We start from the raw sequence: 115,343 nt of genomic DNA on the forward strand, positions 1-115,343 counted from the left end.
GATCAAGCGCGGACGTGGGCTCGTCAAACAGCATTATCCGCGGCTGCATGCAAAGCGAGCGCGCAATGGCGACACGCTGCTGTTGGCCGCCCGACAGCTGGCTTGGATAATTGTTCATGCGATCAGCGAGACCCACTTTAGCAAGCAGCTCCTTGCCGCGTTTCTCTGCTTCAGCTTTTGATAATCCGCGCACATGAATGGGAGCGAGGGTTACATTCTCCAGCGCCGTTTTATGGGGGTACAGATTGAATTGCTGGAAGACGAACCCGACTTCCATGCGCAACTCGCGCAGGGCTGCCGCTTTGGCGCTCAGATCAATGCTGTCCACAACAAGCTTTCCAGATTGAAAAGCCTCCAGTCCATTGACACATCGGATCAGAGTGCTCTTGCCGGATCCGGAAGGCCCGCAAACCACGACAACTTCGCCTTTGCTGACTTTCAGATCGATATTGTTGAGCACATGAAGCGTGCTGCCGAACCATTTGTTCAGACCCTGAAATTCAATCATTAGACCTGTCCAGTTACAAAATAGGAGATTGCGTGCCGCGTTCGATGCGACGTGAAAGATAGATCATCGGATAGCAGACGATAAAGTAACCGATGCCGACGACGCCGAACACCAGCAGACCGTTCGGAATATTTTGCACGATCATCCAACCGGAACGTGTGAGGTCCATGATCCCGATTGCGGAAACCACGGAGGAATCTTTAACCAGCAGGATGAATTGTCCAACCAAAGAAGGACGGACAATCCGCAGAGCCTGCGGCATGACGATTAGCCGAAGCTGTTGCGCATAGGTGAAACCTGAGGCAATCGCCGCTTCGGTCTGTCCGCGCGGAACCGCTTTGATTCCAGAGGCGACGATTTCACCGATAAAGCATGCTGACAGATTGGAAAGTGCTATCACGCCCGCATTGAATGCAGAGAGTTCAATCCCAATGGTTGGCAGAATGAAGAAGCAGATGAAAACCTGCACCAGGAATGGCGTACCGCGAAACAGATCGATATAGAACCCGGTTATCGCTGATAACCATCGATTGCCGCTGCCGCGGAGCACCCCGAAGATCAGTCCAATCACCATCCCGATGATGAGCGAAAGGAGTGACAGCGCAATAGTCATACCGAGGCCCTTCAATAGGACGGGCCAGAAATTCCACAAGCGTTCGACTTGAAACCAAAGCATGTGCGCCTCCTTTAGCGTTCCGGCATGCGGTTGAAACGCGACCAGGTGCCTGCCATCGTCTTGAGCAGATAATAGATCAGCAGGAAGCCCGCGGCCGTTGCTGCAAGCCCTTCAACGGGCATGAAGCGATCAAGCGCGATCTGCTGTCCGACGCGGGTAAGTTCAACGACGGAAATCAGCGAAAGGAGGGACGAGTCCTTCACAAGCACGATTGCCTGTCCGATCATCGGCGAAATTGTCGGACGCACTGCCTGCGGAAGAACGATAAGGCGCATGCGCTGTAGATAGGTGAAGCCGGAGCTCAAGGCCGCTTCGAACTGGCCGCGCGGAATGGAAAGAATGCCCGAGCGAATGATTTCAGCAACGTATGCACCGGAATTAATTGAAAGAGCTATAATGCCGATGACCATTTCCGGCAGGATGACACCAAGCCGCGGCAGGCCGAAATAGAGAAAATAGAGTTGCGCGAGCAGAGGCGTTGCGCGGATAAGATCAATATAGGCAATGCCGACCCTACGCAGCCAGCGGGAAGGCTGGATGCTCAGCGCACAAGCAACTATGCCTAGGACCATAGCGCCGGTGAAACCGGCGGCCGACAACATCAATGTATTCAGAAAGCCTTGCCAGAGATCTGGCAGGTATTCTGAAATGATCCGTATGTTCAGATTGCCAAACATGTCTCACCGATTGGATTCAATTTCTTATCAAAGGTGCGGAACGGTGCGCCCCGCACCTTTGCGGGTATTAGTGGTCGGCCTGCCACTTGTTTGAATTGACCCAATAATCCATGTTTTGTTTCAGGCGACCGTCGAGCGTCACATTATCAAGAAACAGGTTCGTCCAGATCATCAGGTCCTGAGAGTCATAACGCACCGCATATGCAAGTGGCTCGGCGCTGAGCATCTCGGGGAATACTTCGAAAGTCCCTTCAGGATAGTTCTGAACCTGGGCGGCGACCGCCGTATTGTCATTGACGCCGCACTGAGCTTGACCGGATGCAACGGCATCCAGAACAACCGTACCACCACCCTTGAATGCCTTCACGGTCGCTTCAGGAAAGTATTTCGGCATGTTCTTTTCTGCAGTAGATCCGAGAATAACAGCGACCGTCGTTCCAGGTTTCTTGCAGTCTTCCACGCTCTTGAAATCGCCGCCTGCAGCAGTGAAAGCGACAGTGCCCACGTGAATCCATGGCTTGGTAAAGGCAACCTTGGTTGCACGGCTCATGGTGGCGGTCATGTCTGCCGCCAGTATGTCTGCTTTACCGGAAAGGAGCGCCGGAATGAGGCCATCCCAGTCGAAATCAAGATAGGTTACCTTGACACCCATTTCCTTGGCCATCAGTTCGGTTAACTCAATGGCGCTTCCCGTGCGCTTGCCATTTCGGTCCATGAAAGAATAGGGCGGGCCTTGCGTCTGTACCGCAACGCGCAGTTCGCCACGGGCGAGAATATCGTCAAGTGTTCCCGCGTGTGCCGTCGTGGTCTGCGCAGCAGTTCCCATAAGCGCAAGAAACATTGCAGACGCCATGAGCGCATTGATTTTCTTCAACATTTTGTTTCAGTTCTCCCTCGTTAGGCAATAGTCGATCGTCTCCGCGCAAAGCGGTTAGTTAGAACAGTCATTTTGGTGGCGGGTTATTGAGCCTGCTTGTCGGCCTCTTCGTCTTCCCATACGCCGCGCGGCAGGCTCAGCCACTTATTATGGGACTTCATGACAACGAAGGTCTCGCTGCCCTGAATTGTTCCTGGCTCTGCCAGTCCGGGCAGCAACTCACTCGTCACCCGGTATAATTCTTCCATATCGCCCTCGAACATCACTTCGCAAAGAATGTCGTATCTTCCGGTGACGATACTGACGGAGGTGACGAAAGGCAGCTCAGACATCTTTCTCGCAATTTCGTCGAGACGACCCTGTCCGTTCGCGTGAATGCCCATCATTGCCACGACAAGTTCGGGGCGCTCTGAAACATTCACCACGCCGGAAATCTTGAAAAGCTTATTCTCGATAAGGTTTTTCAATCGTGCCCGGATCGTCGGTGGGCTGAGCTCAAGACGTTCGGCAATCTGGTTGGCACCATCGCGCGCATCGTCTGACAAAAGCTTGACCAGCTTACGGTCGATCTTGTCCAGCAATGCACGCATTGAATACCCCTCTTGCTTTTGTTAAGGCATAGATATTTCAATCTGCTGCATCGCGTCAACTAAAATTTTCTATTAGAGAAAATTAAAGGCACAATTTTTTGGTTTTGGAAAAGTTAGGCGGCATGCGGTTCCTGGCGCAAGCGGGTTTCTAATGGGCAAGACACATGTAGAAACACCGAATGGATCCTACGCGTGTCAGAGCATCGAACGACTGAGGCCGCCATCAATTGGCAATGCCACGCCATTGACATAGCTCGCCGCTTTGCTCGCAAGGAAAGCCACGACCTCGCCGAACTCCTCTGGCGTACCGTAGCGTCCGATTGGAATTTCTCTCTGGCTTTCGGCTGCGATGACAGCCGAATCCACGCCGCGTTCGGCAGCGTCCAGCTCGTCCAGACGCGTGGTCCGGTGTGTCGCAAACCGGCCCGGCATGACGACATTGACGGTTACGCCATCTCCGGCCACTTCACTTGCAAGCGTCTTGGCCCATCCCGCCAGGGCTGATCTCAAGGCATTGGACGCGGCGAGATTGGGAATGGGTTCGCGGATGCTTGTCGAGGATACCGCGATGATCCGACCGAAACGACGTTCACGCATTGCTGGCAGATAGTGAGCGGTGATCTCGATCTGGCTGAGGAACATGCTTCTGATCTGCGTATTCCAGTAAGCTTCGTCATATCGTGATGCAGCTACCGGGGCGGGACCTCCGCCATTGAGAAGCAGGATATCCACACTGCCGACGGCGCTGTCCACATTCTCCATCATTCTTGAAACACTGCTAGGATAGTTGAGATCGCAGGTAAAAGTCACCACTGAACCCGCATATGTGCCGAGGCGCTCTTCCGCTGTGCGCAATGCAATCTTGTCTCTGCCGACGAGGACGATATTCACACCCTGCTTCGCCAGAGCTTCCGCAACGCCTAATCCAAGTCCTTTGCTTCCCCCCAAAAGAAGCGCGGTCTGCCTTTTGTCATCCATGGTTATACTCTAACTCAAAAACTGGTTTGACTGATTGATCTGGTTGCATTGACGATCAAAGCGATATCGTCATCGGTGGTGCTCAAATGCACGGAGGCTCGAAGTAGCTCCGAAATCCCGCGTATCGACATGTCGTAAGGCGTGTAACCGGGTCCGTTCATGCCAATATTGATACCCTGATCAGCGAGGCGTTGCTTTGCGGTTGCACAGGCAACGCCATTGATTGCAAAGGTGACAGCAGCGCCTTTGCTGTTTCCGAGATCGAGCAGCTGGACGCCCGGCACTACAGCAAGTGCTTGTCGAAGAATAGCTGCTTTGTGGTGAAGTTTTAACCGGATGCGGTCCACACCCAGGCTAAGGGCTTGTTCGATTGCTTTGCCGAGGCCGAGTTTCAGAGCTACTGATTCCTCCCCGAACTCAAAAGCCTGAGCACTGTTTGCCACCACAACGTTACCGTTGCTCAAAGTTGAGGACACGTTGTCGATGCTGCGCGGCACGATCTCTGCTGCAAGGCGGGGAGAAATATATGCCAATGCCGTTCCGCGTGGCCCGCGCAGAAATTTCCGCCCGCACGCGATCAGGGCATCACAGCCTATCTCGGCAACATTGATCGGCACCTGACCAATCGCCTGGCTTGCATCTATGATAAAAAACGCTGATGAACCGGCCTGACGGATAGCCGCGCCAATCGCGGCTGCCGGATTGATCAATGCGCTTCCTGCTCCAATCCAGGTTAGAGCGACAATGCGAACCTCCGATGAGAGGCTTTCACCGAGTGCGATAGGGTCTACCGCGCTCGTATCATCTGATGCCATTAAGGATAGCGATGCACCACTTAAATTTGCGGACCGTTGAAGACACAGAACATTGCCAATCCATTCCTGACGGCAGACAAAAATCTTGTCGCCAGCCGATAGCGGTATCGAAGCGATCAGGTTGCCATAAAGCTGACCATGACTGGTTCCGAAAGCCACATCCTGCGGAGCGCAGCCCAAAAGCTGTGCCGCCACCTGATAGCTATTCCTGATGGCATCTGATGCAAGCGCACCCGCCTCCATTGGACCGCGTTCTGCTTCCAGGCGCAGATGGTCAACGACTGCCTGAACCGTTTCTGGGGAAGGCAGCCCGGCCCCGCTATGGTTGAAATGCACGACGGACATTTGCGGGTCCTTTGATCAACGAATGTGGAAAACGGCTTCGACTTCGACCGGCACATTCGCCGGTAGTCCCGCCACGCCGATGGCAGAGCGCGCATGGTTGCCCCGTTCGCCGAAGACCGCATTCATGATTTGCGAAGCGCCGTTGCCGATCTGCGAATAGGCCGTGAACCCAGGTACAGCATTAATGAAAACCGTAAGCTTGACGAGCCGGACGACACGATCAAGATTGCCATCAAGCGCTGCATTGGCCCAGAATATGACATTCGCGGCGCAAAGTTTTGCACTCTCGAGTGCCGTTTCTATATCAATCTCACGACCAATCTGTCCGATATGAGCAATGTTATCGCCTTTTTCGGGTATCTGGCCTGACACATACAGAATGTTGCCGACTTTCGTTGTTGGCGAGAAGGGTAATTCGGGCCGGGATAGTTGTGGCCAGTCGATACCACAAGCAGCCAGTCGATCTTCATAGTGGGACATTTGATGCTCCATTCCAGGTTTCTGATCTGATATTGCCAAGGGCTGCTCTCCTCGTGTATCCTTATAATTCTTAGTCAGACATAAGGATTTTTTATGGATGCAAGCTACGATCTTCGGCTGCTCAGGATGTTCATCGCCGTGGCTGAAACCGGCACCTTGAGCAAGGCAGCCGATCGTCTTGCGCGCACGCAGGCTGCGGTCAGCATGCAATTGCAGCGGATAGAAAAGGAGCTGGATAGAGAACTGTTCACGCGATCCTCTCGCGGCGTTTCTCTGACTGAAGCAGGAGAGAGCTTTTTAGCTTATGCGCGAAGGGTCATCGCGCTGACTGAGGATATGCAGCGTGGATTGGTCGATAAGAAGTTGGTGGGGCGTATTCGGCTGGGTCTCTTTGAAGACTTGGCCGTCACGCGTCTTCCAGGGGCAATTGCCCAGTTCAGGCAGAAGCATCCGTCGGTGGACATTGAACTAAGTTCATCCAACTCGGCACAGCTTGCGCGTTCCTTTGATGAAGGACGAACCGACATCGTTGTTGCTGATCCAGCTCGGTTCACTCGGTCGCCAATAAGTTTCTTGTCTTATCAACTTGTCTGGTGTGCAAGCCGATTGCTTGATGTGGATGAAAAGGGGCCGCTTCCTGTCGTGCTTTTTGAAACATCCTGTTCGTGGCAGGACCGTATGATCGCCTCTCTTGCAGAAGCAGGCATTGCATGGACTGTTGGCTGTCGTGTGAAGAGCTTGCCCGCCATGTTAGCGGCCCTGCGGGGTGGGTTGGGCATTGGAGTGCTGTTCTCCGAAGCGCTCACGCCAGATTGCGAGACTATAAATGGAAGATATAATCTGCCCATAGCGCCGGTCGCCGAATTTGGCATATATACGGCCGATGATCCTTCCCCGCTCGTCTCCGAACTCGCGAAATCGCTTGAGATGCTATCATAACGCGTTATTGGAACTCGCGGTGTTCGTCCGTAGCGTCAATCAAACCGGAACAATATCGAGATGATGATGAATGAAACTTGATCTCGAAACTTTAGGTTTTGCATTTGGGTATGGCTGCAAGCGAAACAAACAGTATCAATCTTTGACTTCATGAACCAAAACGGCTCGTTAGAGCGCGTTTCGATCTGATTGGATCAGATCTGCGCTCTAACTGTTTGTTTTAACGCACATCTTATTCGAAAATCGGTTCACACTTTTCAGGACGTGCACTAATAATACAATGAAATGCAGTGCAGCATACACGACCAGATTGACCGCCCAATGAAGATCGCTTTCTATTCTCCGTTGAAATCGCCTTATCATCCGGTTCCATCAGGAGACCGGCTGATGGCGAGGCTGCTTATTGCCGGATTAGAGCGTGCTGGCCATGAGGTGGAAGTCGTATCGGAGTTCCGCAGCTACATGAACGCCCCGTCACTCGAAGTATTTGCAGGTCTCCAGGCGCAGGCTGAACGGGAGATTGCAAAGGTTTCAGCACTCTGGCGATGCAACGGCGTCCCCGATCTGTGGCTCACATATCATCCTTATTACAAGGCTCCCGATTTGCTCGGACCGACACTTTCAGCGTCATTCGGCATAGCCTATGTGACAGCAGAAGCATCGCATTCCCCAAGGCGCAACATTGGGATATGGACGACGATACAGCAAAATTTATTGAAAACTCTCGATCAAGCCGCAGTCAATATCTGCATGACCGAACGCGACCGAAAAGGGTTGCAAGAGGCATTGCCCGGAGCCCGCGTCGCGATGCTGGCACCGTTTATCGACTGTGCCATGTTTACCGAGGTCGTGCCACGGCCAAAGCCGGGCAGGCTGATAACGGTGGCGATGATGCGCAGCGGCGACAAAATGGACAGCTATCGGATGCTGGCAGGAGCGCTGGAACTGCTTGATGTTATTCCGTGGTCACTTTCCATTGTCGGCGACGGTGCCTGTCGCGCAGAGGTGGAGACGTTGTTTGCTCGCTTTCCGCCTGAAAGAATTCACTGGCACGGGGAAAGGGGGCCATCTGAAATCGCGGCGCTGTTCGCGCAAAGTGCTCTTTACGTGTGGCCGGGTTGCGGCGAGGCTTACGGATTGGCTTATTTGGAAGCACAGGCGGCTGATTTGCCCGTTGTCGCTCAGGCCATTGCCGGTGTGCCGGAAGTTGTCGTTGGTGGGCGGACTGGCATTCTCACCCCACCGGGCGATGTGGTGGCATATGCTCACGCGATACGCGCAGTTCTGGCGAATGCCGAGATGCGCAACGATATGGCCTTTGCAGCGCGGCAATTCGTGCGCGACGAGCGGTCTCTGGAAGTGGCGTCCCGACGTCTTGACGATATTCTCAAACAGCATGTGGGCATTTTTTAATGGTAACTGATATCTGGGAGCCACTGAACCGCGAATTGGACCGATGGTATAAAGCTGGCAAACGCGCAGATTTCTGGCTGCGTGATGACGATGCCGTCGCTCCGACACCGGCCTTGACGCAACTACTTGATCTGAGCGCACGCCATTCTGTTCCAGTCGCTTTGGCCGTGATCCCTGAAACGACGGGGCAGCCGCTTGCAGAGTATCTCGGCAACTGGCCGCTGGCGACAGTCGTGGTCCACGGGTGGTCGCACACTAATTTTGCCAGCGAGGGTGAGAAGAAGCAAGAACTCGGCCTACACAGGCCGATTGAAATGGTCACAGCCGAGCTGAAAGCCGGTTTAACCCGTCTTGAGGCGCTCCATGCGGGTCACTTCGTCCCCGTTCTGGTGCCGCCATGGAATCGCATCGCGCCACCATTGATAGGCGTGCTCGCAGGTCTTGGATACGACGCCCTTTCGGTTTTCGGAGCGGAGAAAGAAGGTCCACTGCCGATGATCAACACCCATGTCGATCTGATGGACTGGCATGGAACACGGGGCGCCCGTGATCACGCGGCGCTGATTGACGATATTGTTCGTCGTCTGCAGGTGATGTTCGACGATGACGGGAGCATGGGCTTTCTGACCCATCATCTGGTCCACGATGAATCCGCTTGGCAGTTTCTTGAGGTGTTATTCGCTCAAACAGCATCTCATCCCGCCGGCTGCTGGATCGCACTACCGGATATGCTCGTTCAGCTTCAGGCTTAGACGTTGAAGGTCTGACCCTCACGGGCCGTGAAGGCGCCAGCAAACTCACTCGCCGCCAATCGATCAATCGCCTCGAGCTCAGCGTCCGTGCGGAGCGGCGAATGATGGATGAAAGCGACGTTCTTTGCGTCGGCTGCTTTGGCGAGCCGAATGGCGTGCTGCCATGACGAGTGTCCGTAGCCAACATGCCGCGCCATTTCTTCGTCAGTATAGGTGGTGTCGTAGAGGAAAAGGTCTGCGCCCTGAATCAAATCCAGCACGGCGGGATCAAGAATGCCGGGTTCATGCTCTGTATCGGTGATCAGCGCGACCGAGCGCCCGCCCCATTGCACCCGATAGCCGATGGCGCCGCCAGGATGATTGAGCCTTCCGGTCCTGATCTCAACATCGGGATGGGGCTGCAAAACGTCGCCCGATTGAAAATCCCGGCAGATCATTTTCGCGGGACAGATATCTATTTCAACGGGAAACCAGGGGGGGCGAATAAATTCCGAGACAATCTCGCTTGTGCTCATCTTGCCATACATAGGGCCGGACCAGAGTTCCACCGCCGAGCCGGCATCAAAGAGCGGCGCGAAATAGGGCAGACCGATAATGTGGTCGTAATGACAATGCGAAAAGAACAGGTTGAAATTCGAAATGCCTTCGGCGAGCAATGATTTTCCGGCGGGGAGGAGACCAGATCCGGCATCGAACAACAATCTGTGTTCACCACATTGCATCTCTATGCAGACAGTATTGCCGCCATATCGCTGGAAATCCGGCCCCGAAACCGGCAGGCTGCCCCGCACGCCCCAAAAACGCACCCGAAACACTGTGTCCCTCTTCTTTCTCCCGTCGTCCAGTTCCCAAGACCGCTGCTCCGTTGGTGCGAGGGTCATCCGACAAGAAAATCAACGTCTGTCCGACGGTTTCCGGTTTAGTCGCAATCATGGCATGTTAACCATGCGGCGAAGCATATGCGAGTACCGAATCTACGTTACTACTAAATATCTAGCACTCTTGTCAGTGGTATGAAGCACGAGACGATGGAAAGGAAATCTCTAGAGGATGGCATCTGAGCTCCCGTCCATTGCCGTGATTGCCGACGCGCATTTCCACGATATTTTTGGCGACTATGGCGCCGCTGGGTTCACAGTAAGCGACCGGGCTATGGCGTTACGCCCATTCGCCAATACAGTGCGTTCGACGCGGGTATTCAACGAGAGTTCCGCAGCATTGCCATACGCACTGGATGATATAGCTGCGCGGGGAATCCGCCATGTGGTCCTTCTGGGCGACTATTCGGATGACGGTCAGTTGGCAACGATGGCAGCTCTGCGGAAACGTCTCGACGATTATGCCCGGCGCTTCGGGATGCGGTTCTACGCCGTGCCCGGTAATCACGATATATTTGGTCCCGGCGGGAGGCACCGGTCGAAACGCTTTTTGAATGCACGCGGCGGTCGCGATCTAGTGACGAGCAATCCGAAGCGTAAGGCCGCTCCCGACGACGATGCCGTGATTATCAGCGTGAGCATGTATTGCGCGGGATATCCGGAGGGGTTGCGTTCGCTGGGCGATGTCGGGTTTTTTCGAAAGCCGGACTATTTGCATTGGGAGACCCCTTTTGGCATTGACGATCATCCATCGGCGAGAGAGTTCGAAATCCGCTCGCCTGATGGCCTGACGGTTCGCAGGCTGATGGATGCGTCCTATCTCATCGAGCCATTCGACGGTGTCTGGATGCTGATGATCGATGCCAATGTGTTTGTGCCGGTGGATCGAGAAACCGGCGATGGGGAGGGAGCGTTCACAGACAGCACCGATGCCGGATGGAACGCTATGCTGGTCCACAAACGCTTTATTCTGGACTGGATACGATCGGTTACGGATCGGGCCCGGACACTGGGAAAGACGGTCATCGCTTTTTCGCATTATCCGGCGCTTGATCCGCTGGACAGCACACGACATGACGAACGAGCCGTCCTCGGGCAAACGAGCCTCCTGGGACGCATCCCGGAACTGGATGTTGGCGATGCCTTGATTGATGCTGGTATCCGCCTGCATTTCAGCGGGCATCTCCACGTCAACGACACTGCTCGGCATCGCAACGCGAATGGCTTTCTGTTCAATATATCCGTGCCTTCGCTGGTCGCTTTCCCCGGCGCGTACAAGATCGTCCACATTGGGCCTCACCGGCTGGACATAGAGACGATAAGCATTGACGACATGAAGCTGGACGCCGACATCCTCCGCCAATATTCAACCGAAGTGGAAAGGGACAGGATCAATCCCGGAGCGTTGCTTCAATCCGCCAATTATGGGGAATTTCTGTCGAAGCACCTCGCGCATCTTGTCGGCAGGCGATTTTTGCGCCGTGAGTGGCCTGAGGAACTTGGGGAAGCCGTGAAGACCCTTGGACTACTGGATCTGGCAGCTCTGGCGTTGGTCGAGAGGCCCATTCGTTCTGGCGCGATTGCGGACCTTAAAGCTGCAATTGCCGATAGTGATATCCAGCAACAGCTGGCTGCTTCCGCCATCGAACATGAGCTTGATTTCACCTCGCTGTCGCGGATAGAAGTCATGACTTTTCTGGGCGACTGGTATCGCGTCCGGATGGGGAGTGACCTTGGGCTGGATGTTATATCGAAGCCACATCTCGCGGCTTACAAATGGGTGTCGGGCATCTATGCTCCCCGTATGAATGCAATTACGCCCGGCTCGATGCAGGAAGCTTTTGGCAGACTTTTCCAGATGTTCGACCGTTTCATTTCCGGTTTACCATCACGAGACTTCGTCATCGATCTTACAACAGGTGAGATTCAGCAACTTGCACTCCATAAATGTCTAGCCTAGAACATATCAATGACAGACACCTTCCACGCAAACGCGACGACCATCGATTGGCAAGAAAGCGCATTTGACATTCTGCGTGGTGTCGCCGCATATACTTCAAGCCCGTTAATCAAGGGATTGTCGAAGGTCATTGCCCACCACCCCGAGGCGGATCTCGGCAATGCCTTCAATCACAAGCAAGTGGGCTGCAAGATATGGGCGCGGCAATCGCTGTTTGAAACCTTTGGCGGGAAGTTCAACCGCATCGCTATACTGGGTGGCTGGTATGGCATTTTGGCCGCGATGTTTTTTGATGATCAGCGCTTTGAGATTGAGGCAATCGACAGTTTTGATATCGATCCTGATGTTGGTGCCGTCGCTGAAACTTTGAACAGCGCATGGAATGATCGGTTTCGGGCATTCACGGCCGACATGTATGATCTTGCCTATCCGGAACTTGGGGCCGATCTGGTGATCAACACCAGTTGCGAACACATCGCCGACTTGCCCGCCTGGCTGTCACTGTTGCCCAAGGGAACTCGCGTTCTCCTGCAATCGAACGACTATTTCAGTGAGCCCACCCACGTGAATTGTGTCGCGACGCTGCATGAATTCGTCGCTCAGGCGGCGTTGGAAACGACCGCTTTCGCCGGTGCATTGCCCATGAAGAAATATACCAGATTCATGCTGATCGGTACGGTTTAGCGCACATCCCGAAAAGTGTGAAACGGTTTTCGGACACGATGTGCGTGAAAACAAAAAGCTAGCGCGCGGCCAGAAGTCCATGCAGGATCTCTGCCGTGCGATGCGCGCCGTCGAGATCCAGATTGTGAGCGGGCAAACGAGGCGCGGCAAGCGCCTTGCCTATGGCGTCGGTCATGCTATCCGCTGATAACTCGTCTTCGGTGAGAACGGACGCAAGGCCCAGCTTTTCCAGATGGCGTGCGCGTGCCGTCTGCTCGGTCTCGCCGCCCGCCGTAAATGGAATGAGCAACGATCTGCAACCTGCACCGAGGATATCGCACACCGTATTATATCCCGCTTGCGAGACGGACAGGCGAACCCCCCTCAGCAGGTTTGGAAAATTCTGCAGGAAGCGGAAGATACGGACATTGTCCGGGGCTTCGGTTGTGATTTCGTCAAAATCCGATTGCAACAGATTGGGACCGGTTACAATGCACCACGAAAGGTCGGGCGACAGGCGCTTCGCGGCCCCAAGCGCTGCACGGATGAGCAAGGCACCTACAGCTCCACCTCCAGCCGATACCACGATATTGAAGGTTTCCGATGGTGGCGAGGGTGGAGGTGCTGCGACGAGACCGGTATAGATTACCTTGTCGGCAATATCCGCGTGCAGCGGAAAACTGTCCTCCAGACGCGCAAACTGCCGATCGCCATGCACCAGCACATGATCGAAATAGCGCTTCACCGTGGCGACACTTTCCTCGTCGCGACCGGGCTTGGCGCGCTCCTGCAGGATGTCACGCAATGAGGTTAGCACCAATGGCTTTTGGGTCATCCTGCTGATTTCATCGAGCAGGGGGATAAGTTCGAAACGAACCTGCCGACGCCCAAAGGGAAACGCCTCGATGATGACGATATCGGGTCTGATATCGCGAAATGTGGCAAGCAGCAGGTCACGGCGTGCAACCTTGAATTCATGGGTCACCGGATTGCCGAAGGCGTCGGCAAGGCCCGAAAAACCGGCGTCGCCGGAAGCAATCGCCGGTAGCGCCACATGTTTGATTTCCGGTCCCGGAAATCCGGGAACAGGCATGCCGCCGGTGACCACAGTGACGTCGAAACCATCTTGGGTCAGCGCGCGGGCAATGCGGCTGGCGCGCGCAAGATGACCGATGCCGAGCAGGTGCTGGACATAGAACAACACCCGTGGACTTACCGTCGAATGCCTCATTTGCTTCGCTGCCATTCCGTTTCGAACAAGGACTTCAATTGACGGATACTGTTGTGGAAGTTGAACTCTGTTCGCACCCGCTTTTCGGCGGCGCGCCCCAACCTATGGCGGAAATCCGCATCGCGGATCGCAGTTTCCATGGCAGCCGCCAACGCCGCCGGGTCCTCAGGCGCAACGAGCAGACCATTTTCCCCATCCACCAAGAGTTCCGGTACACCGGAGATGTTGGTGGAGACCGAGATCAGGCCCTGGCTCGACGCTTCCACCAACACATTCGGCAGACCATCCCTATCGCCATCCGTGGTGATCCGGCAGCCAAGTACGAAAATATCGGCGGCTTGATAGCCCGCAAGGACGTCCTTCTGGTCGAGCGCGCCCTTCCAGATGATTTTGTCGGCAATCCCCAACTCGCTCGCAAGCGCTTTCAGACCAGCGATCCTGTCGCCATCACCGATGTGCTCGAACCGCCAGTGGAGGTCTTTGGGCAGCAGGCTGAGTGCTTTCAGCACAATGTCATAGCCCTTTTTCTCGACGGCGCGGCCAACGCTCAGGATTCTGACGGGATCGTCGGGATCGCTGCCATTGCGCCGCGAACGGTTGCCCTCAAAAGGTCCGAACCGGGCGAGATCAAGGCCATGGTAGCTCAGATGCACGTTGGACTCAGGGCCTCCCAGTTGACGCAGATGGTCAAAGCCCGAATGCGTACAGGTGACGGTCCACCGGGTGCTGGTAAGTTTACCTTGCAGCTCCCAATCTGGCGAAGTCCATATGTCCTTGGCGTGAGCGGAGCATGTCCATCCAATGCCGGTGATCTGGCTCGCATAGGCGGCAACGGATGCTGGGGTATGGATAAAATGCGCGTGAATCCATTTCGCTCCATCCGGCCACTCCGCTGCCAGCACAGCCGCCTGCCCGAAACGCCTGATACGATTGCGCGTCGGGTCTTTCCGAAAATCTTTGAGGACTGCCTTCAAACCGCGCCAGAAGCCGGGGCGCGTCGTGCAGGCGATCACTGCGGATAGAACGCGGCGCGGTTCCTCGCGGAGATATTCAGGCAGATAATGTACTGGTGCACGAATTTCGTCGTGCACGGGATGGGTCTTCTTATCCGTCGGTCGCCGCAGTGCCACGAGAACCAGATCGAAACCCGACTGTTCCAACCCAAGCAATTCCTGGGCGATGAATGTTTCAGACAGGCGCGGATATCCCTTCAGCACCACCACAATTTTCCGGCGATATGACACGCGATTATCCCCTGACGAGTGACAGGTGGTTCGGCTGACGTCGATCCATCAGATCCCCGACAATTTGCGAGATATGAGGTAAGCCTTCGAGCCTGAAACCTTTGAGCGCACTCTTCGAGGGTGCGGGCCTGCTGGGCAGAGCTTTGAGTGCTGCGGCCATGCGCACGGGGTCTTCGGATTCGCTTGGAAGCAACATGTCGATCAGTCCAAGCTCTGCGGCCCGTTTGGCCCGGATCAATTGTTCTTCGCGCGGAAGGACACGTGGAACGATCAATGCCGGCTTGTCGAAGGACAGAATCTCGCAATAGGTGTTGTAGCCACCCATGGCAACGACGGCCTTGGCGCCCGCCACCAGTTCCTCCATCCTGTTATCGAATTCGATGACCTCGATATGAGGGATCGCCTGACTCTTGCTGATCATCTTGCGGCGCTTTTTCGCGGGCATGTAAGGTCCGAGCACGACCAGCGATTTGTGCTGGAGCGTATGATCGTGCTGGTAAGCCCGCACAACATCGTTGACGAGATCAGCGCCATCACCACCTCCGCCAGTCGTAACAAGAATATAGTCGCCCTTTGGACGGTGACCCGGAACCTCCTGATCGGAGACGCTGCGTTGCAGAAAGCCGACAAAGCTCATCTTGTCGCGGACGCTCTTGGGGACGTCGAGACCAACGAGCGGATCATAGAAATCCGGCGGCCCATAGACCCATACCGAGTCATAGAACCTGTCGATCTTCTCCATCACGTTTTTGCGCTTCCACTCGGCATCGAGCAAATGCGGTGCATCCATGACCTCGCGCAGGCCCAGAATCAATGTTGCTCCACGGGTCTTGAGATAGGTGAGCGTCTCCTCGACTTCGCCTTTCATGCCCATTGGTTCTTTATCGACGATAAAGATATCAGGCTGAAACGTTTCGGCCGTATGGCGGATAATCGATTGGCGCATCTTCAGTGTGTCATGGAGATCGGTGTGCCGTTCCATCGACTGGTATTCGCCATTGCGTAGCTTGATCACGCTTGGAATTTTGACGAAATCGACGCGCGCGCGGTAGTCGAATGCACCGGCAATCGTGGCGCCGGATATGATCATAATATTCAAACCGCGATAGTCTTCGACCAGCGAATGGGCAATCGTTCGGCAGCGCCGCAAGTGGCCCAGTCCAAACGTGTCGTGACTATACATCAGGATGCGGACATGCTCCAGGCGGCGCGTCATCATACAAACCTCGCCGCAATTAGAGCATTTCCCGCAAGATTGCGAAGCGTCTCCGCGGGGAAATCAATTCGCTGGACTGATTTCTTATCCCGCTTCGATGCGTAGGATAACGCGTAAAAACAACTAGATAGAACGGTTCCACGATTCCGTTTTAACGGGAACTGTTCTAGGTGACGTAAGCCGTGATATGGGAAATTTTTCATCATATGAACATCCACCTCAACTATACGGATCAGCGACATCGCGCAGACCGTCACCTAGAAAATTGAAGGCCAAAACAACCAGGATAACTGGAATGATCGGGAACAGCAGCCAGGGGTAGAAGACGATCACACTCACACTTCGGGCTTCTGTCAGAAGGATACCCCAGCTGGTTATCGGTGGCCGTAGCCCCAGTCCGAGAAAGCTCAGTGCGGTTTCACCCAGGATCATACCGGGAATAGACATGGTCGCAGTCGCGATCAGGTGCGACATGAAACCGGGAATGAGATGTCGCCCGATAATGCGCGGACTCTTTGCGCCCATCAACTGGGCCGCAAGCACATAATCTTCTTCACGAAGTGAAAGCAACTTGGAACGCACGGCGCGCGCCAGTCCAGTCCAGTCGAGCAGTCCAAGGATGGCGGTAATACCGAGGTAAATCAGCATCGGGCTCCATGTAATCGGCATGATGGCGGCAAGTGCCATCCACAGGGGTATGCTTGGAATAGACTGAAGGACTTCGATGATTCTCTGGACGATGAGGTCGAAAACTCCACCATGGTAACCGGCAAGGCCACCAATAACAATTCCCAGCGTAAAGCTGATAACAATGCCGATCACCCCGATTGTCAGCGAAATTCGAGCGCCATAGAGGATGCGCGACAACACATCGCGCCCGAGCCGGTCAGTGCCAAGAAGGAACATCTGACCACCCTCCGCCGGGCAGACCAAGTGTAAATCCGTCGCGACTATACCCCAGAATTTGTAGGGATCGCCAGAGCAGAAAAACCGCAGCGGCTCGATCTGGTCTTTTTGATCGACATAGACCCGGCGAAGCGTGTCCATGTCGAGCGTCATCTTGCGACCATAGACGAACGGCCCGACGAAATTGCCGTTGTCGAAAAGGTGGACCGTCTGCGGCGGCGCATAGATGAAATCGACGTTGCGTGTGTGAAGATTGTAAGGCGCGAGGAATTCGACGAAGGCAATCATCACATAGAGCGCGCCGAGAAAGATGGCAGAGGCGAGCGCCAGCTTGTGCTTTTTGAATTTCCACCACATCAGTTGCAGTTGGGATGCCCGATAGAAGCGGTTCTGCTCTTCGGTCATGACATCAATCGAATGCGGATCAAAAGGCACCGTCGAGACAAAGTGGGGCAGGGGCGCACCCGGTTCGGGCAGGGGGGATGATGTCACTTTGTGCTCCCACCCTGCAGTCTGATACGTGGGTCAAGAAAGGCGAGCGCGATATCGGAGATCAACACACCTATCACAGTCAATGTTGCAAGAAACATCAGGAATGAACCTGCAAGATACATGTCCTGGCTTTGCAAGGCCTTTATAAGCATCGGTCCTGTCGTTTCCAGCGAAAGAACGATTGCAGTGATTTCAGCGCCGGAGATGATCGCAGGCAGGATGGAGCCAATATCCGAGATGAAAAAGTTGAGCGCCATGCGCAATGGATACTTCACCAATGCGCGGAACGGATGCAACCCCTTGGCGCGTGCCGTCACCACATACTGCTTTTGCAGTTCGTCGAGAAGATTGGCGCGCAAACGTCGGATCATCCCGGCAGTGCCCGCAGTGCCGACAATCAGCACGGGTATCCAGAGATGGGAGAGGATAGAGGATGCCTTGGCCCAACTCATCGGTTCAGCCAGATATTTCTGGTCCATGAGATGTCCAATCGAGGTGCCGAACCAGATATTGGCGAAATACATCAGGATCAGCGCGAACATGAAGTTCGGGATGGCAATGCCCAGCAGGCCGATCAGTGTCAACCCGTAATCCGCCCAGCTATACTGATGCGTCGCCGAATAGATACCGATCGGGAAAGCAATCAGCCATGTGAAGAGAATCGTGAAGAACGACACCATCACTGTCAGCCAAAGCCGGTCGCCCACAACATCACTGACGGGAAGCTGATACTCGAACGAATAGCCGAAGTCCCCCTGCAGCATCCCGGCAACCCAGTGGAAATAGCGCAGCACCGGCGGCTTATCGAATCCATACTGGACGCGCAGCTCTTCGATTTCCTGCATGTCGACAGCTTCGCCCTGTGCACGAAGTTCCGAGACGTAACTTTCGAAATAATCGCCCGGTGGAAGTTCGATGATGGTGAAAACCAGAGCAGAAATGATTATGAGCGTCGGGATCATCGCTGCAATGCGCCAGAGAATATATCGCAGCATCGTCAGACGTCCTTTCCATACCAGAACGCATCCGGCATAAAAACCCCGAGAAAGCTGGTCGGATCGAAGCCGTAGAGCCCTTTATCCGGCACATTCTGAAGGCTGTCCGCGCGCAAGATTGGCTGGGGCGTGCTGTTGACGATGCCGATAGAAAACACCTGCTGCGAATAGATATCCAGCATCTGCGTCCAGATAGCGGCCCTTTCGGTCATCTCACTGGAATCCCGCCATTGGTCCAGAAGCGCGATAAGCTGCTTTACCTCCGGAATTTCCGGGGCATGGCCCTTCATCCCGTTCGACATGTAATATATGCCCCAGACAGGCCACTGCAATTGGTCGTCGGATGTGGGGGCGAGCTCGCCCGGGTTCATATCGGCGGTTGGGATGCCGTTATCGAGCCCGGACCACATGGACATCATGATTTCGCCACCCATGGCCCGGCTGCGGAACACGTCACGCTGGGATGTTCGGATGAACAGCGAGATGCCGACCTTCGCCCAGTGATCTGTGACAAGCTCGAGGATATCGGTCTCCAACGTGCTTTCACCCGCGGTTTCTACCACGATCTTTGCGGCGCGACCGTCTGGCAGCAGGCGCATCCCGTCCTCATCGCGCAATTGCAAACCGGCGGCGTCCAGCAGGGCGTTCGCTTGTTCTGGATCATATGCGCTCCACGCCGTTCTGTATCCAGGTTTATAGAGCGGGCTTTCGGGGAGGATGGCATTGGCACTATCCACAGCAAGCCCGTAGAACACCGCCTTGTTGATTTCGGTCCGGTCGATTGCCAGCGACAGGGCGCGGCGCACACGGACATCCCAGAAGAGCGCTCGCCAGGTGGCATCACCGGCGTTGAGATTGGGCATCAGGCTCACCCGCGCGCCTTCTGTGCGCTTCCACAAGCTGACCCTGACTGGAAATCGTTTCTCGGAATCCTTCAGGAAGGCGTAGTCGGAAAAATCGAGACCGTGCGCCTGCAAATCGCTTTCGCCAGCGCCGGTCTTGGCGGCAATGATTGCTGGAGAGCTGATGTTCAGGATCACTTTGTCGACATAGGGCAATTGCAGACCGTTTTCATCGACACGATGAAAATAAGGGTTGCGCTCAAAAACGAATTGCTCGGCAGGCGACGGAGTTGTGTTGCGCCATGGATCGAGCGTCGGGAGTTCCGGGTTTTCGGGGCGATAGCTCCGCGACATATTAAAGTGCAGATCAGTCCATTTCTTGACACGGTATTGCTTCATCAGCGCCGAGAGCCGAAAATTGTCCTGATAGTCCTTGTGAAACTGCTTCATGTATTTCGACGGCAGAACAATCGTCAGCGCCTGTGGCGCCGCCAGTTGCGGCAGGAAATCCGGATTGGGAGCGTCCCAGCTATATCTGACCGTCAGCTCGTCAATGACCTCGAACCGGGGCGGCCTTCCATCCACCAGCAAGACCCTCGGCGGCCCGCCTCGCTTCAGCTCCGTATTGAGCATCACGTCTTCCCAGCAATAGCGGAAATCCTCCGATGTCAGATAGGAACCATCCGACCAGCAATGCCCGGGACGTATCTTGAAGGTGAAAACCGTATCCTCGACCGTCTCGAAGCTTTCGAGAATATCTGCATGTAGATTGAGCTTTTCGTCATAGCCAACCAGACGGGAATAGCCATAGAGCGTCATCAGCCGTATGTCTTTCTGGTTGCCGATCAAGGTTCGGATAACACCGCCATTGACGCCGGGTTTGCGACCAAGGGCTCCCATGTTGACGATCCTTGGTGTTTTGGGCAGGCGGTCGGCTAGATCGGGCAGCACGCCCGGCTGCGGCAGTGAATAGTTTGGCAGCGGCGGATCCGCTCGCGAAACACCAGGTAGAAAGCAGGAAGCAAGCATGCCGAGAGTGGTCCGCCGATTGATCAAGGCTTCAACTCCCGCACATCTGCCGTCTTGCGCGCAAGCACAAGGTGCCCGTCGCCCAGATCCATCGGAGTCAGCATGTCGTCCGGTCCGTCGTTGCGGAACTGAACACCCCAGTTTCGTTTGTCGGATGCGCCGCTGGTCCGAAGTTTACCAAAGTCAAGCGGGCGGTCGAGATCGGGGAACGGAACAGCTGCGAGCAGCGATTTCGTATAGGGATGGACGGGCGACCGCATCAAGGTGCGACGTGGGGCGATTTCGACAATCCGCCCGGCACACATCACTGCGATGCGGTCGGCCATATAGTCCACCACCGCCAGATTGTGCGAGATGAAGATATAAGTGAGCCCGAGTTCCTTCTGCAAATCTTTGAGAAGGTTGAGGATTTGCGCCTGGACCGACACATCGAGCGCCGATACGGGCTCATCGCACAAGATGAGTTCCGGCCCGAGCGCCAGGGAGCGTGCGATACCGACGCGCTGGCGCTGGCCGCCCGAGAGACCGTGCGGATAGCGATTGAGGTAGCGTCGGTTCAGGCCGACCACGTCCATCAGGTCGGCAACCTTGTCCAGCCGGGATTTCGTATTTCCACGCCCGTGGATTTCCAGCGGTTCGCTGAGAATATTCTGGATTGTCATGCGCGGCGACAGCGACGAAACCGGGTCCTGAAACACCATCTGGATCTTTGTTCGCAGCGCCTGCAGGTCGCTGCCGCTGGCGTCGAGAACGTCAATCGGGCCTGTATCGCCATTGAAGGTCACGGAACCGGCGTCCGGCGTGACGGCGCGCATCAGGATTTTGCTCAGCGTGGTCTTGCCGCAACCGCTCTCGCCGACCAGACCGAAACATTCGCCGCGTAACACATCGAAACTGACGTCATCGACCGCGCGCGTGGGCGGTCCGGCATCTTTCGCGAAAAGAGTTTTGCGGGCTGCGAAGGTCTTGGAGACATCACGCACGGAAAGCAGCACATTGCTGCGATCCTCTTTGAGGACCTTGCTCTTGCCCATCAACTTGGTGACATCGACAGGCACGTCGCGCAAGGATTTCAGTCGTTCGCCCGGCTTCATGTCGAAATGCGGCACGGCCGCCATCAGACCCTTAAGATAGGGGTGAGCTGGTTTGCGGAAGATCGTTTCGACCGGACCCGATTCCATGATCTCGCCGTGATAGATAACGACGACCTCGTCGGCGACATTGGCAACGACGCCGAGATCATGCGTGATGAGCAGCATGGCCATGTTGAGCTTGGCGCGCAATTCACCGAGCAATTCGAGGATTTGTGCCTGAATGGTCACATCAAGCGCCGTGGTCGGTTCGTCGGCAATCAGCAGGGAGGGCTTGCATATGAGCGCCATGGCGATCATGGCGCGCTGGCGCATGCCGCCGGACAGCTCGAACGGATACTTGTCGTAGGCACGGGCCGGATTCTGGAAACCCACAAGTCCAAGCATTTCTTCCGTCTTGTCACGTCGCTCGGCTTTTGTATCTTTGGTATGGATCGACAACACTTCGGAAATCTGGTTGCCGATTGTGTGGAGCGGCGACAACGAAGTGAGCGGCTCCTGAAAAATCTTGCCGATACGGCTGCCGCGCAAGGCGCGTATCTGCGGACCATCGGTTGGCAGACTGAGAATGTCGATAAGCGGTTGGCCGGGCAGGCTGGGGTCTTGGAAAAGGATTCTCCCACTCGCACGCGCAGTGCGCGGCAGAATTCCCATAACCGACTGACTTATAACAGACTTTCCAGAGCCGGATTCGCCGACGAGGGCGGTGACTTTGCCCGGCAGGACACGAAGGTCCGCTTTATTCACGGCCATGATTTCGCCGCCCAGCAAGCTGAAGGAAATGCTCAGATTTTCGATCCTCAAGAGATCTGTCCCTGAGATCATGCTTGCAGGCCTTCACTGTTGCGTGTCCCCGGTGCGGGCACCCCCGAGGTGAACGCTAGCGCACGAATGCCAATGAGTCCATGATTAGATTTCGCGGGTCCAGTAGATGCCATGGCGTAGTGAAAAGATACGCACGGCGTAATGCTTCCTGCCGGAAAGGATTACTTGATGAAACCACAAGCGTTGCTGTCGCGAAGAACGTCCTTGCAGTTGGCCGACCTGCGGAAGTCATCATAATATAGCGTCCATTCGCCGGTCCCCGCCGCGCGATATGGTCCAAATTTAAAATATTGGTTCTTGCCCAAACCAGGGTCGTTGTGGCCGATATAGCCTTTGACTGTCGCGATCCAGAGGTCGTTGGCAAAGATTTCTATATGGCCGGTTCCGTCGGGTCCGGGTTTGGTCATGATCGCAAAGTCAATCCATCCGGAGGCGGGGGAAGGAAGGCTGTTGCCGCGTGGCGTGACGGTGATTTTGTCGGTGCATGCGGAGAAGAGATCGCCATCTTCCGCGACCCAGTTGTCGTCGGTCGCGACGAGTGCCCGCATCTGGTTGGTTTCCGACCGCAACCAAACCGGTGTCGAGCCTTGTTGGCATGTCGCGGCCACGCCTTTCGTCCCCGCGGAGACCGGCGGGTGATAATTCGTTTCTACTGTGATGAAGAGCTTACCCTTGTTGAGCCGCACCGCCAGAAACGGGCTGAAATCGCCTTTTGTCCCGGGGCCGATCTCGCGCTTCCATTGCGCAATCACGTAGCGATGGTCGTCTTGCGGGATGGGGTCGGCGAACTTGACGGCAAAACCATACCAGACGGCTTGGGTATAGGGGACGCGAAGCTCGGTTTTTTCCCAGATTTCCGCCCGCTCGCTGCAGTTTTCTGATGTTGCCTTGCAAGCGGGGCGAACGCTCAGTTTCAGCGCGCGGGCTCCGGTGCGGGTAACGGCGCTCTGAAACTCGACAGATCCCGCTTTCTGTTCATCATTGTCGCGGTAATAAAGCCCGCCACTGGGTGAAAAATCTTCACCGTCGAATGTATCGAAAAGGGGTGTGTTCAATGGATCGGCAATCGCTGGGACTTGGACAAACAAGGTGGATATAAGCAGTGCCACAGCACATGTCTTCATCATTGAAGAAGGTTCCCCTCAAGCTTCCGTGGCTTCTGGTCGCGAGAGTTGCGAAAAAGCAGCATCACTTGCTCGGCCTCGGACCCCGCGTCCGGTTTTTTTCCGCCGGTGGCCTCGACGCCGCTCATCTTCAAGTTTTCCTCACCCGGCGCTAGTATCGTCACCTTGTCCTGAACGCCGCGCAGTTTCTTTTCGCCGAGTGTCACCCAGTCGCCGCCGCAATAGGTGGTGAACGCCTCGCTAGCGATGACCGGGTGATCAGGATAGAGCCTGGTCAGTCCTTGCAGCCGCGCCACTTCATTGACGGCGCTGCCGAAGGTGGAGAACGTCAGCCGATCCTTGAGCCCGACATTGCCAAACATGACATTGCCGACATGCAGGCCCATTCCGTAGCGGATTTCATCGAGGCCCTTCTTCTTTCGCTCGTTGTTCATATCGGCCATGGCTGCGGTCGCCTGACGTACCGCCGCCATTGCCGCGCGCGCGGCGATCTGCGACGGTTCCCGGTGACGTCCACAAGGATAGGCGGCAAGGAACCCGTCTCCGATAAAACTCAGAATTTCGCCCCCATTCTTGTTGAACGGCGCGGCGATTGCGTCGAAAAATTCATTGAGGGTGTCGATATAGACCTGCCTGCCTGCCTTGTCGGCGAGGTCGGTCGATTGTCGCATGTCGCCCATGACGAGTACTGCGCGAATGGTCTCCCCGTCTCCGCGGCGGATCTGGCCCGACAACACACGTTTGCCGGCATTGCTACCGAGATAAGTGGTGACCATATTATCCGCAAGCTTGCCCAGCACCGCCATCTTCGCTGCAACTGCAAGGCTGTTCTGGATTGTCAGCAATATCTCAACCACATCGTCACCGAAGCCGCCCGGCACATCCGTCGTCCATGAACCCATCATGCCCTGGCTGTTGCCATCGCCGAAGGATTGCACAAAGGCGAGATAGTCGGTGGCGCCGATTTCCTTCAGTTCGTCGAAAACCGTGAATTCCGACGGTATTGACGGATCAATTTTACGACGCAGATACTGCAGATTGTTGCTGAGAAGATAAAAATAGGGGCTGTTGAGAAAACGCTCTGCATCCTCTTCGCTAGCCGAAGCGCGAAACCCTTCGACTTCCATGCCCTTGCCGCGTATCCAGGTGAAGCCCAGCGCATCATAGAGCGGATGCAACATCGAAAAACTTAAGTGAACGCGCATCAGCGGCACGCCGGTCGCTGCCAGCCTTTCGCAAAATCCCTCGGCGAGGGTTTCGAGGCTTGCACCGTTGAGTGCGGACTGTTGTAGCCAGTTTAAAACCTGACTGAGCAATGTTTCGGAAATAGGTATCCGGGGGGTGTCCATCGCTTGTTGTTCTTTCCAGCCAGTGGCCCCTTCTAGGGCCTGTCGTCGGCAAATTGCACGGTCCAATATAGCGTGTAATCGCGGCAATGCCAGTTTCACCAAAGCAAAATAGCTCGGTTTTCAGTGAACATATAGTTACCCCTCGGCGGCATGCTTGACAGCGAGCCGGTAAATCCGCCACTGAAGAACATCAATTGACGGAGAGCTATGATCTTGACCGACTCTGCCCCGCTTCATGGAAACCTGTTTACAGCGATCGCCAATCGTTCCGCGCGCGTGGGGGTGATCGGCCTCGGCTATGTCGGTCTGCCTCTGGCGATGACCATCGCCAATAGCGGTTTTAGCGTCGCCGGCTTCGATATCGACCCCGCCAAGATCGTCATGATAGACGATGGCAAATCCTATATTGAAGCTGTATCCGATACGGTGCTGGGGCGGCATGTGGGCGAAAGCCGTTTCAGCGCGACGACTGATTTTTCGAGCCTCGGCGATTGCGATGTCATCATCATTTGTGTCCCAACACCTCTGACCAAACAGCGGGACCCTGACCTATCATTCGTCATCAAGACCTCTGATGCGATTGCCAGAAGATTGAAGGCCGGTCAGCTGATCGTGCTGGAATCCACCACCTATCCTGGTACCACGAATGAGGTGGTACGACCGATCCTGGAGAAGACCGGATTGCGCTCGGGCACGGATTTCTTCCTCGGCTTTTCGCCGGAACGCGAGGACCCCGGCAATCGTGATTTCGAAACGTCGAGCATTCCGAAGATTGTTGCGGGGGATGGTCCGGAGGCGTCCCGGCTCATGGCCGCTTTCTATGGAGCCGCCGTCAAAACTGTTGTTCCGGTCTCGTCCAATGCGACCGCCGAGGCAGTAAAGCTGACTGAAAATATCTTCCGAGCGGTTAATATCGCTCTCGTCAACGAATTGAAGGTCGTCTACGAGGCCATGGGCATCGATATCTGGGAAGTGATCGAAGCCGCCAAGACCAAGCCGTTCGGCTATATGCCTTTCTATCCTGGGCCGGGGCTAGGCGGTCACTGCATTCCCATCGATCCGTTTTACCTGACGTGGAAATCGCGCGAGTATGAACTGCCGACGCGCTTCATCGAACTTGCAGGCGAGATCAATTCGGCCATGCCGCGCCATGTGGTGGACCGGCTGGCTGAAGCGCTTGATCGCCGTCACGGCAAGGCTGTCAGCCGTTCGCGCGTGCTGATAATCGGCCTTGCCTACAAGAAAAATGTTCCCGATATCCGCGAAAGCCCGTCGCTTAAACTAATTGAGTTGATCGAGGCCCGCGGTGGATCGACAGATTATCACGATCCGTTCGTCACCACGATTCCCCCGACACGCGAATATATCGAACTGCGTGGCCGCAGCTCCGTCGAGCTCACGGAAGAGCTTGTCAAGAATTATGATGCTGTGCTGATTGCCACCGATCACGACCAGATCGACTATCAGGCGCTGGCCAACTGGGCGCCGTTGATTGTCGATACCCGCAATGCGTTTGGGCGCCGTAACATTGGTGGCGACACAATCGTCAAGGCATAGCATGGCGAATTGTTGAAGAATGCGATCGCGGTTATCATGCAGGAAGAATAAATCATGAGTCGTCTCGACAGTTTCATCCGCCGTCTCTGTGCCCAGCGTGATATCCTGAACAGTATTGCGGACGATACACGCGCAACCCCAGGCGCAATCATGGAGCTCGGCCTCGGCAATGGTCGCACTTATGATCATATCAGGGAGTTGTTTCCCGACCGCCGTATCATCGCCTTCGATCGCATCACGCGATCCTTCGCAAGTTCGACGCCTGACAGCGACAGTCTCGTGGTGGGCGAAATTAAGGACACGATCCGCGATTTTTTCGGCTTCGAGGCGGCACTCGTGCATGCCGATATCGGCACTGGCCATGGCGATCTGGATGCTATGACCTTAACATGGTTGCCCGATGCAGTGGCCTGCGTGTTGAAACAGGGGGGAATTGCAGCCTGCGGACTGCCGCTTGAACACCCGGATCTGGCGCCGCTGCCGCTGCCGCAGAATGTCCCGGCGAAGCGCTATTTTCTGTATCGCCGTCGTTAGCATCAGTGGCTGCCGGTCGATCGGAATCAGAAACTGCATCGAAGCTTTTTGTACCGCTTTTAAGTGACGGGAGATACTTCCATTTTTCTGTAAACGCTCTACAAATATACTGGAAAAAGCGGAGGGGGTTCGCGAATGCATCGGTATAGAGAGAACGTTTGACGGCACTTTAGCAGCAAGGCCCGGCAGGCCGTCGATCTCACAACGGGATTTCATGGAAAAAAATCTAGCCCGCTATATCTGGTCCTCGACACGCGCCCAGCAAGCCTGGATTCTCTTTGTCGTCGCCATCTCGATGGTCCCCTATTTTCTCTCGTTCGACCTGCCCAAGCAGATCATCAACGGTCCCATTCAGGGCATAGGTTTTGAGAAGCCCGGCGCCACGCAGACTTTCATGCGCATCACCTATGATTTCCCGATTCTGGGGGAGGTGGTCTTCTTCAGCGGGCTGCAGCTCAACCGTATCCAGATGCTCATCGGCCTCAGCATGGTGTTCCTGCTGCTGGTTGTGGTCAACGGTCTCTTCAAGCTCTATATCAACACTTATAAGGGCAGGCTAGGCGAGCGGATGCTGCGCCGCATCCGCTTCGAGCTGGTGGACCGGGTGCTGCGTTTCCCGCCACTCCACTTCAAACGTGTGCGCTCGGCTGAAATCGCCACCATGATCAAGGACGAAGTGGAGCCGCTTGGAGGCTTCACCGGGGACGCTTTTGTGCAGCCGGCGCTTCTCGGAGGGCAGGCGGTTACCGCGCTCGTCTTCATCCTGATGCAGAATTTCTGGCTCGGTATGATTGCCGCGATCATTGTTGCTGCGCAGGGCATTATCATTCCCCGAATGCGCAAGCGGCTGCTGGAACTGGGACGGCAGCGCCAGCTGTCCGCGCGTGAACTTTCGGGCCGCGTCGGCGAGATCGTCGATGGTATCAGCGCTATCCATAGCAATGACACGTCGAATTATGAACGTGCCGATATCGCCAACCGTCTGGGGCACATCTTCACCATCCGCTACGATCTCTACCAGTGGAAATTTCTGGTCAAGTTCATCAACAATTTCCTGGCACAGGTTACGCCGTTTCTGTTCTACATGATTGGCGGTATTCTCGCGCTCCAGGGCCGGCTCGATATCGGCCAGCTCGTCGCCGTCATCAATGCCTATAAGGCCCTGCCGGGACCGCTCAAGGAATTGATCGACTGGGACCAAAACCGCCAAGACGTGCAGGTCAAATACGCGCAAGTGGTGGAGCAGTTCAGTGTTGATAATCTCATCGACCCGAAGGTCCAATCGGTCCAATACGATACCGTTCCCCCGCTTAACCAGCCGCTCGTTATCACCAATGTCGCGGTGCAGGACGACAGCGGCGCGCCGCTTCTGGAACATGTCAGCATCGAATTGAAGCCGACCGAGACCGTGGCGCTGATCGGTCCTGCGGGCAGTGGCAGCGATGTTTTTGCCGAACTGCTTGGCCGACTCGTCTGGCCAGCGTCTGGGCGTGTCGCAATCGACAGTCATGATCTTCTCGAACTGCCAGAATCGGTCACCGGACGGCGCATCGCCTATGCGTCGGGTGACGGCTATTTCTTCAGCGGTTCCTTACGCGACAATCTGCTCTACGGGCTGAAACATGCGCCCCTGACAAAGGTTGCTTATGAAGGCAATGACGCTGCAAAACGGAACTGGCAGATCGCAGAGGCGCGCCGGGCACGAAACCCTGATTTCGATCTCAACAGCGACTGGGTCGATTACGCGGCGATGGGCATTGAGGGGCGAGACGGACTATATGCCGTTGTGCGGCCTATTCTCGACGCGGTGATGGTTACCCATGACATTTTCGATATAGCGCTCCTGTCAAAGGTCGATACGGTCGCTCATCCTGAATTCAGCGCGCGCATCGTGGAACTCAGGCAGGCCCTGCGCACGCGGCTTGACGGCAGCGATATGGCCGAACTCGTCATTCCCTTTGAGCCGGACGTCTATAACATGCAAGCGACGGTGGGCGAAAATCTGCTGTTTGGCGTGCTCGACCGTTCCTCCATGACCATTCGTCAACTGGCGGCACATCCCTTTTTTCGGGAGGTCATCGGCGAGAACGACCTGCTCGCCGATCTCTACGCCGTGAGCCTCGAAATTGCACAAAACGCTATCGAGCTTTTCCGCGACCTGCCAGCGGACCACCCCTTCTTCCAGCAGCTGACCTTCATGCGTCCGGAAGACATACCTGAATACGAGACGCTTCTTCAGCGCGTGAAGGGCCTCAGCGTTGACGCGGTCTCGGACGAAGATCGCGTCAACATTGTGCGTCTCAGCTTCGCCTATATAGAGCCGCGGCATCGTTTTGGTCTTCTGACGGATGAGTTGAAGGCCAAGATTGTGAAGGCAAGAACACGCTTTCTGCAAGATACGCCGAAGGACCTGCGCGCCGTGATCGAGCCTTACGAGCCCGACCGTTTCATCAAGCACGCTACGCTTCTCGACAATCTGCTATTCGGCAAGATAAGCTATGGACAGATGAATGCATCGGACAAGATCCGGTCGACACTTATCGATCTATTCGAGGAAACGGGCCAGCAACGCACGATCCTGATCATCGGCCTTGATTTTGATGTGGGTTCTGGCGGCAAGCGGCTGACCAGCGTCCAGCGCCAGAAAATCAATATGGCGCGAGCTCTGCTCAAGCATGCCGATTATGTGGTGTTCAACCGACCGCTGCCCTCACTGGATCAGCGTATCCAAATACAGATCGCCGCAAATATCATGCATACACTGCATAAAGAGGGTCATAAACCTGCGATAATATGGGCATTGAGCAATTTTTCTCTCGCCAGAGACTTCGACCGCGTTATCGTGTTTGATCACGGGCGGGTGGTTCAGGACGGTACATATGAGACACTGATGCAGGAGGATGGACCGCTCAAGGATCTGCTGTCGTAACGCGTCATGAAGGGAAAGATCGATGTTACTGAAGGATGAGGTCGAGATGCTACGGAGCATGCCGTTTTTTGCCGGGATAGAACCGGCGAAGCTGAAGCTTCTCGCCTTCACTTCAGAGCGCGTCACTTTCAAGCCTGGTGAAACGCTGTTCCATCAGGGCGACATGTCGGACGCCGCCTATGTAATCCTTTTGGGCGGGGCGGATATTCTGGTCGATACACCCGGCGGGCCGATCAAGGTTGCCGAGGCCCAGCCCAATTCCATCGTCGGTGAAATTGGGATTTTGTGTGATATGGGGCGCACGGCCACCGTGCGAGCGGCGACGTCTATGGAAACCTTGCGCATCAGCAAGGAACATTTCACAAAAATTCTCGGTGATTATCCAGAAATGGCCATCACGATCATGCGAGAACTGGCAAAACGGCTCGGCCAGACCACCGCGGAGCTGACGCTGGAGCGCAGCCGCAATCAGAACATGCTTTCCGATTGAAAAACCGTATTACCGCGATGCCGAAACGCCGCAGTATGTCGGTTTCGTTGGGCTGACAAAAGTTTACGGCAGGAACCGGTCTCTGTTATTCCTCAATCCACCGGCGCTCGGATGCAGCGAGGTGGGCATGCATAGCGACTTGCGCTGCAAATGGGTCTTTCGCCCGCAGTGCAATCAGAACGGCGCGATGTTCTTCAACTGCCAACCGCCATGTGCCAGGGCTTTCCGTATGCCGTTGCATTCGTTCGGAAATTGGACTGTGCCTCTCATCGAAGAGCTTGATCACCAGATCAGTCAGGACGCTGTTTCCCACCACTGATGCGAGACCGATATGAAACTGTCGGTCGTGTTCGAGAGGCTTTCGGTTGGCGTCAATCTCCCGCGTCATTGCGTCAAGGATGTTGTCCAGTTCTGACAATGTAGGCTCGGTGATGCGCGCCGCACATTGCGCGATCAAGCCACATTCTATCAAAACGCGTGCCTGCATTAATTCTGTAGGGCTTTCGCCCAACAACTGATCGTTCAGATTCGACCCGGTGGGGTTCAGGACATAAATACCTGACCCTGATCGAATCTCGATTACCCCCTCAATTTCGAGAGCAATAAGCGCTTCGCGAAGCGAGGGGCGTGAGATGCCCAACTGCTGCGCAAGTTCCCGCTCAGCCGGTAGTCTTGATCCCGCCGTGAGCGAACCGCCGTCGATAAGCGCGCGGATCTGGTCTGCGATCTGTTGATAGACACGTCTGGTTTCAAGCATGCGGTAAGACCAAATTTGTTAATAACGGATAGGTTCACGCGTTATTTTGCTGATTTTGTCGCTACTCTCAAGAAATTTTAATAATGTGGCTTGACCAGATTTCTCTTTTTCCCCTATCAAATGACAACTTTTATCACAGCACCGGGGAGGAGGAGCACGATGAGAGGTTTTTCTGTAAAGAAGCCATCTGAAACGGCTCCTGTGCTGCTCAGGCTTGACGACGTCTCTAAGGAATTTCCGGGCGTAAAAGCACTTTCGGGTGTCAGCTTCGATCTGCGCGCCGGTGAGGTTCATGCTGTCTGCGGAGAAAATGGCGCTGGCAAATCGACGCTGATGAAAATCATCAGCGGCGTATATCAACCCAATTCAGGGTCGATCACCTACAAGGGAGCGCCGGTTCAGTTCGCTTCGACGCTGGAGTCCGAAGCGGCTGGCATTGCCATCATCCATCAGGAACTTAATCTCGTGCCGCATCTGAGCGTCGCGGAGAACATTTATCTCGCACGCGAACCTCGCCGAGGCTTTCTGGTCGACCGAAAGAAGTTGATCGCCGATGCTAAGCGCTGTCTTAACCGTCTCGGGGTGAGTATCGATCCGAATGTGCAGGTGCGGACGCTGTCCGTCGCCCAATGTCAGATGGTGGAGATCGCGAAGGCGCTTTCGCTGGACGCGAATGTGCTGATTATGGACGAGCCCACCTCGTCCTTGACGGAACAGGAAGCACAACTCCTCTTCAAGGTGATCCGTGATCTGAAAAGCCAGGGCACCGGCATTATTTATATTTCTCACCGGCTGGATGAGATGCAGGAAATCGTTGATCGCGTTACGGTTCTGCGCGATGGGCGATATGTCTCGACCGATGATTTTGCTGACCTCACCGTCGATGAAATCGTTGCGCGCATGGTTGGGCGTTCGCTGGAGGACAAGTTTCCAGAGCCGACCCGACAGCCTGCGGATGACGTCATTTTCTCGGTGAAGGGCCTCACAAGGCGTGATGTTTTCGAGGATATCAGCTTTGATATTCGTCGTGGCGAGATTCTCGGCTTTGCCGGGTTGATGGGTGCGGGGCGAACCGAAGTGGCACGAGCAATTTTCGGCGCCGATCCGCTTGATGCGGGTACGATTCTGCTCGACGGCAGTGAATTGAAGATCACAGATCCACGCAGCGGGATCGATGCTGGCATCGCTTACCTGTCCGAAGATCGCAAGGCCCAAGGTCTCGCCATCGCGATGCCTGTGGATGCCAATCTGGTCATGGCGCGCATGCAGGCAGTCAGTAACAGTCTCGGCGTCATCGACCGCAAGCAAGAGCGGGACGCAAGCCAGCATTATGTCGATCTCCTCAGCATCAAGACGCCGAGCCTCCATCAGCCGGTTCGTCTTCTGTCGGGTGGCAATCAGCAGAAGATCATCATTGGCAAATGGCTGTTTCGAGAGCCGCGGGTCATGTTTTTTGACGAGCCGACACGGGGCATCGACGTTGGCGCGAAATTTGCGATCTATCAGATCATGGATGAGCTTGCGGCGCGGGGTATCGCGGTTGTTTTGATCAGTTCCGAACTGCCGGAAGTGCTTGGCATGTCTGATCGTATCGCTGTCTTCCATGGCGGTCGTATCGCTGCGACGCTCAAAACACGAGACACCAATCAGGAAGAGATCATGCATTACGCGTCCGGCAGTGGTCGACGCGGCGAATAAGGATAATCAGCATGACGGAAGTAACCAACGGTAAACCGGTAGAGCAACCCCAAATTTCAGCAGATAAGGGACGGCGTCTCAGCGAGCGGCAGAAGGATATCATTCAGAAGTTTGCAGCGCTTGGCAGTCTTGTCGTGCTTGCTGCAATCTTTTCCGCGACGAGCAGCGCCTTTTTCTCTGTTGGCAACGGCATGACCATAGCGCTTCAGGTCACTTCGATTGCTTTGCTTGGTATTGGTGCGACTTATGTGATCATCACGGGTGGCATCGACCTTTCCGTTGGCTCGGTGCTCGCGCTTGCTGGCGTCGTGGCTGCACTTGCCGTGAAGGAACTGCAGTTTCCCATCTGGATTTCGATGCTGCTCGGCATTTTGACCGGTTCGCTTTGTGGCCTGATCAATGGTCTGGCTGTCACCAAGCTGCGTTTGCCTCCCTTTATCGCCACGCTCGGCATGATGTTGATTGCTCGTGGTGTTGCCTTGCAAATCACTGGCGCCCGCGCGGTTTCGGGACTGGGAGAGAGCTTCGGCGTTCTGGGTAACGGCTCGCTATTTCGGTTGGAGTCGATCGATGAGCAGGGGTTCCCGGTCGTCACTTTTCCGGGCATTCCGTATCCCGTTGTCCTGATGATTGTGATCGCCATCATCGCCGCGTTTGTTCTCAATCGGACTGTGTTTGGCCGTCATATCTATGCCATCGGCTCCAACGCCGTCGCCGCGCGTCTGTCGGGCGTCAACGTCTCGCGGATCACGATCTATACCTACCTGATTTCCGGCACGCTGGCTGGACTGACCGGTTGTGTGCTGATGTCTCGACTTGTCACCGCGCAGCCGAATGAAGGCGTCATGTACGAACTTGACGCCATCGCTAGCGCAGTCATTGGCGGTACATCATTGATCGGCGGTGTCGGTACGATTTCGGGGACCTTTATCGGCGCATTCGTCATCGGCATTTTGCGCAACGGTTTGAATATGAACGGCGTTTCAGCCTTCACGCAGCAGATCATCATCGGACTTGTCATTCTGGTCACCGTCTGGATCGACCAATTGCGCAATCGCCGCTGAAGAGGAGGACGGGAAGGGTAGGGCCTTCCCCCGTTTCGAACTCCGGTCGGGTTCGGTTAGTTGGAGGAAAACATGGGTAAATTTAAAACTGCGCTTCTCGCTTCGGTCATGGTCTTCGGCGGTTTGTCCACCGCGTCGGCCGGTGAAATTGCCGTTATCGTCAAGACGGTCAATTCGACCTTCTGGCAGAACGTTCAGAAGGGCGCCGATGCTGCCATTGCCGAGGCAAAGGGCGAGCACACGATGACTTTCCAGGGACCAGCATCGGAGTCCGCTATCGCTGACCAGGTCAATATGGTCGAAAATGCCGTCAACCGCAAAGTCGACGCCATTCTTCTTGCACCGTCTGATCCCGATGCGCTTGTCCCAGCCGTGAAAAAGGCTTGGGAAGCACGCATCCCGGTTGTCATCATCGACAGCCAGCTCGCCAGCGGTGCCGAGAAATATTACCAGTCCTTCCTGGCGACGGACAATAAAAAGGCTGGCGAACTCGCTGCCAAGGCTCTGATCGACAAGGTCGGCACGACGGGCAAGATCGCCGTCATGTCCTATGTTGCCGGTGCCGGGTCTGAAATCGGTCGTGTGGGCGGCTTTACCGACTACATCAAGGCCAATTCGAAGCTGGAAATCGTTGGGCCTTACTATTCACAATCGCAGATGGCGACCGCGCTCAACCAGACCACCGATGTTCTGGCTGCCAACAGTGACCTGAAGGGCATTTTCGGCGCGAACGAACCAACTGCAATCGGCATGGGCCGGGCGATCAAGCAGGCCGGCAAGGCAGGAAAGGTTGCTGCAATCGGTTTCGACGGCAACCAGGATTTGCAGGAATTCGTCAAGGATGGCACGCTGGCTGCAACCGTTGTCCAGGGCTCCTACCAGATGGGTGATATCGGCGTTGCAACGCTGCTGAAGTTGCTCAAGAAGGAAAAGGTCGAGAAGACAATCGATACTGGCGTCGTTGTTGTCACGAAGGACAATGTCGACAAGCCGGAAGCGAAGAACGTTCTTTACTAAGTCAAAGCTGGCGCGCGGAGCATATCCGCGCGCTCTTTTCGGTCAGATTGGGAATTCAGCACATCATGAAGGTTTCAGATAGACGCAAATTGCGCAATCGTGACGTCTCGTTCACGCTAATGGGTCTCGGCTGTGCCCAGATGGGTAACCTCTATCGATGGACGAGTTATCAGGAATCGCTGAGTGCTTTCGATGCGGCGTGGGATGCTGGTATCCGTTACTTCGATACAGCGCCTTTTTATGGCTATACGCGTTCAGAACGCCGCCTTGGCACGATGGTGACGGAGCACAAACGCGACGAATATGTGCTCAGCACCAAGGTTGGGCGCATCATGGTGCCGGACGAGACAGTCGGGCCGGAAGAAGACGCTTACGTCGAGCCGCTGCCATTTCGACCGACCTACGACTACAGTTACGATGCGATCATGCGTTCTTTCGAAGCAAGCCGCCAGCGGATTGGCGTGTTCGCTCCTGACGTGCTGTATATTCATGATATTGGCCGCGCCACCCACGGCGATCGCCATCAACACTATTGGGACCAGCTGACCAAGGGTGGCGGTTTCAAGGCGCTTGGCGAACTGCGTTCTGCGAGCTTGGTCAAGGCCGTCGGTCTAGGGGTCAATGAATGGCAGGTCGTATCCGACGCGATGCAGGAATTTGACATCGACGTTTCGATGCTGGCTGGCCGCTATACCTTGCTAGAGCAAGAAAGCCTTTCTCTTCTCGACCGTTGCCACCGGGAGGGCGTTGGTATCGTCGTGGCAGGTGCTTTCAATTCCGGTCTTCTAGCGGGCAATCGGAAGTTCAATTATGCCGAAGCGCCGGCCGATCTCCTGGCTCGTGTCGAGGAAGTTCAAGCGGCATGCGAATCCGAAGGTGTTACCATGCAAGCGGCGGCTCTGGCCTTTCCCGCGCTGCATCCTGCCGTGGTCACTGTTGTCTCAGGCGCCCGCAATGGCGAGCAGATGAAGGCAAATGTCGATTGGTTCGAGCAGGAAATTCCTGCCTCCTTCTGGGCGCGCCTGAAAGCCAAGGGCGTAATTTCTGCCGACGCACCAGCCGATAGCAACTGACATACGCTGTAAATTCCTCGCTCTGATAGCTTTCGTGTCAGAGCGAGGAATGTAAAGGTCCTAGCGGATATATCGACTGGGGTGGGCGGTGCTCTACTCGACAATCCGGCTCATACGCTTGATATTACGAGTTCGGTCGAAGCTGCTCTCGTTGCAGCGCCACTGCGCTCATTCATAACGCATTGAAAAGCTGATCAAAATGGGGCAGGATGCCCCAAATCGGGGAGAATTTCGTCGCTAATAGGGCTCGCTATCAAAGCCGTGACGCTTGCCGGAATCACCGCCGTCCTATTGGCGGAGATAGTGCAGAAATTAACGAGGCAACCGACAGGTGGACAAGATCGCAACAGCCCGTAGCATTCTGGCCGGAACCGCCGAAGGGCCTATCCTCGCAACACATGAACCGCTGAGCTTTTGGGGCGGGGTGGATCCCGCCACAGGCAGGATCATCGACATACATCATCCGCTCCATGGGCAAAGTATAAAGGGTGTTGTGCTGATGATGCCATCGACGCGTGGCTCCTGTTCAGGTTCGGGCGTGCTGCTTGACCTGGCATTGAATGGCATGGCGCCGGCTGCGCTGATTTTCTGCCAGTCTGAAGACGTGGTGACGCTTGGGGCACTCATTGCCGACAAGATGTTTGGCCATCCTCTCCCCGTCTTGCGGCTGCGATCGGAGGAGTGGGAGCGCTTGCGAAAAGAGCCAGAGGCCGCGATCACGCCCACGATGTTGACCGCGCCCGGTTTCACGCTGCCGCTCGCTGCATCGAAGGAGACTGGCCTCGCGCTTTCTGCCGCTGATCAAGCCATGGTGGCGGGTAAAGAGGGGAACGTTACCAAGCTTGCCATGGATATTATCTGTGCCATGGCCGAGAACCAGGGTGCGGAACGCCTGATCGACGTCGCGCAGGCTCATATCGACGGCTGCATCTATGCAAGCTCGGCCAACCTGGTCTTTGCCGAGAAAATGGTGGATATGGGCGCGCAGGTGCGTGTTCCGACGACGATGAATGCTATCTCCGTTGATCGTGAGCATTGGCAGGCGCAAGGTGTGCCTGCAACCTTTGGAAGGCCCGCCGCACGTCTTGCTGATGCCTATGTGCAGATGGGATGCAGGAGCACATTTACCTGTTCGCCCTACCTACTGGAGACAGCGCCGGAACAGGGCGATACAATCGCATGGGCAGAGAGCAATGCGGTCATCTATGCAAACACAGTGCTTGGAGCCCGCACGGCAAAGCATCCTGATTTTCTCGATCTTTGCATCGCGATTACCGGACGAGCACCACTCTCAGGTGTTTACCTTGACGAACATCGCTATGCGCAGCGTATCATTCACGTTGATATACCCGAGGGGTTCGACGACGCTTTCTGGCCATTGATTGGTTACCTCGCGGGCAAGGTTTCACCAGATCGTATTCCACTCCTGAAAGGGCTTAGGGACGTCAAGCCGTCGCCGGAAAATTTGAAAGCCTTATGTGCTGCCTTCGGCACGACTTCGGCCGCGCCTATGCTGCATATTGAGGGCGTTACACCGGAAGCGCATCTCATTTCGCCCTCAGCTGATACGGCTTTTATCACGAAAGACGATATGGCAGCGGGATGGCAGCTGCTGAATGATGGCCCTGATGCAGTGGACTTGGTAGCCATTGGTAGCCCACATGCGTCTCTGGAAGAATGTCGCGCTTTTGCAGATGCGTTGCAGGGCGGAAAAGCGGTCATAACCACGATCATTACCGCGGGGCGTCAGGTCATAGCTGCGGCGCGCGAAGAGGGAGCACTGCAAAGGCTGGAAATGGCAGGCGTTCAGGTGATCCCCGATCTCTGCTGGTGCTCTATTTCCGAGCCTGTTTTCCCAACTGAGGCCAAGGCGCTGATGACCAATTCAGGAAAATACGCCCATTATGGGCCGGGTCTCTCTGGCCGTGCGGTGCGTTTTGGTAGTCTCGCCAGCTGTGCAGAGGCCGCGCAGACAGGCCACGTCGCTAAGGGGCTGCCGAGGTGGCTTGAAGCATGATGAGTTGAGCTGGTGTTGGCTATCGCCGGGCACTTCAGGAAACGGCGCCAGATTTCAGGAGTGCTGAGAAACGCGGGTCGAAATGCCTGCTGATTTGCTCAAGCGCTGCCCCCCGCGCCACGGCCCATATATCGGTCAAGCCGACCAGCAGGCGCGGCAATGTTCGCACCGGATAATCAACGCTGGAAGAAACGAGCGGTTCGATCCGGTCCACGAGGCGGTTGGCCAAAAGTTTTGGCGCTCCGCCGCATATAATTATTGTTTGCGGATCGAAGATCGCCTCTATCGTATGAATGGCTGATCTTAGTTCCGTCGCCGCGCGCTCCAACCATGCTTCCACCCGGGGGTCGTTTTGCATCAGCAGGGTTTCAAGTTCTGCGGACAGATCGGGCTGTGCTTCGTCGAGTTTTAAATATTTGTAAAGCGACGAGAGAGAGGCGTGGTGTTCCAGCGGCGTTTGCACGCCCTGATTGGCCATCAGCATGGTGCCGATTTCACCGGCATTGCCCTTGCTGCCCGTATAGATTTCTCCGTTCAGTATCAGGCCGGCGCCTACACCATAACCCAAATAGATACAGACGACATTATCGAGGCCATCCGCAAGACCGACCATTTTTTCTGCCCGTGCGCAGGCCGTGGCGTCGTTCTGCAACGTCACCGTTAAACCGGTGCTCTCGGTGAGCCTGTCAATCAGCGGGAACGACTGCCATGCGCTCATCACCCATCGGTCATCTTCGGGAACTGGTGTGCCGAAAGGCCCGGGCATCGCGACGCCAAGGCCCGACATTCGGTAGTGCCCATCGGGAAATTCACGCGCAAGCGCAGCCCGCACCTCGGCAATTTCCTCCAGTATGATGGCGCAGCCCTCTTCGGGATTATCAGCAGGCAGGGCGGCTTCCCGACGCATAACTTCATCGCCTGTCAGGTTGACAACGACGATCCGGGTCAAATGTCGGTCGATTTGAACGCCGAGCGCAAATGCGCCCTCAGGCACTAACCGGTAGGGCGTTGCCGGTTGTCCGCGGCCTTGCCTGACGACATTCTCAGAACTCACCAATCCATCGCTTTCCAGACCTTCAATTAGGTTGGAGATTGTCTGTTTAGTGAGACTTGTCGCACGGGCGAGTTCGGCACGGGAGAGCGATCTGTTCTGACGCAGGGCGTCGATGATCACCCTGCGATTATGGGCACTGGTGCCCTCATGATTGGTGCCGCTGGTGGCCCGAATATCGCTCTTTCTTGGCATCCTTAATCCCTCTTGACACCAATAGATATTTATAACACGTTTAAGTCAATGGATTTGACTTAATAAAGAACATAAACATTTAATAATGGTGGAACAACAGCTCTGAACTCGCGGTGATAGGGGCAATGTGCCGGGCACAAAGCACAAGCCGGAGGCAGATAAACGGGAGGTAACAATGCTTAAATCAATTCGCACCGTCGTGCTGGGTACGCTGGCCGTATCCGCTTTCTCGGTTCCGCACGCTTTTGCTGAAACGACCCTGAACGCCCTGTTCATGGCTCAGGCCGCTTATAGCGAAGCGGATGTGCGCGCGATGACGGAGGCCTTTCAGACGGCCAATCCGGATGTGAAGGTCAATCTGGAATTCGTGCCTTATGAAGGGCTGCACGACAAGACGGTTCTGGCTCAAGGTTCGGGGCAGGGCTATGACGTTGTGCTGTTCGATGTGATCTGGCCAGCCGAATATGCGAGCAACAATGTGCTTGTCGATGTCTCGTCGCGCATTACGGACGAGATGAAAAAGGGTGTTCTGCCGGGCGCCTGGACGACGGTTCAGTATCAGGATAAATATTACGGCATGCCGTGGATTCTTGATACCAAGTACTTGTTCTACAACAAGGAAATCCTTGAGAAGGCGGGTATTAAGAATCCACCAAAGACCTGGGCTGAACTCAACGAACAGGCGAAGATCATCAAGGACAAGGGCCTGCTCGCATCGCCGATTGCGTGGAGCTGGGCGCAGGCGGAGGCCGCAATTTGTGACTACACCACGCTGGTTAGCGCCTATGGCGGCGACTTTTTGAAAGATGGAAAGCCTGCCTTCGATAAGGATGGTGGACTGGATGCACTCAAATATATGGTGGATAGCTATAAGTCCGGCCTCAGCAATCCGAACTCGAAAGAGTTTCTGGAGGAAGATGTGCGCAAGGTCTTCCAGAACGGTGACGCCGCCTTCGCGTTGAACTGGACCTATATGTACAGCAAGGTCAATGACCCTGCCGAAAGCAAAGTGGTTGGTAAGGTTGGCGTGGTGCCTGCACCGGGCGCCGATGGCAAGAGCGAGGTTTCGGCTGTCAATGGTTCCATGGGGCTTGGCATCACCACCACCAGCAAGCATCCCGATGACGCGTGGAAATATATCGTCTTCATGACCTCGCAGAAGGTCCAGAACGATTATGCAAAACTTTCTCTGCCGATCTGGGCGTCGTCCTATGACGATCCGGCTGTGGCGAAGGGACAGGAAGAACTGATCGCGGCAGCGAAGCTCGGTCTGGCTGCGATGTATCCGCGTCCGACGACACCAAAATATCAGGAAATGTCCACGGCCTTGCAGCAGTCCATTCAGGAAGCCTTGCTGGGACAGTCTTCACCGGAAGACGCCCTCAAATCCGCAGCTGAAAACAGCGGGCTCTAAGACCCTGATGGGAGTGGGTGCACCTGCATCCACTCCTTTCTTTCATTTAGGCTGAGGTGCAAACAATGTCCGGCAACTGGATGACTATGCGAGCGTGGTTGCTAATGCTTCCGTTACTCGCCGTCATGGTTTGCGTGATCGGCTGGCCAATGTTTGAAACAGTGCGCCTTTCGTTCACCGATGCAAAGCTTGTCGGCACTGGGGGCGATTTCGTTGGCATCGCCAATTACATCAAAATGCTGTCCAGTTCCAATTTTCAACGCGCTTTCTGGACCACAACCTGGTTCTCCGTTGTCTCGGTTTCGGCCGAAATGGTTCTTGGTGTTCTAGCTGCACTTTTGCTGAACCAGCCGTTTTACGGCCGCACTATCCTGCGCGCTTTGCTCATTCTGCCATGGGCGCTGCCAACGGTGGTTAACGCAACGCTCTGGCGCCTCATTTACAACCCCGAATATGGTGCTCTCAATTCGCTATTGACCCAGCTTGGCATCATTTCAGACTATCAGTCATGGCTCGGCGAACCGCCAGCAGCAATGACGGCGCTGATTGTCGCCGACTGCTGGAAGAACTTCCCGCTTGTGGCGCTCATTGCACTGGCGGCCCTTCAGGCAGTGCCAAGAGACATAACGGCTGCATCGCTCGTCGATGGCGCTGGTCCACTCAATCGGTTCCGGTTTGTCATTCTTCCCTATCTTGCGGGACCCTTGATGGTGGCCCTTGTGCTCCGCACCATTGAAGCATTCAAGGTCTTTGACATCATTTGGATCATGACGCGTGGCGGTCCAGCCAATTCAACCCGAACACTTTCTATTCTGGTTTATCAGGAAGCCTTTTCCTTCCAGCGCGCGGGATCTGGCGCGTCGCTGGCGCTTATTGTGACGCTAATCGTCACGGTGCTCGCGTTGGGCTACGGCTTTCTGGTGCGCAAAACGGCTGGAGCGGCAACATAATGGAACGTCGAAGCCCAACCGCAACTTTCTTCATCTATCTTGCTGCACTGTCGCTCGCGGTCATTATCCTCGCGCCCTTGTTCTGGCTGTTTGTCATGAGCATATCGCCGATGGCGGACTTGTCCGTTCGGCCATTGAAATGGTGGCCCACCACAGTCGATTTTTCTCGCTACCAGACCCTGCTGTCCACGGTCCCCAATAGCGCGGGCGCGGCCTTTGTGGCATCGATGTATAACAGTCTAAGAGTGGCGGGCATGGCTACATTGGTGGCAATCCTTGTTGCAATACCTGCCGGTTGGGCGGTATCGCGGACTCCGCGTATTGGTTGGTCGCTCACCTTGGTCATCGGCACCTATATGCTGCCTCCCGTGGCTTTGGCAGTGCCGCTTTACATGGTCCTCGCAAAACTAGGGCTACTGAATTCTGTATTCGGCCTCGCGCTTGTTTATCTTACTATTCTTGCGCCATTTACCACATGGCTGATGAAGTCTGGCTTCGATGGCATCCCGCAGGAAATTGAGCAGGCCGCGATGATTGACGGTGCAAGCCTGTTCCAGACATTGCGTATCATCACGTTGCCACTCGCATTGCCGATTGTCGCGACATCGGCGCTCTTCGCATTTCTGCTTGGATGGGACGAATTTTTCTACGCGTTGCTGTTCACATCGGATCAGCGGGCGCGGACGCTGACAGTCGCCATTGCCGACCTCGCTGGCGGACGTGTTTCCGATTACGGCCTAATCGCAACCGCGGGTGTTTTGGCAGCGCTCCCACCGGTTATTGTCGGGCTCTTGATGCAACGCGCACTTATCTCCGGCCTCACCAGCGGCGGCGTAAAAGGATGACAATGACCATGCAAAAACAGCGTCCGGAAGGACTTGTCGCAATCGATAGAGAGATGGCACGTCAGTTCAGCGATGCCCTGATTTCTTTCGACGGTAATCGCGAGCAGGCAGAAAAGATCGCCGAGAATTTGCGTAAGACCGGCAAGCTATTGCTTTTGGGCATGGGCGGGTCGCATGCTGTCGGCCGTGCCGTGGAGCCGCTTTATCGCGCTCACAATATTGATGCGGTTTCAATACCGCTTTCAGAACAGCTTGGCGCGCCTCTACCCATTGAAGGCAAGACGGTCCTGATCACATCCCAGTCGGGCGAAAGCGCAGAAGTCGTCCGCTGGTTCTCTGAGAAAAAGGGGCAGGCTGATATATTCGGTCTGACACTTGACCCCAGGTCGTTCCTCGCGAGCAAGGTAGATTGCTTGGTAGGACATGGCGGTGGAGAGCTTGCATTTGCAGCAACCCGCAGCCTGACGATTAGTTTTGCACTGCATCTGGCCATATTGGTTGCACTTGGTGACGATCCGGGATCCGCACTCGACGTGCTGAAATCCTCCGAGACCGTGGCTATTGATGCAGCGCTTGATTGCATCGCCGATGTCGACACGATTGTGACCTCGGGACGCAGTCTACAAGGTGTGGCCGAAGCCATTGCTCTCGGGTTCACCGAGCTTTCGCGCGTGCCAAGCTATTCTCTGGAAGGCGGCCAGCTGCGTCACGGTCCGATGGAAATGCTCTCACCAAAAGTTGGCGTCGTGATATTTAAAGCTGATGATGCGACCGCGCCGCTGGTGACAGCAATGGCGCAGTCTGTTGTCGAAGCCGGTGCCAAGCTGGTGGTGTTTGACGCCTCGGGCGAACCGCCTGTTCCGGGAGCGGTGACAGTTTCCCTTTCTGCAGCGCGCGGGCTTGCCGCCATATTCGAGGTTCTGCCCGCAGCGCAGCGGCTCATGATGGCCTTTGCCGACCAACGTGTCGAGAATGCCGGTACGCCGGTCCGCTCTTCCAAAATCACCAGGAGCGAATGAGTGAGGCCAATTGCAATTGTCGGCAACGTCAACGTTGATATGATCCTGGGGCCGACCGCGGCTTGGCCACAACCGGGAACCGAGAACATCGTCAGCCACGACGAATTGCGCGTCGGCGGTTCGGCAGGAAACTCGGCTTTGACATTGATGGCTTTGGATGTTCCATTTCAAATGGCCGCGAATACGGGTGCCGATCAGTTTGGCCACTGGCTGGCCGAGCATTTTGGTGATCACGCCAGACAATGGGCGGTGTTTGCTGGAAAAACCACTCTGTCCGTCGGCCTGACTCATCCGGATGGAGAACGGACTTTCTTCACGACGCTGGGTCATCTGCCACATTTTTCCATTGAAGACGCCCTGTCGGCACTTGATGGTGAGGCCTTGTCCGGCGGGCTCGCCCTTCTTTGCGGAAGTTTTCTGACCGACAGGCTGGCGGATGCATATGATCAGTTTTTCGATTGGGCCGACAGCCACAACATCGATGTGGCGCTTGATACCGGCTGGCCGGTCCAAGGCTGGACGGAGCAGAACCGAAGCCGTGCGCGTTCTTGGCTGAAACGCTGTAAGTTTGCAATGTTCAACGAGGTTGAGACGATCAATCTTGGTCGCTCTACCGATCCTGTAGAGGCTGCACACAATCTTTGCCGGATCATGCCGAATGGTGGTCTTTTTATCGTTAAATGTGGCCCGAATGGCGCATTCGCGGTCGCAGGGGATGGCAGTGTCATATCGGTGGATGCGCCCCAGGTGACGGTTATCGACACAATCGGTGCGGGCGATGTCTTCAACGCTGCTTTCCTTGCGTCTTTCGCCAAGGGGCAGCCGGTTGAGGCAAGTTTGCGAGCCGCTACACGCACCGCATCCAAAGCTATTTCCACAAGCCCGCGGGCCTATACATCGGATATCGAAGGAGCGCTTGCATGAGCACCCTGACCATAAGCAATGTGTGCAAGAGCTTCGGGTCGACTGAAATCCTCAAAGGTATCGATCTGTCGCTGGCCAGTGGCGAGTTTCTTGTTTTGCTCGGCGCTTCCGGATCGGGGAAATCGACGTTGCTCAATATTATTGCTGGTCTGGCCGAGCCGACAAGCGGCGACATTCGCATCGATGAGCGGTCTATCGTGGGCGTACACCCCAAGGACAGGGACACGGCCATGGTGTTCCAGTCCTATGCGCTGTACCCAAATCTGAATGTGAAGCGCAATATCGGCTTCGGTCTCGAAATGCGCAAAGTACCGGCAGCCGAGCGGGATAAAGCCGTGCTGGAGGCAGCGCGACTTTTACAGATCGAAAATCTGCTGGATCGAAAGCCCGCGCAACTCTCCGGCGGCCAGCGTCAGCGTGTTGCAATCGGTCGTGCACTGGTGCGACACCCGAAACTGTTCCTATTCGATGAACCACTGTCCAATCTGGATGCCAAATTGCGCATGGAAATGCGTGCCGAGTTGAAGCGGCTGCATCAGTTCATGAAGACTACGATGGTCTATGTCACGCATGACCAGATAGAAGCGATGACTTTGGCGACCCGGATTGCAGTGATGCGCAATGGACGTATTGAGCAACTCGATACGCCTGAGAATGTCTATAACAGACCCGCGACGCTTTATGTGGCGACATTCGTTGGCGCGCCGCCGATGAATATACTGGAAACCACATTCACTGGGGATCGTCTGGCGATTGACGGTACGGACACCAGTATTCCGGTGACCAGTCTCCCAAATGTTGCACATGGCAAAAGTATTTTGTTGGGGGTTCGTTCAGAAGCAATCGGGCGAGAGCACAACGACCGGAGTGTCGCTCTGCGCATGAAATGCGACATCGCCGAACTCACGGGCCCCGAACTGATTGTCACGGGAACTGTTGGTCCACAAAGGCTCGTCGCTGCTTTGCCGCCAAGTCAGAAAGTCCAACCGGGTGAAGAGTTCGACGTCATGCTCGATCCTGAGAATGTTCATCTTTTTGATGCCGAGACTGAACAAAGGCTCAATTGATCGTTCTGCCACCTATGAACGTTCGTTCTTGATGGCTTCGTAAAGCCAGGGACAATCGGCAACCGCGGGTGCCCGAATGCCTCGTGCGGCGGCGTCGAGCCGCATATCGCGCAGGCGCTTTCGGCCTCCTTCTTCCGTCAGATAAAGGCGCTCATGCCCCCAGAAGGAAGGTCCGTCCGTGGTTTCACGCGGTTCCCAATTTGCAGGGTCGATCTGTCTGCCACCCCAGCCGTTTTCTACAAAGAAACCCGAAGGTGTGTTTGCATAGAATGATGTCATGTAATCATTGGTGTGGCGTCCAAGCGTATAGGCCAGCCGACCATCTTCTAGTCCCGCGAGATCATATCCCTGGCCAACATCGTCAAGGTTCTTGAACTCCACCATGAAATGATGGAACCCCTGTTGACCAGACCCGACCATCGCAAAACTGTGGTGGCGGTCATTGACATGGAAGAAGTAGAGCCCATAAGGTTTCAGTCCATAATCGGTCACATGGAAATCCAGATTGTCCCGATAAAAGGGCATCATGATCTCGATATTCTTCACATGCAGCACGGCATGTCCCATGCCAAGCGGGCCGGTGTTGAACCCTGATATGGGTCGACCCGGGACAAAAGGATCTGCGGCAATCATCGGCTGCCAGATCAGCTCGACGCGATTGCCCATCGGGTCGTCAAACCAGACCATGTCCGCACAGAAACGCTGATCGCAAAGGGCGGCATTGGCGCGATGAACGCGAGTACCTGCTGTCTCCAGACGTGATGCATAGTGGTCGAGGTCGTGTTGAAACGCGACTTCCCAGCCCATGCATGCCAATGTCTCGCCCGGCTCATCGAGCACGATCAACCGCTGCATGCGATCGTCCATCCGGAACGCCAGTTGACCGACGGCGCGGTCAATTTTCTGCATGCCGAGAAAGCCGGAGGCAAAGTCGGCCCAGTCATCAAGCTTGTCGGAACGCACACCGATATATCCCAGAGCATTGATGGCCATGGCCTTTTTCTCCTCGTAAATTTCGAATGGCCCCGCTTTCGGCGGGGTCTTTGACGATCAGGCTGCGTCAGCAATCGGGTTTGACAATGTGCCAATCCCGGTGATTTCGACCTCAACGCGGTCGCCAGCGAACATATAGAGCTGTGGTTCGCGGAACTTACCGACGCCGCCGGGTGTTCCGGTGGCGATAACGTCGCCGGGAAGCAGTTTCGTCACCGTCGAAACATAGGCGATGATTTCGCCAATGGAGAAAGCCAGGTCTGAAATCGGGGTCGTCTGCACTTCCAGGCCGTTCACGCGCGTACGCAGATGTTGCTCCTCCGGGTTCGGCAGTTCGTCTTTCGTCACCAGCCATGGCCCCATGGAGCCGGTATCGTCGAAGCTCTTGCCGGGCCAAAACTGCGTCGTATGGCGTTGGAAGTCACGGATCGAGCCGTCGTTGAAGCAGGAATAGCCCGCAATATAGTCTGCGGCGTCTTCGGCGCGGATATTTCGACCAGCTTTGCCGATAATCACGGCGAGTTCGCCCTCATAATCGAATTCCTTGGAAACGGCTGGTCGCAACAGCGGATTTTCATGCCCGAGAACAGACGACGAATAGCGCGTGAAAATCGAAGGATATTTTGGCTTCTCGCGACCGGTTTCCTTGATATGCGCGGCATAATTCAGGCCGATGCAAAGAATCTTGTCCGGGTTTGGAATTGGTGAGACCAGAGTAACTTCTGATACGGGAACCGGCGCTTCAGCATGTGCAGACAGCTCCGCTACGGCGTCGGCGTTCAAAACAGCCCGCAGATCGTTATACCGAGCCTTTAATGCAGGCGTAGCCTTGTGCAACCCCGCATCCGTGATGAATCCATATCCAGCATCGTGATCCGCTGTCGTAAATGAAACCAGTCGCACTGTTGTAACTCCCTTCGATTCGTCGGGCGCGGCCCAACCGGGGTCGCGCATTCGCTGCCTTATGATGTGGCGAGTGGTGTAAGGCCAGATCGAATTGGGCTTGCGTTCACCAGATGAACGTCGCCTTAGGAGAAGAACTTAATCCGTGGGTTCGGCATTTTCGCGCCGATAGCGCATGGTCATGTCCGGAAAAGCTTCACATTTTTGAGCGATCCGCGCTGCGCATTCCCGTGCGGGTTCGAGAAAACGGCGAACGCCCTCCGCTACCGGAAGTGCGGACACGAACCACACAACAGTAACAACCGCCTGAACCCTACCTTTGGCGTGCACTGGCACCGACAGGCTGTTCGTCGCGCGGATCAGTTCACCGCTACGCAACCCGTATCCTTGCTGGCGAGTGGCGGCAATCAACTGCGTGATATGGCGGCGGTCGCCCGCAAGGGCCACCTGGTTAGCGGGGTTTTGCGCAAGCCGCTCCAGAATAGCCTTCCGCTCCTCATCCGGGCAAAAGGCCAGATAGGCGCGCCCGGAAGAGGTATGCAGAATGGGCAATCGTGTGCCGACAAGCCCGTGCTGAATGGAAAACGGGCTGCTGCGATGCGTCGATTCTCGCACCAGCATCATGTCGTTTTGCAATGTGTGCAGGTCGACGGGCCACAAGATTTGCTTGCCAAGCCGCTCGATCTCAGGCGCCGCACATTCGCGCACCCACGCTTCATCATTATAGCCGTCAGAAAGCGAACGCACGTACAGTGTCGGATACCAGCTGCCATCCGAAGGACTGCGTTCGACAAAACCCAGTCCTTCCAACGTTTCAAGAAGTCGAACCACCGTCGGACGTGGCAATTCCAGCCGCCGCGCGATCTGCTGCGGATGCGCGCCCTTATAAAGAGAAAGGTCTTGAAGCAGGGCCAGACCGCGCTCCAAAGCGCGAACGGGGGCAAAGTTTCTTTTGTTGGTCGGTTCCATGGGGCACTAACGCTCGGCGGCGCGGGAAATTGCGTTCGACAGGTGAACTCTAATCGAAAATGGGTTGAAGTTGAAGTTTAAATAACCCAACCCCGCCGAGAGTTTTTATGGGAGATAATGATGCAGATCAATCGACGCAACCTGCTGCTGTCCAGCGCGGGGTTCATGGCTGCTGGGCTGTTGCCTGGTTTCCAGTCTGCTGTTCGCGCAGCTTCGGGCGATCCGGTGAAAGTCGGCTGGTTTGCCGCGCTTTCCGGCCCCTATTCGACGGGCGCACTGGCGCAGGATGCAGGCCACAAGGCGGCCATCGCAGAACTGAATGCCAAGGGCGGCGTGCTTGGCCGCTCGCTGGAGCTGGTCGCTCGCGACACGGTTGCAGATCCGGGCAAGGCTGTGAACTTCGTCCAGGAACTTCTGTTCTCCGAGAAGGTGAATGTGCTCTTCGGGCCGAACACCTCCGGTGAAGCGATGCCGATCCGCGATTTCATCGCGGAAGCCAATACGATCAACATGCCCACGGCCCTGATCGATCACGTCATCGACCCGGAAGCCTATCCAACGATCTTCCGTATAGGCGGATCGGCTGGACAGCAGATCGAAGCGGGCATCAATTTCGCCGTCGATCATTTCAAGAAACAAAAGATCGCGCTTTTCGTCGATAATCTTTCTTATGGCGTGCTTTGCCGGGATCTCGCGCTTGAAAAGATGAAGGCGCGCAACATCGAGCCGGTCTATGTCGGCACGCTGGACGCCAACAAGGTGGATCTGGGCGATGATATCATCAAGGCGCGCAATAGCGGCGCGGATGTGCTTCTGGTCTGGTCGGCTGCATCATCCTTCATGGCCCGCGTGCTGACGGCGCGTGGTGAACAGAAGTGGGATATCCCCGCCATCTGTGCACCGATTGCGCTGAATGCCCAGATCACTGATCTCGTGAAGAAGGAATATCTCGACGGTGCAGTCGGCGTGGGCTTCCGTCATCTTGCAGTGGATGGCAACGGCAAGTTTGCCGCTGGCATTGAAGCTCTGCTGACCGAGCAGGCTTCGATTGTCGGTCCACAGCTCAAGAACGGCATTACCTGGATACTTCTTGGATATGCATCGACCAAACTTTGGGCTGCTGCCGTCGAGAAAGCCGGTAGCGTTGAGACCGATGCCGTAATCGAAGCTCTCGAAACCATGGGAACGACGGAAACGCTGTTCGGCAGGGTCGGTTTCGGTCCGGGCAGCCGGGAAGGGCTGTCGATGGACGAATACGCGCTCTTTACGATTTCTTCGTTCCAGAACGGCGGCTTCACGCTGGCCTGATCGATTGTCGGCGGGCTCCTGAGCAGTGCGCGGAGCCCGTCACCAAGAGGACTAAACCATGTTTCTCGTTCTGATCTCGGGGCTTGCCCTGGGGTGCCTCTACGCCACTGTGGCCTTAAGCTACAATGTGATGTACTCGACCTCCAAGGTTCTCAGCATGGGTGCCGGACAGTTCGCCATGGTCGGCGGCATTGTCGGCGCCTGGACGCTCGGTGATCTTGGCTGGCCGATCTGGGCATCGCTCCCGCTCGTAATCGTCGTCGGTCTTATCTTCGGCTGGTTGACGGAACTTGTCGCCATCCGCCGCACAATGAATGGCGGGGACGACCACCTCTGGATTCTTTCCACGCTTGCCGTTGCAACGATTGTCCAGCAAGGCATGGCGCTTTGGTGGGGAACAGAGCCGAGACCGTTCCCTCGGCTCATTCCGCAAGATTATGCAGGCGTATTGGACCAGAAATACTGGCTTCCGATTGTGACGGCCTTCCTTATGGCAGGCGGACTTGCACTGTTCTACCGCAAGACGGCTATCGGCAAAATCTTCGTGGCGCTCGCAGATGACACTTTTGCGGTCAGTGCGCGCGGTATTTCGGCAATCCGTATGCGTTCGCTTTCCTATGCGATTGCTGGTGCGCTCGGCGCTCTGGCGGGGTTCATGACCGGACAGCTCACTTACGCCTATTTTGCGCTTGGACTGACGCTGACGCTGAACGGCTTCATCGCGCTTGCGATTGGCGGTATCGGGTCCAATATCGGCGCGCTGGCGGGCGGCATCATCTTCGGCGTGGTCACCACCTGCGTCGCTTATGTCTTCGGCTCGGAATTCCAGCAAACCATCGCAGTCGGGACGCTCGTCATCCTCCTGACCTTTATCCCTTCCGGATTGTTCGGCAAGAAGCGGGTACGCCAGGTATGAACGTGAAATCACATCAGGGCCTTCTCTTCGCCCTCATCGCCATCGGTCTCGCCGTTGCCTTCCCCTTTCTCACCAATGATCGCTATCTGCTTCGTATCGGAGAGATGGTTCTGATCTACTGGATCATCGTTGCCGGACTGAACTTGCTTGTCGGTTATGTCGGCCTGATGTCCATCGGCCATGTCGGTCTTTTGTCGATCGGCGGTTATGCATTTGCAATTCTCGCTGGCAAGCTCGGGCTTCACCCCTATGCGGCGCTGATTGCTTCCGGTGGTGTGACCGCTCTTGCCGCAGGCCTTTTGTGCCTGCCATCGCTACGGCTTCCGGGTTTTTATTTCGCACTCGCAACGATTGCCTTTGCGCTCATCATGGTGGAACTGGCGCTCGGTTTCTCCGGTCTTACGGGCGGCACGGTCGGGCTTGCGGTTCCGGCCTTTCCTGCGCCATTCAAGCGCACAATCGGCGAATACTGGCTTGCACTTGGCATAGCAACCGTCGTGACGGCCATGACCTGGAATCTGGCCCGCAGTATGTGGGGTCGCGCGATGATTTCCATTCGTGACAGCGAAGTGGCGGCGCAGAGCGTTGCGGTGTCGATCTTCCGTACAAAGCTCACGGTTTTTCTCTTCTCGGGTTTTTGTGCTGGCGTTGCAGGCGGACTTTTCGCACGCGCTCAAAGCCACATCACACCGGAAGCCTTCAATTTCGATGTCTCGTTAATGTTCTTCACGGCGATCATTATCGGCGGGCGCGGATCGATCATCGGTCCAATGGTGGGCACCCTGCTACTTGCCGTGATCCCTGATGTATTCGCTTCAATGCAGCGCTATACGGCGTTCTTTTATGGCGGCATTTTGCTCGCCGTCGTGCTGGCAATTCCGCAGGGCCTTGGCGTCTGGGCCAAAGACCATATGAGCAAGATCTTCGGAAAGCGCACATCGGATGATCAGCGCGGTGCGCAAGAGCCCAATATGCCTGCATTGACGGCCCTTTTGCAGGAGAAAGCCTGATATGAACATGATCGACCCTACAGTAAGGAAGAGCACCGGCGTTCTAGGCCCTGACATGTTGCAAGCGCGCAATATTTCCAAAAGCTTCGGTGGGCTGAAAGCCGTCAACGATGTGTCGCTATCCATTCAGGCTGGCCAGATTCACGGGTTGATCGGTCCAAACGGATCGGGCAAGACCACCATGCTCAATCTCATCAGCGGTTATTATATGATCGATGAGGGTGCGGTGGTGCTTGGCGGACAGGATATCAGCAGTCTCGATGTGCGCGCCCGTGCCCTTGCCGGCATCGCGCGAACCTTTCAGAAACCGCGGCTGTTGCCCTCTTTAAGCGTACTCGACAATGTCATGCTCGGTGGCTGGGGCGCGGTACAGGCCGGTTTCGTCGAGACCGCGCTGCATATGCCGCGTTCAAGGCGGGAAGAGCGCGAAATGCGCGCGCGCGCGCAGGCACTGCTTGATGCGTCGGGTCTCGGACATCTCGCGGGGCGGCGCTGCGAACATCTCGAACATGCCGAACGGCGCTTCCTTGAAATCGTCCGTGCTTTGATGATCAGGCCGAAGCTTCTGCTTCTCGACGAACCCGCGGGTGGACTGACAGGTCGCGAGATCGAGTATCTCGGACAGATCATCCAGTCGGTGGCAGAGGCGGGGATTGGTGTGCTTCTTGTTGAACACCATACGGATTTTGTCTTCCGTTTGAGCCATCACGTCACTGTGCTCAATCTGGGTGCGGTTCTGGCAGAAGGCGCGCCTGATCAGGTGCGCAACGATGCGGAAGTCGTCCGCGTTTATTTGGGGAGTTGAGAGCATGGCAATGATGCAGAACGGCACGCCGTTGCTCGAAATCACAGATCTGAGCGCGGCTTATGGCAAGGCGCCCGTGGTCATCGGCGCGTCGCTCAAGGTCCATGCCGGTGAGTTCCATGCCATTCTCGGTCGCAATGGAGCCGGGAAAAGCACCATGCTTCATGCGGTTTCCGGTTTGATCGGTAAACGCAGCGGTCAGGTTCGCTTCGGTGGCGTGGATATTACCAGCGCCAGCCCCGAAAAGATCGTCGAGCTTGGACTGATCCAGGTGTTGGAAGGCCACCGCATTTTTCCTTCACTGACAGTGCAGGATAATTTAGAGGTCGCCGCCTATCCCGGCAAAAAGCGCGGCAAGAAGCCCGATTACGAGCGTATCTACCGGTTTTTCCCCGAACTGGCGTCCAAGAAGAACGATCCTGCGTCTTCGCTTTCTGGGGGTCAGCAGCAGATTCTAGCGGTGGGGCAGGGCATTCTTGCCGAGCCGCGGCTGCTCGTCCTTGATGAGCCCTCCGGCGGACTGGCCCCTATCGTGGTGGACCGCATTCTCGACGTTGCGGCGCAACTCGCCAAGGAAGGTGCAGCGATCATTCTGGTGGAGCAGCTGGTGGAAAAGGCGCTACGCCATGCCGATACGGCGAGCGTGATGGATACGGGACGTATAGTGCATACGGGCAGCGCCGAGGAAATCGCCTCCAGTCCCGTCATCCGGGAAATCTATCTCGGCCACGCATCGTAACCTATCCGACTTGCCAGCGAACAGGCACGTCAACATGGGGCGGCAATACGCGCGCCCCGTGAAAAATTTCTCATGCTCAAGGATGAAGCAAGTGTCAAAGACGACAGAACTCGCGCGCTACCATGGCAGGGTGGCTTTGGTAACCGGTGGGCTTGGCGCCATGGGACTGGCTATCGGTCGGCGACTGACCGAAGAGGGCGCAATTGTTTATCTGGCCGATCTGACTGCCGATGACGCGGGTCGGATGGCGGTAGCTTATGAAGGTGTGCCTCTTCCGAAGGTTCTGACCCTTGATGTCAGCTCGGCGAAAAGCTGGGACGAGGCGATCAATACGATCCTCGCTGAAAGCGGCGCCTTGCACCTGCTCGTCAACAACGCAGGCGTGATAACGCCTGTACCGCAACCCATCACCGATATTCCGCTCGACGAGTTTCATCGCGTGCTGAAGGTAAATCTGGATGGCGTGCTGCTCGGAACGCAGGCCGCTTTGAAAGCAATGAAGCAGGGGGCAGGGGCGGCAATCGTCAATCTCGGATCATTGGCCGCCTATACCGGATCTGCTGATAACGGCACTTATGGCGTATCGAAAGGGGCGGTGCGTTCGCTCACGAAACATGCAGCGCTTTCGGCTGCGCGCAATGGTCATGATGTGCGCATCAATGTCGTGCATCCGGGCTATGTCTGGACGCCTCTGGTAGCCGCCAAGGCAGCGGGTCAGTTCGGAACGGAAGAAGCAGCGCGCGAAGCCTTCTCGAAAATGAACCCCTCAGGGCGCATCGTCGAACCATGCGACGTAGCGGCGGCGATTGCGTTTCTCGGCTCAAGCGATGCCCGCATGATCCACGGCGCTGATCTTGTCATTGACGGCGGTCGGCTCATCCAGTGATACTTCAGGCGCGACTTTAACAAATGTCGTTAAGGACGCGCTCATTCAGCGTTTTCGGCAGGTGCACGGTTCGTAGCCACCGGCAAACAACCGGCCAGGCTTCATGCCGATCATGGCCGGAACCTCGTACAAGGCTTGTGCACCCAGTGAGCGTGCAATGGAGATTGTGGCTTCGGCGCAGATGGCTGCGTCTTCTGCTGCGTTGTGATGTGCGAAGGTGAGGCCGAGATGTGAAGCCAGAACATTTAACTTGTGGGAGCCGAGGTCCGGCCAGACCTTCTGCGCCATTTTTACCGAACACAGATACTGAAATTCCGGGTATCTTTGCCGGTATTGATCGAGGCAAGCGCGCCAAACGCTGAAATCGAAAGCCGCATTGTGGGCGATCATCGTCGCGCCCGCAAAATCATCCGCGAACTCATCCATGACTTCGGGAAACTCTCCGGCATCTTCCACATGCTCGGGGCGAATACCGTGGATTGCAATATTGAACGAAGAGAAACGCATATCCTTCGGTCGGATAAGGCGCTCTTCGACACGCACAACACGGCCATCTTCAATCCATGCCAATCCAACAGAACAGGCGCTGCTGCGCTGTTCATTGGCCGTTTCAAAATCAACTGCGATGGTTTTCAAAGGATGCTCCGGCTGGCTTTGCCAAGCTTCTACCGTCAAGCGCATCATTTGGCAAAACCAAAGCAACGCCTGCATCCGTTTTGAAGAAACCGATGCAGCCGGAATGGTGTTGACTATTTCAGCTCGACAACGGCTGCATTGATATCGGGCTTTTGGGGAATGATACCGCTCCTGGCATACCAATCGGCAATTTTCCCAATCTGCTCGACATCCGCGGCGGTTACGGCGGTCGTCGGAACAGCATTATTCTCGCCGATCACTTGCCCCAGTTCAGTGGGAATATTCATTTCCTTGGCCCAGATGGCACCCGCATTCGCCTTGTTCGCGACTGCCCAGGCATTGTCCTTCTTCAAGACGTCGAAGATAGCCTGAAGCTCGTCGGTTTTCTTTTCAGCGAATTCGCGACTGGAGACGAGAACCACGGCATTGTCGGAGCCGATTGCAGCGCCGTCCGCAATCACCTGACCGCCGTAGGATTTCTCGGCGATTGCCACGAAAGGATCCCACGTTGCCCAGGCGTCAACATGTCCCTGCACAAAGCTTGGGCCACTGTCGCTTGGGCTAAGATAGACGCGCTCGACGCTTTTCGGATCGACGCCGTTTGTTTCCAGTCCCTGCATCAGCAGATACTCGCCCGTGCCACCTCGGTTGACGGCAACCTTCTTGCCGGCCAGATCCTTGATCGACGTGATACCAGCATCTTTCTTGGCAACGATCCCTTCCGATCCCGGCGACATTTTCTGATAGCCGAAGATCGTCAGTGGAATATTTGCCGCCAGCGCAGCAATGGCCGATGTAGAACTGCCTGCCGTAATATCGATGCTGCCCGCATTCAGTGCTTCAAAGGCCGGGGCCGCAGCCGGAAATGGGCCAGCCCATTCCACCTTGATACCTTTTTCCGCGAGCGCTTGTTCCAGTGTGCCGCGCGATTTGGCGAGTGTGATGTCGTTGGGGCCGCGAAGCCAGCCAATACGCACAACCTGATCGGCGGCGTAAGCCGCTGTGCTCGTAAGTGTCATTGCCGCACCGGCAAGGGCGGCCAGAATTTGAAGTCTTTTCATTGAATATCTCCGCTTTTAAGGGTGCAGGACGGGATGCCGGACGCCCAGCGCTTCCAGCAATTCGGTTTCGATATCAGCAGCGCGTTTATCTGTTCTCTGTCGAGGGTGATCGATATCGACACGCAAATCGTGACTGAAACGCCCCTGATCCAGAACGAGAATGCGGTCAGCCAAAGCGACAGCCTCCCAGACATCATGCGTCACCAGCAAGGTCGCTGGCTTGTGCTTGCGCCAGAGATTGAACACCAGATCGTGCATGCGAAGACGCGTCAGCGCATCAAGTGCCGCAAATGGCTCGTCCAGCAAAAGCAGTTCCGGTTCGCGCACCAGCGCCCGCGCCAAGGCTGCCCGCTGTGCTTCGCCGCCAGACAATGTCAGAGGCCAAGCATCGATCCTGTGCGACAGGCCTACATCGGCTAGCGCCTGCGCGGCCTTGCCGCTGTTGCGGGCGTTCGGCACACCGAGCGCAACATTGTCGATCACGCTTTTCCACGGCATCAGTCGCGGTTCTTGAAAGACGACGGCACGGCGTTGGGGAATTTCCAGCAGGCTTGCGGGAGCTTCGTCGAGCCCCGCAAGCACACGCAAAAGCGTGGATTTTCCTGAGCCGCTTCTGCCAAGCAGGGCCACGAATTCCCCCGGCGCGACGCTCAGATCGATACCATCTAGAACTGCCGGTCCACCGAAGGACCGCGACAAGCCACGAATTTTTATAATATCGCTCATGAAATCACCGCCGGGCGCCATCGCAGGGCATAGGCTTCGATTACGCGAACCAGCCCGTCAGTGAGCAGCCCCATGAGCGCATAGACCAGCAGGCAGACCACGATGACGTCGGTTTGCAGGAAATCTCGTGCATAGGTGATGATATAGCCAATACCACTGGAGGCATTGATCTGCTCTGCCACCACGAGGCTTAGCCACGCGATGCTCAATCCATAGCGTACGCCGACGAGCAACGAAGCCAGGGCACCGGGGATCACGACATGCCGAATGATTTCGAGTGTGCTGAGATTGAATATGCGTCCAGCTTCGATCAGCTTGTGATCAACGCCGCGAATGCCGCCATGCAGTGTCAGATAGATCGGGAAGACGGAGCCAAAGGCAACCATGCCGATTTTTGGTGCTTCACCGATACCGTACCAAAGGATAAAGAGCGGAAGAAGCCCCAGAAACGGCATGGCCTTCAACATCTGTACCGGCGGATCGATGATGGTTTCACCAAGCTTAGAAAGCCCGGCGAAAAGCGCCAGAGCGACACCAACGACAAGCGCTATGGAGAAGCCTGCAATGACGCGGAGGAACGACACGGCCAAACCTGTCGCAAGTTCACCCGAAGCCAGCAGCCGCAGGCTGGTTGCCGCGATGTCGACAGGTGACGCCAGCGTGCGGGCCGATAACAGCCCGGTCACGCTCGCCAGTTGCCACAAGATCAGGATGACGATGGGCGATACAAGCCTGCGCATCGATTGCGGGAAGCGCGGCCTTGCTTTGGCGTTGCTACCGGAAGGAGAGCCGACTGTCGCCGTTTTCTCCATAGCGCTCGTATCAGCCATTGACGGCCTTTCCGGTCAGATCCCGGTCGAACAGGGTTGACCACGTAAACTGCTTGCGCTCCGCGATGGCCCGTTCGACAGGAAGGCGCGGCAATACCATTTCGCCGAAACGATAGGCTTCCTCCAGCAATGGCATGCCCGACAGGATGAACGTATCGACGCCCACGGCCTGATAGGCTTCAAGAGTGCGAATAACTGTGTCGGGCGAGCCGACGATTGCGGTGCCGGGGCCGGGGCGGACGAGACCGATACCCGCCCAGAGATTGGGTGAGATTTCAAGGTCGCGCAGATTGTCAGGTTTCACGCCGCCATGCATGGCCGTCATGCGTTGCTGGCCAACAGAGTCCGTGTTGGATACGAAGCGCTTGTTGCCCGCCATGGCCGCTTCATCCATCTGGTCGTAGAGGTCTGCGGCAGCTTCCCAGGCTTTCGCGTCGGTCGAGCGCACGATTACATAAAGGCGAATGCCATATTTCAGTTCTCGCCCATGGGCTGCGGCGCGCGCTTTGACCTGCTTGACCTTCTCGCCCATCTGTTCGGGCGTTTCGCCCCACGAAAGATAGGTGTCGACGTGCTTTGCCGCGACTTCGATGGCGCTGTCAGACGAGCCGCCGAACCAGAGCGGAGGCGGGGCAATCGACGAACCGGCAGGAAGCGCCAGTTTCGCGCCTTCGGTCTGGAAATATTTGCCCTTATGGGTGACGCTTTCACCCGCCATGAGACGATGCCACAGGGTCAGGTATTCGTCGGCCATCAGATAACGTTCGTCATGCGGCAACATCATGCCGTAAGCGCCAAGCATCTTGGCATCGCCGGAAACGACATTCAGCATCAGCCTGCCGTTGGAAAACTCCTGAAATGTCGCTGCCATTTTGGCAAGCAGCGTTGGCGCTACCAGACCCGGATGAAAGGCCAGCAGAAACTTCATGCGCTCCGTATAGGGCAGAAGGGCTCCAGCCAGCGGCCACACATCATGAGCGCCCGTGGCAAAAAGCGCGCCGGTATAACCCAGATGGTCATAGGCCTGTGCAAGCTGCTTGTAATAGCCGTAATCGACGACGCGTGAGCCCTCGGGTTTCCAGGGGTAAGCGCCGTCTGGGGCGCACATGTACCAAAGGACATTCATGCTGTTTCTGCCTCGTTATGCTCTGCTATAATCTCTAGTCTGCGGCTGATCGCAGCATGGCGGAGCAGTATGTCTGCCTCCGCCTGCTGTTCGCGCAAAAGCGTGTCGTCAGCGGGCACGATGTGCCAGTTGCGTTCCTGAATCACCCGCGTCCAGGCGCGACGCTCATTATCGTCGGCGTCCTTTGCGAGAAGGGCTGCGGCCTGTTCAGGATGCGCGATAATCTCACGACCGATCCGGGCGAGTTCCACCGCAAACGCATCAATGACATCCTCCGGCAGATTGCGCTGTCCGATCGTCCAGAACACCGAGCGATTGGGAATTGTGGTGCCGCAATGCAGCAAGACATGGAATTCGCCACTGGCGAGCGCCTGTTCTAGATGCGGCGCCATGGCAATCCATGCCGCAACTTTGCCTGTGCGGAGAATTTCACGCGAAGGGCTCGCCAGAAGATCATGCCGTCTTACATCATCAAGACGAAGCCCGACCTGCTCCAGGCTTTTTGCCAGAAAATAAGTGTGAAACGAGCCATCGACGAGTGCAACATCACGCCCTTTCAGGTCGGCGACGGTCTGGATATCAGTATCCTTGGCAACCAGTATCGCCCCATTGGCAGGCCTCGGTGCAGACGCTGCGGCATATGTCACCGGCAGTCCGCCCTCCGCTGCAAGAATGGGTGGAGTGGATCCCGTGCCACCAATGTCGATATTGCCGGCAATAAGCTGCTGGGCGGTGTCGCGGCCTTCCGGATAAGGCACGAATTCCGGCTTGAAATCTGCAAAAGCCCCGGGCCAGCGAGACGCGAGCGTCAGATGCAGATTATTGGGATGAAAGCCGATCTTGAATGCCATGAAAACGAGGTCCGGTTGCAAATTTGTTATATAAATTTATATAATGGGATTCAGGCGAGCACCGAAGAAAGGCTTGATTAAACCTTCGGCGAAACTTGGAAAACCATTCCGTGTTTGCTCTATTTTTGAGATTGAACGGCAGGGCGCGACGATCATGAACGAGAAAGCTACTCCAAAAGCCCATGTGCCCAAGGTGAAATGTCGGGCTGTTGGCGCAGCGTCTGATTTCCTGAAAGCCATATCCAATCCGGTGCGGCTTTCGATCCTGTGCGTCTTGCTGGAAGGCGAACGCACGGTAAGCGAATTGGAAGACGTGCTGGATGTTCACCAGCCGACCTTGTCACAGCAGCTTGGCGAGTTGCGCGAGGCTGGAATAATCGAAGGCAGGCGGGAGGCCCGCGTGGTCGTCTATCGCATGGCGGACCCGCGCGCGGGACAGCTCATCGGGCATTTACGCCTGCTGTTCTCTGACCCCGGTGCTTCCGCAATATGGAAAGGCGCCCAGCTTGGGGCGCCCGTTCCATCGGAAATGCTGGACAGCTAAGCTGGTTTGGCTGTTACCAACACTGTCGCTTACCAGTTCACGCGCATGCCGAGCTTTCCATTCCATGCATAATTGTCAACATCGAAAGTCGTGCTGTAACTGACATTGCCGTAAAGCGACATGTTCTTGGATATTTGTCGGGTGGCACCACCGCCGATTTCGACCCAGGTTTCTTCAAGGTCCGACGAAAACGGCACAAAACCAGTTGCGGACGAAATATCGACCTGAGCCTTGGCGGTAAATTCATGCCAAAGATTGACGCGTCCCCAAACTGTTGCGAGGCGTGCCGGTTCGGTTGCCGTCGCTTCCTCGACGGCCCATGTGCGGGATATCCGTGCACCGATGCGCCCGGCCACAGAATTCAAATCGTCATACCGAATGTCGGCAGCACCGTCGTTGAAATCATCGAAATTGATGGTTTGCCAGACGAGCTGCGCTTGTGGCTCGATCTGCCACTGGTTGCCCAGATCAAAAGGATAGCCGCCCTCGAGCGAGGCCGCAAAACCGAAGCCTTTGACACTCTGATCGGGAAAGCCAAATTCTGTGGCCCGGTTCGAACTGGTCGTCATGTCGTACCAGGTGCCCTGAACAACGCCATCGAGATACCAGCCATTTTCTCCGAGACGCGTCCAGTAAGCGCCGACCGAGTACGCATCGAAATCATTTTGGCCTGCATCTCGGGTTTCGATCAGTCTGTTCTGGGTCACATCCATGCGCCCATGACCATAAGCGAGATACATGCCGGCGTGATCGGTGACGTTGTCGGCTTCATGTCGGTAGAAATCGAGCCCGGCCTGTATCGCGCCAAAGCGATAATCATATTCGGGTGCACCGTCATAGATGCCGTTTGTGTCGCCATTCCGGTGTCCTGAATGGCCGAGCCCGCGGACCCAATAGCCATTGAATTTCGGATCAGCGCCTATATCGGTACGACCCTTGAGCTGCTCTTCTTCGCCGACACGTTCATGGAATGAGCCGATCAGCTGTCGGCCATAAATGGCTCCCATCGAAGGTATGGCAGCATAAAGAGACACTTCCGGCCGGTAATCCGGCGTCGGGTCCGGGACAGGAGGTACGGGTGGCACCGGGGGGGCAGGAGGTACTGGTGGGTCCGGCGGCACCGGCGGGAGTTTCGACCGGAGATACCAGTTCTGCTCGCCGGAAGCGTCGACACTGCTTCGATAAAGCGAATATTCGTAAGGGCCTGCCACGACAGGCGCAACGAGATGGAACGCTCCGGCGCCGGTCGTTCCACCATTCTCCGTATCAACAACGAGAATGCCGTTACCTGTGGTGAGAGCACCTTGCCCGCCCGCATTTGCAACCAGCAAACGCGTGGAACCGGAAGCCGCGCCGCCGTCAATGATCAGGCGATCGGATGGGGAACCGTCCGTATCAAGATAGGTGTTAATGCCGATCTGCCCCGCGCTGCCGACGTAGCTGCCCGCAGTCAATTTCTTGTATGTGCCGCCATCCGGCGCACTGAACTGAATGAGACTGTCTGCGTTGTTGAGATTGGTAATGTTCGAATCGCCAGTGACGTTCCATTTCGTTTCAGCGGAAAGCGACACGTTTGACGTGCTACCGGCTTCTGTCTGTGCTGCGCCTGTCAGTTCTGAGTCGGAGGCGTTCAGGTCGAGACGACCGCCGCTAACGACTTCGATAACATCCGAATTGCCAGTTACGGAAGAAGAATCGAGAGTGAGGTCGAGAAACGCTGTGCTGCCAAAGACACGAATGGCCGACGCTTGCGCTGCGGTTATTTCCGCACCCGTAATTTGCGCTGTATTGTTTCCTGTCGCGCCGTAGAGCGCGCGTGAGCCCGCTCCCGACGTTGAAATGGAGCCGCCATTCATGGTCAGTTTGCTGTCTTGGGTCAAATAGATGCCAGAGGCTGATGTACCCGTCGTAGTGATGGACGTGTCGGTCAGATTAATCGTTGCGGCGTTTCCGGTTTGAATGCCGCTCCAATTGCTCTCGATAGAGGATTTCGTCAAAGATAGCGTGCCTTGCAAGACAACCGCACCACGCTCTCCGTTGGAAATTACGGTCAGCCCTGAACCGGTTATTCTGGAATTCGGGGCTTCGATCCAAAGCGCAAGGCCGCTTTCTGTTTCGATCATGCTGTCGGTAAGCGATATCTGGCTGTTGGAAAACGCCGCGGCACCTGTCGCAATCTTTGTATTGACGGTGCTGTTACGCATTTCAATGTAGCCAGAGGTTCCGGTGATAAGACCGTAGCCTACGTTATCGACCCAGATGTCTGTCCCCTCAACGGTGACAATGCTGCCCCCCGTGGAAACGATTCCGTCTGCGCCGCTGCCCGTCGTATGGATTGTTGAGCCGTTGAAAAGATTGATCTGGGACCCTCGGATAGACTGGGCGCCGATCGCATTGACACCGCCGGTAATGATTGTCAGCGGTGAAAAGCTTTGAATATTGCCACCATCGCGAGCCAACAGCGCAATACCGTCTGTTCCGCCTGTCGTGCCAGTATTGATTTCACCTGAAGCGGTGACAGTGATGCCATCGGCTAAAACCTGTCCGGCCGCCTTGACACCCGGCGAATAAGAAATCGTCGTCAGGAGAGCCACAGAAGACAGCAAACTGGCCTGCAGTTGCTTGATAGACTTACCTGATCGTTTCGTTGACAGATTGAACATTCACATCCTCTCCGTCCCCACCCGTCGAAGATTAGTTCATGATTCTTTTCAGAATAGAAGTTTGTTACCGTAAAGTACGGCCATTCGAACGTGCTCTCATCACTGTTGATGTTTCCGCTATGGAAGCTTCGGATTTGCTCACAGAAATATGAATATTCGTTACTCATTGGAGTGAAAGACCCGGGCCGCACCCCCAGCCGTCGAGAGAGGCGCGGTTGCCAAAAAACCATAATTGCCCCACATAGATTGGAACGAAACATTTCGCGCTGAACAATGGGGCAACACTTGAAACGCCTAATATTTGCTTCTCTTTGCCTCCTTCTGGCAACCGCTTCACACTCACTTGCTTTTGAGGCTGGACCACCGCCGGTTCTCAAGCCGCTGCCGCAGCAGGTTCAGGCCGCGCACCTGACCTCGGAGTTCCTGTCCCGTTTTCATTATAATCCAGTGCCACTCAACGATGCTCTGTCGGCCAAAATCATGGACCGATTTATCAAGTCACTGGACCCAGACCGGCTCATCTTTCTTAAAGCTGATATTGACGGGTTTATGGCCGACAAAGCCAAGATAGACGACGCGATCAAACAGGAAGATCTGAGCATTCCATTTACGATCTTCAATGTCTATGAGCAGCGCATTACCGACCGTATGGCCTATGCGCGCGCCCTGCTGAACACGAAGTTTGATTTCAGCCAGCAGGAAACTTATCCGCTGATGCGTGACAAGGCGCCTTGGCCGGCAACGGATGACGAAAGTAAGGATCTTTGGCGCAAGCGCGTCAAGAATGATTGGCTGCGCCTGAAGCTCGCTGGTAAAGATGAAGCCTCGATCCGCGATACGCTGGAAAAGCGTTATCAGAATTCGCTTGAACGTATTTACAAATATAAGAGCGATGATGTTTTCCAGATGTTCATGGCCGCTTATACGACGTCGGTTGATCCCCACACGGACTATTTTGGCGCCAGTGCTTCCGCCGAATTCGATATATCGATGAAGCTGTCTCTCGTCGGCATCGGAGCGGTTCTGCAGGAACGGGATGATTACATCACGATCCGTGAGCTTGTGGCTGGTGGTCCGGCTCAGGTGTCGGGCAAGATCGCGGTCGGCGATCGCATTACGGGCGTCGGTCAAGATGAGACCGGGCCGATGAAGGAAGTGGTCGGCCAGCGCCTTGATGAAGTTGTGCAATTGATACGCGGTGCCAAAGGCACTGTGGTGCGTCTGGATATTCTGCCGGCCAATGCAGGGCCGGACGCAAAGCACCAGGTCATCAGCCTGGTTCGCGACAAGATCAGCCTTGAAAAGCAGGCGGCGCAGAAATCGGTTCTTGACGTCAAGGATGGAAACGCCACGCGCAAGATCGGCGTTATCACCTTGCCAGCCTTTTACGAGGATATCGAGGCGCGCAGAAAGGGTGACAAGGATTACCGCAGCGCCAGCCGCGATGTTGCCAAGCTCATTACCGAGTTGAAGCAGGACAATGTCGATGGCATCCTGTTTGATCTGCGTAACAATGGCGGCGGCTCGTTATCGGAAGCGATTGATCTGACCGGCCTTTTCGTTGGAAAGGGCCCGGTCGTCCAGCAACGCAATGCTAACGGCAAGGTTAAGATGGAAAGCGATGACCGCTCAACGCCTGCCTGGCAAGGGCCTCTCGGTGTCTTGATCAATCGGGGTTCGGCGTCTGCCTCCGAGATTTTTGCAGCAGCGATACAGGATTACGGTCGGGGCGTGATTATCGGAGAGCCGAGTTTCGGTAAGGGCACGGTGCAGACCGTGGTTAATCTTGACGAGGTGGCGCACAATCCGGAACCCAAATTCGGTGAGCTTAAGCTGACGATTGCTCAGTTCTTCCGTGTGAATGGAGGCACGACGCAGTTGCGTGGCGTGACACCGGATATCAGCCTGCCCGGACTTTACGATCTGAAGACCGTGGGTGAGTCGAGCTTCGACAATGCGTTGCCGTGGAGCGAAGTCAAGCCGGCAAAATACAAGCGTTTAGGCGATATCAAGTCACTGTTGCCTCAGCTGCAAAACCTTCACGAAGCACGCGTGAAGGATGATCCCGAGTTCCAGCAGTTTGTGGACGATATTGCCGTGTTGAAGGCGCAGCGCGACAAGACGGAGCTTTCTCTGAATGAAACGGAACGCCGCAATGAAATTACGGCGGAAGAGAACCGACTGAAATCCCGCAAAAAATCCGATGATGGTTTCAACAATAGCCCGGATGATGGTCTTCAATCCAACGAGCGAAGCCTGAGCGCGGATATTGCCATTGAGAAAACGCGCAAGAGCGCCAAGGACGTTTTGCAGATTGAAGCAGCGGGGATTGTTGCCAATCTCTCGGATATGCAAGCTGGCGCCAAAGCGGCGGCGAAATAGTCGATAATAGTCGTCACCCCTATGCGGCATATCCCGCATAGGGGTGATGGTGAATATTACCAACTGACCATTCCGGCTTAAATGGCCGCGGCTTTACTGTCCGATCTTGACGACCAGTTTTCCGAAATGTCCGGCGCTTTGAAGCGCGTTATATGCATCCTCGGCCTCACCGAATGGATAGACCTTATCGATCTGCGGTTTGATGCCAGTACGAACAAGGGATGCAAGCGTGGAAACCGGGCCGACATAAATGCCCTGCAAGGTGATCCTCTTTTCAAGGATTGCAGCGGTTTCGATGGCGCCGTTAAAACCGGTCAAAACGCCCATAAGCGATATACGTCCATCAAAGCGTGTGGCCTTTAGGGTCTTGTTCAGCGTGGCCGGACCTGCTGAATCGACAGCCAGATCAACGCCGACATTCCCCGTTAGCCGCAGGACCTCATTTTCCCAATCGGGATGTGCTTGATAGTTGATGGCATGGTCAGCACCGAGCTTTCTGGCGCGGTCTAGCTTTTCGTCGGAACTCGATGTAATGATGACCCGAGCGCCCGCCATTTTTGCAAGCTGCAAGGCGAAGATCGCCACCCCGCCCGTTCCTAGAAGCAGGACGGTTTCGCCTGGCTCTAAAGGTCGTCTTTCAAAAAGCGCGGACCATGCCGTAACGCCTGCGCAGGGAAGCGTTGAGGCCTCTTCAAATGTCATGGAGTCCGGCATCCGCACGACCCCGGTTGCCGGTACGACGATACGCTCACTCAACACACCATCGACGGTATTGCCGCCAAGGCTTGCAGCCTTCTTTGCCTCGGAGAAGGCGCCTTCCAACCATTCAGGCATGAAACCGATGACCACGCGATCTCCGATGGCATAATCTGTCACGCCTTCTCCGATGGCCGACACAACTCCCGCTCCATCGGACAAGGGAATGCTGTCCTTGGTACGCTTCGCGACGATGAGATCGCGATAGTTCAGTGACGCAGCACGCAAATCGACTGCAATCTCTCCGCCTCCCGGCTTGCGGTCCTGTTTCTCAACCAGCTTAAGGCGTGGATTCTCATTTCCTGTCAGAATGTAACTTTGCACGGCATTGTCTCCTTTAATGCCTGAACAAATAGGCCTATATCGATCTTTGAAAAAGTACGTACAAATTTGGCATGTAGTATCATGGATGATAGTGTCAGGACACGTGGCAAGCGTCGAAACGTCAGCAAAACAGGCTGCGCGGTGGAAGCAACGCTTTCGGTTATCGGCGGTGTCTGGAAACCAGTAATCCTTTTTCATTTGCTGAAAGGAAAGCTGCGCTTCAACGCACTTTGTAGGCTCGTACCAGCAGCGACGCCAAGGATGTTGACTTTGCAGCTCCGGGAGTTGGAGGCCGACGGGATCCTCAGCCGCACTGTTTTTCCGGAAGTTCCGCCGAAGGTGGAATATGAGCTGACGGGGCTTGGCCATTCTCTTGCGCCCATTTTGATCAGCATGCGGGACTGGGGCGAGCGCATCCAGAGCGATCAAGCGCACCCAAGAGCAAAGTGCTGAGTTGGGTATATCGGGGTGACTTCATCCTTGACGGGCCAGCACCTCGGCGTTTAAGCGAAAGAGCTGACGGAACCAACAGCGGAAGCCTCTGCCAATGAGCAATTTGCGCATTCTCCCTAGCGCCGATATCCCTGAACTGCCGAACCGCTACAACGGCAAGGTTCGTGAGAATTACGATCTGCCAGACGGCAGCCGTATCATCATCTCCACCGACCGGCTGAGCGCCTTCGACGTCATCCTGACATCGATCCCGTTCAAAGGTCAGGTTTTGACGCAGACCGCGTCCTATTGGTTCGAGGAAACGGCGGATATTTGCCCGAACCATGTTCTGGCTTATCCAGACCCGAATGTCGTCATCGGCACGCGGCTGAATATTCTGCCGGTTGAAGTCGTAGTGCGCGGTTATCTGGCTGGCACCACCAGTACCTCGATCCTGACAAAATACCGCAAAGGCGAGCGCCAGATGTATGGCGTCACATTGCCCGATGGTCTGAAGGAGAATGAGAAGCTTCCCCATCCGATCATCACGCCGACAAGCAAGGCTTTCGATGGTGGTCACGATGAACCGCTTTCAGGCGAGGAAATCCTCGAACAAGGTCTGCTGACCGCAGAACAGTGGGAAACAGTGTCGCGTTATGCGCTGGCGCTTTTCGAGCGCGGACAGGCGCGCGCGGCTGAACGCGGACTGATCCTTGTCGATACCAAATATGAGTTTGGAACGGACGCCAGCGGGCGCATCATTCTTGCGGACGAAATTCATACGCCGGATTCAAGCCGCTACTGGATTGCCGACAGCTATGAAGAGAGCTTTGCTGCGGGAACCCGCCCGGCAAGCTTTGACAAGGATTTCGTGCGCGCCTGGGTCATCGAGCGTTGCGATCCTTATAACGACCCGATCCCGGAAATTCCGCTTGAACTGATCGAGCAGACTTCGAAGGTCTATATTCAGGCCTACGAACAGATTACTGGCAAGAGTTTTGTGCCTGATCTGACCGGTGCGACGGTTCTGGAACGCATCCGCACCAACCTTGAGCCATATTTCGTAAAGAAGACGAAACCCACACGCGCCAAGCCGAACACCGGTACACCGCGCAAGAAGGCTGAACCGAAAGCAGCTGTGGCGAAGCCAGTTGCAAAGGAAGCCGTCATCCTTGCCACACCGACAGGTCGCAAGAGATATTCGCCTGATGAACGGGACGCCATACTTGCCTCGGTCGAAAAGGCCACCGAGAACGGTAAGACCACACTGAAAGCTGCATTGCAGCAAGCAGGCGTCAGCGAACAGACTTATTACAATTGGAGAAATGCCGCCACAAAAGGAGCGTCCGCGGCCACCAAACCATCAGACGGTGACGACCTGAAAACGCTTGTCGCGCTGGAGGCGGAAAACCTGAAGCTGCGCAAGGAATTGGCGGCAAAGCTTCGAGCCGAAAATGCCGAATTGCGCAAGCGCCTCGGCAAGGCATAAAGGCAAGGCCATACGGTCACAATGCAGCGATTGCTGCATTGTGACGCTGAAAACTGTGGCGCGAATCTCTTACCTGCCGACGATCATCCATAAATTGTTTTCCCGTCTTGGAGCGGCCAAACGGTTCTTCCGTGGCGCTTTTGGATACGGCACACCTACGACTAAACTCCTATTTTGTATATTTATGTATAGACAAGTCCCTGAAAAGACGCCTTTATGTCGGGGAGACCGTAAAAAAATGCTAAACATTACCCGCAGAATGACTAGAAGTTCTGGCGGTATTTTGTAAGGCAAGGTCCATAGGGGAACATGATGCAGGTTTTATCGCTTTTCGACCTTAGCGGGCGTAAGGCGCTGGTCACTGGTGCGAGCCGGGGGCTGGGACAGGCTATTGCCGAAGCATTGGCGTCGGCGGGGGCCGATGTCGCCATAACAGCACGCAAGTCTGATGATCTGACCGAAACGGCTTCTCGCATCGCTGCGCAGGGCCGAGTTTGCGTGCCACTCTCCCTTGATGTGCGCGATGTCGGTGCCTGCGCCGACGCAACTGCGCAAGCTGCGGCAAAACTGGGCGGTCTGGATATTCTCGTCAACAATGCCGGTTATGAAGAAATACGACCTTCGCTCGATGTGGACGAGGCGCTGTGGGATCGCATCGTCTCGACCAATCTGAAGGGCGCTTTCTTTTGCGCTCAGGCCGCAGCCCGTCATATGACGGATACCAAAAGCGGCGGCGCAATCGTCAATCTTTGTTCGCTCACCTCCTATGTCGGCGTGCCGACCGCAGCGCCTTATGGTTCGTCGAAGTCTGGCCTCATGGGCATGACGCATGCGCTTGCGACGGAATGGGCGCCGCACGGCATTCGTGTCAACGGGATCGCGCCAGGCTATTTCCGCACATCAATGACGGACGTCTTCTATGAAAACGACGAATGGCAAAAATCCATGCTGGATAAAATTCCACAAGGTCGGTTCGGACATATGGAAGACGTTGCCGGTGCCGTCGTTTTTCTGGCAAGCAAAGCTTCTTCTTATGTGACGGGGCAGGTTATTCCAATCGATGGCGGCTATCTGGCATCGATTTAGTGTTTCGGAGCCTCGAAACATGATTTGAGAAAATTCTATCTGGCGTTTTCAAACTCTTCTGAATGCAACGGGAAACATCGATGAAAATCACCGGAAACGGAACTGGCCCTACTGCCAAGAACGGACCGGCAGCCGTCTCGGCCAAGAATGTCAGCATGATCTATAACGGTTTTCATGCCGTCCGGTCGGCCTCCTTCGATCTCGAACAGGGGCGTTTCCTGACCATTCTCGGGCCATCCGGTTCGGGCAAGACAACCCTGCTGCGGCTGATTGCTGGTTTTCAGCGTCCAAGTGTGGGTGAAATCTTCATCAATGGTCAGGCTGTCAGTGCGGTCCCGTCGCATAAGCGCTCGATCGGCATGGTGTTCCAGAAACTTGCCTTGTTTCCGCACATGACAGCGGCCGAGAATGTCGCTTTCCCGCTCAAGATGCGCCGTTTCGATGCCCGTACCATCCCGGAAAGGGTCGAGCGTTATCTCGATCTGGTTCGCCTGGGCGGATTGGGCAGCAGGCGCGTTCACGAACTTTCCGGTGGTCAGCAACAGCGTGTCGCCATTGCACGCGCCCTGGTTTTCGAGCCGGATATTCTGTTGCTGGATGAACCGCTGGCGGCACTCGACCGCAAGCTTCGTGAAGAAATGCAGCTTGAATTTCGCCGCATCCAGCGTGAGCTGGGTGTCACCACCATCAACGTCACCCATGATCAGCGTGAAGCTCTGGTCGTGTCGGATGAGATCATTGTTATGGATGGCGGTGAAATACAACAGATGGCAAGGCCATCGGAAACCTATCGCAATCCGTCAAACGCTTTTGTCGCGAACTTCATCGGCGTCACCAATTTCATCACCGGTAAAGCTGCTTCCGTGGACGGCAGCGTTGTGCAGGTTGATGCCGGACCAAAGCTTGCAGGTGTCATGGTTGATGGTCACAAGCCCGTTGCGGCAGGCGATGCCGTTTCTTGTGCCATTCGCGCTGAACAAATCCGTATTGGTTCCAATGCTGAAAGCGGTGCAGGGCTTGATACGAAGCTCGAAGGTGTGGTGACCGACGCGATTTTTGAGGGCGAGCGCATTGTATATGAATTGCGCGTGCCGGCACTGGGCAACGCCTTGATGCGCGTGTTCGATCACGACCCGGTCGGACACAGCCAGTTTGAAGAGGGCGCGACCGTTCCCATTGGCTGGAATGCACGCGATCTCATCGTTTTTGCAGCATGAACTGAATACCAGATTACAGACAAAACCCTAGAGGAGAGAACATTATGAGCGCTCTGAAGAAGCCCTTTTTGATACTCGACCGCCGCCGCTTCCTGCAAAGCGCAGGCGCTCTGGCAGCAGCAGCGGGAACCACTTCACTTGGCTTGTCCCGCGCTTTTGCAGAAGAGCCTGCAAAGCCGAAGGAACTGATCGTTCGCGCCTGGGGCGGTAGCTGGGTGGATGCGCTGAAAGCGGGCGTCTCCGACCCCTTCACTGCAAAGACCGGCATTTCAATTCGCCACGATCTGACCGAAGACAATGAGATTCAGCCGAAGCTTTGGGCTGCGGTGGCGCAGAAGCGCATTCCGCCGATACACGTCAACTGGGACACGACGACCAATGCGACCAAGTCGGCCTTGCGTGGTGTGACGGAAGATCTGTCGGATCTGTCCAACCTCAAGAACACGACCGATCTTGCCAAGCCGGTCGGTCTCGACGGCTATCCGATCGTCAATACCTATGGCTATGTCTATGTGCTGGCCTATCGCCCCGAAGCCTTCCCGGATGGCCCGCCAAAGTCGTGGCATGCGCTGCTTGATCCTCAGTTCAAGGGACGCATCGCGCTCTACAATGACGGCATCGGCTTCCACTTCCCGGCGCAGGTCGCGGGTGGCGGCAAGCTGGAAGACATTCCGGGCAACATGCAGCCAGCGTGGGATTTCATCGCCAAGGTGAAGCAGCAGCAGCCGCTTCTTGGTGAAGATCCGGATTTCACCACATGGTTCCAGAAGGGCGAAATCGATCTGGCCTGCACCATTTCCACCAATGCACGCGAAGCGCAGAAGAACGGCGTCAAGATCGACTGGACGGTGCCAGAAGAAGGCGCGAAGTTCGACACCGACGGTCTGTGGGTTCCGAAGGGGCTGCCGGAAAATGAACTTTACTGGGCCAAGGAATATATCAACTTCGCTCTCACCAAGGATGCACAGCAGGTCTGGCTCGACGGCCTCGGCCTGCCGGGCGTGGTGCCGGGTTTGACCCCACCCGCCGATCTGGTGAACGATCCGGCCTATCCGACAACGGAAGAGGATTTCAAACATCTCATCCGCATCTCGGCCAAGGTACAGGTTGAGAACGAGAGCGAGTGGTTCTCCAAGTTCAAGGCGATCATGCAGGGCTAAATCGCGTGACAGGAGCTGCCCATTACGGGCAGCTCCCCAACCAGACAGACAGTCAGGAATTAAAACATGCGAGCGGCACGCTCTGCCTATCCGGTGGTTTGGCGTATCATGGATGCGCTGGAAGCAATCGCAGCCTTTCTATGGCCCGCGCGGTTTAATCGTGCTGTGCCCTATCTGATGCTGCTTCCCGCCATCGTGCTGGTGGGCCTGCTGGTGCTTGGCCTGATCCAGATAGCAGACACCAGTCTGCGTACGCTCGACACGTCGACATTCCTGATGTCGGATTATTACACGCTTGCAAACTACAAGCGCGCGCTGACGGAATCCCTTTTTGCGACAGTCGCCTGGCGCAGCCTTCTGGGTTCTCTCGTCGTTACGCTTTTCACGCTTATTCTGGCATTTCCCTATGCATATCTGATGGTCAGAACGCCTTCAGCGGCCTTGCGTAAATTCCTGCTGATCGCGCTTTTCCTGCCGTTTTTCATCGGGCAGGTGGTGCGCGCTTATGGTTGGCTCATCATATTGGGCAATCAGGGCATGGTGAACGAAGCGCTTGGCCTCGTCGGCATCACGCCTTTGCGCCTGCTTTATAACTATCCGGCAGTGCTGTTCGGTCTCGTGCAATATATGCTGCCATTCGCTGTCCTGATGCTGGCTCCGGCGCTGACGGCCATACCAGAGGAGATGGAAGCGGCGGCAAGCTCACTCGGCGCGAACTGGGTGCGAACATTTGCGCATGTTGTTCTACCCATGGCGCGTCCCGGCTTGATTGGCGCGGGGCTGGTGGTGATGACGCTGTCGCTCACCGATTTTGCCATTCCGGCGATCCTCGGCGGCGGCTCTCAGGACTTCATCGCCAATGCGATCTATGACCAGTTCTTCCGTACATCCGATCAGGGGTTGGGGGCGACATTAGCGCTGCTCCTGGTTGGCGTCGGTTCTATTCTTGTCGGGATCGTGTTCACCCTGTTCGGTGCTGGAACACTCGCCATGGGGAAGGCACGAAAATGACCGCTCCATTGTCCAAGTCCATTGTTATCTGGACCTTTGTGATTGCCGTGCTGATCATGCTTTCGGCACCAACCATCGTGGTTCTTGGAGCGTCCTTCACGTCGGGCAATATGATCACCTTCCCGCCCGAAGGGTTTTCCTTGAAATGGTATCAGAAGATCGTCGGGACGAGCGACCTGTGGGATGCTTTCCTGCGGTCCCTCTACGTATCTTTCATCTGCACCATCGTCGCTATTCCGGTCGGAACGCTGGCCGGTATCGCACTGGCCAAATATGCGGTGCGCTTTGAAAAGACGATCCAGATCTATCTGCTGTTGCCCTTCACGATCCCGCTGATCGGGTCGGGTATCGGTTTGATGCTGATCTTCGGTAATGCTGGTATTCTGGGTCAGCTCTGGCCGGTGGGTATTGCGGCTTGCGTCATCAATCTCCCATTCATGATCTGGGCGGTGACGGCAAGTGCGGCCAATCTCGATGCTGATCTTGAACTGGCTGCCGCCAATTGCGGGGCAGGGCCGATATCGACTTTCTTCTTTGTTACCCTGCCCGTGGTGGTGCCGGGTGTGATCAGCGGTTCGCTGCTGATGTTCATTCTGGCGCTCAACGAGTTTCTGGTGAGCCTGCTTCTGGTTGACGCCCGGATCGTCACCCTGCCAGTGCAGATTTACAATTCGATCCGTTCCATCATCACCCCAGACCTCGCAGCGATTTCCGTGGTTTTCATCGCCTGCGCTGCGTTTGCCATCTTCCTGCTCGACCGTCTGGTCGGGCTCGACATCTTTCTTAAATCGAAATGATCGGCTGCGTCCCCACCGCAGCAACCAAGGAGCCGACTATGTCCGATGTTACCTTTCACGAACTGGCAAAGCTGGACGACGCCAAGCGCGCAGAGCTTTTGAAACGTTCGGAAACCGATCTTTCCGGGTTTATCGAGAAAGTGAAGCCGATTATTGAAGCGGTTCGGAAGGAAGGTGACGCCGCACTGGTGCGGTTTGCACGTGATCTCGACAAAGCAGAAGTCGACCCAGCCAATATCAAGGCGACAGAAGCGGAATTCGACGCCGCCTTCGACAAGGTCGAAAAAGACGTGATCGAAGCCATACAGTTCGGCATCGATAATATCCGCCACTTCCACGAAGAGCAGAAGCCGGAAGCGATGTGGCTGAAGGAAATGCGCCCCGGCGCATTTGCTGGTGACCGCTTCACGCCAATCCGTTCGGTGGCGCTTTATATCCCGCGCGGGAAGGGCGCATTTCCATCGGTCACGATGATGACAGCTGTTCCTGCAGTGGTTGCCGGTGTGCCGGAACTGGCCATCGTTACCCCGCCGACCCCGGATGGCTCGGTTGATGCCGCCACGCTTGTTGCCGCACGTCTGGCCGGTGTGGAAACCGTCTATAAGGTTGGCGGTGCGCAGGCCGTTGCAGCGGTTGCGTATGGAACGCAGACCGTAAAGCCTGCGCTCAAAATCGTTGGTCCAGGCAGCCCGTGGGTCGTCGCTGCAAAGCGCCTTCTTGGCGGCGTCATTGATCCGGGGTTGCCAGCTGGCCCTTCCGAAGCCGTGATTTTCGCCGACGATACGGTCAAGGGTGGTCTGGCCGCGCTCGACCTATTGATCGAAGCCGAACATGGTCCGGATTCATCTGCATGGCTTGTTACGCATAGCCGTCGTGTGGTTGAGGAAGCACTTGCTGCGCTGCCGGATCATTGGGCGCGTATGACGGAACAGCGCGTCGGCTTCTCCAAGACTGTGCTGACCGGCAAATATGGCGGTATTGTCCTGACCTCGTCGGTCGAGGAAAGCTATCGTTTCATCAACGATTATGCGCCGGAACATCTGGAGCTCCTTTCGACCGATCCCTTCGCACATCTCGGCCATATCACGGAGGCTGCTGAAATTCTCATGGGACCACATACACCAGTTGTCATCGGCAATTTCGGCCTCGGCCCGAATGCTGTGCTGCCAACCAGCCGCTGGGCGCGCACCTATGGTCCGCTTTCGGTGACGGATTTCGTCAAGCGTTCGTCCATCGGCTACGTGACGGCTTCCGCTTATCCGGAATTCGCCAAGCACGCCCGCACGCTTGCCCGTTATGAGGGCTTTTCCTCTCATGAAAATGCCGTTTCGGAAATCCGTAAAGACTATCTCTGAACAGGGTCGGGTCAATGAAAGCGAGGAGTATCTTCGCGAATTTAAGGGGAGGGCGTCCAGCATATAGCAATCGCCACCAATGATATTTACGACAGTACGGATGCAATTGCGGAGCAGGGTAAGGAATTTATGTCGGCTCGCTTCTCCGAGTTAAACGGAACGGTTTCGTGTGCGTGTCCCGTATCTGTCTTTGAACTAACGATCAGATGCGATATTGTCGCCTGACGGCGCGCATCTTCTGTGCACCGCCCATGAGCGATGTTCGACGCTGCGAGCGGAGAAAGCTTATCTGCCGGGTTCGACGGACTCATTTTGGTTCCGTGGCTGATGACGGACACGATAATACCGTCATCAATGAGCGGCAGTAAAACCAGCAACGGGAGGAAATCATGCCGAGTACAATTCGCCTGCATCGGGTCATTGCTGCCAAGCCTGAGAAAGTTTTCCGAGCCTTTGTCGAGCCGGATGCAATAGCTAGCTGGTTGCCGCCCTACGGATATCTCTGCACGGTCCATGAACTGGATGCCAAAGCTGGCGGTAGCCATAAAATGTCGTTTCGCAATTTCACGACGGGTCACGGCCATTCGTTTGGTGGTGAGTATCTAGATGTGGTTCCCGGAGAACGCCTCGTCTACACAGACAAATTCGACGATCCGAATCTGCCGGGCGAGATGAAGGTTACGGTTGTGCTGAAAGGAGTCTCCGTCGGAACGGAGATCAGCATTGAACAGGAGGGTGTGCCGGATATTATTCCCGCAGAAGCCTGCTATCTGGGCTGGCAGGACTCTCTTCATAAACTCGCGAAACTGGTCGAGCCCGAGATTAATGAATAAGGTTATATCCTTATGCGAAAGTGCGCGAACGGTGATGAGAGCCGTTCGCTTATAACGTCACCGGTCACAAAGGCCTCTTTGCATGAGTCGGGTGCTTTATTCTCCTTGTTAGCTTGCGAAGCACTCTTCTTTTTATCCGAGCAAAAGTATCGGGCAACTCGATGGCGAAGACTTATTTTATAAAACCCTAACTTTTCTTGGCAATTTTTCTTGCCTTAACGCAACCGCGCCCTACCCTCCATTTCTGTCCGATTGTGACTTGGAGGGCAGTATGCAGTGGCTTCAGTCCGTTTTTGAGCAGGCACCGGAGATAGCCTTATTTCTATCTTTGGCTGGCGGTTACGCGCTGGGAAAAATACATTTTGGGAAATTCCAGCTGGGCGGCGTCGCCGGTTCGTTGCTCGTCGCGGTGGTGATCAGTCAGGTCGGCGTCCATATCGACAACGGGGTGAAGGCAGTGCTCTTCGCCCTTTTCATTTACGCCGTCGGTTTTGAAAGCGGTCCGCAATTCTTCCGGTCGCTTGGGCGTCAATCTCTTCGAGAAATTGCGATGGCCGCAGTGCTGGCCATCAGCGGATTGGTGACGGTGGTTGTTCTGGCGCGTATGTTCGGCCTGGACAAAGGCCTTGCAGCCGGTATTGCCGCAGGGGGCCTGACACAGTCAGCCATCATTGGCACCGCCAGCTCGGCGATATCGAAATTGGGTCTGGCCGCCGACGAAGTTCAGCGATTGCAAGCCAATGTCGCGGTGGGTTACGCGGTTACCTATATTTTTGGGTCTTTTGGCGCGATCCTCGTTTGCGTCAATTTGCTGCCAAAATTCATGGGACGGACCATACGAGACGATGCCATCAAGGCAGAATCGGAACTTCTTGCCGGTATCCGGTTGCTGGGCCCCAATGAGCAGGAAGCTGCACCTGACCTCGTCGGGCGTATTTATCGGGTCGAGCAGGCCGCCGGGAAAACCGTCAGCGAAATTGAGGCGAAAACCTCGATCGATAATTCCATCACGATCGAACGCGTCAAGCGCGCAAATAAGATCATCGGCGTGGCCCCGGATTTAAAGCTGGAAGCCAACGACATCGTATTGATCGTTGGACGCCGCACCGGCGTTGTCACGATGGGTGGCGAAGTTGGTGCTGAACTGCAATCCTCTGATGGTATGGATGTCATTGTCGCTATCCGCGATGTGACCATCACCGCTCCGGAATTCGTTGGAAAATCGGTCGCAGACATCAAGCAACATATGAGCACCGACCTTCGTCACGGCATTTATGTGATTGGCGTCAAGCGAGCGGATAAGCCGCTTCCGCTCAAGCCTGATACAGTGATAGCCGCTGGTGATGTCGTTTCGCTCTACGGAACGGATCAGGATCTGCAGCGCGTTTCCAGCTCTATTGGTCCGGTTATCGTCGTCAGCGACAAGACGGATTTTGTCTTCCATGGTTTGGGGATTGCCGTCGGTCTGTTGATCGGTCTTGCCGTGATCCGGTTCGGCTCCATCCCGCTGACGCTCGGAAGCGGGGGCGGCGCCCTTCTGTCAGGTTTGCTGTTCGGCTGGTATCGCAGCCGCAACATGGCTATTGGCAACATGCCGACGGCAGCTTCGACGCTGCTGCGCGATCTCGGTCTTGCCGGTTTCGTGGCCGTCGTCGGTCTCCAGTCGGGGTTGCAGGCCGTTCAAACCATCGTCAGCAGCGGTCTGTCGATTTTCCTGATCGGCGTTGTTGTGACCATTCTCCCACTCATCATCACCATGCTGTTTGGGCGCTATGTTCTTAAATATGACAACGTAGCCGTTTTTGCCGGTGCTCTGTCCGGTTCGCGCAGCGCCAATCCTGCCTTTGGTGAAATTCTGGATAAGGCCGGCAATTCCATACCTACCACTCCATTCGCAATCACCTATGCACTTGCCAACGTGTTCCTGACCTTGCTCGGGCCACTGGTAGTCGCGTTTTCCTGAGGAATAGATCATGGCGAAGAATGAATATAGCAAATATGCCAAGCTGAGCCCGTTTGAGCTGAAGGATGCGCTGATCGAGCTCGCCTCCAGCAAAGCAAACCATGCCATGCTGAATGCGGGACGCGGCAATCCGAACTTTTTAGCCACCTTGCCTCGCCGGGCTTTCCTGCGTCTTGGCCTGTTCGCCGTCGCCGAAGCAGAACTGTCTTATTCCTATCTTTCAACAGGTGTCGGCGGACTTCCCAAGATTGAGGGCATCGAAGGGCGGTTCCAGCGCTTTATTTCCGACCACAGCGATCAGCCGGGCGTCCAGTTTCTTGGGCGGTCACTTTCCTATGTGCGCGATCAGCTGGGGCTTTCGCCATCCGAATATCTTCACGAAATGGTGGAAGGCATTCTTGGCTGTAACTATCCTGTTCCGCCGCGCATGCTGAAAGTCAGCGAAGAGATTGTAAAGCACTATCTCGTCCGCGAAATGATCGGCGGCTATATGAGCTCCGATAAGATCGATCTGTTTGCGGTTGAGGGCGGAACGGCCGCCATGACCTATATCTTCGACACCTTGAAACAGAACAAAATTCTTGCCGAAGGCGACACGGTTGCAATCGGTATGCCCGCCTTCACGCCTTATATCGAAATTCCGGAACTGAATAATTACCGGCTGAAAGAGGTGCACATCAATGCAGATCCGAAGCAGGGCTGGCAGTATCCCGAGGCCGAGCTGAACAAGCTGCTCGACAAATCGGTCAAGGTCTTCTTCCTGATCAACCCCAGCAATCCGCCTTCGGTTAAAGTGGATCAGCGCGGGCTGGAGCAGATCGCCAAGATCGTCAAGGAAAAGCGGCCTGACCTCATCATCCTGACTGATGATGTTTACGGCACATTTGCTGACGATTTCAAATCGATCTTTGCCATTTGCCCCTATAACACGATGCTCGTTTATTCGTTCTCGAAGTATTTCGGTGCGACAGGCTGGCGTCTCGGTGCTATCGCCATGCAGAAGGACAATGTTCTTGAGGCGAAGCTGAAGGATTTGCCGGGATCAGCCAAGAAGGAACTGGATGAACGCTATTCGTCGCTGGTGCCTAATGTTTCAAAGCTGAAGTTCATCGACCGACTTGTCGCCGATAGCCGCACGGTTGCCCTCAACCACACTGCTGGGCTTTCCACACCGCAACAGGTGCAGATGGTTCTGTTCTCCCTGTTTGGTCTGATGGATGAAAAGGACGTCTATAAGGCGGAGCTGAAGAAATTGATCCGCAATCGCGAGGCTGCACTCTATCGCGAACTGGGCCTGCCGCCGCAAACTGATAGCAATGAGGTCGATTACTACACCTTGCTCGATCTGGAAGACATTGCGCGTCGTCTCTATGGAGACGAGTTTGCAGCCTGGGTGAAGAAGAACATATCGCCGACTGAGTTGTTGTTCCGGATTGCTGATGAAACCGGCATCGTTCTCTTGCCGGGAACAGGCTTTGGCACGCAGCAACCGGCTGGCCGCGCATCGCTCGCCAATCTCAACGAGTATGAATATGCAGCCATCGGGCGCGCATTGCGGACGATGGCTGACGAAGTCTATCAAAAAGAATTCAAATCCAAGAAATGACCAGGAGCGGCTTGGCCTTGAGTCAACGCTGCCTTTTGAAACCAAAACGCCGATCTGTTTCACGCAGATCGGCGTTCTCATGAGGCGCCCTTAACTTATCATATGAATTATAATGAAATAGACGATAACACTGATAACTCATATCACCTGACTTGTGAGCGCTCCGCGGGCCTGCTACCACAGGATTACGGAAAACAATGTGCAGGACCGCGATGATGACAACAAGAAGCAATGAAACATCTTCCCGTCCTGCGGGCAATCTCGTTGTCAAAGTCAGTGGCGAGCTGAAAAAACTGATCCAGTCCGGTGAGTTCAAGCCGGGAATGAAACTGCCTAGCGAAGCAAAGCTAACCGAAGCCTATGGGGTTAGCCGCACGGTTATTCGCGAGGCGGTGGCCGCCCTGCGTGCCGACGGGCTCGTCGAGGCCCGACAGGGAGCCGGGGTTTTTGTGCTTGAGGCGCAATCCGCTGAAGCTCTGCCATTTCACAACCTCGATTATGACCGGGTTTCATCGGTTATTGAGCTGCTCGAGCTGCGCACAGGCGTAGAAGTAGAGGCTGCAGGACTTGCGGCGCTGCGTCGCTCTCCCCAGCAGGAAGAGGCTATCATCAACTGCCACCGGCAAGTACTCACTTGCCTGGAAGCTGGGCTCCCGACAGCGGAGGCGGATTTCGCATTGCATCTGGCGATTGCTGATGCGGCCAACAATCCTCGCTTTCGCGAGTTTCTGACGATGATCGGTAGCGGTGTTATTCCGCGTGCGGCTTTACAGTCCCAGTCAGATACGAATTCTGCCGATTATATCGCGCGCATTCATGATGAACATTCCGAGATCATCGAGGCGATTTCCAACGGTGATGACGAGGCTGCGCGTTCGGCAATGCGGCGGCATTTGAAGGCAAGCCAGATGCGATACCGCAGCATTCTCAGGCAAGTTCGCTCTAACATATAATATAAATTGTTGACATATAATATCTGGCTGCGCTAGGTCATATGCAGACATCAAAAAAGGGGTCAACATATGGAACCGCAGCAGATCAAGGAAAAGCTTGGAGCAGGATTGCTCTCCTTCCCGGTAACGCATTTCGATGCCGAGGGGCAGTTTGCGCCGGAAAGCTATAAAGCCCATGTAGAATGGCTTTCAGGCTTCGATGCACCGGTATTGTTCGCCGCCGGCGGCACCGGCGAGTTCTTTTCTCTGCGCCCGAGTGAAATTCCGGCCATCGTGTCTGCGGCAAAGGAGGCCGTTGGCAACAGCGGCACAGCGATTGTTTCGGGCTGCGGCTATGGGACGGAAATGGCGATTGAAATTGCCAAGTCAGCTGAAAGGGCTGGAGCGGACGGCATATTGCTTCTGCCACATTATCTGATCGATGCGCCTCAGCAGGGTCTCTATGAACATGTCAAGCGCATCTGCCAGTCGATTGGCATCGGCGTCATGGTCTATAATCGTGATAATGCTGTTCTTCAGGCTGACACGCTGGCTCGCTTGTGTGATGAGTGCCCCAATCTTGTCGGTTTCAAGGATGGTGTGGGCGATATTGGGCTCGTTCGCCAGATTACGGCCAAGATGGGCGATCGCCTGACCTATCTGGGCGGGATGCCGACGGCGGAACTCTTCGCCGAAGCCTATCTGGGCGCCGGGTTCACGACCTATTCTTCAGCCGTTTTCAACTTCGTTCCTGGTCTGGCGGTGGAATTCTATCGTGCGCTGAGGGCGGGTGAACGCGCCACGTGCGAGCGGATTCTCAACGAGTTCTTCTATCCGTTCATGGCAATTCGCAACCGCCAAAAGGGCTATGCCGTGGCAGCCATCAAGGCAGGCGTGCGTCTTCAGGGCTTCAATGCCGGGAAGGTTCGTTCTCCGCTTTGCGATCTGACCAGAGAGGAAGAAGGTCTTCTCGAAGCGCTCATCGGTAAGTACAGGCGCAAACAAGCGGCTTGAGAGACGGAATAGGAAAAACCGCGGGTCATCACCCGCGGTTTCTTTTTAAGATGCAATAAAGGCCGCGCTTAAAGTGACGCAGCCATTTCTTTCAGGCGTTCACAGGCTTTGGTCAGTTCCGCTTCCGAAGCTGCAATCGACAGGCGGATGAAGCCGGGTGCGCCAAAGGCGATACCTGGCACGCTGGACACGCCAAAATCATTGAGCAGATATCCCGCGACCTCAGTGTCGCTTTCTAACGTCGCGCCTGTGGGGGTCGTTTTGCCAGTCAGTCTGCTGACACCGATGAATGCATAAAACGCGCCGTCCGGCTGGCGGAAGTCAATATTGGGTATTTCAGACAGATAGGTGGCGACAAGCTCGGCGCGACGACGAAACGTCTTAGCCGCTTCCTGTACAAAACTCTGGTCTCCATCGAGTGCGGCTTTTGCGGCCGCTTGCGCAATGCTGCAAACGGATGTGACGCTTTGCGACTGCATCTTGTTGATCGCTGCAATGAGCGCTTTTGGACCTGCCGCATAGCCAACCCGCCAGCCCGTCATCGCGTAGGCTTTCGAGACGCCGTTGACGATGAGAGTTCGTTCCCGCAATTGCGGGCAGACGCTGCCGAAGGAAACGAAGGGATGGTCGCGCAGCAAGATATGTTCGTAAATCTCATCGGAAAGGATGAGAATACGCGGGTATTTTTCCAACACCGCCCCGAGTGCACGATATTCCGCAGCGCTGTAAATCGCACCTGTCGGATTGGATGGTGAGTTCAGCATGAGCCAGCGGGTACGTGGTGTTATAGCCTCTTCCAATTGTTGGACGGTGAGTTTGAAGTCATCTTGCCGCCCACATTCGACATAGACCGGCGTGCCGCCGTGCAAGGAAACGATATCGCCATAAGAAACCCAGCAAGGTGTGGGGATGGTCACTTCGTCACCCTGTTCGAGCGTCGCGAGGAAAGCATCGAACAAAATCTGTTTTGCGCCATTGGCAACGGTCAGCTCTTCCGGTGAAAAATCCAGATCATTGTCACGCTTGAACTTGGCGATAATCGCGGCGCGAAGCGCTTCGGTGCCGGCTGCTGCTCCGTAACGAACACCGCCGGCATTGGCCGCTACACAGGCTGCATCGAGAACATGGCTTGGCGGTTCAAAATCCGGCTCGCCCAACGACAGATCAATAATGTCTCGCTCCTCGGCACGCAGCTTTTTGGCGACCATCGAAACAGCCATGCTCGGCGATGACTGGATGCCCGCCGATCTTCTATTTTCATATTGCATTAGAATGCTCTTGTTTGTGGATCGGAAAAAGGAGAAGCCGCCCGAAAGGCGGCTTCTGACAGGATCTGGTGCTCAACTATTCACGACATAATCGAACTCTCTGTCCCGCTGCTTGGCATCCGGGCATCGTTCATCCGCGGCGCCATAGCCACCGCCACCCGGCAATTGCAGGATCAGCCTGCGTCCGGCTGGGACATGCTGACGGCCCTTGGCATTGAGCACCGAGCCATCATCAAGCAGCACCGCACCCGGCGCACCATTCTCGCCACCTTCACGCCCGCGCGGCGGGTGTTTGATGCGATCAAACATGGCATTGAAGTAAATCTCGTGCCCGTCTGTCGGCGCAATCTCGACGACCTGACCAAGCCCGCCACGGAATTTTCCGGCGCCCCCGGAACCGTCGCGCAATTCCTTGCGCCAGAAAATAACCGGGCCGACATGTTCCGTCGCCTCAATGGACATCGAATGAACACCGCTTGGAAAAGCGGTGGCGCTCAGCCCGTCGAGATGGGACCGGGCACCGGCTCCACCGCTGTTGAACAGAAGAACCTCGGCGCGCTGGCCGCCATCTTTTGGCGCTTTGTCGCCGGAAAGCGGACGCGCACTGACATGAAGGTTCCACAGTGCGCCTGAGCCTTCTGCCGGTACCCGACCGGGCAGCATCTTATGGACAGCGCCAAGCACTGCATCGGGCACCAGATGGCCGAGCACGTGACGGACCGAAACGGGGGCAGGGTGCTGCGCGTTCAAGATGCAATCCTTCGGCGCAATCACCTTGAACGGAAGAAGCGATGCGTGATTGTTCGGGATTTCCGGCGCAATCGAGCATTTCAGGCCGTAGCAGGCATAGGCAGCTGAATAAATCAGCGGACAATTGATGCCTTTGGGGCTAGGCGCAGATGTGCCGTTGAAGTCCGCAAGTATGTGATTGGCATGGACGTCGATCCGCACCGCGATATCGATAGGGTCGCCGTAACCGTCAACCCGCATCCCGTTGGAATAAGTGCCGTGCGGCAGTGCCGCCAGCTTTTCAAGCGTCGCGTCATAGCTGCGTTTGAAAATGAATTCGGCCAGCCCTTCCAGATCGTCGAGCCGGAACTCATCCATCATGTCCATCAGGCGGCGATGACCGATTTCGTTGCAGGCGGCGAGGGAATAGACGTCGCCGACGACCTGATGGCTTTCGCGAACATTGTTGCGCAAAATGTTCACGAGATCTTTGTTGACCACCCCGCGTTCCGCGAATTTCATGATCGGCACAAAGATGCCTTCCTCATAAACTTCGTTGGCATCGGGACCAAAGCCACGTCCGCCCACATCCACCACATGGGCGGTGCAAGCGAAGAAGCCTGTCAACGCGCCATTGCGAAAGCTTGGCGAGACGACCGTGAAATCGTGCAGGTGGCCGGTGCCTTTCCACGGGTCGTTGGTGATGTAGACATCACCTTCGAAGATGTTCTCGCGTCCGATATCGTTGATGAAATGGCCAACGGCTTCCGCCATCGCATTGACATGGCCGGGCGTGCCGGTCACGGCCTGCGCGATCATCTGTCCGGCGCGATTGAACACGCCAGCCGAGAGATCGCCGGATTCACGCACACTGGTGCTGAAAGCTGTACGAATGAGCGTTACGGCCTGTTCTTCGACGACCGAGATCAGGCGGTTCCACATGATCTGCATGTGGACATCGGAAATAGGTTTCACTGACATGGTAAACTCCTTCAGGCAGCCTTGGCGCGCAGCAACAGGCAACCATCGGTCTGCATGATCGCTTCGCGGCTTGAGGTCACGATGGTCGATGTCTCGCGTTCCGTGATGACGGCTGGTCCCGCGATCCAGTCGCCGGGCTTCATGTCGCTGCGATCAACCACGCTGGCATCAAGGAAACGCTCTTCGAGAACGTCGAACACCTTGCGCTGGCCGGATACTGTCGCAGTTGACTGTTTCGTCACGGGTTTGGCGGGGGTTGGTGCGGCTGCATCCGCGCTGGCGCGTAGCGACCAACTGACGATTTCAACATCCAGCCCATCGATCACGCGGCCGAAGAAACGCTCGTAGCATTCATCGAAAAGCGAGCTGAAAAGTGAGGCATCCGCTTGCGTATAATCACGAACTTCAATGGTGACCGGCACTTCCCATCCCTGACCGACATAGCGCATATAAGCGGTGCATTCGAGCGAAGGATTGGCGTTGGGGGCGCCCGAGCGCACGAAGGAGGTTGCTTCCTGCATCAGCTCGGCAATCACAGTATTGATCGCATTGGCGTCGAAGCGGCTGATGCGGCTATAAGCGCTGCGGACCGATTCAAAACCAAAAGGCGCACGCAGGAAGCCGATTGCAGAGCCGACACCGGCACCAGGCGGGATCAGCAGATCGTTGACACCAAGCTTTTCGCAAAGCCGTGCGGCATGAACCGGGGCCGCGCCGCCAAAGGCGATCATGGTGAACTCGGAAAGCTCCTTGCCATTTTCCACCGCATGCATACGCGCAGCGTTGCTCATGTTCTCATCGACAACTTCGCTAAGACCAAAAGCCGAGGTTGCGATATCTGAACCCAGCTTGCTGCCAATATCTGCATCCATGGCGCTTTCGGATGCCGAGCGCGACAGTTTCATCGACCCGCCGGCAAAGCTGTCGGGATCAAGACGACCAAGGATGACATCGGCGTCGGTCACGGTTGGGTTGACACCGCCCCGATCATAGCAAGCCGGTCCCGGTTCCGAACCTGCGCTATGAGGACCAACGCGGATCTGGCGCATGGAATCGACGGTTGCAATCGAGCCGCCGCCCGCGCCAATCTCGACCATCTCGATGACCGGGATGGAGATCGGCATGCCGCTGCCCTTCTTGAATCGATAGGTACGCGCCACTTCGAAGGTCTTCGACGTTTTCGGTGTCTGCTGTTCAATCAGGCAGATTTTCGCGGTAGTGCCGCCCATATCGTAGGACACGACCTGATCAAGCTTGTGATTGGCTGCGATATGGGCTGCGAAAATCGCGCCGCCCGCCGGTCCGGATTCAAGCAGGCGAACGGGAAACTCAATCGCACTGTCGACGCTGATAATGCCGCCGCCAGAGTGGATCATAAAGACCGGTGCAACAAGCCCTTCGTCGTGAAGACGGCCTACCAGACGATTAAGGTAAGACGCCATCAAAGGTTTGACATAGGCATTGGCGCAAACTGTATTGAAGCGTTGAAATTCGCGCATCTGCGGCGAGACTTCCGACGAAATCGAGACGGAAAGATCAGGCTTCCTGGCCAGCAGCCGGTCACGGAAACGGCGCTCATGTTCGCCATTGAGGTAGGAGTGGATGAAGCCGACAGCGATACTCTCATAGCCTTGCGCAATGATGCGATCGCAAAGCGCTTCCATCTCGCTCTCATCCAGAGGCTTGAGCACTTCGCCGCTTGCTCCCGTGCGCTCATCGAGGACGAAACGGTCGCTACGGTCGACCAACGGGACCGGGAGGACAATATCGAGATCATATTGCTCGAAGCGGCTTTCGGTGCGCATTTCGATCACGTCGCGAAAGCCTTTGGTCGTAACGAGCGCCGTTTTTGCACCGCGACGCTCGATCAGGGCGTTTGTCGCAAGAGTGGTGCCATGGATCACCGTATCGATCTGGTTCAGCGCTATCCCGGCCTTTTCCGCAACCTCGCGAATGGCTTTGACAATCGCATTTTCAGGGAACGCGTAATCGGTCAGAACCTTGGTTGAGTGCAGTGTCGAACCAACCTCCATCGCCACATCGGTGAAGGTTCCGCCAATGTCGACGCCAACCCTGATCAGTTTGCCATCTATCGTCATGTCTTGCCTAACTCCCAAGATCAGATTCTATGCGTTAAGTGCGGGGCCGGGCTGGAAGGCCACGGTTCAGGCACGTGTTTCCTCGTTCCGGCAGGCGGTGCCTGCCGGTTCATTAATGTTGTTTTGTGGTGTCTCGGCTAACTCGGAACGTTCAGACGCTCGCCAGTCAGTCTGTGGTTAGTTCTTGCCGGTGAAGTCCACTCCATCAAGGGTGGTTGGAAGCTTTGCGCGATCCACACCAATCCACTTTTTGTAGAGACCGTCGAGTGAACCGTCCGCCGTATGGCGCGTGACAAAATCATTCAGATAGTCGAGTATTTCCTGATCGCCCTTGCGTACCGCCATTGCCTGGAAATTGTCTGCGACCTTGTATTTGCGACCGTAGTTGCCGCTGTTGCCGGTCTTGTCGATCACCAACCCATAGGTCACGCTGCCCAGAATTGCGTCAACCTGACCCGACAGGAGCGCCTGAACGGTGGTCGCATCGTCATCGAAGCGCTTGATCTGCGTGTTGGCGGGCGCGACCTTTTTCAGGACCGGCTCGAAAACGCTGCCGCGATTGACGCCGATGATGTATTTGCCGAGGTCGTCATTGCCCTTGATATCAACGTCGTTCTTGCCCCAGACAGTGATGTCATTTGAGGAATAGGGAATGGCGAATTGAATGACCTTGGCGCGCTCTGGCGTGATGGTCATGGATGGAACGAGAAAATCGACCATGCCATTGGTGAGAAGCGGAATACGGTTCTGACCGGTAATGCGCTCGAACTTGATCTGAACGCCCAGTTCCTTGGCGATTAGGTCAGCAACATCGACGTCATAGCCTCCATTTTTGCCGTTCTCGTCGATAAAGCCCCATGGAAACTGGTCCATCTGCACACCGATGGTAACGGTGCCCTTGGCCTTGATTTCCTCGGGCGTAGCGGCGCCAGCCGCCGTGGCGATGCACACGGATGCGAGCAGACCGAACGCGAAGCCGAGTGAAGCCTTGGAACGAGCGAAACTTGAATTGAACATGTTCTTACCTCTGGTTGTTTTATTGTTATTCAACGGGATGCGTTCATCCGCTTTTCAATCCGGGCGCTGTAATAGGTGAGCGGAATGCAGATCACGAAGTACACAAGGCCGACAGCGCCGTAGACTTTGAGTGGCTCGAAGGTGATGTTCGCCATCAACTGACCCGAGCGTGTGAGTTCGGTCAGGCCGAGCAGAGCCGCAAGGGCGGTGCCTTTGATCAGATTGACCAGAAAGCCAATCGTTGCGGGCAGGCCGATGCGAAAGGCTTGGGGAAGCACGACATCCGACATGCGGCGGACATAGCCGATACCAAGCGCGCGGGCCGCTTCATCCTGTCCTGCCGATACAGCCTCGATGCTGCCCCGCCAGATTTCACCAAGAAACGCACTGGTATGGAGCGAAAGACCGATAATGAGCGCGACCCAGACATCGACACGAATGCCGAGCAACGGCAGGCCGAAATAGACGAAGAAAAGCTGAATTAGCAGCGGTGTGCCCTGAAAGATCTGGATATATGTCGCCATGAAATAGCGGAGCCATTTCTTGTTGCTGGTGCGTCCGAGGGCCACGATGAGACCACAGGCACCACCGAAGACGAAGGCGAGGAGTGACAGGATGACTGTCCAGCGAGCCCCTTCAAGAATGAACAGGAATTCTGCAAAGCCGAAACTGCGTATCATCGGTCTGCCTCACTTCGTCGGGTATGAAAAGTAAGGTCTGCCAATGAGTTGGAGAACAATGGAAAAGAACTGCGAAAGCGCGAGATAGATAACGCCGAGTGCGAAATAGACTTCGAAGCTGCGGAACGTCTCTGAATCGATCATTTGACCTACATAGGTGAGTTCTTCCGCAGAAACTGAAGCCACCAGGCTGGAATTGAGCATCATCAAAATGAACTGGCTGCAAAGCGCAGGGTAAACCGCGCGAATGGCGGGTCGGAAGATGATGAAGCGATAGACGTCAAATGTGTGAAGACCAAGCGCTCGTCCTGCTTCTACCTGCCCCTTCTTGATGGACTCTACCCCGCCGCGCACGATTTCTGCTGCATAAGCTGCGCAATTGAGCGTCATGGCGAGAATTGCCGCCTGTGTGGCTGTCAAGGTGACGCCAAGAGATGGCATTCCGAAGAAGATGAAAAATACCTGCACCAGAAACGGCGTGTTGCGGATCAATTCGATATAGGCAAATGCCACCCGGGATACGGTTCGTATCAAGCTCATGCGCATCAACATGAAGACAATGCCGAGCATCAGCCCAAGCGCCATCGAGATGGAGGATATCTTTAGGGTTTGTAATGCGCCGCTGAGCAGCAGTGGCCAGGCCGCCAGAACCGGCCCCATATCGAAACTATATTGCATTGGCAAGCTCCCGTTATTTCGTCTGGTTCCCCTTTGTGGTTAGTGATTGAGAATCTGGCCCAGAAATGCCTTGGCGCGTTCGTGCTTCGGATTGCCGAAAAACTCTGTGGGAGGGGCGCTTTCGATAATCTCGCCGCGATCCATGAAGATGACACGGTGCGCAACGGCGCGCGCAAAACCCATTTCATGTGTTACGCAGATCATCGTGATGCCGTCGTCCGCAAGCGAGATCATGGTATCGAGGACTTCTTTCACCATTTCAGGATCAAGCGCTGATGTGGGTTCATCAAACAACATGATCTTTGGCCCCATGCAAAGCGCGCGAGCAATGGCCACACGTTGCTGCTGACCTCCGGAAAGCTGGGCTGGGTATTTGTTGGCCTGTTCGGCGATATGCACCCGCTTGAGAAAATGCACGGCTTTTTCTTTGGCCTCGGCTGTTGAAGCCTTATGCACGCGGCGCGGCGCCAGCATGCAGTTTTCAAGTACGGTCATATGGGGGAAAAGGTTGAACTGTTGAAACACCATGCCGACGTCGCGCCGGATATGATCGACGTTGGCCCCTTTGTTGCCTAGTCGTGTTCCATTCACATCGATGGTGCCGTCCTGAATCTCTTCAAGATGATTGATACAGCGAATAAGCGTTGATTTACCCGAACCGGAGGGGCCGCACAGAACGATATGCTCGCCCTGCTTCACGTGTAGATCCACATTCTTGAGTACGTGAAGCTGGCCATACCATTTATTGACCGCGCTCATCGTGATGGCTTGTTCAGACATCTATCTCTCGCTTCATATGTGTAGGCAGAACGGAAATCGCCCGCTCAGGGCTGAACTTCAAAAATGGCGTCGACTTCGACAGCAAATCCGCGCGGCAGAGAGCCTGCCCCCAATGCGGTGCGGGCATGTCGGCCTTTCTCGCCGAGAACTTCGACCAGAAGATCGGAGGCGCCATCAATAACGGCGGGATGGTCTTTGAAGCTGGACACGGCATTTACAAAGCCGCGCACCTGCAAACAGGCTGAAATGCGGTCGAGATCGCCATCAACGGCCATTGAGGCACGTGCCAGAAGATTGAGCGCGCAGACACGCGCTGCCTGATAGGCCTCCGCTATATCCATAGTGTCGCCGACGAGGCCCAGATAACAGTTAACACCGTCGACGCGTGGCACCTGTCCGGAAATGTAGAGTATGCTGCCACTCAACCGAAACGGAACATAGGTTCCGCTCGGGGCCGTCACACTGGGCAGGGCAAGGCCTAACTTCGCCAGTCTGGAAGAAACGATTCCCATCTCGAATTCCCCTGTTTTTGTTCGCCTGTTCTGCAATTGCTGTAGCACGGAACTGCCCGCAACTGCGTAGTGATAATATCACATGGCGTCTTGTTGTGATGTTAGGTTTGCTGAAATAATATCACTTGTCAAGAATGAATCTCAGGCGTCTATTTTGGTGAGAAAGCGATTGAGATTAGGCATTATGCTATAGAAAACAGCATGTTGATCAATCTTAGAGCGAATTCAGAGGGTTGCGTCGCCTAAACTGAATATCTACTTTTGTCGGTGCATTTTGTTCCGATAGTACCCGTTCGGTGCTCTAATGGGCGTCAGATTGGTTGGTAAAGCGAAGTGTGATTGTTAGAGATAATATCACTAATTTAATGATAGTATCTTGTCTTGGGCGTGCTAACCGCGTATCACCATGGAAAGACAATATTTTCTACCAGGATAGGCTCATATTGAAATCACTGACTGCGCGAACGATTGAGAGCCTCAAGACACTGATCGGCGAGGGTACGCTTCAGGTCGGCGACAAGTTGCCGACCCTTGCCGAACTTGGGGACAAGCTTGGTGTCAGCCGCACGGTTATCCGGGAAGCTGTGGCGGCTCTGCGCTCTGACGGATTGTTGGAAGCAAAGCATGGGGTCGGAATATTCATTCGCGATCCCGGAAAGGCAGTGCCTTCCGTCTCAGACGATTCCATGCTGGAGCCGTTGGCGCGGCTTTCGCTTCCATTCATGGATTTGCTTGAGTTGCGTATGGCTTTTGAAGTCCATGCCGCCGGATTGGCCGCGCAACGCCGGTCATGGGCGCAGGAAGCAAACATGTGGGATGCGCTGAAGCAGTTCGAGGCTTCTATTGAAAATGAAGAAGCGCTGGATGAACTGGACTTCATTTTCCACCGGTCCATATCGGAGGCAACCAATAATCTGGCGTTTATCGAGTTTTTCAGCGTCATGAGCCTGAAAATACTGCCGCAACCGGCCTTTTCGCGGGATCTGAACCCTTCGCTTATCACGCCCGATTATATCCAGAACACGGTCATCGAGCATCGCGCCATTTGTGAAGCGATCAGTGCCGGGAATGCAGAGCAGGCACGTGAAGCGATGCAAGCGCACCTCAATCGCAGCCATCAACGCTATCGCGGGTTCAACGGCGCTTTCGGATCGCCGTTGAGTAATATTGTGGATAGCTGAAACCTAATCAGTAAGCGCTATCGACTGACGGACTATGGCCGCTAACGTCAACATTCGGGCGGTGAGGGCGGTACGACCGGCTGTAAGAACGTGCGCTGCAACTGACCCCAGCCTGGATCGTGCATATGGGCTTCCAGTCCGGCTCGGGCGACCAGCGCACGCGCCTGTGCTTCACCGAAGGCAAGGGCCTCGTGCATATCGGCAGTTAGGACCACGCCGTCCTGCATAATAATCTTGCCGTCGACGATGACAGTATCAACATCGCTGCCAAGAACCTGATGAACCAGCCGATGGAGCGGCATCCAATTGGGTGTCAGATGCGGTTTGCGCATATCGATGATCGCGATATCCGCTTTCTTGCCAGTTTCAAGAGAACCGATCTCATGATCCATACCAATGGCACGCGCCGCGTCGATGGTTATCATCTCGAACACCTTGCCGGGTGGCAGAAGGTATCGGTCGTGATTGTGCAATATATGTTGGGTTGATTGCGCGATGCGCGCGACTTGCAACATATCGAAATGGCGGCTCGGCGCTGCACCGTCGGATGTAATAGCGACAGGCACGCCCCGCGCAAGCATCTGCATAATCGGCGTTGAGCGTCCGGGCGGCGCATGGGTGACGTGGGTGCCGGTTTCGGCGAGGATATCTATTTCCTCATGAGAGATGCCCCAGCAATGCTGCAAATGCACATCGGGACCCAGCAGTGCATGTTCCCTGTCTTGATACGCCATCCGAATTTGTCCGGCAAAGGCATCAGAATGGATGCGCACACCCCATTTGCGCGCCGTTTCGCGAATACGACGCGCTTGCATCCGGTCGTTCTCCGTCAGATTGACCGCGAAATCCGGTGTGGAAGCGTTTGACGGCTCGACCGAAGGGACGATTGTGAAAGGCGTCAGAAAAACCTTGATGCGGCCGTCGGCTGTTCCGTTAAGGCTTTCGATGGTGGCTTCCGCACCCTCAATCATTTCTTCGAATGAAACAGCATGACGCACAGGCTTGCCGCTTTCCCATCGCGTTACCGATTGCGGCCAGGGCAGTCCAGCTGGGCCGACACAGATGATCTCGCGCAGACCGAGTTCCGCATAAGCGCGTGCGTGATTGGCTGCAAAGACCGGATCGTCGCTGCGCGGCATGGAGGTGATGATGCTGGCCGAGGTTGTAACACCAGCGCATAGTCGCTCCAGACCGGAAACGAGGCCATCGGCGTACCAGTAGTCGCGGGTTACATAATGATAATAGGTTGGCGTGACGATCCGCATCCAAAGTGAATTGGTGTCGGCGGCAATGCTGCGGATTAGCGCGTGACCAGCGTGGCCGTGGGCGTCGATGAGACCCGGAATGAGCATCTTGCCCCAACAGTCGATTGTCTTCTTGTCAACATGGCGGGGAGCGAGGTCCTGCGATGTGCCAATATCGACGATTCTGTCGTTCTTGATTGCCACAGCTCCATCTTCTATAATCCGCCGTGTTTTATCGACTGTCACGACAGTCCCGTGAAGCAGTAGCAATCCAGTCATATCTTCCCCTTTTTTATGTCCATGACGACAGCGTTTTACGCTGTGCGGTCTCATATCGATATGTCGATGTTTTTGAACTTAATTGGCGACAATATCGTTGACAATAAAAGAATGGATTAAGATACTGCAACGAAATTCAGTCCAACAATCTTATCGTTATGGATGAGGGGAAAAAGCATGTCGCGTTTAAATAGGTTTTTTATATCGGCCCTGACGGCAGCTGCCATTGCGGCGCCGGCACTGGCCAGTTCTGCCGACGCGACTACGTTACGTTGGGGCAGTCGTGCGGATATCTACTCGCTCGATCCTGATTCCGTCCCATCCACATCCAATCTGGCTTTCCTGAACCACATTTACGAAGGTCTGATCCGTTACGGCCCGAACTTCGAGATCGAGCCTGCGCTGGCTACCGAATGGAAGCTGGTCGATAACAAGTTCTGGCGTTTTACCCTTCGCAAGGGCGTGAAGTTTCACAATGGCGCAGATTTTACGGCTGATGACGTTGTGGCCTCGATGAACCGCGTTTCCGACCCGACATCACCTCTGCGCGGCAATATTCCGCTCTATGTCGGTGTCAAGAAAGTGGACGATTCCACGGTCGATATCGAGGTTTCGGCACCGTCGGCGCTGTTCCTCAACGACTTGACCAATATTTTCATGTTCAACGCCAAGTGGCTGAAGGATAATAACGCCGAAAAGCCGACCGATATCGCGTCCAAGACCGAGAATTATGCAACGCATAACACCAATGGCACGGGCCCGTTCAAGCTCGACAGCCGTGTACCCGATTCAAAGACGGTTCTGATCGTTAATGATCAATGGTGGGACCAGAAAAAGCACAATCTGGATCGCATCGAATACATTCCGATTTCTTCGGCTGCGACGCGCGTTGCGGCACTTCTTTCCAATGAAATCGATCTGGTCGATTCAGCACCCATTCAGGATATTCCGCGTCTGGAATCGACGCCGGGTATCAAGGTCGACAAACGCACCGAGCTGCGCACGGTGTTTATCGGCTTTAACGGCAAGGAAAAGCTTGAGGATGGGCGTCCGAACCCATTCCTGGATGTCCGCGTGCGTCAGGCCGTCGAGGCGGCTATCGATCGTGATCTCATCAACAAGAAAATCATGCGCGGTCTGGCGCGGCCTTCCGGTTCGCTGATTGCGCCGGAAATCGCAGGCTATTCGAAAGCGCTCGACACTTATCAGCCAGCCGATCCCAAGCTTGCCCAAAAGCTGCTTGAAGAAGCTGGCCAGAAGGGACTGACTTTCAACTATCTTTGCATGAATGATGAGAGCATCAACGAGGAAGATATCTGTTCGGGTATCGCCAATATGATGAAACGCGGCGGTTTCGAACCGAGCATCGATATGGGGCCACGTGCCGTTCAGCAGCCTAAGCGCACCAATGGCAAGGCTGATATGTTCAATCTGAGCTGGGCCAATGAGCCGACGCTCGATGCCTATTCGTTGCTTTCGCAGGTGCTTTCTACGCGCAGTGGTTCCACCGGTGTATCCAACTATGGTGGCTGGTCTTATCCTGAACTCGACGAACTGATGAAAAAGGCGGCACAGGAACCTGATACGGCGAAGCGTTTGGCGCTGGAAGAACAGGCGCTGAAAGTTGCCAAGGACAAGGCAATTCTGATCCCGATTCATCAGCAGCCCATCGCTTGGGGCATGCTGGACAAGGTCAAGAGCGTGGATTTCCGGGCCGATAACAAGCCGCGTCATTGGCATACGCAAATGGCCGAGTAAGGCCAGCAAAGCGAAAATAGAAAAGCGCTTCACCTTGGTGAGGCGCTTTTTTTATGTGGTGCACACTCTGGAGATGCGACAATGCTCATTCAAAAGCCGCACTTTGATTGTTGCCCAGAAATGTGGCAGCACCTGACCAATTGTAGAGCATAGTTGTCGACAAATAGGTTATTGAAACTCAAAAAATTGTCTACAATTACGTTGACAACTTTATGTCGACTGGCAATACTCCCTTTCGTGATCTGGGAGGCAGGTCACCTCAAAAGGGAGAAATCAGTATTACCCGCCTTCATGGCGTGAGCAGACACTGAAACGCAGCACCGAAACGGATGCGGCGATGCATGAAAACAGACCTCCGAAAAAGGAGGCGCAAATTTCCAGAAGCGGAGCAAAATCTATGTTAAGAAAACTTGGCCTTGCGGCCACAATGCTGGCTGGGCTGACTTTGGCTGGCCACGCCGAAACGCTCAAATGGGGCGCTGCGCGCGATATTTATTCGCTTGATCCCTATTCTTATGGCGACAGCTATACACTGTCCTTCCTCAATCACATCTATGATGGCCTCGTGCGCTACGACGCCGAGCTGAAGATCGAGCCTGCCCTTGCTGAATCCTGGGAAAATGTTTCCGAGACAGTTTGGCGTTTTCATCTGCGCAAGGGCGTGAAGTTTCATGATGGTGCTGATTTCAATGCCGACGATGTGCTCGCTTCACTGAAGCGCGTGAGCGATCCGGTTTCGCCGCTGCGTGGTAATTTGCCTGCCTACAAGTCCTCCAAGAAAGTGGACGGCTACACAATTGATATCGAGTTGAGCGGCCCCTATCCGCTGCTCCTTAACGACCTCACCAATATTCACATCTTCGATGCGGCCTGGCTGAAGACCAATAATTCGGAAAAGCCGACCGACGTTGGCGCCAAGATTGAAGGTTATGCCACCTATCACACCAATGGTACGGGTCCGTTCAAGCTGGAAAGCCGTGTGCCGGATTCCAAGACCATTCTGGTCAAGAACCCGGATTGGTGGGACAAGACGTCCAAATCAAACATCGACCGCATCGAGTTCAATCCGATCACGTCAGCTGCGACACGTGTTGCGGCACTTCTCTCCGGAGAAGTCAATTTTACGGAAAGTGCGCCATCGCAGGATTTGCCGCGCCTTCAGGCGCAACCTGACCTGAAGGTCATGGAACGTACCGATTTGCGCACTGTCATGATGGGTTTCAATCGCAAGCCGAAACTCGACAACGGATCGGAAAACAAATTCAACGATTTGCGTGTGCGTCAGGCTTTTGCACATTCGCTTGACCGCGACCTGATACAGAAGCGCATCATGCGCGGCAAGTCGCGCACGGCAGGCGCGGTGGTTGCGCCGGAAATTCCGGGCTACACGCCGGAACTGGATACCACACTCGCCTATGATCCGGCCCTGTCGAAGAAGCTTCTGGCCGAGGCTGGCGCTACGGATTTTCCGTTCACACTGGTTTGCACAACTGATGCCTATGTGAACGAGGAAGAACTGTGCCAGGGGCTCGTGAATATGCTGAGCCGGGGCGGCTTCAAGCCGCAGCTTGATATTGCACCAACGGCTGCACAGGCGCCGAAACGCACGGGCGGCAAGGCAGACGTCTATATCATTGGCTGGGCAACTGAGCCGATGCTCGACAGCTATTCGATCCTGTTACAGATGATTGAAACCAAGACCGACAATGCCGGTGTTTTCAACTGGGGTGGCTGGAGCTATCCGGAAATCGACAAGCTGATCATTGAGGCATCCACGGAGATGGATCGCAGCAAGCGGCTGGCGTTGCAGACAAAGGCTCTGCAGATGGTCAAGGACGAGATCGTCATGTTGCCGCTGCATCAACAGCCGATGGCATGGGTCATGTCGAATAAGATTGATCATATCGTCCAGTTGCCAGACAACAAGCCGCGTCACTGGCTGACGCATTTTGCCGAGTAGTCTCATCAAGATGCTCCGGGGCACGCTGTTCCGGGGCATCCTGTTCCCAAGGAATTCACATGCTGGTTTTTATCATCAAGCGTCTGGCCAATGCCATCATGGTTATGCTGGCTGTTGCCTTGCTGGCCTTTTTGATCTTTCGTCTGGCGGGCGACCCCGTCGAGATGATGGCCAACGAACAGATGACGCAGGCCGACCGCGATAATCTGCGTGAGCGTCTGGGGCTTAACGATGGCCTGATGACACAATATACCCGGTTCGTGGTGAACGCCGCTCAAGGCAATTTCGGCATCTCCTATCGTAATGGTCAGGATGTTCTGGGCCTTATCGCCGAGCGCTTTCCGGCGACACTGGAACTGGTTCTGGTGGCGACCTTGATCTCGCTGTTGCTCGGCCTTCCCCTTGGTGTGCTGACCGCGATCAAACGTGGCAAATGGTATACGGAGGGATTGCAGTTTCTCTCCATTGTCGGTGTTTCTCTGCCAAGTTTTGTCGTCGGTATCCTGCTCATTCTGGTTTTTTCGGTCACGCTTGGCTGGTTTCCGGCGTTCGGGCGGGGTGATGTCGTACAGCTTGGCTGGTGGTCTACGGGATTGTTGACGCATTCCGGTCGTATCGCGATTTTGCTGCCGGCCATTGCGCTCTCGCTTTATCAAGTCACACTTGTCATGCGTCTGGTTCGCGCAGAAATGTTGGAAGTGCTGCGTTCGGACTATGTGAAATTCGCCCGTGCCCGCGGTATTCCGCGCTGGCGCATCTATTTCCGTCATGCGCTTCGCAACTGCCTTATGCCGGTTGTGACGATGACAGCGATGAATGTCGGTTCGCTGATCGCCTTCGCGCTGATTACCGAAACCGTGTTTCAATGGCCAGGCATGGGCATGTTGTTCATTCAGGCCGTTACCTTCCTCGATATCCCGGTCATGGCAGCCTATCTCTGCATCATTTCCTTCATCTTCGTTGTGCTCAACACTTTCGTGGACATTGCCTATGCGGTGATTGATCCACGCCTGCGCACGGCGCGTTGAGTTGCCCATGGAACCGATTGTGGAGTCAAAGCCGATGAGCACCCCGACCACGCAAACCACCACCATCTCCCGGCCGTCGTTGGCACAGCGGGTTCGTAAAAGCGACTTGTGGTGGTCGTTCAAACACAGCAAGACCGCGATGATCAGCGCAGCGCTGCTCGCAATCCTGATCCTGACCGCATTGTTTGCACCCCTCATTGCACCGCAAAACCCCTATGATGGCGCTGCACTCGATATGTGGAAAGCAGAGCTGCCGCCTATCTGGGAAGAGGGCGGCGAATGGCCCTTCCTGCTGGGCACCGATACGCAAGGGCGCGATATGCTGTCGGCCATTCTTTATGGTACGCGCATTTCCATCGTTATCGGCATCGCTTCCGTTGTGCTTTCCTTGGTCATCGGCATGAGTGCCGGTTTGGTCTCAGGCTATTTCGGCGGTTTTATCGACAATCTCCTGATGCGCATCGGCGATATCACGCTGTCGATCCCGACCATTCTGGTCGCCATTCTGGTTTCAACCGTCGTGCGACAGATGTTGCCTGTCAGCCTGCGCGAGGTCGGAGCATCCGCGGTTCTCATTCTGGCCATCGCGCTCTCCGCATGGGTGCAATATGCCCGTACTGTCCGCGCTCAGGCCATCGTTGAAACGGGTAAGGATTATGTGTCCGCCGCCCGTCTGATCGGCGTTCCGGCGCGCCGCATCATGGCGAGACATATTCTGCCCAATACGCTGACGCCCATCATGGTGGCGGCAACGCTTAACTTCGGCATGGCCATTCTTACCGAAGCCACGCTCTCCTTCCTTGGTATCGGCATGCCGCCGAGCCAGCCCTCTCTCGGGACTCTGATCCGCATCGGCAACCAGTTTCTGTTTTCCGGTTCCTGGTGGATCGTGCTCTTCCCCGTCATTCAGCTCTGCCTGCTGGTCGTGGCCGTCAATATGCTTGGCGACTGGCTGCGCGATGCTCTCAATCCGAAACTGAGGTAATATCGATGAACAATCTTTTGCTCCGCAATGTGCGCCCTATGGCTGGCGATACATGCGATGTTTTGATCAAGGATGGGAAGATTGCCGGTTTCGGACAGTTCGAGGCAGAGCCGGGTATGGCCATCGAAGATGGTGGTAATGCAATCATGGCACCCGGCCTGATTGATGCGCATACGCATCTCGACAAGACGACCTGGGGCATGCCCTGGCATGTCAATAATCGTGCCGCGATCCTGCGTGAACGTATTGATTTCGAGCGCGAGCACCGGCTGGAAATCGGCCTTGATCCGCATCGCCAGTCAATGCGTCATGCAATCGGTCTTGCCGCCCATGGCGCAACGCATATCCGTAGCCATGTCGATATAGATCCTACTCATGGATTGTCATTGGTCGAAGGCGTCTGGGCAACACGCGAGAAGCTGAAAGGCATCATTGATATCGAGATCGTTGCATTCCCGCAGTCGGGTCTGATGGTCATGCCTGGTACGGAAGAGTTGCTCGATGAGGCCTTGCGTCAGGGTTGTGAAGTTCTGGGTGGTATTGATCCATGCGGTATTGATCGCGACCCAAAGGGTCAGCTCGATATTCTGTTCGCGCTCGCTCTCAAGCACGGCGTACCGATTGATATTCATCTCCATGAGACTGGTGATCTTGGCGCGTTCACGATGGAACTCATCTTTGAGCGTATCCGCGCCAATGGTATGGAAGGGAAGGTGGCGATCAGCCACGCTTTCGCGCTCGGCATGAATGATTATTTGCGCGTCGGCCAGTTGATCGAACAGATCGCCGCTCTGGATGTCGCAATTCTGACGACCGGCGCGCCATCGGCCACAGTGCCGTCGATCAAGCGCCTGAAGGAAGCGGGCGTGCGCATTGGTGGCGGTTGTGATGGCATTCGCGACACCTGGGGACCATGGGGGCAACCAGATATGCTGGATCGCGCCAAGATCATTGGCATGAAAAACGGCGTCCGTTCAGATCATGATCTGGAACATCTCCTGTACATCGTCTCTCAGGGCGGTGCGGATGTGATGCGTCTTGAAAACTATGGTCTGGATGTGGGCTGCAATGCAGACTTTACCCTTCTGACGGGTGAAACACTGGCCCATGCCGTGGTGGATATCGCGCGGCGCCCTCTGGTGGTCAAGGACGGTCGCGTCACTGCACGTAACGGCGTTGCTGTGGTGGAGATGCCGTGATGAACAACGCTATGGATACATTAACGCTTGGTCAGCGACCCGATGGACTGACCCTGATTACCGCCAGTTGGGTGGTGGGGCACAAGGATGGCGGCCATACGCTTTTGCGCAATGGCGAAGTCGCGTTTGAAAACGGTGAGATTGTTTTTGTTGGACATGGTTTCACCGGTGAACTGGCGCGCCGCATCGATTTCGGCAATGCGCTGATCTCGCCGGGTCTCATTGATCTTGATGCCCTGTCGGACCTCGACACCACCATTCTTGGCATAGACAACCATCCCGGTTGGGCCAAGGGCCGCGTCTGGCCACGGTCTTATGTCGAGGCTGGCCCTTATGAGATGTACAGTCAGGACGAGCTGGCTTTTCAAAAGCGCTTTGCGTTCGGCCAGCTCCTGCTGAATGGGATCACCACGGCGGCACCCATCGCCTCTCTATTCTATCGCGAATGGGGCGAAACAGTTGCCGAGTTCGATGCTGCTGCCGAGGCGGCTGGTGAACTGGGGCTACGCGTTTATCTGAGCCCTGCCTACCGTTCAGGCGGCATGGTTCTGGAGGAGCCGGGAAAGATTGTTCCTGTTTTCGACGAAGAGCGTGGTTTTCAGGGGCTGAAAGACGCCGTTGCTTATATCGAGCGCCAGAATGGCCGTCACGGCGATCTGGTGCGCGGCATGTTGGCTCCGGATCGGGTCGAGACTTCGACACTTGGATTGTTGCAACGCACCGATGCAGCTGCGCGCGATTTAGGCTGCAAGTTCCGTCTCCATATGGCTCAAGGCACGATGGAAGTCGATACTGTGCGGATGTTGCACGGCTCGACGGCTCCGGTATGGCTTGCGAAACATGGTCTGCTCAGCGAGCGGATGATTGCACCTCACGCGACGAACGCAACGGATGAAGATCTGGGCCTCTATGCGGCCAATGGCGTTTCCATTGTGCATTGTCCGCTGGTATCGGCACGCAGCGGTTCGATCCTCAAATCCTTCTCCGCTTGCCGCAAGCGGGGGATCAATATTGCCATGGGCACAGATACCACTCCGCCAGATATGCTCATGAATTTGCTGACGGGCCTTATCGCTGGCCGCATCGCCGATGGTGCGCCGGACCGTTTGCGGTCAGCGGATCTTTTTGACGCGGCGACCATTGGTGGCGCAAGAGCACTCGGACGCGGTGATCTGGGTCACCTCTCACCGGGTGCGAGAGCGGATATAGCGGTCTTCGATCTCGACGACACCATCATGGCGGCGACAGTTGATCCCATCACGACCATTGTCACAGGCGGTTCGGGCAAGATCACGCGTGCGGTCTTTGTCGATGGCCGCGCTTCCATGATTAATCGGAAGCTTGCAGGGTTGGACATGGAACAAGCGCGCCGTCAGGCGCAGGCCCAGTTCGACGGGCTTATCGCCAAATATCCCGAGCGCAGCTGGAACCATCCTCCTGTCGCGGAAATCTTCCCTTCCAGCTATCCGATAGAAGGTGATTTCAATGCATGACATGCAAGAACCAGTCATTGAAGTGCGCAATCTGCGCGTGGATTTTCCCGGGCGTCATGGCACGGTTACCGCTTTGTCGGATGTGAGCCTGTCGATCCGCCCCGGTGAAATCCTTGGCGTTGTGGGGGAATCCGGCGCGGGCAAGTCCATGACTGGCTTGGCCATTCAAGGCCTGCTGGAAGCGCCTGGGCATATCGCCGACGGTGAAGTGTGGCTTGGCAAGCGCCGGATCGACACGCTGGATGACCGGGCTATGGAGAAAATTCGCGGCCGTGAAATCGGCGCGATTTTTCAGGATCCGCTCACCTCGCTCAATCCGCTGTTCACGGTGGGCGCGCAGCTTGTCGAGACGATCCGGCGCCATCTTGGTCTTGGCAAGGCTCAGGCGCGTGAACGGGCTATCCAGTTGCTGCGCGATGTCGGCATTCCTTCGCCGGAGGACCGCGTCAACCAGTATCCGCATCAGTTCTCGGGCGGTATGCGACAGCGCGTGGTGATTGCACTTGCACTTGCCGCATCGCCAAAGCTGGTGATCGCGGACGAACCGACGACGGCGCTAGATGTATCGATCCAGGCACAGATCATTTCGCTCTTGCGGAAACTCTGCAAGGAAAAGCAGACCGCCGTTATGCTCGTTACGCACGATATGGGCGTGATTGCCGAAGCGGCTGATCGCATTGCCGTGATGTATGCGGGGCGACTGATTGAGATCGGGCCTGTCGAACAGGTTCTGCATCAGCCGCGTCACCCCTATACACAGGGCTTGATGGCCTCGATCCCGTCGCTTGGTGCGCGGGTGGAAAAGCTGAACCAGATTGATGGCTCGATGCCGCGCCTTGACGCTATTCCCAAGGGTTGCGCTTTCAATCCGCGTTGCAAAGTGGCGGTGCCCCGCTGTCTTGAGGAACGCCCCGAACTCAACCTTATCAGTCAAAACCCCAATCTTGGCGCTAGCGCTTGTTGGCTCAACGCAGGAGGCAGCGTATGACGAACCCGTCGAAAGAAACTGCGGCTTTGACCGTCGAGCGTCTGGTCAAGACATTTGATGTCTCGGCTCCATGGCTCAACAGAGTGATAGAGCGCAAGCCGCGCCAGTACCTCCAGGCTGTCAACGATATCAGCTTTACGGTGCCAGCAGGTGGTTGTCTGAGCATCGTTGGCGAAAGCGGATGCGGAAAGTCAACCGTAGCCCGACTGGTCACTGGATTGCATGGCGCGACAAGCGGCCAGATGCGGTTTGCGCCCGGCAAAAGTGGTGCGCCATTGACGGCGCAGATGATATTTCAGGACCCTTATGCCTCGCTCAATCCTCGTTGGCGCGTCAAGAACATCATCGCTGAACCATTGCGGGAATTGAAACTGCGCAAAACGGCGGCGGAAGTTACCGAGCGCGTGGAGGAACTTCTGCGCACCGTTGGACTTTCACCTTCCGATGGCGAAAAGTTTCCGCACGAATTTTCTGGCGGGCAACGCCAGCGCATTTCAATTGCGCGTGCCTTGGCGAGCGAGCCTGAGTTTCTCGTTTGCGACGAGCCGACTTCGGCGCTGGACGTTTCAGTGCAGGCGCAGGTGCTCAATCTTATGCGACGGTTGCAGGATGAGTTGGGCCTGACCTACCTCTTCATCAGCCATGATATGAGCGTCGTTCGCCACATGTCTGACCGCATCGCGGTCATGTATCTGGGGCGGATTGTTGAAGAGGGCAATACGGAAGAACTCTTCGCGCAGCCACGTCATCCCTATACGCAGCTTTTGTTGCAGACAATCCCCAATATTGAAGCGCCCAATCGCAACCGCACACCGGCAAGCGGTGAAGTTCCAAGCCCGCTGAAGCCGCCTTCCGGTTGCACATTCCATCCGCGGTGTCCGTTTGCGGTGGCGCGCTGTGAGCAGGAAGCGCCGAAGATGCAGACTTTGTCGAATGGCACACGTGTGGCCTGTCATCTGGTGGAAGAGGCCGCAGCCGCTGCCTGATACAGGGTATTCAAGCGCCGCATTGGTCTACCGTTGCATGTTTGAAGCAGGCAACGAGATCTGCGGAAAAGTGCTCCAGTCGGTGTTAAAGCGGGTTGTTAAATTGTCGACAATATGAAATATTATTGTAGATAATAAATCAGGTTTCGGGGACGTGATGGAATTCGATTTTGAAGAGCTGGACCCTCAAAGCCGTTACAGGCTTCTGACGAATTTCATCGGCCCGCGACCGATTGCACTTGTGACAACTCGCTCACCGGCTGGCCACAGCAATGCCGCGCCGATGAGCTTCTTCAACGTGTTTTCGCACGACCCGGCCATTGTCGTTCTGGGCATTCAACCGCGTCTTTCCGGTGAGGAAAAGGACACGCTGGCGAATATCCGTCGCACCGGCGAGTTCGCAATCAGCATGATCGACATGGCATTGTCGGAACAGATGCTGATTTGCGGATTGGGTTTTGACAGTGAGGTCGATGAGCTTGAGATGGCGGGGCTGTCAGCGGCACCCTGCCAGAAAATCGATGTCTCTTTTGCTGAACAGGCACCTTGCACCTTCGAGTGCCGTGTCGAACGTGTGATCGATTATCCACGTCGTGCGCTTATCCTGGGCGAGGTGGTGCATATGCACGTCCGTCGCAATTGTCTGGATGCCGACGGCCATTACGTCGATCCCGAATTCTATCAACCGATTGCCCGGCTTCACGCCGACAATTACATCACTTCAGATCGCCAGTTCGTTTTGAAGGCACCGCCCATCGCCGATTTCGTGAAGCCGGAAAACTAGGCCAGAACGACGGTTCTTCGAGAATTTTTATCATGCACATTCATCTGATCAATCCTAACTCAACAGCGTCTATGACAGCGCAAGCTCTTGATAGTGCTCTGCTCGTCAAACACAGCAGCACCAAGGTCTCAGCTTCAAATCCTGCCGACACGCCTGTCAGCATTGAAGGCGGAGCCGATGAAGCACTGGCGGTGCCGGGCATGCTTGCGGAAATCCGAAAAGGTGAAGCGCAAGGCGTGAACGCCTATGTGATCGCCTGCTTTGACGATCCCGGCCTGCATGCGGCGCGAGAGATCGCGAAGGGTCCGGTACTGGGCATTTGTCAGGCGGCGGTACAGGTGGCCATGACGATCAGCCGGCGTTTTTCAATCATCACGACCTTGCCGCGGTCGGTTCCGATCATCGAAGATTTGGTTAGTGATTACGGCGCAGATCGTCATTGCAGGAAAGTGCGTGCGATCAATTTGCCGGTGCTGGGTCTGGAGGAAGATCCTGCGGAAGCGGAACGGCTTTTGATCAGCGAGATCGAACTCGCCAAGCGCGAAGATCGGGCAGAGGCGATCATTCTCGGCTGCGCGGGCATGACGTCCTTGTGCGATCGGTTGCGGGATGCAACGGGCGTTCCGGTGATCGACGGTGTCGCGGCGGCGGTGAAGCTTGCCGAAGCTCTGGTCGGAGCGGGCTACGCGACTTCGAAGGTGAACACCTATGACTATCCGCGCGTGAAGACGGGCAATAAGGACGCCATCTGCGGAATATGTGCCTGAAATAGAAGCATCACGATGTATTGTTGACAATTTTGTAGGCGCTTTGCGGTTGCAATAGTTGACTTTTTCGGTCGCATCACGCTTCCTGAATCGGAACGGGAGCAAGACCATGACTGATCAGACAGGTGTCTCGACGCAGCAGATTGTTGAGAAAGTATGGCTATCCATTGCCGAGCGCCGTCTGCGTCCGGGGGTGCAGCTTAAAGAAGAGCAGATGGCGACGATTTTTCACGTCAGCCGGGCGCGTATCCGTCAAGCACTTGCCGCGCTTGAGCGGGAAGGGCTGGTCACGATTATTCCCAATCGCGGCGCTTTTGTCTGCAAGCCTACGGTGGAAGAAGCGCGGGACGTGTTCTTCGTTCGCCGCACCGTGGAACGATGCGTGGTCGAGCGCCTTGGGCGTTCTCCGTCAAAGGACAAGATCAAGATTTTGCGCGAACATGTTGCGAAAGAACGTGTCGCCAACAAGAACAACGTCACGACCGATATCATCAAGTTGTCAGGTGGCTTTCATCTGCTGCTGGCCGAACTGACGGGGTCTGATTTTCTGTTTACGACGATGCGCGATCTCATTTCGCGCACCTCTCTCATTACGGCTGTCTATCGCAATACCAACCGCTTCAACTGCGGGCCCGATGAACACGCGGAGATTGTGGAAGCGATTCTGCATGGCGACGTCACAAAGGCCGCCGATCTGATGGCGCACCACCTTGAACATGTGGAATCCGAGCTGGACCTGCGGGAAATCAATGATCTCTCTCATGATTTGAGTGCGGCGCTCGCCTGAACGAGTATGACCGGAGAAGGGCGATGGTTCTTTTTCGCCGATAGCCGTGTGATTGATGGCGGATACGCCTTTACTAAATTATTTCAATAAGTTGTTAGCAAAGTAAGCCAACCGGTTATTGGCCGGTTGGTTCGCTTTCGTACCGTCTGCCTATGGCGCACACGGCGATTTCTCGACCAAAAGCGGAACAAGCTTCGGGTGAAAATGCAAGTTTCATCCCCATAGCAAAGAAATCCACCCACGATCTTGACATATGTCATAAGTTGGAATTAGCTTGATTGAAATTGAGCGGATGTCGCTTCGAGGAGACCCTTACTAGGGTGGAGCACATCGAGCTTGGGAGGAAATATTTGTGACTGGATTGTACACTGCAATCTTCGATTGCGTGATTGCGTACGGCTGTGTTTCAGGTGGAGCATCTGCCTGTCTGTGGTCGGGCGTGGATCAGGAACTGACTTGTGCCTTGCAGGGTTCTTCGCCTGAACTGGTGAAGTCTCTATGAGTTACGAGTTCAGTTTCAGCTTCCTCAGCCAGTATTGGCCGCTGCTGCTCAAAGGCACTTTGGCGACGATCCAGATGTCCCTGATCGTCACGGCGCTGGGCTTCGTGCTGGGCACGATCTGTGCGGTTGCCAGCATCAGCAAATACAAGTTCCTGCGCATTCTCGTGGCGATCTATGTCGAGGCGATCCGCAATACACCTCTGCTCGTGCAGCTGTTTCTGGTCTATTTCGGGCTGTCCTCCATGGGCGTCAAATTTTCCGCCCAGACCTCGGCGCTGATCGGCCTGACCATCAATGTCGGCGCTTACTCAAGCGAGATCATTCGTGCCGGCTTGCAGGCCATTCATCCCGGCCAGCTGGAAGCTGCCGACACACTAGGGCTGTCCCGGTTGCAAATGCTCGCAGGCATTATGCTGCCGCCAGCACTTGAGAAGGTCTATCCCGCTCTCGTCAGTCAGTATGTGCTGTTGATGCTGGCAACAAGTGTGGCATCGCAGATATCGGCTGAAGAGCTGACCGGAGCTGCGTCCAGAATCCAGTCGATGACCTTTCGTTCTTTCGAAGTCTATCTCGTCATTCTGGTGATCTATCTCGTCCTTTCCCTATTGATGCGGGGGCTGTTCAAGCTTCTGGGGTTGGCGTTGTTTCCACGTAAACGCCGTCTTGGCACCAATCTTTAGGAGGTTGGGATGTTTACGAATTTCTCTTGGATTCACATCGAAGTTCTGCTTCAAGGCTTGGTCTGGACAGTTCTGCTTTCGATCATCGCCTTCATATTCGGCGGCCTGCTTGGCTTTGCCGTGGCGCTGGCTGGAATAGCAAAGAACAAGGCTCTGGTTGCTCTGGTCGATGGTTATATCGTTCTGGTGCAGGGCACACCGGTTCTGATCCTGATGTTCATCGTTTACTTCGGTTTGCCGGTCTTCGGCATTGAAGTTTCGTCGCTTTTTGCGGCCAGCGTTGCGATGACGATCTTCGCCAGCGCCTTCCTTGGCGCTATCTGGCGGGGCAGTCTGCAATCCGTGCCGCGCACGCAGTGGGAAGCATCCGATTGTCTGGCTCTGACTGGATTGCAGGGGCTGTTCCTTGTCATCATGCCCCAGGCCATTCGCATCGCGACGCCGCCAACAGTCGGTTTCATGGTTCAGATCGTCAAGAACACGTCGCTCGCATCGATCATCGGCATGGCCGAGATGACCTATATCGGCAAGGAAATCAACGCTTCGACGTTCCAGCCCTTCACGACCTATCTCGTGATCGCATTCTTCTACTTTTGCATTTGCTTCCCGCTCTCAGCGGCCAGCCGGAAATTCGAGAGGATGTACAGTGTCAGCCGTCGTTAAGTTTGTTGACGTTCATAAAAGCTATGGCTCGCTGCCGGTGCTCAGAGGTATTAATCTCGAAATTGAGAAGGGGCAGGTTGTTGCTCTGATCGGGCGAAGTGGTTCCGGCAAAAGCACAGCGCTTCGCTGTGTCGACCGGCTCGAAACCGTCAATAGCGGGGATATCTGGGTTTGTGATCACCGTGTCAGTGATCCCCATCTCAATCTGCGCGCGCTCCGACAGGATGTTGGCATTGTCTTCCAGAGCTACAATCTGTTTCCCCATCTGACGGTTGAGCAAAACATCACTTTGGCGCTGCGCTGGGTCAAGAAACTGACAAGACCAGCGGCGCGGGAAATAGCCGAGACAGTTCTGCGGCAGGTTGGACTGGCGGAAAAGATCGATTCCTATCCCGAACAATTGTCCGGCGGGCAACAGCAGCGCGTGGCCATTGCCCGATCACTTGCGGTGAAGCCGAAGGTCATGCTGTTTGACGAGGTTACCTCGGCGCTCGATCCGGAACTGACCGGCGAAGTGCTAAAGGTCATCGAGGATCTTGCCAGAAATGGCATGACAATGCTGCTCGTCACCCACGAAATGGATTTTGCCAAGCGCGTGGCGGACAAGGTTGTCTTCATGCATCAGGGCCTGATTTGCGAGCAGGGTGGGCCGGCAATTCTGGCCAGCCCGCAAACACACGAATTGCGCAGCTTTGTTGGCGCGCATCACTAACCATCCAATCAAAGCATGTGGTGTCGATGAGGAGCGACACCATCAACAACAGGAGGAGGAAATATGACTATTCTGAACAAAAGAAAATTTCTGGCGATGATGGGTCTTGGCATCGGCATGGCTGCCATGCTGGCGCAGCCGTCCTTTGCCGATCAGCTGGACACAATCCGCCAGCGTGGCAAGCTGCAAGTCGCTATTGATCTTGGCAACCCGCCCTATGCGATGCGCGATGCGAAGTTCCAGCCGACTGGCTCCGAAGTCGAAACGGCACAGTTGCTGGCCAAAGACATGGGCGTGGATATCGAGTTTCTGACAGTCCCGACCTCGGGGCGTATTCCCTTCCTGGTTTCGGGCAAGGCTGATCTGGCCGTGTCGACGCTGTCGATAACAAAGGAGCGGCTTGAGGTGGTGGATTTCAGCATTCCTTATGCTGAAACCGCAATCGTCGTTGCCGCTCCCAAAGAAGCAAACGTGAAGTCCTATGCGGATCTGGCAAATGCGTCGGTCGCCGTCACACGCGGTACGGTCAACGATACCAATCTGACGGAAAAGACGGCGGATGTTTCCGGCGTCCAGATCGTGCGGTTTGAAGATGATCCGACATCGAGCGCGGCGGTCACCAGCGGCCAGATTGCAATCTATGCAACGTCCCGCCCGCTTCTGACCGAGTTGGTCAAGGCCAATCCCAAGCTCGACCTCGAAGAGAAATTTGTCGCCAAGGCTTATCCGCTCGGCATTGCGCTTCGCAAGAACGAGCCAAAGCTCAAGTTATGGATTGACGCCTGGATCAAGACCAATCTCGACAATGGCAAGTTGATCGACATTTACGAAAAATACCACGGCGGTCGTCTGGACCCGCAGAAGCTGCTGGCCAGTGATTTGCCTCGGTCGTGACGAAGCTGTCGTGGCGGGGGGGGGAGAAACCCGCCCCCCCACGGCGTTGGGCTGGGTACTGGTGGGACGGGACCTTGCTCTTGAGAACTTGGACGATCCCGAAACCAGTAGATGAGAGCGCATCCCGAGAAGTGTGAAACGGCTTTCGGAAAAGATGCGCGTTAAAACAAACATTTTGAGCGCCGATCTGGTCCGATCAGATCGAAACGAGTTCTAAGGTGCAGGAACGAAATGATGACAGACAAGTTCAGTGTAAGAGACAAGATTGCCATTGTGACTGGCGGGTTGGGGCAGCTTGGAACGCAGTTCAGCAAATCGCTCGCGGAATCTGGCGCCAAGGTCGCGATCTTCACTCGCCGGGCAATCGACGCTGCCGATCTTGAAGCGAAGTTTCCGGGCTTGACGAAGAACATTCGCGTTTATGTCGCGAGTGTTACGGACAAGGCCAGCCTTGAGCAGGCAACCGAACAGCTCATCGCCGATTGGGGCGTGCCGCATATTCTGGTCAATAATGCAGGCATCGATTCAAAGCCCTCGGGTTCGGCAGACCAGAACAGTCCATTTGAAATCTACCCGCAGAAATACTGGAACGAGATCATCGAGACCAATCTGACGGGTGTGATGCTGTGCTGTCAGGTCATCGGCTCGAAGATGGCTGATGCCCGACGCGGCAGTATCATCAATGTCGGTTCGATCTACGGCATCGTGTCGCCCAATCAGGCGCTCTATGCGTATCGCGAGGCACGAGATGGCGAGCCTTTCATCAAGGCCGTCTCCTATGCGGCTTCCAAATCCGGTCTTGTCAACTTGACCCGCTATCTTGGCACCTATTGGGGAACCAAGAATGTCCGGGTAAACCTGATTTCATTCGGTGGCGTGAAAACCGCAAACTTCGACAAGGAATTTGTGGATGCGTTTCTTGAACGCGTGCCGATGCACCGACAAGCTGAGATCGATGAATATAATGGCGTGATACAGTTTCTGGCATCCGATGCCTCGTCCTATATGACGGGCTCGAATGTCGTCGTCGATGGAGGCTTTACGGCATGGTGACAGAACAGGCAGACAATCGATATCTGACGAGGCGCGCGTTACCTGATCGTGACAAGCTGCACGTCTCCGTCGTTGAGGCGTTGGAAGCACAAATTCTTTCCGGCAAACTCAAGATTGGCGATCGTCTGCCTGCCGAAGCCGCAATGGCGCGTGAATTCAATGTAAGCACGCGATCTGTTCGTGAAGCGCTTCAAATTCTCGAAACAAAGGGTCTCGTTCGCCGCAAACACGGTGAAAGAGCGCTTGTTGTACGCGACGATGTCGGAGAGTTTCTCGGTTCGCTTGCAACGACTGTCAAACAGCTCTTTGCCAATAATTCCGACTATCTCGTCCAACTGATGGATGTGCGCCGGATCATCGAGACTGAAGTCGTGACGCGACTGAGTTCGGAAGACTTGGTGATGACGCCGGAAGTCGACGAGGCGCTTGCCAGTATGCGGGCTGCGGCTGACGCCAATGACATGGCCCGTTTCACCGACAGTGACGCCGCTTTCCATCTCGGGCTCGTGCATTCCGTGGGCAACGAGATCCTCAATGTCGTCTATGACAATCTTTTCTCGATCATCATCGACGTCATCCGGGTCACGAGCCGCGTACCGAACAAATCGCTGGAAGACGGGTTTGCCGAGCATGAGGAAATTTACAACCTCATCAAGGCTAGAGAACCCGAGACCGCCCGGCAATCCATTCGCAGACAGATCGATGAAAGTTCGCGTTATCTCAAGGTGGCGCTGGACAATTCAAATCTTAAGAACAAGGTCAAAACCAAATGAGCAACTTCGATTATTCCGATACAGACTGGGCGTCGATCGAGCGTCTTTCGAAATGGTATTCCGGCGATGTCCATGACAGTCTGGAACAACTTGGCGGCTGGGGGTATCTGGACGGTATATCGTTACAGGGTGAATTGAAGCCGGGCGAAGTGGTCTGCGGTCCAGCAGTCACGGTGCAGTTTGCGCCTAGCGAGCGTCGCAATCAGCCGCAGGATGTCTATCACAACGCCATCGACAACGCGCCAAAGGGCGGTATTGTTGTCGTTGATGCGTCCTGCGCGCAAGGCTCATGCTCGGGAGAGCTGATGAGCACAGGCGCGAAAACGCGGGGCGCTGCGGCTACGATCGTCAACGGAACGGTGCGTGATATCGCGCAGGTTCGCCATCTCGGCTATCCGCTTTTCGGTCGTGCACGGTCTCCGGTTTCGGTGTCTGGCAAGATGGAACCGAAGCTGTCGCAAGTTCCAATCGAAATCACCGGCGTGAAGATCATGCCGGGCGACGTCATCTTCGCGGATATCGATGGCGTTGTCGTCATCCCCAAGGCCATGGTTGCAGCAGTCGCTGATCAGGCCGACAAGCTGGGCGCAAACGAAGCTTCGGCCCGAGACCGTATTCTGGGTGGCGAAAAGCTCCAGTCAGTGTGGCCGGTGGAGTCGAAATACGGCGCCTGATTAAGTGCGTGATAACATAAAAAAGGCCGCCCTTGAGGCGGCCTTTTCATAATATCGCGGATGAACCGATTACGGCGTCACGTCGAAGCCGAACCACTTTTCCGAGAGGCGCTTGATGGTACCATCAGCCTTGGCGGCTTCAATGGCTTCATTGAACATCTTCTGAAGTTCAGGTTCGTTCTTGCGAAGACCAACGGCAACGCCGCGACCCAGAATGCCACCCTTAAAGAAAGGACCGGTCATGACGATATCTTCGTTGCCCGGCTTCTTGGCGGCATCGCTGAGATAAGCCAGCGAAGCGACGACGAGATCGACGCGGCCCGACTTGAGGTCGAGGTCATGCTGATCGGTGGTCTTGTATTCGCGGATATCGGCAGAATCCTTGAAATACTTGTCGAGCAGCGACAGGCCGAGCGAGGCAGTCTGTACACCGATGGTGCGGCCCTTGATTTCAGCCTTGACGTCGTCAATGGCCTTCTGGGCGGCGGCTTCGTCCTTGGCCAGATAGAGCGTTTCGCCCGTATGCGGCAGCTTGGCGAAAGGGCTGTCCTTCAGGGTGGCGAAGGTCTGCGGGGTCAAGCCATAAGAGACGGAAAAGTCGATGGTTTCTTCGCGCTTCGGCGTAGCGGTAAGGCCAGCCATGATTGCGTCGAACTTGCCTGCATTCAAGGCCGGGATGATGCCGTCGAAAGGCTGTGCAATCATGGTGCACTCAACCTTCATGCGGGCGCAGAGGTCTTTGCTCAGTTCGATTTCATAGCCGTCCAGCGTGCCGTCTGGCTTGGTGAAATTATACGGACGGAAAGCGCCTTCAGTTGCGATGGTGATCTTGGTCCACTTCTTCTCTTCGGCATGGGCCGAAGCAGCGGTCACAACGAGGGCCGAAACGAGAAGGGCTTTGAACAATCCCTTGGTCTTCATCTTAATTACCTTACTGCAGTTAAGTGCTGAGCGGTCTTTTGGCATAAATCAGTGACGTTTGAAATATCAGCCAGCGTTTTCGTGGCTGATAAACTTGCGAAAACGCTCTGATTTGGAGTTTGTGAACACATCTTCGGGCGCACCGTCTTCTTCAACGAGCCCCTGATGGACGAAGACGACCCGGTTTGACACGTCGCGTGCAAAGCCCATTTCGTGGGTGACCACAAGCATGGTGCGGCCTTCTTCGGCCAAGCCGCGCATAACGCGCAGCACTTCGCCGACGAGTTCAGGATCAAGCGCGGAGGTCGGTTCGTCGAACAGCATGACCTTTGGCTTCATCGCCAGCGCGCGTGCAATGGCGGCGCGCTGTTGCTGACCGCCGGAGAGATGCGACGGGTAGAAGTCGCGCTTGTCTGCGATGCCAACCTTGGCGAGCAGCGTTTCGGCTTCTGCGATGCATTCCGCGCGCTGCCGACCCTGAACATAAATCGGCGCTTCGATGATGTTTTCAAGAATGGTCTTGTGCGACCACAGATTGAAGCTTTGAAAAACCATGCCCAGTTCAGAGCGGATCCGGGAGACCTGCTTCTTTTCGGCGGGGTAGGCTTCGCCCTTGGAGTTCTTGGCCATCCGGATAGTCTCACCGGAAACGGTCACGGTGCCGGATGTTGGAATTTCCAGAAGGTTGATGCAGCGCAGCAAAGTGGATTTTCCCGACCCCGAAGAGCCGAGGATAGAAATGACTTCGCCTTCGCGCGCTTCAAGCGAAATGCCCTTCAGCACTTCATTCGCGCCAAAGCTTTTACGCAGGTTTTCGACTTTTAGCGCCACCGGTGCGTTAGGAGAGATGGCTTTGCTCACGATGTTTTTCCTTCGGTGGAGATGCTGACGGCTGGCTGGCGCAAATAGGGCGTGAGCCTGTATTCGGCGATCAGGAGCAAGCGTGTCAAAACGAAATTGATAGCCAGATAGATGGCGCCCGCAATCACGAACACCTCAATCACGCGGTAGCTTTCGGCAATGAGCTTGGCCGCAATGCCTGTGACTTCCATGAGCGTGATGATGGAGGCAAGCGAGGTCGCCTTGATCATCGATATCATCTCATTGCCATAGCCGGGCAGCGCCTGACGGATAGCCAGCGGCATCACTACTCTGCGGAAGCAGGTGAAACGCGACATGCCACAGGCTTTTGCTGCCTCAATCTGGCCGTGCGGCACCGACAATAGGCCGCCGCGAATGATTTCGCTCGCATAGGCCGCATTATTCAGCGTCAGCGCGATGATCGCGCACCAATATGGTTCACGGAGTATGGGCCAAAGGAACGAATAGCGAATGGTCGAAAACTGGCTGAGGCCATAATAGATGATGAAGATCTGCACCAGAAGCGGTGTGCCACGGAACACGAAAACATAGAGCCGGGCAATCCAGTCGAGGGCGCTTATTCCCGACAGACGCATCATGGCAAAGAGCAGGGCAAGAATTGCGCCGCACACAATGGAGATGGCCGCAAGCTGAAGTGTCAGCGGCACGCCGCCCATCATTGCAAGAAAGGACTCTGTATAGAATTGAAGGTTCATTTCGCCCTCCTGACGCCGCGCGAGAAGTGACGTTCAGCGGCTTGCAGGATGCCGCCGGAAACGGAGGAAATCAGCAGATAGAGAGCGCCTGCGATCAGGAAGAAGTTGAAGGGCAAGCCGGTGGAGCCTGCGCCAATCTGTGCCTGACGCAGAATATCGACCACACCAACGACGGATATCAGCGCAGATTCCTTCAGGGCAACCTGCCAGACATTGCCAAGTCCCGGCAGCGCATGCCGCAGGGCCAGCGGCGCGATAATGCGGCGAAACTTCAGTGCCTGGCCCATGCCGCAGGCAGATGCCGCTTCAAGCTCTCCCTTGGAGACGGCTCGAAACGCACCACGAAACACTTCCGTATGATGTGCACCGCAGGAAATGCCAATTGCCAGAACGCCAGCCAGAAAAGCGGGGAAACCGATGAAACCCTGTGCGCCGAAGAACTTGCCGAGCGCTGTGATGGCGGCGCTGCCGCCAAAATAGAACAGATAGATCACCAGAAGATCGGGGATACCACGAATGATGGTGGTATAGCCATCAGCAACGCCGCGCAGTGTGCGTCCGCCGGAAATCTTTGCCCATGCAGCCAAAACACCAATCGTTGCGCCAAGCAGAAAGCCGACGACGGCCAGCGAGACCGTTACCAGAGACGCCATCACGAGAACATAGCCCCAGCCATCGGGGCCGAAGCTTAAAATATCGAAAAAAGCCTTCATGATGCTTCAGGCCAATTCTTGAAGGAGCGATTGAACTTCATTTCACTTTCCGGCGGCTGCATTGGCCGTCTTTCATTGCGCTGCGACGGGCAGGGCAGGTTGCACGCTGTCGGGAATAGGATTGACGAAAACATCGCCATTCAGCCTTTTCACGTGGTCCTGTTTGGCTTCTACAATCCGTTCTGGATGCAAAAACAGTTCCACGGCCGTGCTTCCCATGACCTTTGCGGCATGAGCCATTCCTTTATGAGCAGTCGATAATTTACCCTGCGCCACCATTTGCCACGAATGGAGCGGCGTGCCAATAGCGCAGGTCGCGCCACGCATTTGCACGGTGGGGACAACCCAGCTCACGCTGCCAACGTCTGTCGAACCAACGAGCGAATTGTCTCCCTTATAGGGTTCATAAACGTCTTCACAAAGAGCAAGGCCTTCCTTCGGCTCGACGCCGAAACGGCGAAATGCGTCAGAAATGTCTTCCTTGGTCAGCGTGGCCTGAAAACGCTGTGCCATTTCCTGATCTTTTGCGTCGAATACGGGTGGTCCCAGACGCTCCAGCTCGCGCTGCATAAGCTGTTCCAGCGGCTTGTTGCCGATCAGATTGGCGTCGCCGCTAACGATTTCGCTGCGCACCGTCGTTTCCGTCATGAGCGCCGCGCCATCAGCAATTTTCTTGACCCGTTCAAGCAAGGTCTGCATGACGGGCAGGCTCAGCGCACGGATCAGATAACGTACGCTTGCCCTAGCCTGTACGACATTGGGTGCGATACCTCCCGTATCCGTTACAGCGTAGTGAATACGGGCCGTTGATGGCATATGCTCGCGCATGTAATTAACGCCGACATTCATCAGCTCAACGGCGTCGAGAGCGCTGCGCCCCAAATGGGGAGCGGACGCGGCGTGAGCCGCGCGACCGGAGAAATGAAAGCTAATTTCGTTACATGCCAGCGACACAGGGTCGTTGACGCCCGCGAAAGGTGCCGGGTGCCAGCAAACGGCAATGTCGACATCGTCAAACAGGCCTTCACGCACCATGAAGCCCTTGGCCGAGCCGCCTTCTTCTGCCGGGCAGCCGTAATAGCGCACGCGGCCCTTGATTCCATGCGTTTCCAGATATTGCTTCACTGCGGCGGCCGCCAGCAGGGAGCCGGCGCCAAGCAGATTATGGCCGCAGCCATG

The 115,343-nt window shown here is 55.5% G+C and carries 105 protein-coding genes and 1 pseudogene (2 of these 106 cut by a window edge); 61 read left to right on the plus strand and 45 right to left on the minus strand.

Features of this window, described 5'->3' with window-relative positions:
* The 8 genes from JAU75_RS13990 to JAU75_RS14025 form a co-directional block, all read right to left on the minus strand.
* A protein-coding gene (locus JAU75_RS13990) for an amino acid ABC transporter ATP-binding protein (protein WP_199057123.1) crosses the window boundary here: on the minus strand, positions 1-508 show its 5' portion. It extends 224 nt beyond the left edge of the window; the window shows 508 of its 732 coding nt (coding positions 1-508); its start codon is at positions 506-508; its stop codon lies beyond the left edge, outside the window.
* A gap of 13 nt (positions 509-521) precedes the next feature.
* Positions 522-1,184, minus strand: a complete 663-nt coding sequence (locus JAU75_RS13995; protein WP_199057124.1) for an amino acid ABC transporter permease — start codon at positions 1,182-1,184, stop codon at positions 522-524.
* Positions 1,185-1,195: 11 nt separating this feature from the next.
* Positions 1,196-1,861: an amino acid ABC transporter permease gene (locus JAU75_RS14000; RefSeq protein WP_199057125.1), complete on the minus strand. Its 666-nt coding sequence runs from the start codon at positions 1,859-1,861 to the stop codon at positions 1,196-1,198.
* A 67-nt stretch (positions 1,862-1,928) separates the two neighbouring features.
* A complete protein-coding gene (locus tag JAU75_RS14005; RefSeq protein WP_199057126.1) occupies positions 1,929-2,738 on the minus strand; it encodes an ABC transporter substrate-binding protein in 810 nt (269 codons plus the stop codon).
* An 83-nt stretch (positions 2,739-2,821) separates the two neighbouring features.
* Positions 2,822-3,328, minus strand: coding sequence for an Lrp/AsnC family transcriptional regulator (locus tag JAU75_RS14010; protein ID WP_199057127.1), 507 nt, complete (start codon positions 3,326-3,328; stop codon positions 2,822-2,824).
* 195 nt (positions 3,329-3,523) lie between these two features.
* Positions 3,524-4,306 carry an SDR family oxidoreductase gene (locus tag JAU75_RS14015; protein WP_199057128.1) on the minus strand — a complete coding sequence of 261 codons (783 nt, stop codon included), beginning with the start codon at positions 4,304-4,306 and terminating at the stop codon, positions 3,524-3,526.
* Between the two features lie 14 nt (positions 4,307-4,320).
* The gene (locus JAU75_RS14020; protein WP_199057129.1) at positions 4,321-5,466 is read right to left on the minus strand and encodes an aminotransferase class V-fold PLP-dependent enzyme; all 1,146 of its coding nucleotides are present in this window, start codon (positions 5,464-5,466) and stop codon (positions 4,321-4,323) included.
* 15 nt (positions 5,467-5,481) lie between these two features.
* On the minus strand, positions 5,482-5,946 hold the full coding sequence (locus tag JAU75_RS14025) for a RidA family protein (protein ID WP_199057130.1): 465 nt from the start codon (positions 5,944-5,946) through the stop codon (positions 5,482-5,484).
* A 93-nt stretch (positions 5,947-6,039) separates the two neighbouring features.
* Here JAU75_RS14025 and JAU75_RS14030 point away from each other — a divergent pair, with 93 nt between their 5' ends.
* The 3 genes from JAU75_RS14030 (at position 6,040) to JAU75_RS14040 (ending at position 9,050) form a co-directional block, all read left to right on the plus strand.
* The gene (locus JAU75_RS14030; protein WP_199057131.1) at positions 6,040-6,885 is read left to right on the plus strand and encodes a LysR family transcriptional regulator; all 846 of its coding nucleotides are present in this window, start codon (positions 6,040-6,042) and stop codon (positions 6,883-6,885) included.
* Positions 6,886-7,206: 321 nt separating this feature from the next.
* Positions 7,207-8,298, plus strand: a complete 1,092-nt coding sequence (locus JAU75_RS14035; protein WP_199057132.1) for a glycosyltransferase family 4 protein — start codon at positions 7,207-7,209, stop codon at positions 8,296-8,298.
* Positions 8,298-9,050, plus strand: a complete 753-nt coding sequence (locus JAU75_RS14040; RefSeq protein WP_199057133.1) for a polysaccharide deacetylase family protein — start codon at positions 8,298-8,300, stop codon at positions 9,048-9,050. The genes JAU75_RS14035 and JAU75_RS14040 overlap by 1 nt, the downstream gene beginning before the upstream one ends.
* On the opposite strand, the gene JAU75_RS14045 is transcribed toward JAU75_RS14040, so the two are convergent.
* On the minus strand, positions 9,047-9,931 hold the full coding sequence (locus JAU75_RS14045) for an MBL fold metallo-hydrolase (protein WP_199057134.1): 885 nt from the start codon (positions 9,929-9,931) through the stop codon (positions 9,047-9,049). The genes JAU75_RS14040 and JAU75_RS14045 overlap by 4 nt on opposite strands.
* Before the next feature lie 169 nt (positions 9,932-10,100).
* Here JAU75_RS14045 and JAU75_RS14050 point away from each other — a divergent pair, with 169 nt between their 5' ends.
* The gene (locus JAU75_RS14050; protein ID WP_199057135.1) at positions 10,101-11,888 is read left to right on the plus strand and encodes a metallophosphoesterase; all 1,788 of its coding nucleotides are present in this window, start codon (positions 10,101-10,103) and stop codon (positions 11,886-11,888) included.
* 9 nt (positions 11,889-11,897) lie between these two features.
* Positions 11,898-12,572 (plus strand): class I SAM-dependent methyltransferase, encoded by a 675-nt coding sequence (locus JAU75_RS14055; RefSeq protein WP_199057136.1) that lies wholly within the window; start codon positions 11,898-11,900, stop codon positions 12,570-12,572.
* Between the two features lie 58 nt (positions 12,573-12,630).
* Here JAU75_RS14055 and JAU75_RS14060 read toward each other — a convergent pair whose 3' ends face one another.
* The 9 genes from JAU75_RS14060 to JAU75_RS14100 all read right to left on the minus strand — a co-directional run bounded on the left by JAU75_RS14060 (position 12,631) and on the right by JAU75_RS14100 (position 24,895).
* Positions 12,631-13,797 (minus strand): glycosyltransferase, encoded by a 1,167-nt coding sequence (locus tag JAU75_RS14060; protein WP_247880501.1) that lies wholly within the window; start codon positions 13,795-13,797, stop codon positions 12,631-12,633.
* Positions 13,779-15,026, minus strand: coding sequence for a glycosyltransferase (locus JAU75_RS14065; protein ID WP_199057137.1), 1,248 nt, complete (start codon positions 15,024-15,026; stop codon positions 13,779-13,781). Before JAU75_RS14065 ends, JAU75_RS14060 begins: the two co-directional genes overlap by 19 nt.
* Before the next feature lie 4 nt (positions 15,027-15,030).
* Complete coding sequence (locus tag JAU75_RS14070; protein ID WP_199057273.1) at positions 15,031-16,242, minus strand: glycosyltransferase family protein; 1,212 nt, start codon at positions 16,240-16,242, stop codon at positions 15,031-15,033.
* Between the two features lie 219 nt (positions 16,243-16,461).
* The gene (locus tag JAU75_RS14075; RefSeq protein WP_199057138.1) at positions 16,462-17,640 is read right to left on the minus strand and encodes an ABC transporter permease; all 1,179 of its coding nucleotides are present in this window, start codon (positions 17,638-17,640) and stop codon (positions 16,462-16,464) included.
* Positions 17,637-18,635, minus strand: coding sequence for an ABC transporter permease (locus JAU75_RS14080; protein WP_199057139.1), 999 nt, complete (start codon positions 18,633-18,635; stop codon positions 17,637-17,639). Before JAU75_RS14080 ends, JAU75_RS14075 begins: the two co-directional genes overlap by 4 nt.
* A 2-nt stretch (positions 18,636-18,637) precedes the next feature.
* Entirely contained in the window at positions 18,638-20,533 is a 1,896-nt protein-coding gene (locus JAU75_RS14085) for an ABC transporter substrate-binding protein (protein ID WP_371836178.1), read from the minus strand.
* The gene (locus tag JAU75_RS14090) at positions 20,530-22,422 is read right to left on the minus strand and encodes an ABC transporter ATP-binding protein (RefSeq protein WP_199057140.1); all 1,893 of its coding nucleotides are present in this window, start codon (positions 22,420-22,422) and stop codon (positions 20,530-20,532) included. Before JAU75_RS14090 ends, JAU75_RS14085 begins: the two co-directional genes overlap by 4 nt.
* A gap of 161 nt (positions 22,423-22,583) precedes the next feature.
* Positions 22,584-23,549, minus strand: a complete 966-nt coding sequence (locus JAU75_RS14095) for a polysaccharide lyase (protein ID WP_199057141.1) — start codon at positions 23,547-23,549, stop codon at positions 22,584-22,586.
* Positions 23,546-24,895: an adenylate/guanylate cyclase domain-containing protein gene (locus JAU75_RS14100; protein WP_199057142.1), complete on the minus strand. Its 1,350-nt coding sequence runs from the start codon at positions 24,893-24,895 to the stop codon at positions 23,546-23,548. The genes JAU75_RS14095 and JAU75_RS14100 overlap by 4 nt, the downstream gene beginning before the upstream one ends.
* Positions 24,896-25,108: 213 nt before the next feature.
* On the opposite strand from JAU75_RS14100, the gene JAU75_RS14105 reads away from it, so the two are divergent.
* The 4 genes from JAU75_RS14105 to JAU75_RS14120 all read left to right on the plus strand — a co-directional run bounded on the left by JAU75_RS14105 (position 25,109) and on the right by JAU75_RS14120 (position 30,405).
* A complete protein-coding gene (locus tag JAU75_RS14105) occupies positions 25,109-26,452 on the plus strand; it encodes a nucleotide sugar dehydrogenase (protein ID WP_371836179.1) in 1,344 nt (447 codons plus the stop codon).
* Positions 26,453-26,506: 54 nt separating this feature from the next.
* Positions 26,507-26,986, plus strand: a complete 480-nt coding sequence (locus JAU75_RS14110) for a class I SAM-dependent methyltransferase (protein WP_199057144.1) — start codon at positions 26,507-26,509, stop codon at positions 26,984-26,986.
* 214 nt (positions 26,987-27,200) lie between these two features.
* Complete coding sequence (locus tag JAU75_RS14115) at positions 27,201-29,915, plus strand: ABC transporter ATP-binding protein (RefSeq protein ID WP_199057145.1); 2,715 nt, start codon at positions 27,201-27,203, stop codon at positions 29,913-29,915.
* Positions 29,916-29,937: 22 nt separating this feature from the next.
* Positions 29,938-30,405: a cyclic nucleotide-binding domain-containing protein gene (locus JAU75_RS14120; protein WP_199057146.1), complete on the plus strand. Its 468-nt coding sequence runs from the start codon at positions 29,938-29,940 to the stop codon at positions 30,403-30,405.
* Between the two features lie 85 nt (positions 30,406-30,490).
* On the opposite strand, the gene JAU75_RS14125 is transcribed toward JAU75_RS14120, so the two are convergent.
* Complete coding sequence (locus JAU75_RS14125) at positions 30,491-31,162, minus strand: FadR/GntR family transcriptional regulator (RefSeq protein ID WP_199057147.1); 672 nt, start codon at positions 31,160-31,162, stop codon at positions 30,491-30,493.
* 159 nt (positions 31,163-31,321) lie between these two features.
* Between JAU75_RS14125 and JAU75_RS14130 the strand changes: the two genes are divergently transcribed.
* The 5 genes from JAU75_RS14130 to JAU75_RS14150 all read left to right on the plus strand — a co-directional run bounded on the left by JAU75_RS14130 (position 31,322) and on the right by JAU75_RS14150 (position 38,031).
* Complete coding sequence (locus tag JAU75_RS14130) at positions 31,322-32,860, plus strand: sugar ABC transporter ATP-binding protein (RefSeq protein ID WP_199057148.1); 1,539 nt, start codon at positions 31,322-31,324, stop codon at positions 32,858-32,860.
* 11 nt (positions 32,861-32,871) lie between these two features.
* Positions 32,872-33,924 (plus strand): ABC transporter permease, encoded by a 1,053-nt coding sequence (locus JAU75_RS14135; protein WP_199057149.1) that lies wholly within the window; start codon positions 32,872-32,874, stop codon positions 33,922-33,924.
* Between the two features lie 72 nt (positions 33,925-33,996).
* Complete coding sequence (locus JAU75_RS14140; protein WP_199057150.1) at positions 33,997-34,941, plus strand: ABC transporter substrate-binding protein; 945 nt, start codon at positions 33,997-33,999, stop codon at positions 34,939-34,941.
* A 65-nt stretch (positions 34,942-35,006) separates the two neighbouring features.
* A complete protein-coding gene (locus tag JAU75_RS14145; RefSeq protein ID WP_199057151.1) occupies positions 35,007-36,014 on the plus strand; it encodes an aldo/keto reductase in 1,008 nt (335 codons plus the stop codon).
* 331 nt (positions 36,015-36,345) lie between these two features.
* Positions 36,346-38,031, plus strand: coding sequence for an aconitase family protein (locus JAU75_RS14150; RefSeq protein ID WP_199057152.1), 1,686 nt, complete (start codon positions 36,346-36,348; stop codon positions 38,029-38,031).
* 34 nt (positions 38,032-38,065) lie between these two features.
* Here JAU75_RS14150 and JAU75_RS14155 read toward each other — a convergent pair whose 3' ends face one another.
* Positions 38,066-39,277 carry an ROK family transcriptional regulator gene (locus JAU75_RS14155; protein WP_199057153.1) on the minus strand — a complete coding sequence of 404 codons (1,212 nt, stop codon included), beginning with the start codon at positions 39,275-39,277 and terminating at the stop codon, positions 38,066-38,068.
* Between the two features lie 175 nt (positions 39,278-39,452).
* Here JAU75_RS14155 and JAU75_RS14160 point away from each other — a divergent pair, with 175 nt between their 5' ends.
* From JAU75_RS14160 to JAU75_RS14185, 6 genes are all read left to right on the plus strand, one after another.
* Positions 39,453-40,691 (plus strand): extracellular solute-binding protein, encoded by a 1,239-nt coding sequence (locus JAU75_RS14160; protein ID WP_199057154.1) that lies wholly within the window; start codon positions 39,453-39,455, stop codon positions 40,689-40,691.
* 65 nt (positions 40,692-40,756) lie between these two features.
* Complete coding sequence (locus JAU75_RS14165) at positions 40,757-41,641, plus strand: carbohydrate ABC transporter permease (RefSeq protein ID WP_199057155.1); 885 nt, start codon at positions 40,757-40,759, stop codon at positions 41,639-41,641.
* Entirely contained in the window at positions 41,641-42,486 is an 846-nt protein-coding gene (locus tag JAU75_RS14170; protein WP_199057156.1) for a carbohydrate ABC transporter permease, read from the plus strand. Before JAU75_RS14165 ends, JAU75_RS14170 begins: the two co-directional genes overlap by 1 nt.
* Before the next feature lie 2 nt (positions 42,487-42,488).
* A complete protein-coding gene (locus JAU75_RS14175) occupies positions 42,489-43,505 on the plus strand; it encodes an SIS domain-containing protein (protein WP_199057157.1) in 1,017 nt (338 codons plus the stop codon).
* On the plus strand, positions 43,506-44,429 hold the full coding sequence (locus JAU75_RS14180; RefSeq protein ID WP_199057158.1) for a PfkB family carbohydrate kinase: 924 nt from the start codon (positions 43,506-43,508) through the stop codon (positions 44,427-44,429).
* The gene (locus tag JAU75_RS14185) at positions 44,426-45,496 is read left to right on the plus strand and encodes an ABC transporter ATP-binding protein (RefSeq protein ID WP_199057159.1); all 1,071 of its coding nucleotides are present in this window, start codon (positions 44,426-44,428) and stop codon (positions 45,494-45,496) included. The genes JAU75_RS14180 and JAU75_RS14185 overlap by 4 nt, the downstream gene beginning before the upstream one ends.
* A gap of 12 nt (positions 45,497-45,508) precedes the next feature.
* Here the strand turns inward: JAU75_RS14185 and JAU75_RS14190 are convergent, their stop codons facing one another.
* The 3 genes from JAU75_RS14190 to JAU75_RS14200 all read right to left on the minus strand — a co-directional run bounded on the left by JAU75_RS14190 (position 45,509) and on the right by JAU75_RS14200 (position 48,361).
* On the minus strand, positions 45,509-46,489 hold the full coding sequence (locus JAU75_RS14190) for a VOC family protein (protein WP_199057160.1): 981 nt from the start codon (positions 46,487-46,489) through the stop codon (positions 45,509-45,511).
* Positions 46,490-46,546: 57 nt separating this feature from the next.
* Positions 46,547-47,392, minus strand: a complete 846-nt coding sequence (locus tag JAU75_RS14195) for a fumarylacetoacetate hydrolase family protein (RefSeq protein ID WP_199057161.1) — start codon at positions 47,390-47,392, stop codon at positions 46,547-46,549.
* A gap of 138 nt (positions 47,393-47,530) precedes the next feature.
* Positions 47,531-48,361 carry an IclR family transcriptional regulator C-terminal domain-containing protein gene (locus JAU75_RS14200; protein WP_199057162.1) on the minus strand — a complete coding sequence of 277 codons (831 nt, stop codon included), beginning with the start codon at positions 48,359-48,361 and terminating at the stop codon, positions 47,531-47,533.
* 120 nt (positions 48,362-48,481) lie between these two features.
* On the opposite strand from JAU75_RS14200, the gene JAU75_RS14205 reads away from it, so the two are divergent.
* The 6 genes from JAU75_RS14205 (at position 48,482) to JAU75_RS14230 (ending at position 54,025) form a co-directional block, all read left to right on the plus strand.
* Entirely contained in the window at positions 48,482-49,669 is a 1,188-nt protein-coding gene (locus tag JAU75_RS14205; protein ID WP_199057163.1) for an ABC transporter substrate-binding protein, read from the plus strand.
* 58 nt (positions 49,670-49,727) lie between these two features.
* The gene (locus JAU75_RS14210; protein ID WP_199057164.1) at positions 49,728-50,585 is read left to right on the plus strand and encodes a branched-chain amino acid ABC transporter permease; all 858 of its coding nucleotides are present in this window, start codon (positions 49,728-49,730) and stop codon (positions 50,583-50,585) included.
* Positions 50,582-51,595 carry a branched-chain amino acid ABC transporter permease gene (locus JAU75_RS14215; RefSeq protein ID WP_199057165.1) on the plus strand — a complete coding sequence of 338 codons (1,014 nt, stop codon included), beginning with the start codon at positions 50,582-50,584 and terminating at the stop codon, positions 51,593-51,595. Before JAU75_RS14210 ends, JAU75_RS14215 begins: the two co-directional genes overlap by 4 nt.
* Before the next feature lies 1 nt (position 51,596).
* The gene (locus tag JAU75_RS14220; RefSeq protein WP_199057166.1) at positions 51,597-52,400 is read left to right on the plus strand and encodes an ABC transporter ATP-binding protein; all 804 of its coding nucleotides are present in this window, start codon (positions 51,597-51,599) and stop codon (positions 52,398-52,400) included.
* A 4-nt stretch (positions 52,401-52,404) separates the two neighbouring features.
* On the plus strand, positions 52,405-53,139 hold the full coding sequence (locus JAU75_RS14225; RefSeq protein ID WP_199057167.1) for an ABC transporter ATP-binding protein: 735 nt from the start codon (positions 52,405-52,407) through the stop codon (positions 53,137-53,139).
* A 91-nt stretch (positions 53,140-53,230) separates the two neighbouring features.
* The gene (locus JAU75_RS14230; RefSeq protein WP_199057168.1) at positions 53,231-54,025 is read left to right on the plus strand and encodes an SDR family oxidoreductase; all 795 of its coding nucleotides are present in this window, start codon (positions 53,231-53,233) and stop codon (positions 54,023-54,025) included.
* A 45-nt stretch (positions 54,026-54,070) separates the two neighbouring features.
* On the opposite strand, the gene JAU75_RS14235 is transcribed toward JAU75_RS14230, so the two are convergent.
* The 6 genes from JAU75_RS14235 to JAU75_RS14260 all read right to left on the minus strand — a co-directional run bounded on the left by JAU75_RS14235 (position 54,071) and on the right by JAU75_RS14260 (position 59,255).
* A complete protein-coding gene (locus tag JAU75_RS14235) occupies positions 54,071-54,661 on the minus strand; it encodes a 3'-5' exonuclease (protein ID WP_199057275.1) in 591 nt (196 codons plus the stop codon).
* A 113-nt stretch (positions 54,662-54,774) separates the two neighbouring features.
* Positions 54,775-55,722 (minus strand): aliphatic sulfonate ABC transporter substrate-binding protein, encoded by a 948-nt coding sequence (locus JAU75_RS14240; RefSeq protein WP_199057169.1) that lies wholly within the window; start codon positions 55,720-55,722, stop codon positions 54,775-54,777.
* Between the two features lie 15 nt (positions 55,723-55,737).
* Positions 55,738-56,448 (minus strand): ABC transporter ATP-binding protein, encoded by a 711-nt coding sequence (locus tag JAU75_RS14245; RefSeq protein WP_199057170.1) that lies wholly within the window; start codon positions 56,446-56,448, stop codon positions 55,738-55,740.
* Positions 56,445-57,278, minus strand: coding sequence for an ABC transporter permease subunit (locus tag JAU75_RS14250; RefSeq protein WP_199057171.1), 834 nt, complete (start codon positions 57,276-57,278; stop codon positions 56,445-56,447). The genes JAU75_RS14245 and JAU75_RS14250 overlap by 4 nt, the downstream gene beginning before the upstream one ends.
* Positions 57,271-58,404 carry an LLM class flavin-dependent oxidoreductase gene (locus tag JAU75_RS14255; RefSeq protein ID WP_199057172.1) on the minus strand — a complete coding sequence of 378 codons (1,134 nt, stop codon included), beginning with the start codon at positions 58,402-58,404 and terminating at the stop codon, positions 57,271-57,273. Before JAU75_RS14255 ends, JAU75_RS14250 begins: the two co-directional genes overlap by 8 nt.
* On the minus strand, positions 58,401-59,255 hold the full coding sequence (locus JAU75_RS14260; RefSeq protein WP_199057173.1) for an ABC transporter substrate-binding protein: 855 nt from the start codon (positions 59,253-59,255) through the stop codon (positions 58,401-58,403). Before JAU75_RS14260 ends, JAU75_RS14255 begins: the two co-directional genes overlap by 4 nt.
* Positions 59,256-59,409: 154 nt before the next feature.
* On the opposite strand from JAU75_RS14260, the gene JAU75_RS14265 reads away from it, so the two are divergent.
* On the plus strand, positions 59,410-59,799 hold the full coding sequence (locus JAU75_RS14265) for a metalloregulator ArsR/SmtB family transcription factor (RefSeq protein ID WP_199057174.1): 390 nt from the start codon (positions 59,410-59,412) through the stop codon (positions 59,797-59,799).
* Positions 59,800-59,828: 29 nt separating this feature from the next.
* Here the strand turns inward: JAU75_RS14265 and JAU75_RS14270 are convergent, their stop codons facing one another.
* Positions 59,829-62,462 (minus strand): autotransporter outer membrane beta-barrel domain-containing protein, encoded by a 2,634-nt coding sequence (locus JAU75_RS14270; protein ID WP_199057175.1) that lies wholly within the window; start codon positions 62,460-62,462, stop codon positions 59,829-59,831.
* Positions 62,463-62,735: 273 nt separating this feature from the next.
* Between JAU75_RS14270 and JAU75_RS14275 the strand changes: the two genes are divergently transcribed.
* A complete protein-coding gene (locus JAU75_RS14275; RefSeq protein WP_199057176.1) occupies positions 62,736-64,844 on the plus strand; it encodes a carboxy terminal-processing peptidase in 2,109 nt (702 codons plus the stop codon).
* Between the two features lie 93 nt (positions 64,845-64,937).
* Here JAU75_RS14275 and JAU75_RS14280 read toward each other — a convergent pair whose 3' ends face one another.
* Entirely contained in the window at positions 64,938-65,924 is a 987-nt protein-coding gene (locus tag JAU75_RS14280; protein ID WP_371836180.1) for an NAD(P)-dependent alcohol dehydrogenase, read from the minus strand.
* A gap of 81 nt (positions 65,925-66,005) precedes the next feature.
* On the opposite strand from JAU75_RS14280, the gene JAU75_RS14285 reads away from it, so the two are divergent.
* From JAU75_RS14285 to kdgD, 14 genes and pseudogenes are all read left to right on the plus strand, one after another.
* Positions 66,006-66,377 carry a helix-turn-helix domain-containing protein gene (locus JAU75_RS14285; RefSeq protein ID WP_199057178.1) on the plus strand — a complete coding sequence of 124 codons (372 nt, stop codon included), beginning with the start codon at positions 66,006-66,008 and terminating at the stop codon, positions 66,375-66,377.
* Positions 66,378-66,471: 94 nt separating this feature from the next.
* Positions 66,472-67,419 (plus strand): annotated as a pseudogene (locus JAU75_RS14290) (phosphoribosylaminoimidazolesuccinocarboxamide synthase); the annotation flags it as partial.
* A 75-nt stretch (positions 67,420-67,494) separates the two neighbouring features.
* Positions 67,495-67,845: a transposase gene (locus JAU75_RS24265; RefSeq protein ID WP_371836184.1), complete on the plus strand. Its 351-nt coding sequence runs from the start codon at positions 67,495-67,497 to the stop codon at positions 67,843-67,845.
* Between the two features lie 312 nt (positions 67,846-68,157).
* Positions 68,158-68,931 carry a glucose 1-dehydrogenase gene (locus JAU75_RS14295; RefSeq protein WP_199057180.1) on the plus strand — a complete coding sequence of 258 codons (774 nt, stop codon included), beginning with the start codon at positions 68,158-68,160 and terminating at the stop codon, positions 68,929-68,931.
* Positions 68,932-69,011: 80 nt separating this feature from the next.
* Positions 69,012-70,148: an ABC transporter ATP-binding protein gene (locus JAU75_RS14300; protein WP_199057181.1), complete on the plus strand. Its 1,137-nt coding sequence runs from the start codon at positions 69,012-69,014 to the stop codon at positions 70,146-70,148.
* Positions 70,149-70,192: 44 nt separating this feature from the next.
* Positions 70,193-71,308: a PotD/PotF family extracellular solute-binding protein gene (locus JAU75_RS14305; RefSeq protein WP_199057182.1), complete on the plus strand. Its 1,116-nt coding sequence runs from the start codon at positions 70,193-70,195 to the stop codon at positions 71,306-71,308.
* A 66-nt stretch (positions 71,309-71,374) separates the two neighbouring features.
* A complete protein-coding gene (locus tag JAU75_RS14310; RefSeq protein ID WP_199057183.1) occupies positions 71,375-72,319 on the plus strand; it encodes an ABC transporter permease in 945 nt (314 codons plus the stop codon).
* Entirely contained in the window at positions 72,316-73,116 is an 801-nt protein-coding gene (locus JAU75_RS14315; protein WP_199057184.1) for an ABC transporter permease, read from the plus strand. The genes JAU75_RS14310 and JAU75_RS14315 overlap by 4 nt, the downstream gene beginning before the upstream one ends.
* 38 nt (positions 73,117-73,154) lie before the next feature.
* A complete protein-coding gene (hisD, locus tag JAU75_RS14320) occupies positions 73,155-74,471 on the plus strand; it encodes a histidinol dehydrogenase (RefSeq protein ID WP_199057185.1) in 1,317 nt (438 codons plus the stop codon).
* A gap of 389 nt (positions 74,472-74,860) precedes the next feature.
* Positions 74,861-75,304 (plus strand): SRPBCC family protein, encoded by a 444-nt coding sequence (locus JAU75_RS14325; RefSeq protein WP_199057186.1) that lies wholly within the window; start codon positions 74,861-74,863, stop codon positions 75,302-75,304.
* A gap of 271 nt (positions 75,305-75,575) precedes the next feature.
* Positions 75,576-77,267 (plus strand): aspartate-alanine antiporter, encoded by a 1,692-nt coding sequence (gene aspT, locus JAU75_RS14330; protein ID WP_199057187.1) that lies wholly within the window; start codon positions 75,576-75,578, stop codon positions 77,265-77,267.
* Between the two features lie 10 nt (positions 77,268-77,277).
* The gene (locus JAU75_RS14335) at positions 77,278-78,873 is read left to right on the plus strand and encodes a bifunctional aspartate transaminase/aspartate 4-decarboxylase (protein ID WP_199057188.1); all 1,596 of its coding nucleotides are present in this window, start codon (positions 77,278-77,280) and stop codon (positions 78,871-78,873) included.
* A 197-nt stretch (positions 78,874-79,070) separates the two neighbouring features.
* Positions 79,071-79,826, plus strand: coding sequence for a FadR/GntR family transcriptional regulator (locus JAU75_RS14340; protein WP_371836181.1), 756 nt, complete (start codon positions 79,071-79,073; stop codon positions 79,824-79,826).
* A 69-nt stretch (positions 79,827-79,895) separates the two neighbouring features.
* Positions 79,896-80,819 carry a 5-dehydro-4-deoxyglucarate dehydratase gene (gene kdgD / locus JAU75_RS14345; RefSeq protein WP_199057189.1) on the plus strand — a complete coding sequence of 308 codons (924 nt, stop codon included), beginning with the start codon at positions 79,896-79,898 and terminating at the stop codon, positions 80,817-80,819.
* A 68-nt stretch (positions 80,820-80,887) separates the two neighbouring features.
* On the opposite strand, the gene JAU75_RS14350 is transcribed toward kdgD, so the two are convergent.
* The 8 genes from JAU75_RS14350 to JAU75_RS14385 all read right to left on the minus strand — a co-directional run bounded on the left by JAU75_RS14350 (position 80,888) and on the right by JAU75_RS14385 (position 89,563).
* Positions 80,888-82,087, minus strand: a complete 1,200-nt coding sequence (locus tag JAU75_RS14350; protein ID WP_199057190.1) for a pyridoxal phosphate-dependent aminotransferase — start codon at positions 82,085-82,087, stop codon at positions 80,888-80,890.
* A 72-nt stretch (positions 82,088-82,159) separates the two neighbouring features.
* Positions 82,160-83,797 (minus strand): hydantoinase B/oxoprolinase family protein, encoded by a 1,638-nt coding sequence (locus tag JAU75_RS14355; protein ID WP_199057191.1) that lies wholly within the window; start codon positions 83,795-83,797, stop codon positions 82,160-82,162.
* 11 nt (positions 83,798-83,808) lie between these two features.
* The gene (locus JAU75_RS14360) at positions 83,809-85,896 is read right to left on the minus strand and encodes a hydantoinase/oxoprolinase family protein (protein ID WP_199057192.1); all 2,088 of its coding nucleotides are present in this window, start codon (positions 85,894-85,896) and stop codon (positions 83,809-83,811) included.
* Between the two features lie 177 nt (positions 85,897-86,073).
* Complete coding sequence (locus JAU75_RS14365) at positions 86,074-86,913, minus strand: transporter substrate-binding domain-containing protein (protein WP_199057193.1); 840 nt, start codon at positions 86,911-86,913, stop codon at positions 86,074-86,076.
* A 29-nt stretch (positions 86,914-86,942) separates the two neighbouring features.
* Complete coding sequence (locus tag JAU75_RS14370) at positions 86,943-87,593, minus strand: amino acid ABC transporter permease (RefSeq protein WP_078337179.1); 651 nt, start codon at positions 87,591-87,593, stop codon at positions 86,943-86,945.
* A 9-nt stretch (positions 87,594-87,602) separates the two neighbouring features.
* Entirely contained in the window at positions 87,603-88,271 is a 669-nt protein-coding gene (locus tag JAU75_RS14375; RefSeq protein ID WP_199057194.1) for an amino acid ABC transporter permease, read from the minus strand.
* A 39-nt stretch (positions 88,272-88,310) separates the two neighbouring features.
* Positions 88,311-89,051, minus strand: coding sequence for an amino acid ABC transporter ATP-binding protein (locus tag JAU75_RS14380; protein WP_199057195.1), 741 nt, complete (start codon positions 89,049-89,051; stop codon positions 88,311-88,313).
* Between the two features lie 44 nt (positions 89,052-89,095).
* Positions 89,096-89,563: a RidA family protein gene (locus JAU75_RS14385; protein WP_199057196.1), complete on the minus strand. Its 468-nt coding sequence runs from the start codon at positions 89,561-89,563 to the stop codon at positions 89,096-89,098.
* 443 nt (positions 89,564-90,006) lie between these two features.
* On the opposite strand from JAU75_RS14385, the gene JAU75_RS14390 reads away from it, so the two are divergent.
* Positions 90,007-90,744, plus strand: coding sequence for a FadR/GntR family transcriptional regulator (locus JAU75_RS14390; RefSeq protein WP_199057197.1), 738 nt, complete (start codon positions 90,007-90,009; stop codon positions 90,742-90,744).
* A 47-nt stretch (positions 90,745-90,791) separates the two neighbouring features.
* On the opposite strand, the gene JAU75_RS14395 is transcribed toward JAU75_RS14390, so the two are convergent.
* Complete coding sequence (locus JAU75_RS14395) at positions 90,792-92,267, minus strand: amidohydrolase family protein (protein WP_199057198.1); 1,476 nt, start codon at positions 92,265-92,267, stop codon at positions 90,792-90,794.
* 177 nt (positions 92,268-92,444) lie between these two features.
* On the opposite strand from JAU75_RS14395, the gene JAU75_RS14400 reads away from it, so the two are divergent.
* The 18 genes from JAU75_RS14400 to JAU75_RS14485 all read left to right on the plus strand — a co-directional run bounded on the left by JAU75_RS14400 (position 92,445) and on the right by JAU75_RS14485 (position 110,953).
* The gene (locus JAU75_RS14400; RefSeq protein ID WP_199057199.1) at positions 92,445-94,025 is read left to right on the plus strand and encodes an ABC transporter substrate-binding protein; all 1,581 of its coding nucleotides are present in this window, start codon (positions 92,445-92,447) and stop codon (positions 94,023-94,025) included.
* 397 nt (positions 94,026-94,422) lie between these two features.
* Positions 94,423-95,985: an ABC transporter substrate-binding protein gene (locus JAU75_RS14405; RefSeq protein WP_199057200.1), complete on the plus strand. Its 1,563-nt coding sequence runs from the start codon at positions 94,423-94,425 to the stop codon at positions 95,983-95,985.
* A gap of 59 nt (positions 95,986-96,044) precedes the next feature.
* Positions 96,045-97,013 (plus strand): ABC transporter permease, encoded by a 969-nt coding sequence (locus JAU75_RS14410; RefSeq protein WP_078337171.1) that lies wholly within the window; start codon positions 96,045-96,047, stop codon positions 97,011-97,013.
* A 34-nt stretch (positions 97,014-97,047) separates the two neighbouring features.
* Positions 97,048-97,998 (plus strand): ABC transporter permease, encoded by a 951-nt coding sequence (locus tag JAU75_RS14415; RefSeq protein WP_199057201.1) that lies wholly within the window; start codon positions 97,048-97,050, stop codon positions 97,996-97,998.
* A 5-nt stretch (positions 97,999-98,003) separates the two neighbouring features.
* A complete protein-coding gene (locus tag JAU75_RS14420) occupies positions 98,004-99,197 on the plus strand; it encodes an amidohydrolase family protein (RefSeq protein WP_199057202.1) in 1,194 nt (397 codons plus the stop codon).
* The gene (locus JAU75_RS14425) at positions 99,197-100,690 is read left to right on the plus strand and encodes an amidohydrolase family protein (RefSeq protein ID WP_199057203.1); all 1,494 of its coding nucleotides are present in this window, start codon (positions 99,197-99,199) and stop codon (positions 100,688-100,690) included. The genes JAU75_RS14420 and JAU75_RS14425 overlap by 1 nt, the downstream gene beginning before the upstream one ends.
* Positions 100,683-101,678, plus strand: a complete 996-nt coding sequence (locus tag JAU75_RS14430; RefSeq protein WP_199057204.1) for an ABC transporter ATP-binding protein — start codon at positions 100,683-100,685, stop codon at positions 101,676-101,678. Before JAU75_RS14425 ends, JAU75_RS14430 begins: the two co-directional genes overlap by 8 nt.
* A complete protein-coding gene (locus JAU75_RS14435) occupies positions 101,675-102,664 on the plus strand; it encodes an oligopeptide/dipeptide ABC transporter ATP-binding protein (RefSeq protein ID WP_199057205.1) in 990 nt (329 codons plus the stop codon). Before JAU75_RS14430 ends, JAU75_RS14435 begins: the two co-directional genes overlap by 4 nt.
* Positions 102,665-102,821: 157 nt before the next feature.
* Entirely contained in the window at positions 102,822-103,448 is a 627-nt protein-coding gene (locus JAU75_RS14440) for a flavin reductase family protein (RefSeq protein WP_199057206.1), read from the plus strand.
* A 32-nt stretch (positions 103,449-103,480) separates the two neighbouring features.
* Positions 103,481-104,215 (plus strand): aspartate/glutamate racemase family protein, encoded by a 735-nt coding sequence (locus tag JAU75_RS14445; RefSeq protein WP_078337167.1) that lies wholly within the window; start codon positions 103,481-103,483, stop codon positions 104,213-104,215.
* 109 nt (positions 104,216-104,324) lie between these two features.
* Entirely contained in the window at positions 104,325-105,002 is a 678-nt protein-coding gene (locus tag JAU75_RS14450) for a GntR family transcriptional regulator (RefSeq protein ID WP_078337166.1), read from the plus strand.
* A gap of 498 nt (positions 105,003-105,500) precedes the next feature.
* Entirely contained in the window at positions 105,501-106,184 is a 684-nt protein-coding gene (locus JAU75_RS14455) for an amino acid ABC transporter permease (RefSeq protein ID WP_109366028.1), read from the plus strand.
* A 9-nt stretch (positions 106,185-106,193) separates the two neighbouring features.
* Positions 106,194-106,847: an amino acid ABC transporter permease gene (locus tag JAU75_RS14460; protein WP_078337164.1), complete on the plus strand. Its 654-nt coding sequence runs from the start codon at positions 106,194-106,196 to the stop codon at positions 106,845-106,847.
* Complete coding sequence (locus JAU75_RS14465; protein ID WP_199057207.1) at positions 106,831-107,559, plus strand: amino acid ABC transporter ATP-binding protein; 729 nt, start codon at positions 106,831-106,833, stop codon at positions 107,557-107,559. Before JAU75_RS14460 ends, JAU75_RS14465 begins: the two co-directional genes overlap by 17 nt.
* A 63-nt stretch (positions 107,560-107,622) precedes the next feature.
* Complete coding sequence (locus tag JAU75_RS14470) at positions 107,623-108,453, plus strand: transporter substrate-binding domain-containing protein (RefSeq protein ID WP_247880502.1); 831 nt, start codon at positions 107,623-107,625, stop codon at positions 108,451-108,453.
* A gap of 234 nt (positions 108,454-108,687) precedes the next feature.
* Entirely contained in the window at positions 108,688-109,506 is an 819-nt protein-coding gene (locus tag JAU75_RS14475) for an SDR family oxidoreductase (RefSeq protein WP_247880503.1), read from the plus strand.
* On the plus strand, positions 109,500-110,279 hold the full coding sequence (locus JAU75_RS14480; protein ID WP_078337161.1) for a FadR/GntR family transcriptional regulator: 780 nt from the start codon (positions 109,500-109,502) through the stop codon (positions 110,277-110,279). The genes JAU75_RS14475 and JAU75_RS14480 overlap by 7 nt, the downstream gene beginning before the upstream one ends.
* The gene (locus JAU75_RS14485) at positions 110,276-110,953 is read left to right on the plus strand and encodes an RraA family protein (RefSeq protein WP_078337160.1); all 678 of its coding nucleotides are present in this window, start codon (positions 110,276-110,278) and stop codon (positions 110,951-110,953) included. Before JAU75_RS14480 ends, JAU75_RS14485 begins: the two co-directional genes overlap by 4 nt.
* A 69-nt stretch (positions 110,954-111,022) precedes the next feature.
* Here JAU75_RS14485 and JAU75_RS14490 read toward each other — a convergent pair whose 3' ends face one another.
* From JAU75_RS14490 to JAU75_RS14510, 5 genes are all read right to left on the minus strand, one after another.
* Entirely contained in the window at positions 111,023-111,874 is an 852-nt protein-coding gene (locus JAU75_RS14490) for a transporter substrate-binding domain-containing protein (RefSeq protein WP_078337159.1), read from the minus strand.
* A gap of 66 nt (positions 111,875-111,940) precedes the next feature.
* The gene (locus tag JAU75_RS14495; RefSeq protein WP_199057209.1) at positions 111,941-112,735 is read right to left on the minus strand and encodes an ATP-binding cassette domain-containing protein; all 795 of its coding nucleotides are present in this window, start codon (positions 112,733-112,735) and stop codon (positions 111,941-111,943) included.
* On the minus strand, positions 112,732-113,451 hold the full coding sequence (locus tag JAU75_RS14500; protein WP_199057210.1) for an ABC transporter permease: 720 nt from the start codon (positions 113,449-113,451) through the stop codon (positions 112,732-112,734). Before JAU75_RS14500 ends, JAU75_RS14495 begins: the two co-directional genes overlap by 4 nt.
* A complete protein-coding gene (locus tag JAU75_RS14505) occupies positions 113,448-114,164 on the minus strand; it encodes an ABC transporter permease subunit (protein ID WP_199057211.1) in 717 nt (238 codons plus the stop codon). The genes JAU75_RS14500 and JAU75_RS14505 overlap by 4 nt, the downstream gene beginning before the upstream one ends.
* 72 nt (positions 114,165-114,236) lie before the next feature.
* Positions 114,237-115,343, minus strand: the 3' portion of a protein-coding gene (locus tag JAU75_RS14510) for a M20 family metallopeptidase (RefSeq protein ID WP_199057212.1). 333 nt of this gene lie beyond the right edge of the window; 1,107 of the gene's 1,440 nt are visible here — the last part of the coding sequence; its start codon lies off the right edge, out of view; the stop codon is at positions 114,237-114,239.

This window comes from Ochrobactrum sp. Q0168, assembly GCF_016427605.1.
In the GTDB taxonomy this organism is placed as follows: Bacteria; Pseudomonadota; Alphaproteobacteria; order Rhizobiales; family Rhizobiaceae; genus Brucella.

Excerpts from the sequence above, each read along its gene's own strand:
- JAU75_RS13995 (WP_199057124.1), bottom strand. The coding sequence starts at position 1,184 with ATGCTTTGGTTTCAAGTCGAACGCTTGTGGAATTTCTGGCCCGTCCTA.
- JAU75_RS14000 (WP_199057125.1), bottom strand. The coding sequence starts at position 1,861 with ATGTTTGGCAATCTGAACATACGGATCATTTCAGAATACCTGCCAGAT.
- JAU75_RS14005 (WP_199057126.1), bottom strand. The coding sequence starts at position 2,738 with ATGTTGAAGAAAATCAATGCGCTCATGGCGTCTGCAATGTTTCTTGCG.
- JAU75_RS14010 (WP_199057127.1), bottom strand. The coding sequence starts at position 3,328 with ATGCGTGCATTGCTGGACAAGATCGACCGTAAGCTGGTCAAGCTTTTG.
- JAU75_RS14015 (WP_199057128.1), bottom strand. The coding sequence starts at position 4,306 with ATGGATGACAAAAGGCAGACCGCGCTTCTTTTGGGGGGAAGCAAAGGA.
- JAU75_RS14020 (WP_199057129.1), bottom strand. The coding sequence starts at position 5,466 with ATGTCCGTCGTGCATTTCAACCATAGCGGGGCCGGGCTGCCTTCCCCA.
- JAU75_RS14025 (WP_199057130.1), bottom strand. The coding sequence starts at position 5,946 with ATGTCCCACTATGAAGATCGACTGGCTGCTTGTGGTATCGACTGGCCA.
- JAU75_RS14030 (WP_199057131.1), top strand. The coding sequence starts at position 6,040 with ATGGATGCAAGCTACGATCTTCGGCTGCTCAGGATGTTCATCGCCGTG.
- JAU75_RS14035 (WP_199057132.1), top strand. The coding sequence starts at position 7,207 with ATGAAGATCGCTTTCTATTCTCCGTTGAAATCGCCTTATCATCCGGTT.
- JAU75_RS14040 (WP_199057133.1), top strand. The coding sequence starts at position 8,298 with ATGGTAACTGATATCTGGGAGCCACTGAACCGCGAATTGGACCGATGG.
- JAU75_RS14045 (WP_199057134.1), bottom strand. The coding sequence starts at position 9,931 with ATGACCCTCGCACCAACGGAGCAGCGGTCTTGGGAACTGGACGACGGG.
- JAU75_RS14050 (WP_199057135.1), top strand. The coding sequence starts at position 10,101 with ATGGCATCTGAGCTCCCGTCCATTGCCGTGATTGCCGACGCGCATTTC.
- JAU75_RS14055 (WP_199057136.1), top strand. The coding sequence starts at position 11,898 with ATGACAGACACCTTCCACGCAAACGCGACGACCATCGATTGGCAAGAA.
- JAU75_RS14060 (WP_247880501.1), bottom strand. The coding sequence starts at position 13,797 with ATGGCAGCGAAGCAAATGAGGCATTCGACGGTAAGTCCACGGGTGTTG.
- JAU75_RS14070 (WP_199057273.1), bottom strand. The coding sequence starts at position 16,242 with ATGACGCGCCGCCTGGAGCATGTCCGCATCCTGATGTATAGTCACGAC.
- JAU75_RS14080 (WP_199057139.1), bottom strand. The coding sequence starts at position 18,635 with ATGCTGCGATATATTCTCTGGCGCATTGCAGCGATGATCCCGACGCTC.
- JAU75_RS14090 (WP_199057140.1), bottom strand. The coding sequence starts at position 22,422 with ATGATCTCAGGGACAGATCTCTTGAGGATCGAAAATCTGAGCATTTCC.
- JAU75_RS14095 (WP_199057141.1), bottom strand. The coding sequence starts at position 23,549 with ATGATGAAGACATGTGCTGTGGCACTGCTTATATCCACCTTGTTTGTC.
- JAU75_RS14100 (WP_199057142.1), bottom strand. The coding sequence starts at position 24,895 with ATGGACACCCCCCGGATACCTATTTCCGAAACATTGCTCAGTCAGGTT.
- JAU75_RS14110 (WP_199057144.1), top strand. The coding sequence starts at position 26,507 with ATGAGTCGTCTCGACAGTTTCATCCGCCGTCTCTGTGCCCAGCGTGAT.
- JAU75_RS14115 (WP_199057145.1), top strand. The coding sequence starts at position 27,201 with ATGGAAAAAAATCTAGCCCGCTATATCTGGTCCTCGACACGCGCCCAG.
- JAU75_RS14120 (WP_199057146.1), top strand. The coding sequence starts at position 29,938 with ATGTTACTGAAGGATGAGGTCGAGATGCTACGGAGCATGCCGTTTTTT.
- JAU75_RS14125 (WP_199057147.1), bottom strand. The coding sequence starts at position 31,162 with ATGCTTGAAACCAGACGTGTCTATCAACAGATCGCAGACCAGATCCGC.
- JAU75_RS14130 (WP_199057148.1), top strand. The coding sequence starts at position 31,322 with ATGAGAGGTTTTTCTGTAAAGAAGCCATCTGAAACGGCTCCTGTGCTG.
- JAU75_RS14135 (WP_199057149.1), top strand. The coding sequence starts at position 32,872 with ATGACGGAAGTAACCAACGGTAAACCGGTAGAGCAACCCCAAATTTCA.
- JAU75_RS14140 (WP_199057150.1), top strand. The coding sequence starts at position 33,997 with ATGGGTAAATTTAAAACTGCGCTTCTCGCTTCGGTCATGGTCTTCGGC.
- JAU75_RS14145 (WP_199057151.1), top strand. The coding sequence starts at position 35,007 with ATGAAGGTTTCAGATAGACGCAAATTGCGCAATCGTGACGTCTCGTTC.
- JAU75_RS14155 (WP_199057153.1), bottom strand. The coding sequence starts at position 39,277 with ATGCCAAGAAAGAGCGATATTCGGGCCACCAGCGGCACCAATCATGAG.
- JAU75_RS14160 (WP_199057154.1), top strand. The coding sequence starts at position 39,453 with ATGCTTAAATCAATTCGCACCGTCGTGCTGGGTACGCTGGCCGTATCC.
- JAU75_RS14165 (WP_199057155.1), top strand. The coding sequence starts at position 40,757 with ATGTCCGGCAACTGGATGACTATGCGAGCGTGGTTGCTAATGCTTCCG.
- JAU75_RS14170 (WP_199057156.1), top strand. The coding sequence starts at position 41,641 with ATGGAACGTCGAAGCCCAACCGCAACTTTCTTCATCTATCTTGCTGCA.
- JAU75_RS14175 (WP_199057157.1), top strand. The coding sequence starts at position 42,489 with ATGACCATGCAAAAACAGCGTCCGGAAGGACTTGTCGCAATCGATAGA.
- JAU75_RS14185 (WP_199057159.1), top strand. The coding sequence starts at position 44,426 with ATGAGCACCCTGACCATAAGCAATGTGTGCAAGAGCTTCGGGTCGACT.
- JAU75_RS14190 (WP_199057160.1), bottom strand. The coding sequence starts at position 46,489 with ATGGCCATCAATGCTCTGGGATATATCGGTGTGCGTTCCGACAAGCTT.
- JAU75_RS14200 (WP_199057162.1), bottom strand. The coding sequence starts at position 48,361 with ATGGAACCGACCAACAAAAGAAACTTTGCCCCCGTTCGCGCTTTGGAG.
- JAU75_RS14205 (WP_199057163.1), top strand. The coding sequence starts at position 48,482 with ATGCAGATCAATCGACGCAACCTGCTGCTGTCCAGCGCGGGGTTCATG.
- JAU75_RS14210 (WP_199057164.1), top strand. The coding sequence starts at position 49,728 with ATGTTTCTCGTTCTGATCTCGGGGCTTGCCCTGGGGTGCCTCTACGCC.
- JAU75_RS14215 (WP_199057165.1), top strand. The coding sequence starts at position 50,582 with ATGAACGTGAAATCACATCAGGGCCTTCTCTTCGCCCTCATCGCCATC.
- JAU75_RS14220 (WP_199057166.1), top strand. The coding sequence starts at position 51,597 with ATGAACATGATCGACCCTACAGTAAGGAAGAGCACCGGCGTTCTAGGC.
- JAU75_RS14225 (WP_199057167.1), top strand. The coding sequence starts at position 52,405 with ATGGCAATGATGCAGAACGGCACGCCGTTGCTCGAAATCACAGATCTG.
- JAU75_RS14240 (WP_199057169.1), bottom strand. The coding sequence starts at position 55,722 with ATGAAAAGACTTCAAATTCTGGCCGCCCTTGCCGGTGCGGCAATGACA.
- JAU75_RS14245 (WP_199057170.1), bottom strand. The coding sequence starts at position 56,448 with ATGAGCGATATTATAAAAATTCGTGGCTTGTCGCGGTCCTTCGGTGGA.
- JAU75_RS14250 (WP_199057171.1), bottom strand. The coding sequence starts at position 57,278 with ATGGCTGATACGAGCGCTATGGAGAAAACGGCGACAGTCGGCTCTCCT.
- JAU75_RS14255 (WP_199057172.1), bottom strand. The coding sequence starts at position 58,404 with ATGAATGTCCTTTGGTACATGTGCGCCCCAGACGGCGCTTACCCCTGG.
- JAU75_RS14260 (WP_199057173.1), bottom strand. The coding sequence starts at position 59,255 with ATGGCATTCAAGATCGGCTTTCATCCCAATAATCTGCATCTGACGCTC.
- JAU75_RS14265 (WP_199057174.1), top strand. The coding sequence starts at position 59,410 with ATGAACGAGAAAGCTACTCCAAAAGCCCATGTGCCCAAGGTGAAATGT.
- JAU75_RS14270 (WP_199057175.1), bottom strand. The coding sequence starts at position 62,462 with ATGTTCAATCTGTCAACGAAACGATCAGGTAAGTCTATCAAGCAACTG.
- JAU75_RS14275 (WP_199057176.1), top strand. The coding sequence starts at position 62,736 with ATGGGGCAACACTTGAAACGCCTAATATTTGCTTCTCTTTGCCTCCTT.
- JAU75_RS14285 (WP_199057178.1), top strand. The coding sequence starts at position 66,006 with ATGGATGATAGTGTCAGGACACGTGGCAAGCGTCGAAACGTCAGCAAA.
- JAU75_RS14295 (WP_199057180.1), top strand. The coding sequence starts at position 68,158 with ATGCAGGTTTTATCGCTTTTCGACCTTAGCGGGCGTAAGGCGCTGGTC.
- JAU75_RS14300 (WP_199057181.1), top strand. The coding sequence starts at position 69,012 with ATGAAAATCACCGGAAACGGAACTGGCCCTACTGCCAAGAACGGACCG.
- JAU75_RS14305 (WP_199057182.1), top strand. The coding sequence starts at position 70,193 with ATGAGCGCTCTGAAGAAGCCCTTTTTGATACTCGACCGCCGCCGCTTC.
- JAU75_RS14310 (WP_199057183.1), top strand. The coding sequence starts at position 71,375 with ATGCGAGCGGCACGCTCTGCCTATCCGGTGGTTTGGCGTATCATGGAT.
- JAU75_RS14315 (WP_199057184.1), top strand. The coding sequence starts at position 72,316 with ATGACCGCTCCATTGTCCAAGTCCATTGTTATCTGGACCTTTGTGATT.
- hisD (WP_199057185.1), top strand. The coding sequence starts at position 73,155 with ATGTCCGATGTTACCTTTCACGAACTGGCAAAGCTGGACGACGCCAAG.
- JAU75_RS14325 (WP_199057186.1), top strand. The coding sequence starts at position 74,861 with ATGCCGAGTACAATTCGCCTGCATCGGGTCATTGCTGCCAAGCCTGAG.
- aspT (WP_199057187.1), top strand. The coding sequence starts at position 75,576 with ATGCAGTGGCTTCAGTCCGTTTTTGAGCAGGCACCGGAGATAGCCTTA.
- JAU75_RS14335 (WP_199057188.1), top strand. The coding sequence starts at position 77,278 with ATGGCGAAGAATGAATATAGCAAATATGCCAAGCTGAGCCCGTTTGAG.
- JAU75_RS14340 (WP_371836181.1), top strand. The coding sequence starts at position 79,071 with ATGTGCAGGACCGCGATGATGACAACAAGAAGCAATGAAACATCTTCC.
- kdgD (WP_199057189.1), top strand. The coding sequence starts at position 79,896 with ATGGAACCGCAGCAGATCAAGGAAAAGCTTGGAGCAGGATTGCTCTCC.
- JAU75_RS14350 (WP_199057190.1), bottom strand. The coding sequence starts at position 82,087 with ATGCAATATGAAAATAGAAGATCGGCGGGCATCCAGTCATCGCCGAGC.
- JAU75_RS14355 (WP_199057191.1), bottom strand. The coding sequence starts at position 83,797 with ATGTCAGTGAAACCTATTTCCGATGTCCACATGCAGATCATGTGGAAC.
- JAU75_RS14360 (WP_199057192.1), bottom strand. The coding sequence starts at position 85,896 with ATGACGATAGATGGCAAACTGATCAGGGTTGGCGTCGACATTGGCGGA.
- JAU75_RS14365 (WP_199057193.1), bottom strand. The coding sequence starts at position 86,913 with ATGTTCAATTCAAGTTTCGCTCGTTCCAAGGCTTCACTCGGCTTCGCG.
- JAU75_RS14370 (WP_078337179.1), bottom strand. The coding sequence starts at position 87,593 with ATGATACGCAGTTTCGGCTTTGCAGAATTCCTGTTCATTCTTGAAGGG.
- JAU75_RS14375 (WP_199057194.1), bottom strand. The coding sequence starts at position 88,271 with ATGCAATATAGTTTCGATATGGGGCCGGTTCTGGCGGCCTGGCCACTG.
- JAU75_RS14380 (WP_199057195.1), bottom strand. The coding sequence starts at position 89,051 with ATGTCTGAACAAGCCATCACGATGAGCGCGGTCAATAAATGGTATGGC.
- JAU75_RS14385 (WP_199057196.1), bottom strand. The coding sequence starts at position 89,563 with ATGGGAATCGTTTCTTCCAGACTGGCGAAGTTAGGCCTTGCCCTGCCC.
- JAU75_RS14395 (WP_199057198.1), bottom strand. The coding sequence starts at position 92,267 with ATGACTGGATTGCTACTGCTTCACGGGACTGTCGTGACAGTCGATAAA.
- JAU75_RS14400 (WP_199057199.1), top strand. The coding sequence starts at position 92,445 with ATGTCGCGTTTAAATAGGTTTTTTATATCGGCCCTGACGGCAGCTGCC.
- JAU75_RS14405 (WP_199057200.1), top strand. The coding sequence starts at position 94,423 with ATGTTAAGAAAACTTGGCCTTGCGGCCACAATGCTGGCTGGGCTGACT.
- JAU75_RS14410 (WP_078337171.1), top strand. The coding sequence starts at position 96,045 with ATGCTGGTTTTTATCATCAAGCGTCTGGCCAATGCCATCATGGTTATG.
- JAU75_RS14415 (WP_199057201.1), top strand. The coding sequence starts at position 97,048 with ATGAGCACCCCGACCACGCAAACCACCACCATCTCCCGGCCGTCGTTG.
- JAU75_RS14420 (WP_199057202.1), top strand. The coding sequence starts at position 98,004 with ATGAACAATCTTTTGCTCCGCAATGTGCGCCCTATGGCTGGCGATACA.
- JAU75_RS14425 (WP_199057203.1), top strand. The coding sequence starts at position 99,197 with ATGAACAACGCTATGGATACATTAACGCTTGGTCAGCGACCCGATGGA.
- JAU75_RS14430 (WP_199057204.1), top strand. The coding sequence starts at position 100,683 with ATGCATGACATGCAAGAACCAGTCATTGAAGTGCGCAATCTGCGCGTG.
- JAU75_RS14435 (WP_199057205.1), top strand. The coding sequence starts at position 101,675 with ATGACGAACCCGTCGAAAGAAACTGCGGCTTTGACCGTCGAGCGTCTG.
- JAU75_RS14440 (WP_199057206.1), top strand. The coding sequence starts at position 102,822 with ATGGAATTCGATTTTGAAGAGCTGGACCCTCAAAGCCGTTACAGGCTT.
- JAU75_RS14445 (WP_078337167.1), top strand. The coding sequence starts at position 103,481 with ATGCACATTCATCTGATCAATCCTAACTCAACAGCGTCTATGACAGCG.
- JAU75_RS14450 (WP_078337166.1), top strand. The coding sequence starts at position 104,325 with ATGACTGATCAGACAGGTGTCTCGACGCAGCAGATTGTTGAGAAAGTA.
- JAU75_RS14455 (WP_109366028.1), top strand. The coding sequence starts at position 105,501 with ATGAGTTACGAGTTCAGTTTCAGCTTCCTCAGCCAGTATTGGCCGCTG.
- JAU75_RS14460 (WP_078337164.1), top strand. The coding sequence starts at position 106,194 with ATGTTTACGAATTTCTCTTGGATTCACATCGAAGTTCTGCTTCAAGGC.
- JAU75_RS14470 (WP_247880502.1), top strand. The coding sequence starts at position 107,623 with ATGACTATTCTGAACAAAAGAAAATTTCTGGCGATGATGGGTCTTGGC.
- JAU75_RS14475 (WP_247880503.1), top strand. The coding sequence starts at position 108,688 with ATGACAGACAAGTTCAGTGTAAGAGACAAGATTGCCATTGTGACTGGC.
- JAU75_RS14480 (WP_078337161.1), top strand. The coding sequence starts at position 109,500 with ATGGTGACAGAACAGGCAGACAATCGATATCTGACGAGGCGCGCGTTA.
- JAU75_RS14485 (WP_078337160.1), top strand. The coding sequence starts at position 110,276 with ATGAGCAACTTCGATTATTCCGATACAGACTGGGCGTCGATCGAGCGT.
- JAU75_RS14490 (WP_078337159.1), bottom strand. The coding sequence starts at position 111,874 with ATGAAGACCAAGGGATTGTTCAAAGCCCTTCTCGTTTCGGCCCTCGTT.
- JAU75_RS14500 (WP_199057210.1), bottom strand. The coding sequence starts at position 113,451 with ATGAACCTTCAATTCTATACAGAGTCCTTTCTTGCAATGATGGGCGGC.
- JAU75_RS14505 (WP_199057211.1), bottom strand. The coding sequence starts at position 114,164 with ATGAAGGCTTTTTTCGATATTTTAAGCTTCGGCCCCGATGGCTGGGGC.